Origin of the sequence: Streptomyces bungoensis, assembly GCF_001514215.1 — a bacterium.
Classification (GTDB): Bacteria; Actinomycetota; Actinomycetes; order Streptomycetales; family Streptomycetaceae; genus Streptomyces; species Streptomyces bungoensis.
The window spans coordinates 345,434-455,851 of sequence record NZ_KQ948854.1 but is presented as its reverse complement, the minus strand read 5'-3'; the positions used below and the strand labels follow the sequence as shown (position 1 = coordinate 455,851).

Genomic DNA, 110,418 nt, shown 5'->3' with positions numbered 1-110,418 from the left:
CGTTGCGTCCGCTGTTCCCACCGCGCCTGTGCCGACTGTCGCTTCATGCCCGCATCGTAAAGAAAACGTAAGGGCGGTGGAGACTCGAACTCCACCGCCCCTACGTCACGTCACCGGCCGCGCGGCGTCAGGCGTCGCCGCCCGCCACTCCCGGATCCGCCGCCGAGACGTCCAGCAGCCGGTACCGGTCGATGGCCTGCTTCAGCACCGACCGGTCGATCTTGCCTGCCCGCGCCAGCTCCGTCAGCACCGCGACCACGATCGACTGCGCGTCGATGTGGAAGAAGCGGCGCGCCGCGCCCCGGGTGTCGGCGAAGCCGAAGCCGTCCGCGCCCAGCGACTGGTAGGTGCCCGGCACCCACCGCGCGATCTGGTCCGGCACCGACCGCATCCAGTCGGACACCGCCACGAACGGCCCCTCGGCACCGCTCAGCTTCCGCGTCACGTACGGAACCCGCTCCTCCTCCTCGGGATGCAGCAGGTTGTGCTCCTCGCAGGCCACGGCCTCGCGCCGCAGCTCGTTCCAGGAGGTCGCCGACCACACGTCGGCCCGGACGTCCCACTCCTCGGCCAGGATCCGCTGCGCCTCCAGCGCCCACGGCACCGCGACACCCGACGCCATGATCTGCGCCGGGATCGAGCCGCCCGTGCCCTCGCCGATCCGGTGGATGCCCTTGAGGATGCCCTCGACGTCCACGTTCGCCGGCTCGGCCGGGTGCCGGATGGGCTCGTTGTAGACGGTGAGGTAGTAGAAGACGTCCTCGCCGTGCGGGTGCTCGGCGTCCCCGCCGTACATGCGCCGCAGGCCGTCCTGGACGATGTGCGCGATCTCGTAGGCGTACGCCGGGTCGTACGCCACGCACGCCGGGTTGGTCGAGGCGAGCAGCTGCGAGTGCCCGTCGGCGTGCTGCAGCCCCTCACCGGTCAGGGTCGTGCGTCCGGCGGTCGCACCCAGCACGAAGCCGCGTGCCAGCTGGTCGGCCATCTGCCAGAACTGGTCACCCGTGCGCTGGAAACCGAACATCGAGTAGAAGACGTACACCGGGATCAGCGGCTCGCCGTGCGTGGCGTACGCCGAGCCGGCCGCGATCAGCGACGCCGTGCAGCCTGCCTCGGAGATGCCGTCGTGCAGCATCTGCCCGGTCGGCGACTCCTTGTAGGCGAGCAGCAGCTCCCGGTCCACGGACTCGTACTGCTGGCCCAGCGGGTTGTAGATCTTCGCGCTCGGGAAGAAGGAGTCCATGCCGAACGTGCGGTACTCGTCCGGCGCGATCAGCACGAACCGCTTGCCGATCTCCTTGTCCCGCATGAGGTCCTTGAGCAGGCGCACAAAGGCCATGGTCGTCGCGATGGACTGCTGGCCCGTGCCCTTCTTCACGGTCGCGTACGTCTTGTCGTCCGGCAGCGGCAGCGGCTGCGAGCGCACCACGCGCGTCGGGACGTACCCGCCGCACTTCGTGCGCTGGTCGTGCATGTACTGGATCTCCTCCGAGTTCCGGCCCGGGTGGTAGTACGGCGGCGCGCCGGACTCCAGCTCCTTGTCGGAGATCGGCAGGTGCAGCCGGTCGCGGAAGCGCTTGAGGTCGTCGACCGTCAGCTTCTTCATCTGGTGCGTGGCGTTGCGGCCCTCGAAGTTCGGGCCCAGCGTCCATCCCTTGACCGTCTTGGCCAGGATGACCGTCGGCTGGCCCTTGTGCTCCACGGCCGCCTTGAACGCCGCGTAGATCTTGCGGTGGTCGTGACCGCCGCGGCCCAGCATCAGGATCTGGTGGTCGGTCATGTTCTCGACCATGGCGCGCAGCCGGTGGTCGTCGCCGAAGAAGTGCTCGCGGATGTACGCGCCGGTCTCCGTCGCGTACGTCTGGAACTGGCCGTCCGGCGTGGTGTTCATCTTGTTGACCAGCACGCCGTCGCGGTCCTGGGCGAGCAGCGGGTCCCAGGAGCGGTCCCAGATCAGCTTGATCACGTTCCAGCCGGCGCCCCGGAAGACCGACTCCAGCTCCTGGATGATCTTGCCGTTGCCGCGCACCGGGCCGTCCAGGCGCTGCAGGTTGCAGTTGACCACGAAGGTCAGGTTGTCCAGACCCTCACGGGCGGCGATGGACAGCTGGCCCAGCGACTCCGGCTCGTCCATCTCGCCGTCGCCGAGGAAGGCCCACACGTGCGACTTGGAGGTGTCGGCGATGCCGCGCGCCTCCATGTAGCGGTTCATCCGCGCCTGGAAGATCGCGCCGAGCGGGCCGAGGCCCATGGAGACGGTCGGGAACTCCCAGAAGTCGGGCATGGAGCGCGGGTGCGGGTAGCTGGACAGCCCGTCCGGGTACTTCGACTTCTCCTGCCGGAAGCCGTCCAGCTGACCCTCGGTGAGCCGGTCGAGCAGGTACGCGCGGGCGTAGATGCCCGGCGAGGCGTGGCCCTGGAAGAAGACCTGGTCGCCGCCGTCGCCCTCGTCCTTGCCGCGGAAGAAGTGGTTGAAGCCCACGTCGTACAGGGAGGCGGAGGAGGCGAAGGTGGCGATGTGCCCGCCGACGCCGATGCCGGGGCGCTGTGCGCGCGAGACCATCACGGCCGCGTTCCAGCGGGTGGCGTTGAGGATCCTGCGCTCGATCTCCTCGTTGCCGGGGAAGAACGGTTCGGCGCGGGTGGGGATCGTGTTGACGTAGTCCGTGCTGCGCATCTCGGGCACGGCCACGCGCTTCTCGCGGGCGCGCTCGATCAGGCGCAGCATGAGGTAGCGGGCCCGCTCCCGGCCGCGCTCGTCCACCGCGGCGTCGAGGGAGTCGAGCCACTCCTGGGTCTCTTCGGGATCGAAGTCAGGAACCTGACTCGGAAGGCCGCCAATGATGATCGGGTTGCGATCTGATCCGGAAGCCACGCTGTTCCTTACCTGTCAGAGGGCCACTTTTTTACTCGTGCCTACACCGTTCCCCATCGTGTACCTCGGGAAGACGTACGTCATCTCTACCGCGGGGTAACCGCCGTACAGGACCGGTCAAAAGGCAACGATACGCCCGGGGTGTGACACGGTTTGCAAAGTTGTTCGAGAGGCGCAAGGGTGGGTGATTCCGAACCGCGCAAAGCGGGCACATCGGTGTGGTGTGGGTCACGATGAATCGGGATACGGTGCCAGGAGTTGCGACGACACGGCCGGGATCGTCACCGTTTCGGCGGTCTGGACGGCCGGGTACTTGCGCGATCGGTCCCGCCCGTGTGGACTACGGCCAATGCTTCGCGCACGCGCGTGGCTGAGATACTCATCAAGACATGATCAGGAGGCAACCCGTGAGCGCGACCGCGGACCACGCGGAGGAGCGGACGAACCCTGCCGCCAGGCTGGGGTTCCAGCCCGGGCAGGTGGTCCAGGAGATCGGCTACGACGAGGACGTCGATCAGGAGCTTCGCGAGGCCATCGAGGAAGCCGTCGAGGGCGACCTGATGGACGAGGAATACGACGACGTGGCCGACGCCGTTGTGCTGTGGTTCCGGGACGAGGACGGTGACCTCACGGATGCGCTGGTGGACGCCACCACGTACATCGAAGAGGGCGGCGCCATCCTGCTCCTGACGCCGAAGACCGGCCGTTCGGGGTACGTGGAGCCGAGCGACATCTCGGAAGCCGCGACGACCGCCGGCCTGACCGCGTCCAAGAGCGTCAGCGTCGGCAAGGACTGGAGCGGGAGCCGGCTGGCGACGCCCAAGGCGGCCAAGTCGAAGAGGTGACCGACGCCGGGCTGGGCCGAACCGGCCCAGCCCGGCCACCCGTAGGCCCCTCGGTGATCACTGCGTAGGGTGGGACCCGGCGCCGGCCGTGCCCGGCGTCAGCTGTGCCCTCACCCGAACAGCCCACCGAAGGGAAGCACGACGATGGCGATCCAGGTCGGCGACAAGGCGCCCGACTTCGAGCTCAAGGACAACCACGGCCGCAGCGTGAAGCTCTCCGAGTTCCGCGGCGAGAAGAACGTGGTGCTGCTCTTCTACCCCTTCGCCTTCACCGGCGTGTGCACCGGCGAGCTGTGCGAGCTGCGCGACAACCTGCCGTCGTTCAGCGACCGCGACACCCAGCTGCTCGCCGTCTCCAACGACTCCATCCACACCCTGCGCGTCTTCGCCGAGCAGGAGGGTCTGGAGTACCCGCTGCTCTCCGACTTCTGGCCGCACGGCAACGTCTCGCGCGCGTACGGCGTCTTCGACGAGGACAAGGGCTGCGCCGTCCGGGGCACCTTCATCATCGACAAGGAGGGCGTCGTGCGGTGGACCGTGATCAACGGCCTGCCGGACGCACGTGACCTGAACGACTACGTGAAGGCGCTCGACACCCTCTGATCCTTCGGGTCTCAGGTCTGCGGTGGGCGGGAACCCGTCACTAGGATCGGCACGTTGATCCCATATCCGAAGAACGACGGGGCTCCCCGCCCCCGAACACCACATGGAGGACCCGTGGGAGTCAGCCTCAGCAAGGGCGGCAACGTATCGCTGACGAAGGAGGCCCCGGGCCTGACCGCCGTCATCGTCGGCCTGGGGTGGGACGTGCGCACCACGACCGGCACCGACTTCGACCTCGACGCCAGCGCGCTGCTGCTGAACAACTCCGGCAAGGTCGCCAGCGACCAGCACTTCGTCTTCTTCAACAACCTCAAGAGCCCCGACGGCTCCGTGGAGCACACCGGCGACAACATCACCGGTGAGGGAGAGGGCGACGACGAGCAGATCAAGATCAACCTGGCCGGCGTCCCGGCCGACATCGAGAAGATCGTCTTCCCGGTGTCGATCTACGACGCCGAGAACCGCCAGCAGTCCTTCGGCCAGGTCCGCAACGCGTTCATCCGCGTCGTGAACCAGGCGGGCGAGCAGGAGATCGCGCGCTACGACCTGAGCGAGGACGCCTCCACCGAGACCGCCATGGTCTTCGGCGAGCTCTACCGGCACGGCGCGGAGTGGAAGTTCCGCGCCATCGGCCAGGGCTACGCCTCGGGCCTGCGCGGCATCGCGCAGGACTTCGGCGTCAACGTCTGACGCCGACGGACCGCACCTCCGGCGCCGCACCCCGTACGGGTGCGGCGCCGGACGCGCAGGACACACCAGGGAAGCATCACCAGGGGAGGACCACCATCATGGGCGTCACGCTCGCCAAGGGAGGCAACGTCTCCCTCTCCAAGGCCGCACCCAATCTCACCAACGTCATGATCGGGCTCGGCTGGGACGCCCGCTCCACCACCGGCGCCCCCTTCGACCTGGACGCCAGCGCCCTGCTGTGCGGCGCAGGGAACCGGGTCCTCGGCGACGAGTGGTTCGTCTTCTACAACCAGCTCACCAGCCCCGACGGCTCGGTCGAGCACACCGGCGACAACCTCACCGGCGAGGGCGAGGGCGACGACGAGTCCATCCTGATCGACCTCACCAAGGTCCCGGACCGGTGCGAGAAGATCATCTTCCCCGTCTCCATCCACCTGGCCGACGAGCGCGGCCAGACCTTCGGCCAGGTCTCCAACGCCTTCATCCGCGTCGTCAACCAGGCCGACGGCCAGGAACTGGCCCGCTACGACCTCAGCGAGGACGCCAGCACCGAAACGGCCATGATCTTCGGCGAGCTCTACCGCTACCAGGGCGAGTGGAAGTTCCGCGCCGTGGGGCAGGGGTACGCGTCGGGGCTGCGGGGCATCGCCCTGGATTTCGGAGTCAACGTCTCCTGAGCCCGGACACGGCGCGTGCGGAGGGCCTTCGCCCGCCATGGCCCAACCGGGCTGGGACCCTGGCAGGTCGCCGCCTTCGGACGAACGGAGTGTGCTCGTGAAACGGGAACCCGGACAGCCGCCGCTACGACTCGACCCCGCACACTCCGCGCTGGTGTACTGCGCCGTACTGGTCGCCGGCGTGGTTCTGATCGTTTCCGGGCGGGCCGACCCCGTCGAGGCCTCCGGGTTCACCCCTCCCTTCCTCGTGATCTTCGAGGGAGTCAAGGGGCGCTGACGGTGTGAGGCGGGGACCTGCGGCAATGTGACGGAGGTCCCCTCGACGCCGCCGGCGGCCGAGGCTGCCTCTAGACTCGTGGTCAACGTTTCGTAAAGCTGAGTACGGCACGGGGGAGACCCGTACCAACACGATGGGGTAGCCAGTGCTTCTCAAAACCTTCGGCTGGTCGTTCGCGATTACCGCGCTCGGTCTGGTCGCGGCGGCGTTCTACGGGGGGTGGACCGCCTTCGGCATCGTGGCGATCCTCGCCGTCCTGGAGATCTCGCTGTCCTTCGACAACGCGGTCGTCAACGCCGGAATCCTGAAGAAGATGAACGCCTTCTGGCAGAAGATCTTCCTCACGGTCGGCGTCCTGATCGCGGTCTTCGGCATGCGGCTGGTCTTCCCCGTCGTCATCGTCGCGATCAGCGCCAAGATGGGCCCGATCGAGGCCGTCGACCTCGCCCTGAACAACAAGCACCGCTATCAGGAGCTGGTCACCGACGCCCACCCGGCCATCGCCGCCTTCGGCGGCATGTTCCTGCTGATGATCTTCCTCGACTTCATCTTCGAGGACCGGGACATCCAGTGGCTGCGCTGGATCGAGCGGCCCCTGGCCAAGCTCGGCAAGGTCGACATGCTGTCGGTCTGCATCTCCCTGATCGTCCTGCTCATCACCTCCTTCACCTTCGCCACCCACGCCCACCAGCACGGCGGCGGACACGCCGACAAGGCCCAGACCGTCCTGATCGCCGGCATCGCGGGCCTGATCACCTACATGATCGTCGGCGGACTCTCCGGCTACTTCGAGGACAAGCTCGAGGAAGAGGAGGAGCGCGAGCACGAGGAGGAGGAAGAGGCCGCCCGCACGGGCAAGAAGAAGTCGGCGGTCGTCCTGGCCGGCCAGGCCGCGTTCTTCATGTTCCTCTACCTCGAGGTCCTGGACGCCTCCTTCTCCTTCGACGGCGTCATCGGCGCCTTCGCCATCACCAACGACATCGTGCTGATGGCCCTCGGCCTCGGCATCGGCGCCATGTACGTCCGATCGCTGACCGTGTACCTGGTCCGCCAGGGCACCCTCGACGACTACGTCTACCTGGAGCACGGCGCCCACTACGCCATCGGCGCGCTGGCCGTGATCCTCATGGTCACCATCCAGTACGAGATCAACGAGGTCGTCACCGGCCTCGTCGGCGTCATCCTGATCGCCTGGTCCTTCTGGTCCTCCGTCCGCCGCAACCGCGCCCTGGCCGCCGCCGGCGAGGGCTCCGACGAGAAGGCCGAGGTCTCCACCACGGTCTGACACCCCCTGGCACGCCCCCTACGGGCAAGATCAGGGACGCGGCGGGGTGTGGTGCCCCGCCAGGTGAGGAACGCTCTGTTCGGGGCGGCCGACACGGTCGGCCGCCCCGACGGCGTCGCGGACAGTGGGACCTGGGGGCGGGAATGGGATTCTTCGACGGACTACGGGGCGGCCGTGCCGCCGACTTCGACTCCGGCAGCGCGAGCACGGCGATCGAACTGACCAAGAGGCACCAGCAGGTCTCGCTGACCAAGCAGGACGCGGCCACGGGCCACCTGCGCGTCAACCTCACCTGGCGGATGCGTACCTCCGACTTCGACGGCAACCAGCGCACCAGCCTCTTCCGGCACCCCTTCAAGGCGCTCAAACCGCCGGAGGTGCTCGGACACGGGCAGAGCATGGTCAACGTCGACCTCGACCTCGGCTGCCTGTACGAACTGGCCGACGGCACCAAGGGCGTCGTCCAGCCGCTCGGCGGCTACCTCGGCGACGTCAACGCACCGCCGTACATCAAGCTCAGCGGCGACGACCGGTTCGGATCGGCCTCCGGCGAGACGATGTACGTCAACCTCGACCACCGCGACGCGATCAAGCGGCTGCTGGTGTTCGTGTACATCTACGACCAGACCCCCGCCTTTGACCGCACGCACGCGATCGTGACCCTCTACCCCAGCAACGGGCCCCGCATCGAGATAGGCCTGGACGAGCGGCACCCGCAGGCCCGCTCGTGCGCGGTCGTGATGATCGAGAACGTGAAGGGGGAACTGGTCGTCCGGCGCGAGGTGAAGTTCGTGTACGGCTTCCAGGGCGAGCTGGACCGGCTGTACGGATGGGGCCTGACCTGGGGCCGCGGCTACAAGTCGAAGGCCGACCGGTAGCCCGGCCCGGGGGCTCTCGTCGGGATCACGCCGGGCTCGCGCCTGATCCAGACGAAAGACCCTAGCGCCCGATGAACTGCGGCCCCTGCGGCGGCAGCCGGAAGTCCGGGTCGGCCGCCGTCAGCACCGGCTGCGGGTAGCCGTAGCCGGGCTGCGGATAGCCGTACGCCGGACGCTGCGGCGACGACGCCGGCTGCGGATAGCCGTACGCCGGGCCCGGGACCGCCGTCGGCAGCTCGGGCGGCAGCGGCTGCGACGTCGTCTCCGCCGGCGCCGGGCGCGGCTCCTCCTGGGCCTCCGACTCGTCCACCGAGATGCCGAAGTCCGTGGCCAGACCCTTCAGCCCGTTGGAATAGCCCTCGCCCAGAGCACGGAACTTCCAGCCCTCCCCGCGCCGGTACAGCTCGCCGCAGATCAGCGCCGTCTCCGCACCCGTCTCCGGCTTGATCTCGAACCGCGCCAGCGGCTCCCCGCCGGCCGCCGAGGCGTCGTACAGCAGGATGCACAGCGCCGGGACACGGTCGAAGGGGATCCCGTCCGCCGACGCGACCAGCAGGACGCGGCCGACCCCCGGTTCCACGCCGGACAGGTCCGACTGGATCGTGTCGGTCAGCCCCTCGGCGACCCGCTTCTTGCCCAGCCGCCACACCGAGCCCGAGGGGTGACGGGGCTGGTTGTAGAAGACGAAGTCCTCGTCGGAGCGCACACGGCCGTCCGGCCCCAGCAGCAGCGCCGAGGCGTCCACGTCCGGAACACCCTGTCCGGGCGTCCAGCGCAGCACGGCGCGCACCGTGGTGGCGTCCAGCGGGACGTTCGACCCCTTCACCATCGCGTGCGTCATGCCGTCATCCTGCCTTCTCGGTCCTGGCCACGACAATGCGGGGTGTGCTGTCCGTCGTCACGGGCGAGTTACCGGGAATTCATGCCCAGGGGGGAACTTCCGACAGGGATACCTACGTACTATTACCGGCCACCCTTTACCGAATCCACAGGCTCGACATGCGCCCTGTAAGGAGTCCTATGCGTCATTTCGGGCACCTCGCCCCCGAGGTGCGGCAGCGCCTCTTCCACCAGGAGCCGTGCGCGTTCACCGCCGACTCCCCGGCCCGGCTGCTCTCCGCCGCCCTCGGCGCCACGCTGTACAGCCCGGCCACCCGGCCGCGGCTCGCCGACGACATCCTCAAGCAGGCGAGCTCCGGCGTGGTCTCGATGGTGCTGTGCCTGGAGGACTCCATCGACGACGCGGACGTCGCGGCCGGCGAGGAGAACCTCGTCCGCCAGTTCGCCGACCTCGCCGCCCGCCCCGGCGCGGAACCGCCCCTGCTCTTCATCCGGGTGCGCGCCCCCCAGCAGATCCCCGACCTCGTCCGCCGCCTCGGCCCCTGCGTACGGCTCCTGTCCGGCTTCGTGCTGCCCAAGTTCACCGAGGAACGCGGCCTGCCGTTCCTGGAGGCCCTCGCCGCCGCCGAGACGGCCAGCGGACGCCGGCTGTTCGCCATGCCGGTCCTCGAGTCACCCGAGCTGCTCTACCGCGAGTCCCGCGTCGACACCCTGGAGGGCATCGCCCGCGCGGTCGACAAGTTCCGCGACCGGGTGCTCGCCCTGCGCCTCGGCGTCACCGACTTCTGCTCCTCCTACGGCCTGCGCCGGGCCCCCGACATGACCGCCTACGACGTCCAGATCGTCGCCTCCGTCATCGCCGACGTGGTCAACATGCTGGGCCGCGCCGACGGCACCGGGTTCACCGTCACCGGGCCCGTCTGGGAGTACTTCCGCGCACCCGAACGCATGTTCAAGCCGCAGCTGCGCCAGAGCCCCTTCCTGGAGGTGCAGGCCGTCGAACTGCGCGAAAAGCTCATCGAGCACGCCATGGACGGACTGCTGCGCGAGATCTCCCTGGACCAGGCCAACGGCCTGCTCGGCAAGACCTGCATCCACCCCTCCCACGTCCTGCCCGTGCACGCCCTGTCCGTGGTCAGCCACGAGGAGTTCAGCGACGCCCAGGACATCCTGCGGCCGGAACGCGGCGGCGGGGGTGTACTCAGGTCGGCCTACACCAACAAGATGAACGAAGTGAAGCCGCACCGCGCCTGGGCCGAGCGGACCCTGCTGCGCGCCGAGGTGTTCGGCGTGGCGGGCGAGGACGTCGGCTTCGTGGAACTGCTCGCCGCCGGCATACCCGCCTGACCCTCCCAACAGCAAGGAACGCATGAACAACGCAGTCAACGACGGGGTCTGGTCCGGCACCTGGGTCACCGAACGACTCGGTGTCGAACTCCAGGGCGACGACGGCCTGCGGACCCTGCTCGGGCTCGCGCTGCGCCGCAACCCCAAGCGGGCCCACCTGCTGGTCTCCCACGTGCTCGGCAAGCACGTACCCCAGTCGCCGTCCGTGGTCTACGGCCACGGCGTCCGGCTGGGCCGCCGGGTCCGCGCCCTGCTCGGCGACACCGAGGCCGCCTCGGCGGTCGTCCTCGGCTACGCGGAGACCGCCACCGGCCTCGGCCACGCGGTCGCCGACGGCCTCGGCCTCGCCCCCTACCTGCACTCCACCCGCCGCCCCGTCGCCGGCGTCACCCGCGCGGGCGGCTTCGAGGAGTCCCACTCCCACGCCACCTCCCACCTCCTGCTCCCCGAGGACCCCGCCCTGCTGGCGGGCAGCGGCCCCCTGGTCCTGGTCGACGACGAGTTCTCCACCGGCAACACCGTCCTCAACACCATCCGCGACCTGCACGCACGCCACCCGCGCCGGCGCTACGCCGTGGTCGCCCTCGTCGACATGCGCTCACCCGAGGACACCGCGCGCCTCCAGCGGTTCGCGGACGGCATCGGCGCCCGGGTCGACGTGATCGCCGCCGCGACCGGCACCGTACGGCTGCCCGAGGGAGTGCTGGAGAAGGGGCAGGAACTGGTCGCGCGGCACGAGTCCGCCGAACCCGCCCCCACCGCGACCGGCGCGCCCCCGACCGGCCCGAGCGTCCCCCGCGGGCGAATACGCCGCGTGGACCTGCACTGGCCCCGCGGCCTCCCCGACGGCGGCCGGCACGGGTTCACGCCCGCCCACCGCACCCGCCTCGAAGCCGCCCTCCCGGCCATGACCGCCCGCCTCGCCGAGCACCTGCCCGCCGACGCCCGGCGCGTCCTCGTCCTCGGCTTCGAGGAACTGATGTACGCCCCACTGCGGCTCGCCCGCGAACTGGAACAGCTCACCGACGCCGACGTGCGCTTCTCCACCACCACCCGCTCACCCGTCCTCGCCGTCGACGACCCCGGCTACGCCATCCGCACCCGCCTGGTCTTCCCCGCCCACGACGAGCCCGCCGACGGCCCCGGCGAGCGCTACGCCTACAACGTCGCCGGCGCCGGCTTCGACGCCGTCGTCGCGGTCGTCGACACCGCCGCCGACACCCCCGCCCTGCACGCCCCCGACGGCCTGCTCGCCCGCCTCGCCGACCACATCCCGCACGTCCTGCTCGCCGTCGTCCCCTCCCACGTCCCCCAGCCCCCCAGCTCCCCCGAAAGGCCGGCCATGCTGCCCGAGCCCCTCCGCGGCCCCGCCTTCTCGTCGTACGCGCCCGAGGAGGTCGGCTGGCTGCTCCAGGACCTCTCGGACGTGACCCTGGAGGCACCGACCGAGGAGCGCGAGGAGGCCATCCAGAGCGGCGGCGCCCACTACGCCGAGTCCCTCCCCGTCGAGTACCAGCCCAGCGAGCAGTACCAGGAGCTGTTCCAGACGGCCCTGGACGCCTCGGCCGGCCGGCTCGCCCAGGCCGTCGGCGTCGTCACCGAGACCGTCCTCACCGAGCGGTCACCCCGCCCCGTCCTCGTCTCCCTCGCCCGCGCGGGCACCCCGGTCGGTGTCCTCATGCGCCGCTGGGCCCGGTTCCGGCACGGCCTGGACCTGCCGCACTACGCCGTCTCCATCGTCCGCGGCCGCGGCATCGACGCCACCGCCCTGCGCTGGCTCGCCGCCCATCACGACCCCCGGGACGTCGTCTTCGTCGACGGCTGGACCGGCAAGGGCGCGATCACCCGCGAACTCGCCGAAGCGATCGAGGAGTTCGAGACCACGGAGGGCACCAGCGGCTTCGACCCGGAGATCGCCGTCCTCGCCGACCCCGGCTCCTGCGTGCGCACCTACGGCACCCGCGAGGACTTCCTCATCCCCTCCGCCTGCCTCAACTCCACGGTCTCCGGCCTGATCTCCCGCACCGTGCTGCGCGCCGACCTGGTCGGCCCGGACGACTTCCACGGCGCCAAGTTCTACCGCGAACTCGCCGGCGCCGACGTCTCCACGGCCTTCCTCGACGCCGTCTCCGCCCGCTTCCCGGAGGTCGCCGACACCGTCGACGCGGCGGCCAAGGAGCTGATGACCGAGGACCGCACCCCCACCTGGGAGGGCTGGCGGGCCGTCGAACGCATCAGCGAGGAGTACGGCATCCACGACGTGAACCTCGTCAAGCCCGGCGTCGGCGAGACCACCCGGGTCCTGCTGCGCCGGGTACCGTGGAAGATCCTCGCGCGGGCCGGCGCCGGAGCCGACCTCGACCACGTCCGGCTGCTCGCCCGGCAGAGAGGAGTACCGGTGGAGGAGGTCGGCGACCTGCCGTACAGCTGCGTCGGGCTGATCCACCCCAAGTACACGCGCGGCGCCACCGGCGCCGACGGCAAGGCGGTGAACGTCTGATGCCGGTACTGGTGGCGAGCGACCTCGACCGCACGCTGATCTACTCCGCCGCGGCCCTGGCCCTGACCATGCCCGACCCGCGCGCACCCCGGCTGCTGTGCGTCGAGGTGCACGAGAGCAGGCCGCTCTCCTACATGACCGAGACCGCCGCCCAGCTGCTGACCGACCTCGGCGACGCGGCCGTCTTCGTGCCCACCACGACCCGCACCCGCAAGCAGTACCAGCGCATCAACCTGCCCGGCCCGCAGCCCGCCTACGCGATCTGCGCCAACGGCGGCCACCTGCTGGTCGACGGCGCCACCGACCAGGACTGGAACGCCGCGGTACGCGCCCGGCTCGCCGACGAGTGCGCCCCGCTGGAGGAGGTCCGCGACCACCTGACCCGCACCGCCGACCCCGTCTGGGTGCGCAAGCAGCGCATCGCCGAGGACCTGTTCGCCTACCTCGTCGTGGAGCGGGAGCTGCTGCCGGAGGAGTGGGTCAAGGAGCTCGCGGTCTGGGCGGAGAACCGCGGCTGGACCGTCTCGCTGCAGGGCCGCAAGATCTACGCCGTGCCGCAGCCGCTCACCAAGAGCGCGGCGGTACGGGAGGTCGCCCGGCGCACCGGCGCGGAACTCACCCTCGCGGCCGGCGACTCACTCCTCGACGCCGACCTCCTGCTCGCCGCCGACCGGGGCTGGCGCCCCGGCCACGGCGAACTGGCCGACACCGACTGGACCGCCCCTGCGATCACCGCACTCCCGGAACGCGGCGTGCTGGCCGGTGAGCGGATCACCCGGGAGTTCCTCCGGGCGATCCGCGGGCCGGGTCAACGGGCGTAGGCGAACGAGTGTGGGCCAACATCCGTTGACCCACGCTCACCGTCGCCCGGTCAGCCGCAGCAACCCCCGCCGCAGCAGCCGCCCCCGCCTCCGCGAGGAGCCGGAGCCGGTGCGGCGGCGGACGACGTGCCGCCCACGGCCACCGTGGACAGCAGCTTCACCGTGTCGTCATGGCCCGCAGGGCAGGCGGCGGGAGCGGCGGACTCGGCCATCGGCCGGCTCAGTTCGAAGGTGTCGCCGCAGGTACGGCAGCGGTACTCGTAGCGAGGCATGGGCACAGACTAACCGCCACCCGGCCCGGACCGGCGCTCCTCCTTCCCGCCGGGCAGCGGCATCGTCACCGGCGGCGTGCCGGTCTCGTGCTCACGCCCCGGAGGCTCGGTGACCGAATCGGGATGCCGGGCCCGGTAGTACGGATTGTCGTGCGGCAACGTCGAGCCGACCCGGCCGTACATGCCGAACGTCATCAGCAGCAGGCCCACGATGAAGCTGAAGAACACGTTCTGGATCTTGAACGCCAGGAAGTTGTAGTCGCTGCCCAGCAGCCCCAGGGTCAGGAAGCCGTTCAGCAGGAACAGCACCCCGAACACCATGTTCAGCGTGGACGCCACGTTCCCGCCGATCACCATGCCGACGAGCAGGATCCCCCCGACGACGATCGACAGCACACTCAGCGTGCCGTTGGTGTTCAGCCCCGCGACCCGGTCACCGCCGGTGCTGAAGAAACCGATCTGGTCGATCACCCCGAGAATGCCGAAGGCGACGAGAAAGCCGCCGATCAGGCCCGCACCGATCCGGTAGACCGTGTTCAGCCGGTGGTCAACGGGGAGCTGCTCCTCGAAGCTGATCCGCCGCGGCGGCCTCGTGTGGACAGGGTGTGTGGCCATAACCGCCTCCTCGGGCGCTAGCGGAGGCCATCCGTCCATCCCAATATCCGCCTGCCCGTCCCGGACCGCCAGCACACACGGCCCGGCCACCGGCCCGGCCCGGCCCGTGGCCCAGGCCCCGGCTCAGTGGCCGGCGCCGCCCCCGCGCTCCTCGCGGATCTGCGCCACCACCCGGGCCGTGGTCCGCCGCACCGCGTCCGCCTCGGTCAGGAAGTGCCAGTAGTCCGGATGCCGGCCCTCCAGCGTGCCGATCGCCCGCTCCAGCCGGGCCACCGCGTCGTCCAGCGGCCGCGCATGCCGCGGATCCGGCGTCGTACGCCCCGTCATCGCCAGCCGCTGCGCGTCCCGGATCGCGAACCGGGTCCGCTCGATCTCCCCCTGCGGATCCTTCTGCACGGCGTTCAGCCGCTGCAGGCGGTCACCGGCGGCCGAGACCGCCTCGTCGGTGGTGTTCAGCAGAGCCCGCACCGTCGACAGCAGCGAGGTGGCGTCCGGCCAGCGCTGGGCCTCCCGGGCCGCCTGCGCCTCGCGCAGCTTCAGCTCGGCCTGCCGCACGTTCTCCGCCGCCTGCGCGGGCACCTGCTGCAGGTCCTGCCAGCAGGCGGCCGCGAACCTGCGCCGCAGCTCGCTCAGCACCGGATCGACCTGACCCGCCCGCGTGGTCAGCGCCTGCGCACGGGTGCGCAGACTCACCAGCCGGTGGTCGATCTCCGCCGCCTTCTCCGGCAGCCGCTCCGCCTCGGCCCGGATCGCGGCGGCCTCCCGCTGCACCCGCTCGGCCCGCTCCAGCGTCTGCGCCACCCCGTGCCGCCCCGCGCCCTCGTTCAGCCTCGTCAGCTCGGGCGAGAGCGCGGCGAGCCGGGCGGCGAGGTCGTCGGCCCGCAAACCCTTCCCGCGTACGGCGTCGAGTGCGTTGCTCGCACCCAGCAGCGCCTGCCGGGCCCGCTCGACGGCGGGGGCCAGCCGGGCGAGCTGGGTCTCGGCCTTGCCGAGCAGCGGCCCCAGCCCCTCGCCGAAACGGTCCAGCTCCTGCTTGACCCGCACCAGTTCGTCCTTGGCCGCGGTCAGCTCACCCCGCGCCCGCACGGCCGTCGCGGCCTCCAGGTCGTCCCGGTCGAGGTCATGGGCGTCGACGGCCTGGATGTACCGCCGGCTCGCCTCGTCGATGCGCCGGCCCAGCGCCTCGAAGTCGGACACGGCCCGCCGGGCGGCGGGGGAGTCGTCCACGGCCGTGATCGTCTCGACCGAGATCCGCAGGTCCCGCTGGGCGGTGTCGAGCTCGTAGAACGCGGCCGCGGCCGCGTCCTTGGCGGCCTGCGCCTCGGCCCGCTGACTCTCCGCCCGCCCCCCGAACCACCGCCGGGTCCCCCCACCGGCGAACGCACCGGGCACCACGAGCACGGCCAGCACGGGCAGGCTCACCAGGGCGAGGGTGTCCCGCAGCGCCCAGGCCGTCCCCCGGCCCCGGGAGTCCGACGGCGTCGGGTACGGCTGCGTCGATGGCGTGCCCGGTGTCGCCGTCACATCCCTCTCCCGTGCTGTGATCCGCGCTGGCTGGTGACATTGTCCCACCCGTTGAAGACGAACACACGAGCCGGTCAGTTCGCGGTCCGCTCGCGAAATCGATCCGTGGCCGTGACGTCGTGAAACGGGTTTGCGGCGCACCGGCCGCGGCAAGGTAGGCTGTCGACTCGTCCCGGGTGCGTAGCTCAGTGGTAGAGCGCCTGCCTTACAAGCAGGATGTCGGCGGTTCGAAACCGTCCGCGCCCACCAGTGCAGGACACGATCGAGGCCCAGGCCCGCGGGTGAGTTACGACCCTCAGGCCCGGGCCTCGTTCTCGTTCTCGTTCTCCTCAGTCTCCCGGCGACTCCTCGTGCGCGTGCTTCAGGCGGCTGCGGGCGTCGATGCGGTCGGAGCCGGTGAGGTCCGACCAGTAGCGGTGCGTGCTGACGAACACCGCGAGTTCGTGCTCCCGCCGGCGCAGCTTCTCCACCTGGGCCTGTTCGTCCTCCGTCCACCCCGGCGACGCGGGGCGCTCGATCTTGCGCCACCCGTTGTCGTCGCTGAAGCCGTCCAGCGGCTCGACCGACCAGGGGAGCCGCTTCAGCAGGGCCGAAAGCTCGGCCCGGACCTGATGCAGCTCCTCCTGACCGGCGAGCAGGTCACTCGGAAAGTCATAGGTCGTAGCCACGCGGCAATGCTACGCCTGTTCGAATTTGAGTTTCGAGGTCGTTCCCGAGGTTCAGTCGAACGAGTGGCCGGATGCCGGGAGTCCGGCGTCCCGCAGCTCCCGTACCAGCCGGGCGGTCACCGGGACCGGTACGCCGTGCCGGTCGGCCGCGCGCAGCAACGCCCCGCCGATCGCGTCGAGTTCCAGCGGGCGCCCCGCCTCCGCGTCGCGCTGCATGGAGGACTTGGCGGTGGGTGGGAAGGCGTCGTACCGGGCGAGGGCCTGGGCGGGGTCCGCGGGGGCGCCGCAGGCGCGGCTCACCGCGGCGGTCTCGGCGACCAGGGACTCCAGTTCCTCCCGGTGCCTGGTGCGGGCCTCGCCGAGGGGGAGGGCGTAGCGGGTGGTGAGCAGGGCGAAGGGGGCGAGGAACGCCATCTTGGCCCACAGGGCCGCCGCTTCGTCCCCGAGCACGCGGGTGGTCACGCCGGCGGCGGTGAGAACGGAGGCCAGGGCGTCCAGGCGGGGGCCGGGAGCCGTGGCGCCCGTGAGGTCCACCTCCACGAAGTCGCTGCCGTGTTCGATCACGCCCGGAGCCACCCGGGCCGACTCCACCCGGATCACGGCGGGGGCCACCCGGTCGCCGCGGTAGCGGGCGCGCAGGGCCGCGGGGTGCTCGACGCCGTTCAGCAGCGGTACGACGAGGGCGTCGCCGAGGGCGGTGGGCGGGACGCGGGTGAGGGCGGCGTCCAGGCTGGTGTGCTTGACGGCGATCAGGCAGGCGTCGACGGGTTCCCGCAGTTCGGTGTCCGCCTCCACGGCGGCCGTGAACGCGCCGAACCGGCGGCTGCGGACCCGGATCCCGGAGTCGCGCAGGGTGTCGGCCGTGGCCTCGCCGGCCAGGCAGATGACGCGGTGCCCGGAGCGGGAGAGCAGGGCGGCGAGGAGGCCGCCGGTACCGCCGGGGCCGAGCACGGCCACGGTCGACCTCGGCGCGACGGTCGCAGGGGTTGTTCCGGCCGTCCGGAGACCCTTCGCGGTGTCCGCCGTGTCCGCCGTGTCCGCCGTGTCCGCCGCCTCTGCCGCCTTCGCCGTGCCCGCCGCGTCCGGCGACTTGGGCACGTCCGCCGTCCTGGTCGTGGCCGCCGTATCCGTCTTATCCGTCGAGTTCGTCGTGTGCGTCGTGTGCGTCGTGTGCGTCGTGTGCGTCGTGTGCGTCGTCATGAGGGTGCTCCTCTCGTCGGTCGGCCCCGCAAGCCGGTGGCCGCCTTCGGCGTGATCCTCCCAGGGGCGCCCCGCCGCGCGGGAGACTGGGGGCATGTGCCGGAGTATCAAGACGCTGCGCCCGCCCGTGCTGCCCGGTGAGGCCACCGAGGACGACATTCGCGCCGCCGCGCTGCAGTACGTACGGAAGGTGTCGGGCTTCCGCGCGCCCGCCGCGCACAATCAGGAGGTCTTCGACCGCGCCGTGCAGGCCGTGACGGAGGCCACCGCGGAACTGCTCGGCGGCCTGGAGGTGCGGGGGCGGTCCGGGCGCGGCGCGGGGCAGGGGAGTGCGGTGGACGGCGCGGCCGTGGAGGCCCGGTGACCGTGTCGGGGGGTGCCGGGCGGCTGCCGGTCTCGCTGGACGTGGCCGCCGGCGCCTCGGGTCCCGCGCTGCTGCTGCGGCCGTGGGGCCCTGCGGACGCCGGTGCGCTGGTCGAGGCGTACCGGGACGACGCCCTGCGCCGCTGGACGAGTGCGGTCGTGGCGGACGACGCGGACGCGGTCCGGTGGCTCGGGGAGCAGCGGCGCGGGTGGGAGACGGGCCGCCGGTTCGCCTTCGCCGTGGTGGAGGCCGGTGCGGCGGCGCCGGTGCTGGGGCATGTGGTCCTCAGGCGGCCCGAGGGTGTCTCCGGCGCCGAGGTCGGTTACTGGACCGTGGCCGCGGCGCGCGGCCGGGGCGTGGCGTCCCGGGCGCCGGCGGTGCTGTCCGACCGGGGTTTCGCGGCCTTCGGTGACGCGGGGCCGGACCGGCTCGAGTTGGTGCACCAGGTGGACAACGCGGCCTCCTGCCGGGTCGCGCACAAGTGCGGGTACGCCTTGGCCGGGGTGCTGCCCCCGGCGCCGCCGGCCCATCCGCCGGCCGGGCATGTGCACGTGCGGGAGCGCCGGGTCTGAGGGGTGGGACCCGTGGGGTGGGAGCGGTCCCACGCCAAGTGCCGATTCGGTCAGATTTTCGGGTGGGGGTGCGGGAGGACGGGCCGTTCCGGGTGTGATCATCGTCGCGTCAAGGTTGTGACCATGACAAAAAGCATGGCCCGATGTTGAACTTGCAAGCATTGCGTGCGGGGCATCAGTCTGGACTCTCGTTCGGTACCGCCGCCCCCACATACCGGCCCGGTGTCCCCCTCGTCCGGCAAGCCCGGACGGCCGGCCGGTCCGACACCGAAGTGGAGACCCCCCATGTCTGCACGCCTCAACTCCGCTCAGCCGTACGTGATAGGGCTTTTCCGCATCGTCGCCGGCCTGCTCTTCGCCGTGCACGGCGCCGCCTCGCTCTTCGGCGTCCTCGGCGGAGCCGTAGGCACCGACGGCGGCACCATCCCGGCCGGCCACTGGCCCAACTGGTACGCGGCCGTGATCCAGCTGGTCGCCGGAGCCTTCGTCCTGCTCGGCCTCGGCACCCGGGGCGCCGCGCTGATCGCGTCGGGCTCGATGGCGTTCGCGTACTTCGACGTCCACCAGCAGCACGCCCTGTGGCCGATCCAGAACGGCGGCGAGCCGGCGGTCCTGTTCTGCTGGGCGTTCTTCCTGCTCGTCTTCACCGGCTCCGGCGCCTTCGGCCTGGACCGGCTGGTCTCCCGGCGCACGGCGGCCGCGCCCGAGCCGGCCGCGGAGCAGCGCCCCGTGGCGGCCTGAGCGGCCCCGGGGCACGGCACGGCGACGGCGCCCTTTCCTCCGTCCGGCGGAGGGAAGGGCGCCGTCGCGTCTGTGTGGAGGTGACCTTTTGATCACATCAGCCCCCTGCGGCCCTTCTGTCACACCTCCCGCGTACGCTGTATGGCTGTCATCGGGGGAGCAACGGGAGTCGTCGTGTGGGAGAGCGTGGGGTCACTGGCCGCCGTGCCATGGATCTATGCCATGGTGGCCCTGTCGGTGCTGCTCGACGTGTTCGTGCCCGTGCTGCCGAGCGGTGTACTCGTCATCACGGCGGCCACCGCGGCGGCCGCCGGCTCCGGTGCGGCGGCCGGACCGGTGCCGCACAACGTGCCCGACATCCTCGTCCTGACGCTCTCCGCCGCGACCGCCTCGGTCCTCGGCGACCTGGTGGCCTACCGGCTGGCCTGGCGGGGCGGTGAGCGCCTGGACCGCGCGATCGCCCGGTCCCGCAGGCTGACCGCCGCGCAGGAACGTCTCGGCGAGGCCCTCTCGCGGGGTGGCGGCGCGCTGGTGGTCCTGGCCCGGTTCGCTCCCGCCGGCCGCTCGGTCGTCTCCTTCTGCGCGGGCGCCGCCCACCGCCGCGCCCGGGACTTCGTGCCCTGGTCGGCGCTGGCGGGCCTGTCCTGGGCCGGCTACAGCGTCGCCCTCGGCTACTTCGGCGGGCGCTGGCTGGGCGCCAGCTGGCTGGCGGCGGGCGTGTCGGTGGCGGCCCTGTTCGGCGCGGGCGCCGCGGCGGGGTTCCTGGTGCGCCGGCGGCCCGCCTGAGGGCAGGGCCTCGGCGGCCGTGAAAAGGGCCCGCCCCCGCCCGGTCGCGGGCCGGCGCCCACGCGCGGGAAAGGGGGGCGGTGTGGTGCGGAGGCGGTGTCAGCAGCTCGCCAGGTAGTTCGTCAGCGCGGTCTTCTCCGCGGAGTCGACCGAGAGGCCGTAGTAGTACTTCACCTGCACCCAGGCGCGCACGTACGTGCAGCGGTACGCGGTGCGGGACGGCATCCAGGTGGCCGGGTCCTGGTCGCCCTTGGCCTGGTTGACGTTGTCGGTGACCGCGAGGAGCTGGGGGCGGGTGACGTCGTTGGCGAACGCCTGCCGCTGGGAGGTGGTCCACTTGCTCGCCCCGGAGTCCCAGGCCTCGGCGAGCGGGACGAGGTGGTCGATGTCGACGTCGGAGGCGGCGGTCCAGGTGGCGCCGTCGTACGGGGAGTACCAGCTGCCGCTGGTGGCGGCGCAGGCGGAGTCGGTGACGACGTTCGTGCCGTCCCGCTTCAGGATCCACTCGCGGGTGTTGCAGGTGCCCGAGATGGTGATCCAGGTCGGGAACAGGTCGCGGCTGTAGCCGGTGCGGTTCTCGGTGGCCACGGTGAGCTGGGAGAGGTAGCTGCGGGCGGTGGACGCGCTGACCGGCGTCGGAAGGGCGGCGGAGGCGGTGGGGGAGTTGAGGAGGGCGACGGAGGCTATGAGGCCGGTGAGCGCGGCGAGTATGCTCACCCGTCGACGCGCGTAGAACTTCGGCATGCGAACTCCCTTGTGGGGTGGGGGTGTTGGAGCGCGAGCGAAGGAATGCTCGCGGTGCCGCGTTGCGTGGAGGTGAGCGCTCGGTAAGAAAGTAGTGTCGTGTTCATGACACGACAAGGTTCACGGTCGAACTTTTCGTCGCGTACGATGGGCGGCGCAGAAGGGGAGTAGCTCTTCGCCGGACCGTCGACATACTGCTCAGCGAGCCTGAGCCGGCGCCCGGAGGCGGATCCCGTGCGGACCGCCCAGCGAGACCTTCGGCAAGCAGTGCACGTCCGTGCCCCCGGCGCGGACTTCCGAGTGTGCTGCCGTGCCGAGGTGTCTCCCATGAGGTCCAGCGCTCTCGGCGGGGCAGCCCCGACCGATTGAGGAACCTTGATCAGCATCACCGTGACGGCGCTCGTCTTCGGCGTCATCTTCCTCGCCGAACTGCCGGACAAGACCGCGCTCGCCGGCCTCGTCCTCGGCACCCGCTACCGCGCCTCGTACGTCTTCGCGGGCGTCGCCGCCGCCTTCCTGCTGCACGTCGTGCTCGCCGTCGCGGCCGGCAGTGCGCTGACCCTGCTCCCGCAGCGGCTCGTGCACGCGCTGACCGGTGTCCTCTTCCTCGGGGGCGCGGCGACGCTGCTGCTGAAGAAGCACGAGGACGACGAGGAGATCCGCCCGCCGGCCGACCAGTCCTTCTGGAAGGTCGCCGGCACGGGCTTCATGCTGATCCTCGTCGCCGAGTTCGGCGACCTCACGCAGATCATGACGGCCAACCTCGCCGCACGCTACGACGACCCGGTCTCCGTCGCGGTCGGCGCGGTGCTCGGACTGTGGGCGGTGGCCGGGCTCGGCATCGTGGGCGGCAAGGCCCTCATGCGGCGGGTGCCGCTGAAGCTGATCACGCGGATCGCGGCGCTGCTGATGCTGGCGCTCGGCGTGTGGAGCCTGTACGAGGCCGTGGCGGCCTGAGGCCCGCCGGGCCCCGCGCCGGGCCGGGCCGGACGGAGCCGTCCCGGGCTGAACGGCGCGTGAACCTTTCGTGCGGGTGGTGGCGGGATCCCGCGCGGTTTTGTACCGTGGTTGAACAAAGTGGCTCCCGCCCGTTTTCCCTGACCGGCGGGCGGGGCCGCCTTGTCCCCTTTCCCGCGCCCGGAGCCGCCCTCCCGCCTGTCCCGTCCCGCCCGTCTGGAGCTGCCGATGCCGGCCACCGTCCTCACTGCCCGCGCCCTCCTGCTCGACATGGACGGCACCCTCGTCGACTCGGACGCCGTGGTCGAGCGGATCTGGCGGCGCTGGGCCGAGCGGCACGGGCTGGACGGCGACGAGGTGATGAAGGTCGTCCACGGCCGGCAGGGGCACGCCTCGATGGCGATGCTGCTGCCCGGACGCCCGATGGCGCAGAAACACGCCGACAACGCGCGCATGCTGGCGGAGGAGACCGCCGACACGGACGGTGTGGTCGAGGTGCCCGGAGCGGCCGCCTTCCTCGCCTCCCTGCGCGGACTGCCGCACGCGCTCGTGACCTCCGCCGACGCCGCCCTGGCCGGCGCGCGCATGGCGGCCGCCGGGCTGCCGGTGCCCGGGGTGCGGATCACCGCGGAGTCGGTGGGCGCGAGCAAGCCCGACCCGGAGGGGTTCCTGAAGGGGGCCGCCGAACTGGGGGTCGACCCGGCGGACTGCGTGGTCTTCGAGGACTCCGGCGCGGGCATCGCGGCGGGGCGGGCCGCCGGGATGCGGGTGGTGGGAGTCGGAGCGCGCGCCGCTGCGCACGGGCCCGACGCCGTCGTACGGGACCTCACGCAGGTGAGGGTCGAGGCCCTGGACGGCCCCGGGATCCGGCTCCACCTGGGCTGAACGAGGGGGCGACGGACCGTCCCCGCCCCTTAAGGCTGTGACGTCTCCGCTTCCAGGCGGGCCCGGGTCGCCGGGCCGTAGACGCCGGGGTCGTCGCCCTGGATGCCGCGGGTCCACTGGTAGTTGCGTACGGCGTCCTCGACGGGGCGGGTGAAGACGCCGGTGACCTGGTCGCCGTAGAGCAGCAACTGCTTCAGGCGCAGCTGCAGTTCCGTGACCTCCGGGCCCTCGTCCCCGAGCCGGAGCACCGGGACGGTGGTGGGTCGCGCGTCCGCGGTGCGGGAGACCGTGGCGGAGGGGGTCGCCGAGGCCGGCCGGGACGCGCTCGGGGACGCCGTCGACGGCGACGGGTCGGCGGACGGGCTCGCGGACGTGGCCGCGGGCGCGGCGGGCACCGGACTGGCCGAGGGGGAGGGCGCCGGCGCGGACGGGGACGCGGTGCCGTGTGCCGCCGTCACGTCCGGGACGCTCTGCCGTATCTCCTCGGCAGTGTGGGCGTGCGAGGGCGTCCGGTACGAGAGCAGCCCGCCCGCGATACCGGCCGCGGCCACGACGGCGGCACCGGCACCGGCGACGGACAGCAGGAGCACGCGCCGGGACCGGCGGGGTGCCTCCTGCGGGGACACGTCATGCGCCTCCCCGGCCGGCGCAGGCACGGCAGAGGGGGCCGCGGACCCGCCGGGCTCGCCGACGGCCGTGACGCCGGGATGATCGACCGCGTCCCCTTCCGTCCCGTCCGCCCCCTCACCCGGCTCGCCGACCTCCACGTAGGGGCGTATCCGCAGCGGGTGGAAGTCCTCCGCCGCCGCTGCCCGGGCCGTGCGGGCCTGGCTCAGGGCTTCGGCGACGCGGCGGGTGCAGTCGCAGGACGGGGTGTTGTCCGACCCCCTCGGTGCCCCGCACTGCGGACAGGTGTGGCCCGTCGGTTCGCTCACGCGTTCGTCCCCTCCCCTCGGGAACTCCAGAGTTTATGCAGAGCTCCTCCACATCCGCCGCGCGGGACGACCGGACGAGCGGGTGAGAAACCCTGGACACAGGGGACTCAAGAGGCCATAAAAGATGACACCACCCAGGATGGTAGGGGTGCACCCGAGCCCCGGCAGGGGAGGTCTCCATGACCCTGGACACGCACGGCACGGCGAAGGACGTGCAGTCCGGCGAGCACGTCTCCGGCAACGTGCTCGTCTCGATCGGCGCCCTGCTGCTCGGGCTGCTGCTGGCCGCGCTCGACCAGACCATCGTGGCGACCGCGCTGCCCACCATCGTCAGTGATCTGGGCGGCCTGGAGCACCTGTCCTGGGTCGTCACCGCCTACCTGCTCGCCTCGACCGCCGCGACCCCGCTGTGGGGCAAGCTCGGCGACCAGTACGGGCGCAAGCGGCTGTTCCAGACGGCGATCGTCATCTTCCTCATCGGCTCCGCGCTGTGCGGCATGGCCCAGAACATGCCCCAGCTGATCGGCTTCCGGGCGCTGCAGGGCCTGGGTGGCGGCGGCCTGATGGTGCTGTCGATGGCGATCGTCGGGGACATCGTGCCGCCGCGCGAACGAGGCCGCTACCAGGGGCTGTTCGGCGCCGTGTTCGGCGCCACCAGTGTGCTCGGGCCGCTGCTCGGCGGGCTGTTCACCGAGCATCTGAGCTGGCGCTGGGTGTTCTACGTCAACCTGCCCGTCGGCGTCGTCGCCCTCGCCGTGATCGCCACCGCCCTGCGCATCCCGCGCCGGACCGCCCACCACGTCATCGACTACCTCGGCACCTTCCTGATCGCCGCGGTCGCCACCTGCCTCGTCCTCGTCGCCTCGCTCGGCGGCACGACGTGGGCGTGGGGCTCGGCGCAGACCATCGGGCTCGCCGTCCTCGGGGTCGTCCTGGCCGTCGCGTTCGTCGCCGTCGAGCGGCGCGCCGCCGAACCGGTGCTGCCGCTCAAGCTGTTCGGGATCCGCACCTTCTCGCTCGCCGCCCTCATCAGCTTCATCGTCGGCTTCGCCATGTTCGGCGCGATGACCTATCTGCCGACCTTCCTGCAGGTCGTGCACGGCATCTCGCCGACCATGTCCGGGGTGCACATGCTGCCGATGGTGTTCGGCCTGCTGCTGTCCTCCACCGCCTCCGGGCAGATCGTGAGCCGCACCGGCCGCTGGAAGGTGTTCCCGGTCGCGGGCACCGCCGTGACCACCGTCGGCCTGCTCCTGCTGCACCGGCTGGACGAGCACAGCTCGACCGCCGTGATGAGCGTGTACTTCTTCGTCTTCGGCCTGGGCCTCGGCCTGGTGCTGCAAGTCCTCGTCCTGATCGTGCAGAACGCGGTGTCGTACGAGGACCTGGGCGTCGCCACCTCCGGCGCGACCTTCTTCCGCTCCATCGGCGCGTCCTTCGGCGTCGCCATCTTCGGCAGCGTCTTCGCCGGCCGCCTCGGCGACACGCTCGCCGACGCCTTGCGGGGCGTGCGGCTGCCGCCCGGGGTGAGCGCCGACGCGCTGAAGTCCGACCCGCGCGGCATCGCCGCCCTGCCACCCGCCCTGCGCCCGGCGGCCCTGCACGCGTACGCCTCGGCCATCACCGACGTCTTCCTCTACGCCGCCCCGGTCGCCGCCCTCGGCTTCGTCCTCGCGTGGTTCCTGAAGGAGGACCGGCTGCGCGGCTCGGTGACCGCGCCGGACGCCTCCGAGACCATCCCGCCCAACCCGGTGGAGCGCTCCTCCTACGAGGAGGTGTCCCGCGCGCTGTCCGTGCTCGGCACCCGCGAGGGGCGCCGGCAGATCTACCGGGAGATCACCGAGCGGGCCGGCTACGACCTGCTGCCCGCGGCGAGCTGGATGCTGCTGCGCATCCGCCGGTACGGGTCGGTGGAGCCGGGCGTGCTCGCCGAGCGCACCTCGGTCCCGTTGCAGGCGGTCATGGCCGCCGCCCGCCAGATCGAGGAGCGGCGTCTGGTCGAACGCCGGGGCCTGGACATGGTGCTGACCGAGTCCGGCCGCTGGACCGCGGAACGGCTGGCCACGGCCCGCGAGGAGTCCCTGGCCGAGCTGCTCGGCGACTGGTGGACCCCGGGCCGGTCCACCGACCTGGACCGGCTGGTGAAGGACCTCACCGGTGAACTGTGCGGCAGGGAGCGGGAGCGGCCGCACAACGGCACGGTCCTCAGGACCGGTTGACGGCCCCGGCCCCCTCCTCCGCCTCCGTCCCGGGCCCGGCCTCGGGGGCCGGCAGGTCCTTGCGGAACCAGTGCTCGGCGTACGGGTCGTCGTTGTGGGGCGCGGTCTCGGTGTAGCCGAGGCGGGCGTACAGGGCGCGGGCCTCGACCAGGTCGGCGCGGGTGTCCAGGAGCAGCCGCCGGGCGCCCAGCCGGCGGGCCGCCTCCTCGGCGGCGGCCACCAGCAGCGCGGCCCCGCCCCGGCCGCGCAGCTCCTCGCGCACGAACACCCGGGTGAGTTCGGCCGTCCCGGGCGTGTCCGGGTCCGGCAGCCGCACCCCCGCCGTCCCGGCCGGCTCGCCGTCGTACCGGGCCACCAGCAACTGCCCGCTCGGCGGGGCCAGTTCGGCGCCGGTGTGGGCCGCGACCTCCCGCTCCAGCTCCTCGGGGTCGGTGCGGTGCCCCTCGTGCAGCAGGTACCAGCGGTCGCTGACCTCCGTGTAGTACGCCCGCCAGAGCGCGGCGGCGACCGGCGAGTCGTACGGTTCCGGAGCGATCGTCCACGTCATGCCGGCCATTCTCGGCCGTCGCCACGGTCCCGCCGCAACCGGATACGCGGTCGCCGGCGGCCCCGTTTGTGGGCCGTGTTCCGGGTCACACGAGACATGTACCGGCCAGTGGGGCCGGTCCGACCCGGAAGGCAACCATGTCCACAGGCTGGATCATCGCTGTGATCGTGATCGCGGCGGTCGTGGTGCTCGCGGCCACCGTGATCCTGCGCGCCCGCGGCAGGCACGGCGGGCCGGACCTGAAGCGGCGCTTCGGGCCCGAGTACGAACGGACCGTGGCCCGGCACGACGGGGACACCCGGGCCGCCGAACGGGAGCTGACCGAGCGCGTCGAACGCCACGGCAAGCTCAGCGAACGCCCGCTGGACCCGGCCGAGCGGGACCGGTACGCGCAGCGCTGGACGGCCGTCCAGGAGCGGTTCGTCGACGAGCCCCGGGAGGCCGTCGCCGAGGCCGACCGGCTCCTCGCGGAGGTCGCCGGCGCCCGCGGCTACCCGGATGCCGGGCGGTACGAGGAGCAGCTCGCCGCGCTGTCCGTGCACCACGCCCACCATGTCGAGGGCTACCGGCTGCTGCACCGGGCGACCCGGACCGGGGCGACCGGGACGGACGGCGGCACGGAGGAGCTGCGGACGGCGCTCGTGGAGGCCCGCGCGCTCTTCGACGACCTGATCGACACCCATGGCACGGGTGGCCGGCACCGCGCCGGCGCCGTGTCCGGCACGGGCACCGGCGACGCCGGTGCCCCCGCCCGCCCCCACACGTCGTGGTCCCTGCACCGGGGCCGTCCGAAGGAGAGCTGAGTCATGGCGCAGGACAGAGAGACCGGGCCGGGCACCGAGGGGTACGGCGAGCACCGGCCCGGGAACGACATCACCGGCGCCACCCGTGAGCCGGGAGACGGGCGCACCCCGGGCGGACGCCTGCCGGGCGAGCCGGGCACCGGCGCGGAGCCCGGCCACGGCGCGGGCTCGCGGTCCGGCCTGGGCTCCGGCCCGGGTGAACCGGTGAGCGGTGAGCGGCTGTCCGGCGACCGCATACCGGGGGCCACGGAGAGCCCGGCGGCGGACGCGCGGGGCGAGCAGGCCCTGGGTGCGGCGGGCCGGGAGCGTGCGGCGCAGGGTGCGCCGATGCCGGACGACGGGCTCGGTTCGCCGTCCTCGGGTGCCGTCGCCGGACGCGGGGCGGGCGGCACGGAGAGCGGGGCGGCGGACGCCCGGCCGAGCACACCGGGCGACACCGCCCGTACCGGTGGCGGGCACGCCGGTACGGCGGAGGCCGCCGAGACCCCGCTGCTGGCGCACGAGGAGTCGGAGCGGTTCGAGGAGCGGCTGCGGCAGACGGTCGCCGGATTCGTGGACGAGCCCCGCGCGGCGGTCGAGGAGGCCGACCGCGAGCTCGAGGAGATCGCCGCACGGTTCAGCGAGGCCGTGACCCGGCGCCGTCGCACCCTGCGCATGTCCTGGCAGGGCGACGAGGACCGCCCCACCGAGTCCGACACCGAGCGGCTGCGCCTGGCGCTGCGGGACTACCGCGAGCTGGCCGGACGCCTGCTGCACCTCTGACCTCTTGAGCGGACGGCGGCCCCGGCCCTGCGGCCGGGGCCGTCAGCCGTGTGCGCCCGGCAGGTCTCGCGCGGCGGCGGCCCGGCGCCGGTGCCACTCCCGTACGACCTCTTCGACGTCGTACGGCTTCTTGCCGAGCGGCGGGCCGGGCGGGGGCTTGAACATCATGTCGCGGATCTTCACGTTGACGTCCGTGATGATCTTCCGGACGACCCGCTCCGAGGGGGCCGCGTAGGCCGCGGCGAGCGCGTCCTCGGCCTCCTTGCGCAGGGCCAGCGCGGGCGGCAGGACCGCCAGCCCCTCGCGGGCCATCTTCCGCTTGACCCACCACAGTTCGTCGTACGCCGACTCCAGCTCGGCGGGCAGCGGCTCACCCGCGCCCGGCAGCCGGTCGAACTCGCCGCGGCCCTGGGCGTCCCGGATCTGCTTGTCCACCCAGGACTCGAACGGAACGCCTGGCGGCTTGCGCTCGGTCATGAGCCCATTGTGCCGGACATGACCCTGCCGGGCGTTTTATCATGCGGCGGCGGTGCGGTGAATCAGCCACCGCACAGGAACGTCTCAGGGGGAACGCACGTGCTCGAACTCACCATGGCCGCCGTCTCGGAGGCCGACACGGGTGTCACGGCCGGCATGACGATGGCCGACGCGCCCAGCGAGCCGGGCGCGGTGCTGCGAGTGGGCCGGGACGCCTCCGTGTGCCGGCTGGTCACGCCCGAGGACTGGCTGTTCGTCTCCCGGGCGCACCTGGAGTTCAGTTGCGGTCCCGACGGCGCCTGGCAGCTCGTCTGGCTGCGCGGTTCGCAGGCCGAGCCGTCGGCCGAGGTGCGGCTCACCGTCGGCGAGTACGCGCAGACCGTCGCCTACGGCGGGTCCGTGGTGCTGCCGCGCGGCGGCGCGGGCGAGGTCATCATCCAGGACCGCACCGAGCCGCGCAGCGTCAACGTGGGCTTCTACCACGAGGTGTGAGTCCCGCCGGGCGCGCGTTCCGCCCGGCCGGGCTCAGGCCAGTACCCGGGCCAGCGCGAAGCCGTCGTACCCCTTGCTGCCCACGGTCTGGATCGCCGTGCCGCTGAGCCTCGGGTGGGTGGCGATCAGCTCGATGGCGGCGCGGGTGCCGACGACGTCGGGCTCCGCGCTGGCGGCGTCGACGACCCGCCCGCCGCGCACCACGTTGTCCACGACGATGAGGCTGCCCGCGCGGGTCAGCCGCAGCGCCCACTCCACGTAGTGCGGGTTGTTGGCCTTGTCGGCGTCGATGAACACCAGGTCGAACGGGGCCGGGTTCTCGTCGGCGAGCTTGGGCAGCGACTCCAGGGCGGGGCCGACGCGCACCTCGGCGACGCGGTCCAGGCCCGCGCGGGCGATGTTGCGGGTGGCGACCTCGGCGTGCTTGGCGTTGTACTCCAGCGAGACCAGCCTGCCGTCGGCCGGCAGGGCACGGGCCAGCCAGATGGTGCTGTAGCCGCCCAGGGTGCCGATCTCCAGGATGCTGCGGGCGCCCTGGATCTGGGCGAGCAGCTGGAGGAACTTGCCCTGCGGCGCGGTGACCCCGATGGGCGGCAGCCCCGCGGCCTCGCTCTCGCGCAGGGCTGCCTCGAGCGCGTCGTCGTCCGGTGAGAGACGACTGCTGAAGTAGGTGTCCACGTCGTCCCAGTGCTGCGACCCGCTCATGAGCCTGCTGCCTTTCCCGAGTGTCTGCGCTTCCCCTGCATCGTCTCAGCAGAGGGGCGCGGACGGGGAGATCGCCTGGCGCGAGGCGGTCACGGAGGCGGCGGACCGCAGCCGCCGCGCGGCGCTCACCGCCCCTGCCGGGGCGGCCCGGAGCGCGCGGCGCCCACCGTTCCTACCGGGTCTCCTCGGCCACCGCGGGCGCGGACCCCGGCAGCGGGCGGCCCGCCGACTCGGCCATCCGCCACACGGCGAACCCGCCGACGACGGCCGCGGCCATCATGTAGTAAGCGGGCATCATCATGTTGCCGGTCGCCCCGATCAGGGCGGTGACCACGAGCGGCGTCGTGCCGCCGAAGAGGGACACCGACACGTTGAAGCCGATCGACAGGGACCCGTAGCGGACGCGGGTCGGGAAGAGCGCGGGCAGCGCGGCCGGCATGGCGGCCGTGAAGCAGACCAGCAGCAGACCCAGCGCGCTCATGCCGAGCGCGACCGCCAGGAGGCTGCCCTGGCGGATCAGCAGCAGGGCCGGGACCGACAGCAGCAGGAAGCCCGCGCAGCCGGCCGCGATCATCGGGCGCACGCCGATCCGGTCGCTCAGCAGACCGGCGAAGGGCTGCACGATCATCATCAGGACCATCACGCCCAGCACCACCAGCAGGCCGTGCGTCTCGTCGTACTTGAGCTCACTGGTCAGGTAGCTCGGCATGTACGACAGCAGCATGTAGTCCGTGACGTTGTAGATCAGCACCAGGCCCATGCACACCAGCAGCGCCTTCCACTGGCCCGCCACCATGTCGCGCAGCGGCACCTTCGGCCGGGCGGTCTCCGCCTTCTCGACCTCGGCCGCGAACGCCGGGGTCTCCTCCAGGCGCAGCCGCAGGTAGAGGCCGATGACGCCCATCGGGCCCGCGATCAGGAACGGGATCCGCCAGCCCCAGGACAGCAGGTCGTGCGAGGACAGCAGCGCCGTCATCAGGGTCACCAGGCCCGCGCCGCCGACGTAACCGGCGAGCGTGCCGAACTCCAGCCAGCTGCCGAGGAAGCCGCGCTTCTTGTCCGGGGCGTACTCGGCGATGAAGGTGGTCGCGCCGGCGTACTCGCCACCGGTGGAGAAGCCCTGCACCAGCCGGGCGGCCAGCAGGAGCAGCGGGGCGCCGACGCCGATCGAGGCGTACGACGGGATCAGGCCGATCGCGAAGGTGCCGACGGCCATCATGATCATGGTGACGGCCAGGACCTTCTGGCGGCCGATGCGGTCGCCGAGCGGCCCGAAGACCATGCCGCCGATCGGACGGACCACGAAGGCCGCCGCGAAGGCGCCGAACGTCGACAGCAACTGCGCGGTCGGGTTGCCCGAGGGGAAGAAGACCTTGCCCAGGGTGACTGCGATGTAGCTGTAGACACCGAAGTCGAACCACTCCATCGCGTTGCCCAGCGCGGCCGCCTTCACGGCGCGCCTGACCAGTGCGGGGTCGGTGACGGTGACGTCGGAGGCCTGTGCGGCCCGCCGGCTCTTCTGATGCGGGATGGCGGTGGTCACGGTCGCCACAACGGCGCTCGCCTGCCTTTCGACGGGGACGGGGACACGGCCCGGGCGGCGGCGGTGACGCGGGGCCGGAAAGCGACGATAGGCGCCGTTCGGCCCCTTACGTCACGTACGCGAGTCGATGCACAGGGCAGCTAAATGTCGTGTACGCAGGTACGTCTGCCCACTTTCGGGCAGGCATTCCGGTCGCTCGCTGTGATCCTTCTCGCGTCACGGGTGTGCGGGCGCATACCGCGCGCACTATCGCCATACGGACAAAACGACCACAGGCGTTGGGTGCCGCAGCGGGCGCGCGGCGGGAACCCGGCGCGGGTGACGCCCGGAACGGACGGGGCGCGCCCACCGGTAGTCCACGGGCCGGCGCGCATCGTGATCGTGGCGCTGTGGTGGTGGCTGAAGGCGCTGGGCGTGCTGCATCCGCTGTTCACGGCCTCCGCGATCGTGGCGACCGCGAACCACGGGGTGCTGGACGCGGCCGGCGGCGCCGCCGTGGTCGGCGCCGGTTTCGCCCTGACCCGTCTGCTCTCCGGGCCGCGCGTGGTCGCGGTGACGGAACGGGAGGGCGGCCGGAGAACGGCACCGGCCGTCCGCTGACCGGGAGGTCCTCACCGCTCACCACCCCGATCCGCCCGGACTTCGGCGCGCACCCCGCGGGGACGCGACGGCAGCACGGGCCGCCGAGGTCCTCGGCCGCTCCCGCCCTCGTGCCGGCCGCGGCCGCACTCGCGCTCGGGCTGCGGGGGATCGACCGGCACCACGGCATGTGGCGCGACGAGTCCGTCACCTACGAGGTGGCCCACCGCTCCCTGGGCGCCCTGTGGTGCCTGCTCGGCCACGTCGACGCCTGCACGGCCTCTACTGCGTGCTCACGCACGCCGTGTTCGCCCTCTGGGACGGCGGGCCGGTCGCCCTGCGCCTGCCCTCGGTCCTGGGAGCCGGCCTCTGGGCCCGTACCCCCGGGAGGTGGCCGAGCGTGAGGAGTCGCGCGGGCGCTTCGTGGTGTGCGAGCGGATCTCCGTGCGGGGGCCCGGGTGACCGTGTACGCGTGGCCGGGGCGGTGCGGCACCGCGGATCACCACGGAGGCGAGCGTCGATCGGCGCCGCACACGCGCGCACCCTCGCCCGGCAGTGGAGGGCGAGGGTGCGGGTGTGCGTGGGGTGGCGGCTGCGGCCGTACGGGGCCGGTGCCGGCCGTGCCGGATCGGCTGTGCCGGATCAGTACCAGCCGTTGGCCTGCCAGAAGGACCAGGCCTTCGCGGGGCTGCCGTAACGGGAGTTCATGTAGTCCAGACCCCACTTGATCTGGGTGGCCGGGTTGGTCTTCCAGTCGGAGCCGGCCGAGGACATCTTCGACGCCGGCAGGGCCTGGACCAGGCCGTAGGCGCCGGAGGAGCTGTTGGTGGCGGCGGGGTTCCAGCCGCTCTCCCGCTCCACGATCTTGCTGAACGCGTTGAACTGCGCGGCGTCCGGGATCATCTTGTGCGCGATCGCCTGGGCGGAGGAGGCCGACGCGGGGGTGGCGGCCTGGGCGGGCGCCGCGGACAGGGCCATGCCCGTGGTGGCGGCGACCAGGGCGGCGGCGGTGAAGGCCTTCTTCGGGGAAGCGATGCGGCGGATGAAGGAGACGGACACGGAGAACCTCTTGCGTCGGGGACGGGGAGTCGCCCGTGTGCGGGACCACCAGTGAGGCGGTGGCCGGCCGCATACGTCGGCGCCTCGACCCGAGAGGGCCGGTGGCGCCTGGCGACGTCGTCCAGAGAAACAGGCTCGAAACGCGTCCGCAATGACCCCTTTTACTAGTTGTGGCCGGATGGAGGGGAAATATCGCTCGTGTGGCGCGGCTCTCAATGCGCAGGTCAGACGGGGTGCATCGAGGGACGTAACGGACATACCGGTCTACGGCTTCCGGTCGTAGGTGACCTGCGTCATGTGGGGTGCTTCACGCGCCGGCTGACCCGGCGGACACGCCCGCTCACGCAGCGCTCACCCGGGGGGCGCGTCGAATGTGACCGCGGTCTCGAAGGCGGCGCGCCGCGTGGCCCGGCGCAGGGCGCGCAGCACCGCCGGGCCGAGGGCGAGCGTCAGGACCACCGTGCAGACCGCCCGGCCCAGGTCCCAGCCGAGGGAGGTGGCCAGGCAGTAGGCGACGAACCGGGCCAGGTTGGCGGGGACCTCGGCGTGCGGGTCGAAGGAGATGCCGGAGGCCGAGCGGTCCAGGAAGGGCCAGCCCGCCAGGTTCATGACCGTGCCGTAGGCCAGGGCGGCGAGGAAGCCGTAGAGCGCCAGCAGCAGCAGTTCGGCGCGCCCGCGCAGCCGGACCGGGGCGGGCAGGCAGCCCGCACCCATCGTGAACCAGCCCATCGACAGCATCTGGAAGGGCAGCCACGGGCCCACCCCGCCCGTGAGCAGCGCGGACGCGAACATGGTGATCGAGCCGAGCGCGAAGCCGAAGCCGGGGCCGAGGACCCGGCCGCTGAGCACCATCAGGAAGAACATCGGCTCGATCCCGGCCGTGCCCGCGCCGACCGGCCGCAGCGCCGCCCCGGTCGCGGCCAGCACCCCCAGCATGGCGACGGCCTTCGGCCCGAGGTCCGACTCGGAGATCGTCGCCGCCACGACCGCCACGAGCAGCACCAGCAGACCGGCGAAGAGCCAGGGGGCGTCCTGTGCGTGGGCGCTGAGCTGCGAGGTGGGCGGGGCGAGGAAGGGCCACAGGAAGGCGACCGCCCCGACCGCGCTGACCAGGACCAGCGCGGCGAGGGACCGGGGGCCCAGCCGGACGGCGCGCAGGGCGCGCGGGGCGGGGGCGGGCCGGCCCGCGGGGGAGCGGTGACCGGCCGGCGCGGGGTGGTCTCGGCCGGCGACGACGGCGGGGCGGTGGTCGGGCGGCGTCCTCATGACAGGGCCTGCCGTACCTCGGCGACCGTGAGCCACTGCTGCGGGGCCAGGATCTTCGTCACCTGGGGAGCGAACGACGGGGAGGAGACCACGACCTCGGCCGTCGGGCCGTCGGCGATCACCTCGCCCTCGGCGAGCAGCACCACCCGGTGCGCGATCTCGGCGGCCAGCTCCACGTCGTGCGTGGCGAGCACGATCGCGTGCCCCTCGGCGGCCAGCGCGCGCAACACGGCGACCAGGCGTCCCTTGGCCCCGTAGTCCAGGCCGCGCGTCGGCTCGTCGAGCAGCAGCAGGGGCGGGCGGGCGGTCAGCACGACGGCCAGCGCGAGCGCCAGGCGCTGCCCCTCGGAGAGGTCGCGGGGGTGGGTGGCGTCCGTGATGCCCGGCAGCAGGCGGGTCACCAGGGCCCGGCAGGTGCCGGGTTCGGCGCCCGTGTCCCGGTCGGCCGCCGCGCACTCGGCGGCCACGGTGTCGGCGTACAGCAGGTCGCGCGGCTCCTGCGGGACGAGACCGACCCGGCGGAGCAGGTCGCGGGCCGGCACCCGGTGCGGGACGGCTCCGCCGACGCGCACCGTGCCGCCGGTGGGCTCGACCAGTCCGACCAGCGAGTTCAGCAACGTCGACTTGCCGGCGCCGTTGCGGCCCATCAGCGCGATCGTCTCGCCGGGGGCCACGGTCAGATCGACGTGCCGCAACGCCTCGACCCGGCCCCGGCGCACGGCCAGCGCCCGCACCTCGGCGACCTGCGCGGGACCGGACGGCGCCGCGACGGCCACCGCGCGCCGGAAGAGACGAGCCCGGAGACCGGTCCGGCCGGGCCGGCCGTGGGTGACCGGTGCCGGAGCGTCCGCAACGGGGGCGGCCGCGGTGGGTGTGCCGTCCGCCGGGGCCTGCGGGTCGGGGTCCGGCCGGACTCCGGTGACCGGTGCCGGAGTGTCCGGAACAGGGGCGGCCGCGGTGGGTGTACCAGCCGTCGGGGCCTGTGGGCCGGGGGTTGGGCGGCTTGTGGCCGGTACCGCGGTGGTCGGCGTGCCATCCGCCGGGGCCTGCGGGTCGGGATCCGGCCGGCCCTCAGTGGCCGGTGCCGCGGTGGTCGACGTGCCGTCCGTCGGGGCCTGTGCGCCGGGGGCTGGGCGGCTCCCGGTGACCGGTATCGGAGCGTCCGGAACACGGGCAGCGGTGGTCGGTGTGCCGTCCGCCGGTGTCCCCGGGGCGGGGGCCGGACGGCCCGGCGCGGCGCCTGCCGCCGCCAGGCGCTCCCGCAGAGCGCCCGCTCTGCGGCGCGCGTCCCGGACCGTCAGGGGCAGCGGGGACCAGCCCGCCAGCCGGCCGAGGTCGACGACCGGCGGGTACACCGGGGACACGGCCATCACCTCCGCCGGGTCGCCGTACAGCGGGGCGGCGCCGGGGGCGGGCAGCAGGACGACCCGGTCCGCGTACTGGATCACGCGCTCCAGGCGGTGCTCGGCCAGCAGTACCGTCGTGCCGAGGTCGTGCACCAGCCGCTGCAGCAGGGCCAGGACCTCCTCCGCGGCGGCCGGGTCCAGCGCCGAGGTCGGCTCGTCGAGCACCAGGACCCGCGGGTGCGGGGTGAGCACCGAGCCGATCGCGACCCGCTGCCGCTGCCCGCCGGACAGCGTGGCGATGGGCCGGTCGCGCAGGCCGGCGAGGCCGAGCAGGTCGAGGGTCTCCTCCACGCGCCGGCGCATCACCGCCGGGGCGAGCCCCAGCGACTCCATTCCGTAGGCGAGTTCGTCCTCCACGGTGTCCGTCACGAAGTGGGCGAGCGGATCCTGCCCCACCGTGCCGACGACGTCGGCGAGTTCGCGCGGCTTGTGGGTGCGGGTGTCCCGGCCCGCGACCGTGACCCGCCCGCTCAGCGTGCCGCCGGTGAAGTGCGGCACGAGCCCGCTGACCGCGCCCAGCACGGTCGACTTGCCGGCCCCCGACGGACCGGCCAGCAGCACCAGTTCACCCTCGGGCACCTCGAAGTCCACACCGCGGACGGTCGGTTCGGCGGCACCCTCGTAGGTGACGCTCACCTGCTCGAAGCGGATCACGACGGCTCCTCGGTCTCCAGGGGGGCCTTCGGCACGACGAAGGCGGGCAGCAGGGCGAGCAGGACCGCCGCGGCCGGCCCCACGGGCAGCGCCGGGGCCACGAGCGGTACGACGCCGGGGTGCAGCGCCGCCGGGTCGCGGGCGGCGGCCAGGGCGAGCAGCGCGGCGACCGCCGCCCCCGAGCCCGCCACCAGCCAGGCCCGCACCCCCCACGGGTCCGGACGGTACCGGGTGCGCGGCGAACGCCGGCCGCCCAGCCGCAGGCCGGCGAGCGCGGCCGCGACCCCGAGGAGCAGTACCGGCAGCCCGTAGGCGCCGCCCTCCGCGGTGAGCAGCCCGTAGGTCCCCGCGCACACGCCGAGCAGGCCGCCGAGGGTCAGCGCGGTCGTCGTACGGCGCACCGGGGCCGCGACGGCGGCGGTACGGCCGTAGCCCCGGGCCTCCATCGCGGCGGCGAGCGCCACCGAACGCTCCAGCGCGCCCTCCAGCACCGGCAGTCCCACCTGGAGCAGGCCCCGCAGCCCCCGGTCCGGGCGGCCGCGCAGCCGGCGGGCGGCGCGCAGCCGCCGGACGTCGGCGACGAGGTGCGGGGCGAAGGTCAGGGCGACGACCACGGCCACGCCCACCTCGTACAGCGCCCCCGGCAGCGACTTCAGCAGCCGGGAGGGGGCGGCGAGGGCGTTCGCGGCGCCGACGCAGATCAGCAGGGTGGCCAGCTTCAGCCCGTCGTACGCGGCGAACAGGAGCGCCTCGGCGGTGACCCTGCCGCCGAGGCGGATGCCCTGCGCCCAGTGCGGGAGCGGGACTTCGGGCAGCGTGAACAGGGTGTGGGTGCCGGGGATGGGCGAGCCGAGCGCCGTCGCGAAGAAGAGGCGCACGAGCAGGACCGCGACGGCGAGCTTCGCGAAGGCGGTGTAGGAGCGGGCCCAGGGGGCGGGGGAGCGGTGCGTGGCCACGACGTAGCCGGACACGGCGACGAGCAGGGCGAGCAGGAGGGGATTGGTGGTGCGGGTCGCGGCCGTGCCCAGCCCGAGGGCCCACAGCCACCAGGCCCCCGGGTGCAGGGCGGCGGCACCCCGCGCGCCCCGGCGGGGGCCCGTCGCGGGACCGCTCCTAGACATCCCTGCGCCGCCGCGCCTGCCACACCGCCGCACCGGCCAGGACGGCGATCACTCCCGCGCCGATGGGCAGGCCGAGAGAGGGCCCGCTGTCCTGCCCGGCCTTCTCGTCACCACCGGCCGGCTTCTTGTCCCCGGCCGTCTGTCCGCCGCCGGACACCTGCTCCCCGCAGCCCTTGCGGGGATACCCGGCGATCGCGCACAGCAGGGCGTTGGTGTCGTAGCGCAGGGGCTTCGCGGTCGCGGCGAGGGCCTCGGCCGCCGTCGCGTCGGGGGCGACGCGGGCACAGACCGTGCGGCGGGCGGGCGGCCGCTCGCCGGAGGGGGCGTCCGCCGGGGTGCCGAAGTCGAGGACGAGGGCCACGCGCTTCGTGCCCGGTTTCGCGGGCGTGCCCGCGCAGATGGTGGCGAAGTCCGCCGTGCCGCGCGGCCGGGTGGCGTCCGCGGAGTCCGCGCTCACCGCGAACCGGAACCCCTGGACGGCGCCGTCGCCGGGGCGGGCCGTCGACGGGCCCTCGGTGGCGTACGTCCAGTGGCCGCCCGAGCGCTCCCAGAACGACCAGTAGCGGTACCCGGTCGCGTGCGCCGGCAGGGTGGCCTCGGCCACCAGGGCGAACGCGGCGACGAGCAGGGCCGTGGCACGGCGGACGGCGGTCACGGCTGCCGCTTCTTCCGGCGCCCGCCGAGCAGCAGGCCGAGGCCGGCGACCACGACGACACAGCTGCCGACGATCCACCAGACACGGGAACCGGAATCCCCGTCGGACTTCTCCGCCCGGCTCCCGGCGGCGGGCTTCGCCGCCTGCCGCGGAGCCGGCCCGAGCTTGTTCAGCGCCTGCACCAGGTCCGTGCCGCCGAAGTCGCGCGGATCGGCGCCGACGGCGTGCGCGGCGAGGATCAGCTGGGCGTAGGCGGCGGGACCGCTCTGCCGCGCCCACGTCGCCGCGTTCTTCTCCAGCCAGGCGTACGGCTTCTTCGCCTGCGCGGTCCAGCCGTCCGCCGCGAGCGCGACGACCGTGTCGGCGGTGTTGCCGTAGTCGGGCTGGTCCTTGGCGCCGGGCAGGGCGGACTTGAGGTGGCCGGTGCGGGCGACCGCGCCGGCCAGGTAGGCGGCGGCGTTGTCCGCGAGCCGTACGGGGGTGGCCTTGCCCGCCGCCGTGCAGGCGGGGGCCTTGTCCCGGGCCGTGCCCGGCCGCACCACGAAGCCCTTGCCGAGGGCGCCGAGCACACCCGCGGCCGTGGCGTCCGCGTTGGCGACCAGCTTGCCCTTCTTGTCGGGCTGGTAGGCGAGGGCGCCGCCGCCGTCCGCGGTGCAGTCGAGGGCCTGCGCGCGCAGCAGGTCGTACGGGCTGCCCTTGCCGAGGCGGAGCTTGCCGGGGTCCTGGCCGACCGCGGCGAAGGCGCCGACGACGACGGAGGTGGAGTTGGTGTCGCTCGGGCTGCCCGGCGTGTAGCCCCAGCCGCCGTCCTTGTTCTGCAGCGTCGACAGCCAGACCAGGGCCTTGCGGACCTCGGTGCCGTGCCCGCCGAGCGCCTGCAGGGCCTGGACGGCGGCGGCCGTGCTGTTGGTGTCGGGCTGGGCGCCGCCCTTGCCCTCGCAGGGCTTGGCGGTGTCGGCGCGGAACGCGGCGAAGCCGCCCTTGTCGCACTGCTGCCCCACCAGCCAGCCGACGGCCTGGGCGCCGGGCTTGTAACCGACCGTGTGCTGGGCCAGCAGGGCGAGCGACTGGCGCCACACGCCGTCGTACGTCGGGTCGGCCGTGCCGAACAGCCCTGCGGGGGCGCTCGCCTTGGGGGAGGGGGAGGCGCCGGCGGCCGTGGCGGGTGCGGCGGCGGCCAGCACGCCTATGGCGGCGAGGGCCGCGGCACTGCGGCGGACGTTCATGGGGGACTGCCTCTCCCTGCGGGGAGCCTGCAGCGCACGGGAACACCCCGGGCGGCTCGGCTCCGTAAACCTCGACGGTGCCGCGCGCGGCGGGCCGCCGCGCGCGTGAGCCGGTCAACGTCCGTCCGGGGCAGTCCGGCTCACCGCCCGGAAAGCGGGGGGCGGTTCACGGTTGCGGGTCAGCGCCGGAATTGCACCGGCTTCCCCCCGTACGGGTGTGATGACGACGTCGCCACTTTACCGGCAGCCGCGGCGGGGCCGAGGAGTGGCCGTGGGCACAGCGGCGCGGTGACCGGGGTCACTCCCCGCCGGCCGTCGCCCCACCGCCGGGGGCCGGCGCGCAACGCTCAAGCCGCCCAGGGGACTTGAGGCGTCACCGTGACCTCCAGGTAGCGCGCCAGACGGTCGATCAGGCGGCTGCACTCCGCGGGGTCCTCGCCCTCCACCACCCAGTGCGCGATCCGGTCGCCCGACCCGGCGGTGACCATGTCGCCCGGCCGCAGGGTGAGGACCAGCGCGTCACCGAACGGCTCGCCCGCGACCGCGGGGTCCACGGCCAGATGGGTCAGGCGGCCCGTCGCGGCCGGGTGGGCGAACTGGATCGCCGCCGCCCGTTGCCGGGTGGGGGAGACGTCCGGGAGCCGCCCGGTGGCCAGTTCGGCCGCGGCCCGCGCGAGGTCGACACCGGTGGCCCGCTCGACCAGCAGCGGGATCAGGTCGCCCGGCAGGCACGGCACGACGTCGGCGACCCGGGGGCCGCGCTCGGTGAGCCGCAGCTCGATGTGGACGACGGTGTGGGTGAGCCGCAGGGCCCGTACCGTCCGCTCCACCGTGTGGCGCAGGAACCGGTTGTGCAGCAGCCCGTCGTGCGCGTGCACGGAGTGCCGCAGCGGCTGCCGGGCCGGCGGCGGGCCCGGCGTCGTGCGGGTCAGGGCGGCGATGCGGACCTCGTCGTCCAGCACCACCGCCTCGGCGCAGACGAGTTGCCCCCCGGTGTCCTCCGGGCCGGCCGAGGGCACCTTGTGGCGGGCCAGCAGCGCCCGCAGCGCGGCCGGCCGGGCGCAGGCCTCGGCCGTCTCCTCCGGCACGCCGGCCAGCCCCAGCCGGGCGGCGATCCGCGCCGCGCCGGGCAGCTGCTCCCTGGTGGCCGGCAGCACACCGCGCACGGAGTGCCGTGCCGCGTACCGGACGACCGCCTCCCCGCCCGCGTCGGCCGCGATGTGGCCGGACAGATAGGGGCGGGCCCAGGCGGGCGGGGCGGTGTCGGCCAGCACCACCGGGTGGACCGCCGCGATCCGCGCCAGCGGATGCTCCGCGTACGCGGCCGGGTGGCCGGTCCCGAGCAGGAGGACGGGCTGAGGCATCGGAGCCTCACCTTCGTGGGGAGAAGGCGGACAGCGGAACGCCCCGGATGCTGCTCCCCCATAGGCAGCACCCGGGGCGGGTCGATCTTGCTCTCTGTGTCCCGATCCTCACCCACCGCACCCTCAACTGTCAACGATTGCTGCCAGTTTGGGCAAGGTGCGTTGTCACGTCTGGTCGGCGTCAGGGGGACCGGGTAGCCTCGGCAGCTCTCAGCCAAGGAACGGACGACACGCCCCGGGGGGCCTCGGTGAGTGACGCCTACGGACCGCTGGCCGACGTGCTGGACCGGCTCGGGGAGCTGACCGGCCGGCCGGGCCGGCTACCGGAGGTCCTGGACGTGGCCGGACTCTCCCACCGCACCGGCATCCCCGTCGGCGTCGTCGTGGAACTGCTCTCCGGCGGCCGGGCACCCGACGCCTGCCTCGCCCAACGGGTGCGGCAGCGACTGGACTTCATCCGCGAGACGCGCCGGCGTCCGGACGGCAAGCGGTACTCGCTGGACGAACTGGCCAGGATCGCCGGGACCAGCCGGCAGTGGCTGAGCGAGTGGCGCAAGAGCGGCATGCCGAGCCTGGAGCACACCGACCGGCTGCGCCGGTTCTTCGGCCTGCCGGCGGGCTTCTTCACCGCGGACGAACAGGAAGCGCTGCACGTGGCGCTGCAGCCGGTGCTGCAGAGCCTGGAGGCGGAGGCGGACCCGCTGCTGCGCCTGCGCCAGAGCGGCCTGAACCGCCTGGCGGCCCGCGCCCCCCAGATGAACGCCCGCCAGCTGGCGACGCTGGCGGACCTGGCGGAGATGATCATCGCGTCGGAGCGGGCGGGGAGTCCGGCGGGGGCGGAGCGGGCGGGCGCCTGAGCGGTCCGCGGCCTGGTGGGCGGGGATCAGCCGGCCTTCGGTGTGGGCCCGCCGAACGCCAGGTGCAGGGTGCGGGAGGCGATCAGCCACGCGCCGTCGACCCGGCGGAAGGCGTCCGTGTAGGTGCCGACCTGGACCGGTGGGCCCGGCGGGACCATGCCGCCGGACCAGCCGTCGACGCGGTAGGTCGTGAAGTACGAGGTGGCGGTCGCCGTGTCCGGCGAGGCCGGTGTGACGACGACGTTCGACATGATCCGGCGGGAGAGCCGGTCGTCCGGCCGGGCCCCGAAGTACGCCCGCAGTGCCGGCCGCCCCCGGGCCCGCCGCCCGGCACCGGGCGGCGGCCACTGCCAACTGCCGTCCTCGGTGAACAGCTCCGCCACCGACGCGGGTTCACCGAGGTCGAGCCGGTGGACGAACTCCAGAACCACGCGCTCGCAGGCGCGCTCGGCGATCAGCCGCTGCATGGCATCCATGAGCCATTCCAGCAGCTCCGCCCACCCGGCGGCGACCGCTTTCCCCCACCACGTACGTGATCGGCCACGCCGCCGACGCGAGAGAAAATGTCCCTATTTGTAGGGTTCCGTCCCCGCCCGGCGCGCTATGCTGAAAGCAGCCTACGAGGCGAGTGAGGGAGTCCGACCGGAGTAGCCGACTTGGGCGAGACGCTGAGGCATCCGCCGAGGCCGACGTCGACGGTAGGGCTGAGAGGCCGGAAGGCAGCAGTCGGGCCGGAAGGCGACCCCCATTACCTGATCCGGACCATGCCGGCGAAGGGAACCCGTCTCGTAGGTCCTTTCGTGCCCGGAGTCGGGACGGCGAAGAGCCGTCACCCCGGCGCCCGCGCCTCGTCACCGCCTCCCCGCGCCCCCTCCGGATCCGTCAGGTCGATCAGCCGGCACACCGTCTCGATGTCGATCTTGACCTGGGCGATGGAGGCGCGGCCGGACAGCCAGGTGATCAGGGCCGAGTGCCAGGTGTGCTCGATGACGCGGACGGCGGAGAGCTGGTCGGGGGTCGGGTGCTCCAAACCCATCGCGTCCAGGATGATCGCGGTGGTCTGCCGGGAGACCTGGTCGACCTCGGGGGAGACGCTGCGGTCGGCGAAGGTGAGGGCGCGGACCATCGCCTCGGCCAGGTGCGGCTCGCGCTGCAGGGCGCGGAAGGCGCGCATCAGGGTCTCCGCCACCCGTTCGGCGGCCGTGTCACCCGTCGGGGGCTTCCTGCGCAGGGTGCCGTGCAGGTGCTCCAGCTGGTCCTGCATGGTGGCCACCAGAAGGTGGACCTTGGACGGGAAGTAGCGGTACAGGGTGCCGAGGGCGACCTGTGAGGACTCGGCGACCTCGCGCATCTGCACGGCGTCGAAGCCGCCCCGGCCGGCCAGCTGCGCGCTCGCCTGCAGGATCCGGCGGCGGCGGGCCTCCTGCCGCTGCGTGAGCGGCGGCGAGACAGGCCGAGAAATACTGGCTTCCGCAGGCATGGGTCCCGTCCGTGACAGTCGGTGAGGACATCATTGAGGCACGTGATCGCCCGGCCGGGGCAGGGGCCCGAGTCGTGGCGTGAATCACCTGATCCATCGCTCCCTGCGGACCTACCTGCCGGTAGATTCAGAGCCTCTTGAACGATCAAGTCTGAAACTTGTTCTAGATTAGCGTCCCGTCATAGTGTCGCGGGACAGTGCAGGGAGAAGGGGGCCCAGAGTGACCGCTGAGGCCAGTCAGGCGGCGTCCCACCCGGACCTCGCCGCCGGTGGGGGTCCCTCCCGCTCGAGCGTAGCCGAGAGTGGGGGAGAGCGACCGCTCCACATCGCGCTTCTCACCTATAAAGGGAACCCGTTCTGCGGGGGCCAGGGCGTCTACGTACGGCACCTCTCCCGCGAGCTGAGCCGCCTCGGCCACCGCGTCGAGGTCATCGGCTCCCAGCCGTACCCCGTCCTCGACGAGGGCCACCCCGGGCTGCGCCTGACCGAGCTGCCCAGCCTCGACCTCTACCGCCAGCCCGACCCTTTCCGCACCCCGAAGCGGGACGAATACCGGGACTGGATCGACGCCCTCGAGGTCGCCACCATGTGGACCGGCGGCTTCCCCGAGCCGCTGACCTTCTCCCTGCGCGCCCGCCGCCATCTGCGCGCCCGGCGCGGTGAGTTCGACGTCGTGCACGACAACCAGACCCTCGGCTACGGGCTGCTGGGCGACGTCGGGGCGCCCCTGGTCACCACCATCCACCACCCCATCACCGTCGACCGGCAGCTCGAACTGGACGCCGCCGAGGGCTGGCAGCGCCGGCTGTCCGTGCGGCGCTGGTACGCCTTCACCCGCATGCAGAAGCGGGTCGCGCGCCGACTGCCGTCGGTGCTCACCGTCTCCGGCACCTCCCGGCAGGAGATCACCGACCACCTCGGCGTGCGCCCGGACCGCGTCCACGTCGTCCACATCGGCGCCGACACCGGCCTGTTCGCGCCCGACCCCGCCGTGCCCGAGGTGCCCGGCCGGATCGTCACCACCTCCAGCGCCGACGTGCCCCTCAAGGGCCTGGTCTTCCTGGTCGAGGCGCTCGCCAAGGTGCGCACCGAGCACCCGGCCGCCCACCTCGTCGTCGTCGGCAAGCGCCCCACTGAGGGCCCGGTCGCCCAGGCCGTCGAGCGCTACGGCCTCGAGGACGCCGTCGAGTTCGTCAAGGGCATCTCCGACGCCGAACTCGTCGACCTGATCCGCTCGGCCCAGGTCGCGTGCGTGCCCTCCCTCTACGAGGGCTTCTCGCTGCCCGCCGCCGAGGCCATGGCCACCGGCACCCCGCTGCTCGCCACGACCGGCGGCGCGATCCCGGAGGTCGCCGGCCGCGACGGCGAGACCTGCCTGGCCGTGCCGCCGGGTGACCCGGGCGCGCTGGCCGCCGGGCTGAACCGGCTGCTCGGCGACCGCGAACTGCGGGTCCGGCTCGGCCGGGCGGGCCGCGAGCGGGTGCTGCGGCACTTCACGTGGGCCCGCGCCGCCGAGGGCACGGTGGCCCGCTACCGGGAGGCCGTCGCCCGCCACGAGGGCCGCGCGGGCGCACCGGGCCGTACGGCCGCCGCCCCCACGGCCGTACGCGCGGGAGCCTTCCCCTCCGACCCCGAGATCCCCGACCGCGCAACCTCCGACCGCGAAAGCAGGGCCACGTGCTGACCGTCGACTTCTCCCGGTTCCCGCTCGCCCCCGGCGACCGTGTCCTGGACCTCGGCTGCGGGGCCGGCCGGCATGCCTTCGAGTGCTACCGGCGCGGCGCGCAGGTCGTGGCCCTCGACCAGAACGGCGAGGAGATCCGCGAGGTCGCCAAGTGGTTCGCGGCGATGAAGGAGGCGGGCGAGGCGCCGGAGGGCGCGACCGCCACCGCCATGGAGGGCGACGCCCTCGCCCTGCCGTTCCCCGACGAGTCCTTCGACGTCGTCATCATCTCCGAGGTGATGGAGCACATCCCCGACGACAAGGGCGTGCTCGCCGAGATGGTGCGCGTGCTCCGGCCCGGCGGCCGCATCGCCGTCACCGTGCCCCGCTACGGCCCCGAGAAGGTCTGCTGGGCGCTGTCCGACGCCTACCACGAGGTCGAGGGCGGCCACATCCGCATCTACAAGGCCGACGAGCTGGTGGCGAAGGTCCGCGAGGCCGGCCTGCGGCCGTACGGCAGCCACCACGCGCACGCGCTGCACTCGCCGTACTGGTGGCTGAAGTGCGCGTTCGGCGTCGACAACGACAAGGCGCTGCCGGTGCGGGCGTACCACAAGCTGCTGGTCTGGGACATCATGAAGAAGCCGCTCGCCACCCGGATCGCCGAGCGGGCGCTGAACCCGGTCCTCGGCAAGAGCTTCGTCGTCTACGCCACCAAGCCGCACCTGCCGCGGGTGGACGCCCGGTGACCACTCCCCGGACAGAACACCTCGTCCTGCCCGGGGTGCTCACCGCCGGGCAGGCCGCCGCGACCGTGCGCGGCATCCTCGCCGTGCAGCGGGAGGACGGCGCGATCCCCTGGTTCCGCGGGCACCACCTCGACCCGTGGGACCACACCGAGGCCGCGATGGCGCTGGACGCGGCCGGCGAGCACGAGGCCGCCGAGCGGGCGTACGACTGGCTCGCGCGGCACCAGAACGAGGACGGCTCCTGGTACGCCGCCTACGCCGACGGCGCCCACGACGACGTCACCGACCGTGCCCGCGAGTCCAACTTCGTCGCCTACATAGCGGTCGGCGTGTGGCACCACTACCTGTCCACCGGCGACGACACGTTCCTGGACCGCATGTGGCCGACCGTCCACGCGGCCGTCGAGTGGGTGCTGCGGCTGCAGCAGCCCGGCGGGCAGATCGGCTGGCGGCGCGACGACGACGGCACGCCCGCCGAGGACGCGCTGCTCACCGGCTCCTCCTCCGTCCACCACGCGCTGCGCTGCGCGCTCGCCATCGCCGAGCAGCGCGAAGAACCGCAGCCGGACTGGGAGTTGGCGGTGGGGGCGCTACGGCACGCGATCCGGCTGCACCCCGAGCGGTTCCTCGACAAGGACCGCTACTCGATGGACTGGTACTACCCGGTCCTCGGCGGCGCCCTGACGGGGGCGGAGGCCAAGGCGCGCATCGAGACGGACTGGGACCGCTTCGTCGTCCCCGGTCTCGGCGTGCGCTGCGTCGTGCCCAACCCGTGGGTGACCGGCGGCGAGTCGTGCGAACTCGCCCTGGCGCTGTGGGCGTTGGGCGAGTCCGACCGCTCACTGGAGATCCTCCAGTCGATCCAGCACCTGCGCGATCCGGAGAGCGGCCTGTACTGGACGGGCTACGTCTACGACGACGACGCCGTCTGGCCCCGCGAACTGACCACCTGGACGGCTGGCTCCCTCCTGCTGGCCGTCGCCGCCCTGGGCGGCCACGAAGCCACGTGCGCGGTGTTCGGAGGGGAGTACCTGCCGTCCGGCCTGGACCCCGACTGCTGCGGCTGACCGACCGCCGCCGACCGGCCGGTGCCGGTCGGCGGGAGGACGGCAGCGCGGTCAGTGCCGGTGCATCCGGTTCGCGATGGCGTGGCCCACGAACAGGTAGACCACGGCGGCGAGGCCGTAGCCGGCGACCACCCGGGCCCAGGCCGCGTCGAAGGTGAACAGGTCGTGGGACCAGGAGGCCAGCCAGGAGGCGGCGTCATGGACGAACTGCACCAGGGAGTTGCCCCGGTTGGCGTCCAGCAGGTACATCAGGATCCACAGGCCGAGGATCACAGCCATGATGTCGGCGACGACCGCGATGACCGTCCCGGCCTGATTCGCACCGTTGCGATATCTAGACATGGCTTCCGGATTGCCGCTCCGCGCACGGTGAAACCGGGGCGGGCTCACCCGGACGGAGCCGCCCGGGTGGCCCACTGCGTCCGCGCAGGTGAGCCTGCCGAAGGAAGCACCCGCTCGGGGAGACACGTCCGGAGGACCTCGTGCCCGTACCGATACGTCGCCTCTGCGTGGCGCTCACCCTGTGCTGCGCCCTCATCGCCGGCACCACCGCCTGCGGAGGCGGGAAGAGCGGTACGCGGCAGTCGCGGTCCGCGGACGTCACCGCCCAGGCGGCCACCCCGAGCCCCAGCACCTCCGCGCAGAAGCAGAAGTTCGCCAAGACCCGGTTCGTGCTGAACGCGGGCCTCGCCGCCGGCGCCACCTACGAGTGGATCGTCAAGCCCTGGAAGGCCGGCAAGTTCAACAAGGGCGCCCACGGCCGCAAAACGGCCCTGGTCAAGGCCGGTCTCGCCGGTGTCTTCACCTACAACCGGCTCAAGGCGGCCCAGAAGAACGCCCAGGGCGACCCGGCCCTGGCCAAGGCCCTGGCGCCCCTGTCCGCCGGCATCGCGGCGCTGAAGGGCCTGCCGGCCAAGCTCCGCAAGGGCGACCAGAACGCGGCCGGTTCCTTCGACGACGTCATCAACAAGGTGAAGGACGCCGGGAAGCAGGCCGGCGCGCCGGTCAAGAACCAGGTCCCGTCGACGTCCCAGCTCACCAAGGGCCAGTGACAGAACCGCAGTTGTACGGCGACGGCCCCCCGCCCGCAAGGGGCGAGGGGCCGTGGGCGGCGGGAGGCGTGCCTCAGCCGCGCTGGATGCCCGAGGTGTCCTGCAGCACGCCACGGCGGCCGTCCTGCGTCTGCGCCACCAGCGCGGCACCGCGCTGCTCGACGGCCAGGTACCAGGTGCCCGGTGCCAGTTCGGCGATCGGGGCGGGCGAGCCGTCCTCCGAGAACAGCGGACGGGCCACCGGCACGGCGAACCAGAACGGCGAGAAGTCCTGGGCGGCGGCCGGCGCACCCGGCTGCGGGCCCGCGGCGGCCGGCGCACCCGGCTGCTGCCCGAACGGCTGGCCGGGCTGCGGCTGGGCACCGTACGGCTGGCCCGGCTGCGGCTGGGCGCCCGGGTAGCCGTAACCACCGGCCGGCTGGGCGCCGTAGGGCTGCGGCGCGGCCGGCTTCGGGGCCGGGATCAGGGCGGCCTGGAGGGCGGGGACGAGCGGGGTGGCGACGGCGGCGGCGGCCATCAGCAGCGTGGCGATGAGGGCGATGATCAGGCCCGTACCGGCGCTGGGACCGTCGTTGGAGTTGCCGAAGTTGTTCGCGCCGCCGGCCGGGTCGATGACGTTGCCGAGCGCGCTCCACGCGGCGAACACCGCGAACGCGACGCCGAACGCGCCGAGTTCGAGGCCCGCGACCTTGCGCGGCTGCGGCAGGGCCCGGGCGACCACGATCAGCGCGGCGCCGATGATCCCTGCCAGTACGACGCTGAGCAGGACCGGTCCGCTTGCCCACAGGCTCGGGAGGTCGAGGCCGTCCGGGGCCCCGTCGTACGAGTAGTTGTCGAGGAACGACGCGATGAACAGCAACACCGCTGCTCCGATCACCACGCCGTCGCCTCTAGTGAGGGAGCGGATATTCACCTTGGGTCCTTCGTAGGTCGGCTCGTCGTCGGTAGACACTATCGTCCGGAAGATCGGACTGTCCGGCCGGTTCCGCCCGTCGGTCACGACCGGCGCAGGAAACTCACGATTCCCTCGGAGATCCCCTGCGCGGCCTTCTGCCGCCAGGCGCCACTGGTCAGCAGTGCCGCGTCCTTGCTATCGCGCATGTTGCCGCACTCGATGAACACCTTGGGAACCGTTGACAGATTGAGACCGCCCAGGTCCGTGCGTGTGACGAGTCCGGTACCGGCGCCGAGGTAGTTGGACGGCGGCTCGCCGGTGACGCGCAGGAACGTGCCCGCGATGCGCGTGCCGAGGTCGCGGGAGGGGCCGGTGATCGGGCGGGTGTCGGCGGCCCCGGCGTGCACGGATCCCGGCAGGATCACGTGGTAGCCGCGGTCGCCCTCGGCCGCGCCGTCGGCGTGGATGGAGATGGCGGCGTCCGCGCGCGCGGTGTTGCCGATCCGCGCCCGCTCGTCCACGCACGGACCCCAGGCCGGGCCGTCCGCGTCGCGCGTCAGCTTGACCGTGGCACCCTGCCGTTCGAGGATCGCGCGCAGCCGGTGCGCCACGTCCAGCGTGAACCGGGCCTCCGTGTAACCGGCGTTGGTGGACGTGCCGGTGGTGTCGCACTCCTTGCGGTTCGTCCCGATGTCCACCTGGCGGTTGATCTCCGCCGCGTGCTGGAAGTTGCCCGGGTTGTGCCCCGGGTCGATGACGACGACCTTCCCCTTCAGCGGGCCGGACCCGGTGGGGGCCGGGGCGTCCGGCTTCCGGCTCGGCGCCTTGGCGTCGGGGCTGCCCGACCCGGAGCGCGTGGCCGGCGGCGCGGCCGTACGGACGGAGGACCCGGAGGTCGAGGAGGCCGCCGAGGTCACGGAGGGCGACGCGGGGCCCACGGCGCCGGAGGAGCCGCCGGACCCGCCCACCGCCTCGTACACCAGCCAGCCGAGCAGCGCACCGGGCACCAGCGCGGCGAGCGCGACGGTCAGCGGCCCGCGCCGGGCCCGGCGCGGCTGCGGCGGATCGAAGTCGGGTCCCAGATACGACACGCCTGCCACCCTAGCGGCAGGCCGGCGCCCGCACATGGCGGAGACGGCCAACCGGTACGGGAGTGGCCGGCGGGGTGCAGACCGTGTCGGAAACCGCGCACGATCAGCCACCCGGCGACCGCGAGGACGACCAGGTACAGCCCGACGCCGACGGCCCGGCCCAGCCCCCTGCGGCCGCTGCCCGCGAGCGCGTTGCCGAGAAGGCCCACGAGCGGCGCACCGAAGACGATCAGGAGCAGCCCGATCGGAAAGTCCACAACCCCACCCCCGTGCGGGACCGCCCCGCGGCGGTTCGTGGCGCGGGAGTCTAGACCACACCCCGGGCGCCGGTCCGCCGCAGCACGCGCAGCGACCCCGTCGCGGACACCTCCGTGAACGCCCCCGAGTCCAGGGCCCGCAGGTAGACCCGGTACGGGGCCTGGCCGGTGAACTCGTCCTCGGGGTGCGGGAAGACGTCGTGGATGACGAGGAGGCCGCCCTCCGCGACGTGCGGGGCCCAGCCCTCGTAGTCCGCGTTCGCGTGCTCGTCGGTGTGGCCGCCGTCGACGAACACGAGGCCGACCGGGGAGTTCCAGATCGCGGCGATCTGCGGCGAGCGGCCGACCAGGGCGACCACGTGGTCCTCCAGGCCCGCCCGGTGCAGGGTGCGGCGGAAGGTGGGCAGCGTGTCCATCAGGCCGATCTCGGGGTCGACGGTCTCAGGGTCGTGGTAGTCCCAGCCCGGCTGCTGCTCCTCGCTGCCCCGGTGGTGGTCCACGGTGAGCGCGGTGACCCCGGCCTCCCGGGCCGCGTCGGCGAGCAGGATGGTGGAACGCCCGCAGTAGGTCCCGACCTCCAGCAGCGGCAGCCCCAGCCGCCCGGCCTCCACCGCGGCCGCGTACAGCGCCAGCCCCTCGTCCACGGGCATGAACCCCTTCGCCGCCTCGAACGCGGCCAGGATCTCGGGCTTGGGTGCGGGGGCGGGCATCGGGGGCCTTCCGGTCGTCGTACGACTGTCTGGGCGCCCATGCTGCCGTATCCCCGGCCCGCGGGTGACAGGGGGTACGGCAGACGCCCGGTTACGCCGTGACCGTCTCGCCGGGCAGGGACAGGTCCAGCTCGACCGCGCGGTCCTCGCCGTGGTGGGTGGCGGACGACGCGAGCGGCCCGTGGCCGAAGGCCCGCGCGGCCAGCACGTACGCGCCCTGGGTGGGGACGGCGAGCGTGTACGAGCCGTCCTCGGCGGAGACGGTGGCGCCCGCCTGGCGGCCCCGGCGGTCGATCAGGGTGACCTTGGCGCGGGCGACCGGGGTGCCGTCGGCGCCCAGGATCCGGCCGCGGAAGCCGCGCAGCACCTCCTCGGCGCGCTCCAGCGCCGCGTCCTCCTCGCTGCTCGCCCGCAGCTGGACGTGCCGGGCCGGGCGGGGCGCCCGGGGCAGGAGGACGGCGAACAGCAGACCCACCGCGACGGCGGCCGTGGCGATCAGGAAGGAGACCCGGAAGCCGTGCATCGTCGGGACGGCGACGCCGCCCACCGTGTGCGCGGTGTTGGCCAGCACCATGCCGATGACGGCGCTGGAGACGGACGTGCCGATCGACCGCATCAGCGTGTTCAGGCCGTTGGCGGCGCCGGTCTCCGAGGCCGGGACCGCGCCGACGATCAGCGCGGGCAGCGAGGAGTAGGCGAGGCCGATGCCCGCGCCGAGGATCACCGCGATGACCAGGCTCTGCCAGGGCGCGCTCATGAGGCCGAGCCCGGCGCCGTACCCGATCGCGATGACCAGCATGCCGAGGATCAGGGTGACCTTGGGCCCGTACCGGGCGGACAGCCGGGCGTAGACGGGCGCGGTGAGCATCATCGTCAGGCCCAGGGGCGCGACGAGCAGGCCGGCGGAGACCATCGACTGGCCGAGGCCGTAGCCGGTCGCCTTCGGCAGCTGGAGCAGCTGGGGCAGGACCAGGGAGACGACGTAGAAGGAGACGCCGACCATGATCGAGGCGAGGTTGGTGAAGAGCACGGCCGGGCGGGCGGTGGTGCGCAGGTCCACCAGCGGGGCCGCCAGGCGCAGCTCCAGCACGCCCCACAGCAGCAGCACGACCGCCGCCGCGGCGAACAGGCCGAGCGTGGTGCCCGAGGTCCAGCCCCAGTCGCTGCCCTTGGTGATCGGCAGCAGGAACAGGACCAGTCCGGCGGACAGGCCGAGCGCGCCCAGCAGGTCGAAGGAGCCCTTCGCCCGCATCGGGGACTCGGGGACGGTGAGGAGCGTGAGGGCGATGGAGAGCACGCCGAGGCCGGCGGCGCCGTAGAACAGGACGTGCCAGTCGGTGTGCTGCGCCACCAGGGCCGCGGCGGGCAGCGCGAGGCCGCCGCCGACGCCGATGGAGGAACTCATCAGGGCCATGGCCGAGCCGAGCCGCTCGCGCGGCAGCATGTCCCGCATCAGACCGATGCCGAGGGGTATCGCGCCCATGGCGAAGCCCTGCAGGGTACGGCCCGCGATCATGGTGAGCAGGTCGCTGGTGAGGGCGCTGACCAGGGCGCCCACCACCATCACGGCGAGGCTGAGGATCAGCATGCGCCGCTTGCCGTAGAGGTCGCCCAGGCGGCCCATGATCGGGGTGGCGACGGCGCCGGAGAGGAGGGTGGAGGTGAGGACCCAGGTGGCGTTGCTGGGTGCGGTGCCCAGCAGTTGCGGCAGGTCCTTGATGACCGGCACGAGCAGGGTCTGCATCACCGCGACCACGATGCCCGCGAAGGCGAGCACCGGAACCACGGCGCCGCCGGCCCGCCGGCTGGGTTGGTCGGTCGTGTGGGTCATCTGTGAGGCCTCCCGCGTGACATGAGTGCCGGGTAAACCTCGTATGCACAGGCAACTATTCCGTTGCTTCGGGCCTCTAACGAATCCTTGACCGACTCATGGGTATCTGAGCGGACGTCAGCGGCGCGCGACCGGCCTTCGGGGGAGGAGGAGCGGGCGCGGCGTAGGACCGGGGACCTACGCCCCGCTGGGCCGAAATCCCGATGCAAGGACCGTCACCGGGTTGAGAGCATGACACGCATGCTCGAAGCCGCCCGCACCACGCCCTCGGCGTCGCGCCGTACCGCCCCGCCCACCTGGCTGGTGGTGGCGGTGGCCTGCGCGGGCCAGTTCCTGGTCGTGCTCGACGTGTCCGTCGTCAACGTCGCCCTGCCGTCGATGCGGACGAGCCTCGGACTGGACGCGGCCGGCCTGCAGTGGGTGGTGAACGCCTACGCGATCGCCTTCGCCGGGTTCATGCTGCTCGGCGGGCGGGCCGGTGACCTCTACGGCCGCAAGCGGATGTTCCTCGTCGGCCTCGGCCTGTTCACGCTGGCCTCGCTCGGCGGCGGACTGGCCCAGGACGGCTGGCAGCTGCTGCTGGCGCGCGCCGTGCAGGGGCTGGGCGCGGCCGTGCTGGCGCCCTCGACCCTGACGCTGCTGACGGCGGCGGTCCCGCAGGGCCCGGCCCGGGCCCGGGCGATCGCGACCTGGACGGCGGTGGGCGCCGGCGGCGGGGCCGCGGGCGGACTGGTCGGCGGCGTGCTGGTGGACGCGCTGTCCTGGCGCTGGGTGCTGCTGATCAACGTGCCGGTGGGCGCGGTGGTGCTGGCCGGTGCCGCGCGGTGGCTGGCGGAGAGCCGGGCCGGGGACCGGCGCCGGCCGGACCTGCCGGGCGCGCTGCTGGTGACGGCGGGACTCGCCACGCTGTCGTACGGCATCTCGCAGACCGGGGCGGAAGGCTGGACGGCCGCGGCCACCCTGCTGCCGCTGCTCGCCGGACTCGCGCTGATCGGGCTCTTCCTGCTGGTCGAAGCCCGTACGGCGGCCCCGCTGATGCCGCTCGGGCTGCTGCGGGTGCGCTCGGTGGCGGCGGCGAACGCGGCCATGTTCGTCTCCGGCTCGGCCATGTTCGGCATGTGGTACTTCATGACCCTCTACGCCCAGAACGTGCTCGGCTACTCGCCGCTGGAGGCCGGCCTCGCCCTGGTGCCCAGCTCGCTGTCGGTCGTGGCGGGCTCGAAGGTGGCGCCGCGCCTGATGCGGGCGGCGGGACCGCGCACGGTGGCGACGCTGGGCACGCTGACGGCGGCGGCCGGCTTCGGCTGGCAGTCGACGATGAGCGCGCACGCCGCCTACGTCACCGGCATCATGCTCCCCGGCGTCCTGATGATGCTGGGCGCGGGCCTGGCCGGGACCCCACTGGCCGCGCTGGCCACCTCGGGCGCCGCGCCGGGGGAGGCGGGACTGGTGTCGGGGCTGATCAACACCTCCCGCACGATGGGCGGTTCGCTCGGCCTCGCCGTCATGTCGACCGTCGCGGCGGCCGCGACGGGCAGCGGCCACGGACCCGAGGCGCTCACGGACGGCTACGCGCTCGCCTTCCGCACGAGCGCGGCGCTGCTGGTGGGTGGGGCGGTGCTGATGCTGGTGTGGCTGCCGCGAGGAAGTTCGACGGTTTCCCGCGGATGAGGCAACGGTTCGGGCGGCCCGTGGACTCCTTCTGATGTCTAGGAGGTGCCCATGGGGGATCGGAAGCAGGCTCGGGACGGGGAGTTCCAGAGCTTCATGATCGGCCGCTGGCCGCGGCTGATGCGCACGGCATTTCTCCTCACGGGGGAGCAGCACGCCGCGGAGGACCTGGTCCAGTCGACGCTCGAGAAGGCCTTCGTGGCCTGGCGCAGGGTGGGCTCGGCCGACGATCCGGAGGCGTACGTACGGCGCGTGATGATCAACCTGCACGCACGCCGGCACAGAAGGAGGCTCAAGGAGTTCCTGGCGCCCAGGGACGACTCGGGTCTGGTGCGCGAGATCGCCGACACCGGCGACCGGATCGCGCAGGCCGACGACCGCCGAGCCCTGCTCACGGCGCTCGCCCAACTCCCCGCGCGGCAGCGCGAGGCGGTGGTGCTGCGCTACTGGGAGGACCTGACGGAGACCCAGGCGGCGGAGGCGATGGGCTGCTCGGTGGGCACGGTCAAGAGCAACGCGGCCAAGGGGATCACGAAGCTCCGCGCCATACCGGGACTGGCCGAGACGGTGACGCAGGGAGGGCGGAAGTGATGAGCGCGGACCGGGAGAACCACGAGATGACACAGTCGGACATCGCCTTCCTCCTCGCGGACGCAGCGGACGAGGTCGAGATCGGCATAGCCCCCGTCCAGCAGGTCATGCGCGCCGGCCGGCGCCGCAGAGCCCGCCGCTGGGCGGTGGCGGCGGTCACGGCGGCGGTGGTGGCCGGGTCGACGGGGGCGGCGCTGGCGTTCGCCGGCCTGCCCGGGGGACACGGGGACCGGCAGGGATACGTGGCGAAGCCGCCGTCCCCGCCCCGGGCGCGGCACGTCTACGACCCGCAGCGGACCGAGCTGGCCCGGGGGACCTACCGGGGCAAGGAGTGGCACGTGGTGGTCCAGGTGTGGGGTGCGCCGCGTGACGAGGCCGAAGCGGACCGGCAGTTCGACGCCATGGCCGCACTGGGTCTGGAGCCGGCGGATGCCCACAAGCCCGCCGACCTGATCGGCAAGGTCTCGTTCTTCGCGACGCGGGGCTGGGGGGACGCCCGTCCGGAGCAGGTGATGTTCAACACCGTCAGGGACTTCGAGAACTTCGCGGGCACGGACCTGGAGGCCGCGGCGACCCGTCTGGGCACCGGCGGGGAGAGCTCCGGCCGTCTGGTGATCGGCATGGTCGCCAGGACCGCCCGGCAGGTCACCTGCCACTGGAAGGACGGCACCGTCACGGTGGCCGAGCCCGCCGACGGCCTTTCCGTCCACGACACCGGATCGGCCATCCGCCCGGTCGCCGGCTTCCTGAAGGCGAACTGGTTCGTGTGCAGGGCACCGGCGGGAACGTCCTACGCGGCGGCGGAGGTCACGAAATAGTCCGGGCGCGGGAGGTCCCGTCTCACAGCCAGCCCTGCTGCCGGGCCTCCCGTACCGCCTCCGCCCGGTTGCGGGTGCCGGTCTTGCCGATCGCCGAGGACAGGTAGTTGCGGACGGTCGACTCCGACAGGTGGAGCCTGCCCGCGACGTCGGCGACCGTCGCCCCGTCCGCCGCCGCCTCCAGCACCTCGCACTCGCGGCGCGTCAGCGGGTTCGGTCCGGCGCTGAGCGCGGCCGCGGCCAGCGCCGGGTCGACCACGGTCTCCCCGCCGAGCACGCGCCGGATCGCCGCGGCCAGCTCCTCGACCGGCCCGTCCTTCACCAGGAAGCCGGCCGCCCCCGCCTCCATGGCCCGGCGCAGATAGCCGGGCCGGCCGAAGGTCGTCAGGATCAGCACCCGGCAGCCGGGCAGCCGCTCGCGCAGCTCGGCCGCCGCGTCCAGGCCGCTCCTGCCGGGCAGCTCGATGTCGAGCAGGGCCACGTCGGGCCGGTGCAGCAGCGCGGCCTCCACGATCGCGTCGCCGGCACGGACCTGGGCGACCACCTCGATGTCGTCCTCCATGCCGAGCAGCAGGGCGAGGGCACCACGCATCATGCCCTGGTCCTCGGCGAGCAGGACTCGGATGTCCTTCACGGTCGAAGCCTATTCCGATGCACCCGACTTGACGATCCGTCAACTGACCCTCGGTGCGGTGTCCGACCCCGCCCCCACGGCAGTCAGTCCCGTCGGCTCCACCGGAAGGTCGGCGGTGACCGTGAAGCCGCCGCGCGGGGACGCGCCGGCCGTCAGTGAGCCGCCCGCAGCCGCGAGGCGCTCGGTCAGGCCCTTCAGGCCGGTGCCGCCGATGCCCTCCGCCGGACGAGGGGCGGACGTGCCGGTGCCGTTGTCGGTGACCGTGAGCCGGGCCCGTTCGGTGCCGGACCCGACGGTGATCTCGCAGCGGGTGGCGTCGCTGTGCCGGACGACGTTGGTGACCGCCTCGCGCACCACCCAGCCGAGCAGCGCCTCGGTCTGCGGGGCGAGCGGCGTCCCGGACCGGCGGAACACCGGCTCCACGCCCGCCGCGGACAGTGCCGAGCGGGCCCGGGTCAGCTCGGTGGCCAGGCTGCCCTCGCGGTAGCCGGTCACCGCCTCCCGGATCTCGGTCAGCGCCTGCCGGCCGACCGACTCGACGTCGGTGATCTGCGCGAGTGCCGCGTCCATGTCGCGGGGCGCCAGGCGCCGGGCCGCCTCCGACTTCACCACGATCACCGACAGGGTGTGGCCGAGCAGGTCGTGCAGATCGCGGGAGAAGCGCAGCCGCTCCTCCTCCACCGCCCGCCGGGCCAGTTCCTCCCGGGCGGCGCGCAGCTCCCGCACGGCCTCGGACAGGCCGAGGATCGCGGCGGTCACCATGCTGGACAGGAAGGTGGCGTAGCCGATGTTCACCGCGTCCCCCCAGCCGTCGCGCACGCCCGAGACGAGGACGGCGAAACCGGAGAGCAGCAGGCCGGTGCGGCCCAGCCACGGCCCGCGCAGCGTGGCGCCGGTCGCGAGGCCCAGCAGCGGGAAGAACATCAGCCAGTTGCCGCCGTACCCGAGGGCGAGCGACGTCGTCACCAGACCCATCAGGGCCAGCGCCACCCGGGTGGAGACCGCGTTGCGCTTCTTGCGGTCGAAGGAGCGGAAGGTGACGTAGACGTACAGCGAGTTGAAGGCGAGCAGGCCCAGGCCGCCGACCCACGGGTTCGGGGTCCGGCCCTGGAGCAGGTTGGAGAAGGACCCCATGCCCATCAGCAGCCAGGGCAGCAGCGAGAACCCGGTCGGCGGCGGGCCGGGGTGGTCGACGGCCGGCGGCCCGCCGTTCCCGCGCGCCGCCCGCTGCGCGGCCCGGAAGCGCTCCATGTCCGCCCGCCAGCGGGCCCGCGCCTCGCGCAGGTCCCGTACGCGGCCTCGTGTCAGAGCCCACCACGACATGTCCGTTCCCCCGATCAGCTGGCCGGCCGGCTGGTCCGCGTCCGTGCCCTGTCCATGACGGTAGGAGGCCGGGCCCCCGTGCGGCAGAGGCGTGTGTACGGTTCGGGGCAGTACGAATGTCACGGTCCCCTGAGCCGGCCCACCGTCAGGAGTCCCATGCCCATCGACGCAGCCCTGGCCCTCGCCGCCGAGCCCCGCTCCGGCGAGATCACCTGGACCCCCAAGGACGTGCAGCTCTACCACCTCGGTGTCGGCGCGGGCGTCCCCGCCACCGACCCGGGCGAGCTGCGCTACACCCTGGAGTCCCGGCTGCACGTGCTGCCCAGCTTCGCCACCGTCGCGGGCGCCGGTTCCCCCGGGGTGATCAGCGGACTGTCCATGCCGGGCGTCGACGTCGACCTGGCCGGGGTGCTGCACGGCGGCCAGTCGCTGACACTCCACCGGCCCATCCCCGTGCGCGGCACCGCCAGGGCCACCTCCCGGGTCGCCGCCGTGTACGACAAGGGCAGCGCGGCCGTGCTGGTGCTGCGCACCGACGTCGCCGACGCCGACGGCCCGCTGTGGACCGACGAGGCGCGCATCTTCGTACGCGGCGAGGGCGGCTGGGGCGGCGACCGCGGCCCCTCCGCCCGGAGCGAGCCGCCCGCCGGCGACCCGGACCGGACCGCCGACCGCCCGGTCCGCGAGGACCAGGCCCTCCTCTACCGCCTCTCCGGCGACTACAACCCCCTGCACGCCGACCCCGAGTTCGCCCGGCTCGCCGGTTACGAGCGGCCCATCCTGCACGGACTGTGCACCTACGGCATCACCCTCAAGGCGGTCGTGGACACGCTGCTCGGCGGCGACGTGACCCGGGTGCGCGCGTACACCACCCGGTTCGCGGGCGTGGTCTACCCCGGGGAGACCCTGCGCGTCCGCATGTGGCGGGCGGACGGCGCCGTCCGGGTGGAGGTCGGCGCCGTGGAGAGGGACGACGCGCCGGTCCTCGCCGACACCGTCGTTCGGCACTCCTGAGTGGGCCCGCGACGGGCTGTGCGATGGTGACATGACAGAGGGGGCGCCCGCCGGTCGACGGGCACCCCCTCTGTGACGAACCGTCAGGCAGCCGCCTCGGCTCGTTCCTGAACCGGCTTGCGGTGCCGGCCGTGCGGAGCCGCCTCGCTCTCCTGCGCCGCCACCGGGCCCCGGTGCCGACCGTGACCGGTCGGCTCGGAGAACTCGGAGAAGTCGCCGGACAGCTGCTCCGTCGTGCTGGTGTCGCTCATCGGAAGAATTCACCCCGTCAACATGATCTTTCGTACAGCCGGGCGAGTCTAACCGGCACACCACAGGCCGAATCCAGGCGCACACGCCAACCGGCACTACTTCGTTACAAGACGCCCCAGGGGCGCCTGTTGCAGCGGCACGGGACGTGCCGCGACAGGTCCCGGAGGCTCCGGTTCCGCCGCCTCCGCGGACGCCTCGCGCGCCCCGGGAGCGGTGCCGTCCCGGACCGGATCCTCCGGGCCCGCGCCCCCCGGTCCCCCCGTCCCGTTGCCCACCGCTTCCCCCGCCCCGACGCCTCCCGGTTCCCCCGTCCCTCCGGGTTTCGGGGCGGCCGTACCGCCCGGGAGTCCGGCGTCCACCGGCTCCCGCCAGGGCGCCGCCAGTTCCGCCACGCCGCACGGGACCTCGTCCGTGGCGTACGGCAGCCGCAGCACCCCGTCCGGCGTCCACAGCCCGGACCCGGTCAGCCAGCCCTCGGGGGCGGGCACGTGGCGCAGCCGCCGCTCGCCGGGCCGCCAGAGGGCGATCCAGCCGCCGGCGGGCCCGTCGACGCGCAGCGCCACCGCGCAGTTCTCCGGCATCAGCACCTGCCCCGGCTGGATCGCGAACGGCGTCACCGGCCGGCCCGGCGCCCGCAGGCACTCCGGGAAGCGCGCCGGCAGCGTGCTGCCGAGGATCCCCCAGCCCAATCGTTCCTCCCCGGGGTGGGGCGCGTCCGAGGAGATCAGCAGCAGCCCGCTGTCCGGATCGGCGAGCAGCAGCCGGTCGTCGCTGTCCGCCGTGATCTGCAGCAGCGGCGAGACCTCGCCGCCGCGCTCCAGGTCGACCACCACCGTCTTGGTGCGCCCGTCCAGCTCCCGGTCCAGCGCGAGCAGCCGCCCCACGCGGTCCAGCCAGACCCCGCCGGAACAGCGCCCGGGCACCTCGGCCAGGTGCTCGGGCCCGAAGGCGCCGCCCGCCACCAGCCACACGGCCGTGGAGTGCGGGCCGACGGCCAGGGCGTACGCCCGGGCCCCGCCCGGCGCCGGGGGCAGCAGCCGCATCCGGGTGCCGGGCTCCGGGCACTCCACCGAGCCCAGCGGCAGCTCACCGGTGCCGGGCCCGGTCGGGTAGAGCAGCGAGAAGCAGTGCCGCCGCTCCACCGGCCGGTGGATCAGCACCCGCCCGTCGGCCATCGGCTGCACCTGCGTGCCGGGCTCCTCCGGCTGGTTGCCGGGCAGCGGCACCGCGTACGGCTCGGGGCCGTCCAGTGTCCAGCGCTCCGGGAACCAGCAGTCGCCCGCCCGCGCGAGCCGGGCGCCGTACGCGCCGTCCGCCGTGATGGCGCAGACCGTTCCCGCAGTGCCGTCGCCGTCCTCGTCGGGGCCGCCAGTGGAGGGCGGTTCGATCGCCAGGGCCGTCATGGTCGGTCACCTCCGGCCATGAAGGTAGTTTTCGTACGCACGGGCAGCGCCCCGTCGAGCTGCGGCTTCACACATACGGGTGTCGCAGAAGCGATTCGCCTGAGGGGACCGGGCCCGCTGTGCTGAGCCGGGGCGCGGGAGGCGGATGCGGTACGCCCGGGCAGAACGGCCAGGTAGCCTTTTCCCGTGCCCCGTCTGTCTGAAGTCATCGCCGCGCTGGAGAACCTGTGGCCCGCCGAGCGGGCCGAGTCCTGGGACGCGGTCGGCACGGTCGTGGGCGATCCCGACCAGGAGGTCACCCGGGTCCTGTTCGCCGTCGACCCCGTGCGCGAGATCGTCGAGGAGGCGGTGAAGCTCGGCGCCGACCTGCTGGTCACCCATCACCCGCTCTACCTGCGGGGGACGACGACCGTGGCGGCCTCGCACTTCAAGGGCCGGATCGTGCACACGCTCATCAAGAACGACATCGCGCTGCACGTCGCCCACACCAACGCCGACACCGCCGACCCGGGCGTGAGCGACGCCCTCGCCGGCGCGCTCGACCTGCGGGTCGTACGCCCCCTCGTGCCGGACCCGACCGACCCGGACGGCTGCCGGGGCCTCGGCCGGGTCTGCGAGCTGGACCACCCCGTCACCGTCCGGGAACTGGCCGTCCGCGTCGCCGAGCGGCTGCCCGCCACCGCGCAGGGCATCCGGGTGGCCGGCGACCCCGACGCCGTCGTCCGTACGGTCGCCGTCAGCGGCGGCAGCGGCGACAGCCTCTTCGACCACGTCCGCGCGGCCGGCGTCGACGCCTTCCTCACCGCCGACCTGCGCCACCACCCCGCCTCCGAGGCGGTGGCCCACAGCCCCCTCGCGCTGCTCGACGCGGCGCACTGGGCCACCGAGTGGCCCTGGTGCGAGCTGGCCGCAGCCCAGCTCGACGAGATCTCCGACCGCCACGGCTGGGACCTGAGGGTCCACGTCTCCAGGACGGTCACCGACCCCTGGACCGCCCACGCGGCGTCCATCGCAACGGCCCGCCCGTCGCCCGCCACCACCCTTCCAACGAGCGCTTCGCGCCCCCCTTCGAATTTCTCGGGAGCCCCCAACTGAACGCCGCGCCCGCCGACCAGATCCGCCTCCTCGACGTCCAGGCCCTCGACGTCCGCCTGCAGCAGCTCGCGCACAAGCGGAAGTCGCTGCCCGAGCACGCGGAGATCGAGTCGCTGACCAAGGACCTCACCCAGCTGCGCGACCTGCTGGTGGCCGCGCAGACCGAGGAGAGCGACTGCGCCCGCGAGCAGACCAAGGCCGAGCAGGATGTGGACCAGGTGCGCCAGCGCGCCACCCGCGACCAGCAGCGCCTGGACTCCGGCGCCGTCACCTCGCCGAAGGACCTGTCCAACCTCCAGCACGAGATCGTCTCCCTCGCCAAGCGCCAGGGCGACCTGGAGGACGTCGTCCTGGAGGTCATGGAGCGCCGCGAGGCCGCGCAGGAGCGCGTGCGCGAGCTGACCGAGCGGGTCTCCTCGGTCCAGTCGAAGATCGACGACGCCACCGCCCGCCGGGACGCGGCCTTCGAGGAGACCGACGGCGAGACGGCCTCGGTGACCAAGGAGCGCGAGGTCGTCGCCGGTTCGGTGCCCGCCGACCTGCTGGGGCTGTACGACAAGCTGCGCGCGCAGCAGGGCGGCATCGGCGCGGCCAAGCTGTACGCCCGCACCTGCCAGGGCTGCCGTCAGGAGCTGGCGATCACCGAGCTGAACGAGATCCGCGCGGCGGCGCCGGACACGGTGGTCCGCTGCGAGAACTGCCGCCGCATCCTGGTGCGGACGGCCGAGTCCGGGCTGTAAGGGGCTTCAGGGGTGCGGGAGTTCTTCGTCGAGGCCGACGGCGGGTCACGGGGCAACCCGGGGCCGGCCGGCTACGGCGCGGTGGTCGGCGACGCGGCGACGGGGGAGACCCTGGCGGAGGCGGCCGAGTACATCGGCGTCGCCACCAACAACGTCGCCGAGTACCGCGGTCTCCTCGCGGGCCTGCGCACCGCCCACGCCCTGGACCCGACGGCGAGGGTCCACGTCCGCATGGACTCCAAGCTGGTCGTCGAGCAGATGTCCGGCCGCTGGAAGATCAAGCACCCCGACATGAAGCCCCTGGCCGCCGAGGCGAGGACGGTCTTCCCCGCGGACCAGGTCACCTACGAGTGGATCCCCCGCGACCGCAACAAGCACGCCGACCGCCTGGCCAACGAGGCGATGGACGCGGGGGCCAAGGGGGAGCAGTGGTCCGCCGACACCTCCCGCGCGGCCCTCGGCACCCGGCCCGCGCCGACGGAACCGCCGCTCCCGGAGCCGTCCGGCCCGCCCGGGGACGCGGCGGCGGGCGCGGCGAAGGCACGGGCGGCCCTGGCGACGGGCCGGGACACCGGGCCCGCGAGGCCGCTCGCGGCCCCCGTGGAGGACGACGTCGAGGCGGAGGCGGCGCGCGCGGCGGAGGCTGATGCGGCGCGTGCTGCCGAGGCTGAGGCTGCACGTGCTGCTGAGGTCGAGGTGGCTCGTGCGGCCGAGGCAGGGGCGGCGCGTGCGGCTGAGGTGCGGGCGGCGCGTGCGGGGGAGGCCGATGTGGCGCGTGCCGCTCAGGCAGAGACTGCGCGTCCGACCGAGGCCGAGGTGGCTCGTGCGGCCGAGGCAGGGGCGGCGCGTGCGGCCGAGGTCGATGCGGCGCGCACAGACGCGGCAGGTGCTGCGCGTACAGATGTGGCAGATGCGGCGCGCACCGGCGTGGCAAGCCCGGCCGGTCAGGCCGGGGCCCAGACCGCCGGCCTCCGCGCGGCCCGTACGGTGGCCACGCCCGCCCCCTCCACCCCCTCCACCCCCGGCTGGAGCGCCGCCCCCGATCTGGGCGCCCCCGCCACGTTCGTCCTCCTGCGCCACGGCGAGACCCCGCTCACCCCTCAGAAGCGTTTCTCCGGCAGCGGCGGTACCGACCCCTCCCTGTCCGACGTCGGCCGGGAGCAGGCCCGGCGGGTCGCCACCACACTGGCCAGGCGCGGGACGATCCAGGCCGTCGTGGCCTCCCCCCTCGCCCGTACCCGCGAGACGGCGGGCATCGTCGCCGCCCGGCTCGGGCTCCGGGTGACCATCGACGAGGGGCTGCGGGAGACCGACTTCGGCGCCTGGGAGGGCCTCACCTTCGGCGAGGTCCGCGAGCGTCACCCCGACGACCTGAACGCCTGGCTCGCCGACCCCGAGGCCCGCCCCACCGGCGGCGGCGAGAGCTTCACGGAGACCGCGACCCGCGTCGAGGCCGCCCGGCGCAGGCTGGTGGCGGCCTACGCGGGCCGCACGGTCCTGCTGGTCACCCACGTCACCCCGATCAAGACCTTCGTCCGCCTCGCGCTCGGCGCCCCGCCCGAGGCCCTGTTCCGCATGGAACTGTCCGCGGCCTCCCTGTCGGCGGTGGCCTACTACGCCGACGGCAACGCCAGCGTGCGGCTCTTCAACGACACGTCGCACCTGCGTACCTGAGCCGCACCGCTCCCACCCGCTAGTGGACCTCCTCCACCAGGACGTCCAGCGACCACGGCCGCCCCGCCTTCCCCGGCGCCTCCGCCTCGACCACGTACCCGAGGTCGCGCAACGCCTCCACCAGCGCGGCGGGGTCCTTCGGCGCGGTCCCGGCCGACAGCAGGCTCCGGACGATCCGCCCCTTGGTCGCCTTGTTGAAGTGGCTGACCACCTTCCGGGTCGGCGCGTGCAGCACCCGTACGGTCGCCGTCCGCCCGGCCACCTCGCCCTTCGGCTTCCAGGCGGCCGCGTAGGCGGCGGAGCGCAGGTCCAGCACCAGGCCGTCGCCGGCCGCCTCGGGCAGCACCTCCGCCATCGGCGCCCGCCAGTGCCCGGCCAGCGCGCCGAGCCCGGGCAGCTTCACGCCCATCGAGCAGCGGTAGGAGGGGATGCGGTCCGTCACGCGCACCGCGCCCCACAGCCCGGAGAACACCAGCAGCGAGCGCGCCGCGCGCCGCTTGGCGGCCGGGTCCAGGGAGGCCAGGTCCAGGGCGTCGTACAGGACACCGGTGTAGATCTCCCCGGCGGGACGGGCCCCGGCCGTGCGCAGCCCGGCGTTCTTCGCGACCTCCCCGCGCAGCCCCTCGCTCAGCCCGAGCACCTCGCGCGCCTTCTCCTCGTCCCCGGCGCACAGCTCGACCAGCTCTTCGAGTACCGCTTCCCGCGCGCCCGTCAGCCCGGGCAGGGACAGCGACCCCAGCTCCAGCGCAGCGCCCCGGCCCGAGGCGGCCTTTCCTTCCGAGGGCGGCAGCAGGACCAGCACACGTACTCCTTCGATCGGCTCAGCGCCAGGGTACGGGGTGCCGCCGTGCCGTCCGGGAGGAGCCTCAGTAGCGCACCGCGGTGCCGACGGTGGCGCCGACGTCGCTCGACAGCTTGCGGTGGCTGGTCGCCTTCGCGTCGGCGGTCTTGCCGGCGGCCACGCCGTCGACGGTCACCACGACCGTGTCGACCAGGTTGCCGTTCTTGTCCTTGAAGTCGACCTGCACGGCGAAGGACTTGGCGGAGCCGGCGGTGTTGTGGACGGTGACGGGCACTGTGGCCTTGCCGTCGCCCCCGATCGCGACGGCGCCGAGCTTCACGTCGCCCTTGACGTCGATGCCGCCCTTCACCTCGTCGAGCTTCCGCTTGGCCTCCGCCGAGGCCGAGGCCAGCGCGGAGGACGCCTGCGAGGCGAGGGAGGAGGCCGCGGAGGCGGCGGCGGAGGCCGCGGAACTGATCTTGGAGCGGACCGAGGCACCGGCCGACGGGGTGGACGTGGTGGAGGAGTTCGAGTTGTTCGAGCAGCCGGTCGCCGCCGCCGACACGATGCCGGCCGCCACGGCGGCAGCCACCACGTTCCGTACCCAGTGCCCCGCCATGCCGCCTCCAGCTGAAACGTGAGGTCTCTGTCTCCGTGCCCCCAGTGAAGGGCGTCCGGCCGGGTCCCGCATCCGGGGTTGGGCCGGCAGCCGGACGTGTCCGCGGAACGTTCCTGGCCGCCCCCGGCGCCCGGTACCATGGTCCACACGGCAGACGAGCCGGGCGGGCGGCCGCGTGGAGTCCCTCAGGGGGCTTCCCGAGGAACGTCCGGGCTCCACAGGGCAGGGTGGTGGCTAACGGCCACCCGGGGTGACCCGCGGGACAGTGCCACAGAAAGCAGACCGCCCGGCACTCAGGTGCCGGGTAAGGGTGAAACGGTGGTGTAAGAGACCACCAGTGCCCAGGGTGACCTGGGCAGCTAGGTAAACCCCACCCGGAGCAAGGTCAAGAGGAAGCACTCCGGTGCTTCTGCGCGGACGATCGAGGGCTGCCCGCCCGAGTCCGCGGGTAGACCGCACGAGACCGGCGGCAACGTCGGTCCTAGATGGATGGCCGTCGCCGGAGGGCCCGCGAGGACCCTCCGGAACAGAACCCGGCGTACAGCCCGACTCGTCTGCCCCTCCCCTTGCTCGTGACCGGTCCGGCCTGTTCGCGGCTCGGGCGGATAAGCGGATCATCCGTGCGTCGTCCAAAACCGGTGGCTCTGCGGGACCGGGGTCCCTAGGCTCGGCGCATGTCCGATCATGATCACGCGGAGCTCCCGCACGCTGCGGGCCCTGTCACGGCCGACGACCTCGCGGAGGGTGTCCGGCTCGTCGTCGCGCTGCTGCGGGATCCTGTCGCGCGGGCTGCGGACTGGGGCCGGCCGGCCGGTTCTCTGGAGTGGAGCTGCTGGGAGACCGCCGAGCACCTGGCCGACGACCTCTTCTCCTACGCTGCCCAGCTGGGACCGCAGACGCCTCCGGCCACCACTCACGTGCCGTTCGTATGGCGGCGGACCGGGCCGGGCAAGCCCGCGAACGTGATCTTCGCCGAGCGCGAGGGCGGCCCGGAGGGCATGGCACAGGTCCTGGAGGCGTGCGGGGCGCTGCATGTGGCGATGGTGCGCACGGCGTCGCCGCAGGCCCGGGCGTTCCACGTGTTCGGGACGACGGATGCCGAGGGCTCCGCGGCCATGGGCCTGGCCGAGCTGTTCGTCCACGCCGAGGACCTCGCCCTGGGCCTCGGGCTCGACTGGGAGGCTCCGGCAGCGATCTGCGCCCGCGTACTGCGGAGACTGTTCCCGGAGGCACCGCCCGGCGGCGACCCCTGGGCCACCCTGCTGTGGGCGACCGGCCGAGGCGAGCTGCCGGGACGGGAGCGACTCACCCGGTGGCGATGGGACAGCGCCCCGCGTTCCTAGACCCTCACTCCGCGTCCGCCACCACCGACCCCACCCGGTCGGCCAGTTCGGGGTCGCGGCGGACCAGGACGGTGGCGTAGGCGACGGCTCCCAGCAGGGCCGCCAGGGCCGCGTACGGGAACCAGCTGTACGGGGCGGGCTGGCCCGGCTTGGCGAGGTAGTACAGGGGGACCAGGATCGCCAGGGCGCCGATGGCGGGGAGGACCAGGTGCCGTACGGTGCGGAACTCCTGGGGGCGGTAGCGGCGGTAGTAGAACGGCAGGGCGATGTTCGAGGCCAGGTAGACCACGAGGATGAGGATCGTGCCCAGGCTGGAGGACTCGGTGAAGAAGACCACGGGGTCCATCGCGCCCGAGCCGACGACGTGTCCCAGGCCCCAGCCGCCGATGATCAGCAGTGAGGTCGCGGCGAAGGTGACGATCGCGTTGTTCGGTGTGCGGCGGGTGGGGTGGACGTAGCCGAAGAAGGACGGCAGGAGCCCCTCCCGGCCGGCGTTGAAGATCAGCCGGGCCTGGGAGTTGATGCCGGCGATCAGGACGCCGAGGGTGGAGGTCAGGCCGCCGATGTAGGCGAGGAACGCCAGGGCGCCCAGGGTGCTGTGGGCGACGTCGATGAACGGGATGCGTGACGCGCCGAGCCTGGCCACGTCGTAGTCGAAGCCGGTGACCGTGGCGTAGGAGAAGAGGATGTAGCTCACCGTCATGATCGCCACGGAGGAGAAGACGGCGCGGCCGACGTTGCGCCGGGGGTTCTCCGTCTCCTCGGCCAGCGCCGCCGAGTTCTCCCAGCCGATGAACAGGTAGACCGCGAGCGGGAAGCCCGCGGCCAGGCCTCTGACGCCGTGGGCGAGGTGGCCGGGCAGGAACGGGTCGGCGGAGAGCCGGCCGTGGTGGCCGGCGAGGGCCGCGACCGACACCACGGCCAGCACCAGCATCTCCACGCCGAAGAAGTAGCCGGCCCACTTGGTGGAGACCAGCACCCCGCGCAGCATCAGCACCACGGACAGCCCGGTCAGCAGCAGCGTCCAGATGATCCAGGGCAGGTCGACGCCGGTGTAGTGGTGCAGGGTGATCTGGACGAAGCCGCCCGAGATCGCGATGACGGCGGCCATGCCGATGATGTAGCCGAGCCCGGCGAGCAGGGCGGTGGTCACCGCGCTGACCGGGCCGAACGTCCGGCCGACGAAGGTGATGAAGCTGCCCGCCGAGGGGTGCGCCCGGGAGAACTCGGCGAGGGTGTTGCCGAGGAGCGCGACGGCGACGCCCGCGGCGGCGATGGTCAGGGGGGACGCGACGCCCGCCGTGGTGGCGAGGAACGCGAAGCCGAAGAAGAAGCTCATGGCCGGGCCGACGTTGGCCATGGTGGCGGCGGCGATGTCGGCCATGCCGAGCACGCCGCCGCGCAGTCGCTGGGGCGGGTGGCCGGCCGGGCCGGATGCCGGCCGGGGTCCGACGGCTCCGGGGTCGTGCATGGCGCCAGCTCCTTCGGCGGGGTGGTGTCGGTGCGGGGTCGGGGCCGGACGGGGTCAGACCGGGCCGGCGTGCCGGTGTGCCTTCACCGCGGCCACCGCCCGGGCCATCTCGCCGCGGGAGAGTTCGTCGAGCAGGTCGGCGTGGTGGCGGTTGCGCGCCCGGACGACGCCGGGCGCCGGCGCGGGCAGCAGCAGGCACTGGCGGCCGAGCAGGTCGGCGGCGAACTCGCGGATCCCGGGGCCGCCGAGCGTCTCCGCGAGGTCGAGGTGGAAGCGGGTCTCCAGTTCCAGCAGCCGGGCGGGCACGTCGGTGCCGTTCATCTCGTCGACCAGCGCCCGGAGTCCGTCGAGCCCGCCGTCCGGCACCTCGCCCGCCGCGTGCGACACGAGACCGCACTCCAGGAGCAGATGGACGGCGTCCAGCGCGGCGGCCTCCTCGGCGTCGTGCATGGCGGCGACGACCGTGTCCCAGTCCTGGGCGACGAACGTGCCGCCCGACCTGCCCCGCCTGCGGTCGAGCAGGCCGTCCTGGCACATGCCCTCCAGCGCGCGGCGCACGGTGATCTCACTGATGCCGAGTTCCTCGGCGAGCACGCCGGCGTCCGGCAGCCGCTCCCCGGGCGCCTCGGACTCCAGGCGCACCCGCAGCGCGATCCGGGACCGGACGAGCTCCGCTCCGGTGGGCGCCCGGCCCGGCAGCACACGGGTGGCCAGGACCCCGGTACCCGGCGCGGGCCGCGCGGTACCTGGCTGGCTGTAGGGGCCGAACTTGCCCGCTGCGTTCACCACGCCGCCACCCTAACGGCCTGCCGGGCCGGGACAGGTGGGCTCGCGACGGCTGCTCGGGTGCGTGCATGGGGGCTCCCCAGGGGCCGGGACGCGGGGACGGACGGACGTGGGGGCGGATGCGGTGACCGCGCGGTGAGGGCGCCCGGAGGTGCGGCTCAGCGTTGAACGGAAAATAGAGCAAGATGAACAGTTAAACAAGACTGTTTTTTTAGATCCTACTGAACTAATTTTCGTGCCGCCCTGGTCCGCACTCCTCCCTCCCCTGGATGTCGAGATGACCACAACCCTCCCTGACAGTCCTCCCGCCGAGCCCGGCCTGAAGGCCGGACTGAAGAACCGGCACCTGTCGATGATCGCGATCGGCGGTGTCATCGGCGCCGGCCTGTTCGTCGGCTCCGGCTCCGGCATCGCCGCCGCCGGTCCCGGCATCCTCATCTCCTACGCCCTCGTCGGCGTGCTCGTCGTCCTCGTCATGCGGATGCTGGGCGAGATGGCGGCGGCCAACCCCACGTCCGGCTCGTTCTCCGCGTACGCGGACCGGGCGCTGGGGCGCTGGGCGGGCTTCACCATCGGCTGGCTGTACTGGTTCTTCTGGGTCGTGGTCCTCGCGGTGGAGGCGACGGCGGGCGCCAAGATCCTCGCCGGCTGGGTACCGGCCGTCCCGCAGTGGGGCTGGGCCCTGATCGTCATGCTCGTGCTGACCGCCAGCAACCTGGCCTCGGTCGCCTCCTACGGCGAGTTCGAGTTCTGGTTCGCCGGCATCAAGGTCGTCGCCATCGTCGCCTTCATCGTGCTGGGCGCCCTCGCGATCTTCGGCCTGCTGCCCGGCTCGGACCACCCGGCGTCCGGCTTCTCGTACCTCACGGCGCACGGCGGGTTCCTGCCGCACGGTCCCGGGGCGATCCTCACGGGCGTCCTGATGGTCGTCTTCTCCTTCATGGGCAGCGAGATCGTCACGCTCGCGGCCGGCGAGTCCGCCGACCCGCAGGGCGCGGTCACCAAGGCCACCAACAGCGTGATCTGGCGGATCGCGGTGTTCTACCTGGGCTCGATCCTGATCGTCGTGTCGCTGCTGCGCTGGGACGACCCGGCGATCCTCAAGGACGGCTCCTACGTCGCCGCCCTGAGCTCCATCGGCATCCCGCACGCCGCGCAGATCATGAACGCGATCGTGCTGACCTCCGTGCTGTCCTGCCTCAACTCCGGCCTGTACACCGCCTCGCGCATGGCCTTCTCCCTGGCCCGGCGGGGCGACGCCCCGGCCTCCTTCGGGCGCACCACCGACCGCGGCGTGCCGCGGTCGGCCATCCTGGCCTCGGTGGTCTTCGGCTTCGTCGCCGTCGCCTTCAACTACCTGTGGCCGGACACCGTCTTCCAGTTCCTGCTCAACTCCTCCGGCGCGATCGCCCTGTTCGTCTGGCTGGTGATCTGCTTCTCCCAGCTGCGGATGCGCCGGATCATCGAGCGGGAGGCGCCGGAGAAGCTGCTCGTGCGGATGTGGCTCTACCCGTACCTGACCTGGGCCACCATCGCGCTGATCACCTTCGTGCTCGGCTACATGCTGACCGACACGGCCGACGGCGGCGGGCGCGACCAGGTCGTGCTGTCCACCGCGGTGGCGGTGGCCGTCGTGATCTTCGCCGTGGTGCGCCAGCGGCTGACCACCCGCGACCGGGTCGAGCCCGTCCGCGACACCGTCGGCTGACACCGTCACCTCGCGCGCGGCTCCGGAAACGGACAGCGGCCCGGGCCCGGGATGCTCTCCCGGGGCCGGGCCGTTTCCGCTCGGCCCGCGGGGGTGGATGGCCGGCGGAGTCGGGGGCGGGTCAGCGGAGGGACACGGGGCGCGAGCCGGTCCAATGGGTGCCGGCGTACGCCGTGCGCTTGTCCTCCGAGCCGGTGCGGCCGTCGGCCTGGCGGCCTGCGGGTACGGGGCGGTCGGCCGGGGAAGAGGCCGTGCCGGCCCTCCGCGCCGACCAGGACGGTCCACCGGAGGGCGCCTCCGCCGCGGGGCGGCCCGCCGCGGCCCCCGTCGTCCTTGCCGGACTCGCCATACCAGTCCTCCGCTCCTGCTCCGCCAAGGCCGCCTCGCACCGGAGGCCGGGCCCGAACCGCATCGCCTCGGTCAAGATGCGGCACGGCGCTCGAGGATGTCTGAAGGCACTGGGGGCGGGAGTGGGCGGTAGGCGGCGGCTCAGGCCGCGGGCGGCCCCAGCGGACGTTCCCGCACGCGCTCCAGATGCCCGGCGAACACCTGCCGCGCGTCCGGCGTCAGCGTGCGCAGCGCCACCAGCGCCGTGATCGCCACGTCGCACAGCTCGGCCTGGACGTCCTCCCAGGTGTGCGTGACGCCCTTGCGCGGGTTCTGCCCGGTCGCCCCGATGACCGCCTCGGAGACCTCACCGACCTCCTCCGAGAGCTTGAGGATCCGCAGCAGCACGCCTTCCTGCCCCGTATGCCGCTGCGCCCCTTCGAGCCGCTCCCAGAGTTCGTCCACGGCGGCCCAGAGTCCGGCGGAACCGGCGGGCAGTTCATGACCATCCATGCGGCCACCCTGCCGCATACCACCGGCGCCCACCAAGGCGCCCGCGCTGGTGCAGGGCCCCCGGGGTCCTGACGGGCACGGCCGCGCGTAGGGCCTTGCGCTGGTCCGACGGGAGGCAGCCCCGCGTAGGGCCCTGCGCTCGGCCTCCCCGGCCGCGACGGCCGCCCATGCCGACCTACGCCGGCTCAGGTCCGCGCCGCCCTGACCGGGTGCGGGGCCCGAGCAAGGTCCTGCGCCAGCCTTCCGGGGAAGGCCCCGCGCAGGGTCTTGCGCTCGGCCTCCGCGGCCGCCGACGCGGGCCGACGTCGGCTCAGCTGCTCCGTTCCGTCCGGCCGCTACGGGGCGCTCGACCGGAGGCGTGTGCGCCCTCCGCTGCCCGCGGGCCTACCGTGCCGCGAGCCTTCCCGCGCGGCCGACTTACGTATCTCGGGCGCGCACCCCCCGCAGCCGCCTCCCCGGGCCCCGCCGACCGCCTCGCACGTTCGGCCGCCGCATCCCGGCCGGCCGTCCGCGGGACGCGGTCGTCACTCCTCCGTCGGTCCCGCGTCGCGGCTACTCCTCGAACAACGGCTCCTGTTCGCCCTGCTTCTGGGCCCGCACCCGCTTGGCGCGGGCGCCCACCACCACCGTCGCCGCTGCGGCGGCCGTGGCCAGGGCGGCCGGGACCATCCAGCCGCGGTCGAACAGGTGGCCGAGGGCGTGGTCGAGGGAGATGCGACCGGGGCCGGCGACGGCGAGGCCGGCCGCGGCCAGGCCCAGGCTCGCCGCGTACTCGTAGCCGCCCTCCTGGGCGAAGAAGCCGTTGGGTACGAGGATCGCCGCCGCTCCGGCCATCGCGCCGGCCGCCGCCGCGCCCGCCGCCGGAGTGGCCAGGCCCAGCGCCAGCAGGGTGCCGCCGCCCGTCTCGGCGAGGCCGGCCGCCGTGGCGCTCGCCCGGCCGGGCGCGTAGCCGACGGACTCCATGAACTGGCCGGTGCCCTCCAGACCGTGTCCGCCGAACCAGCCGAAAAGCTTCTGCGCGCCGTGCGCGGCCAGCACCCCGCCCGTCCCCAGCCGGAGCAGCAGCAGGCCCAGATCACGTCGGTCGTAACAGGTCACGGTGACTCCCCATCAAACAGGTGCGCGGTCCTCTTCCCGCGTTTCCACCGTCCCACCCCTCACATTGCCCGGCCCGTCCTGGCTGCCGTTCGGGTGGCGTCCCCGACCGGCCGGACGGGCGTCACGGGACCCGGAAACCGCGCCGAAAGGTGTTGTCCTCGCGCGCACTCCAACTCCTAGCGTCCCCGGCATGGAGACCACATCCGGCACCACCACATCCACCACCCGGAGGCTGGGACGCAGCGGCATCGAGGTGAGCGCGCTCGGTTTCGGCTGCTGGGCCATCGGCGGGGAGCATCGGGCCGCCGACGGGCAGCCGCTCGGCTGGGGCAGGGTCGACGACGAGGAGTCCGTACGGGCCGTCCACCGCGCCCTCGACCTAGGCGTCACCTTCTTCGACACCGCCGACTGCTACGGCACCGGCCACGGCGAGCGGATCCTCGGCCGCGCCCTCGGCACGCGCCGGGACGACGTCGTCGTCGCCACCAAGTGGGGCAACGTCTTCGACCCGGACACCCGCACGCTGACCGGCACCGACGACACCCCCGAGTACGCCCGCCGCGCCCTCACCGCCTCCCTGCGCCGCCTCGGCACGGACCACGTCGACCTCTACCAGTTCCACCTCTCCGACGCCGACCCCGTCCGGGCCGCCGAACTCCGCGACGTGTGCGAGGAGTTCGTGCGGGAGGGGCTGGTCCGCGCCTACGGCTGGAGCACGGACGACCCCGCGCGGGCCGCCGTCTTCGCAGCGGGCCCGCACGCCACGGCCGTCCAGCACCGCCTCAACGTGCTGCAGGACGCGCCGGAACTCGTGGAGCTGTGCGAGCGGCTGGAGCTCGCGAGCGTCAACCGCAGCCCGCTCGCCATGGGGCTGCTGACCGGGACGCGGCGCGGCCCGCTGGAGCCCGGTGACATCCGCAGCCGGCCGCCGGCCTGGCTGCCGGGGTTCGAGGACGACGGGTCCGGCGCCGATCCCCGGTGGCTGGAGCGGGTCGAGGCGCTGCGCGAGATCCTCACCAGTGACGGCCGCACCCCCGCCCAGGGCGCCCTGGCCTGGCTGTGGGCGCGCAGCCCGCGCACCGTCCCGATCCCGGGCTTCCGCACCGTCGCGCAGGCCGAGCAGAACGCCGGGGCGATCGCCAAGGGGCCGCTGACCGCCGCGCAGTCGGCCGAGATCGACCGTCTTCTCGGGCGGTGAGCGGCCCCGCCGGCCTCCCCGCCGGCCCCGCCGGCCCGGCGCGTCGGCGGCCGTTCGGCGGACGCCCGCCGGCCCGTTCGCCCTGCGGCTGCGCACCGGCGGGACGGTGGTCGTCAGACCGCCGTACGGCTGGGAGGCGAACGGGGTCTACGCGCCGATCCGTTGGGGTTCCTGGCCCGCCGCGCCCTGTTCGGTGAGCGTGATCCGCCCGCCCCTGATGGTGGCCACGCGAGGGGCACGGCGCGCGATGGAGGAGTCGTGCGTGACCAGGACGAAGGTCAGCCCGTGCTCGCGCCACAGGCCCTCCAGCAGGGCCATGATGTCGTCGCGGGTGCCCTCGTCGAGGTTGCCGGTGGGTTCGTCGGCGAGCAGCACCCTCGGGTTCTTCACCAGCGCGCGGGCGATGGCGACGCGCTGCTGCTGGCCCCCGGACATCTCCGAGGGAACGTGCGACAGGCGCTCCTCCAGCCCGACCGAGCGCAGCGCCTCGGCCGCCCGGGCGCGGCGCTCGGCGGGTGCGACACCCAGCGGGACGAGGGCCGTCTCGACGTTCTCCTGGGCGGTGAGCGTCGGAATCAGGTTGAACGCCTGGAAGATGATGCCGATCTTCTCGGCGCGCAGCCGGGTCAGCCGGGCCTCGCCGATCGTGGCGAGGTCGACGCCGTCCAGCTCGACGCTGCCGGCGGAGGGGCGGTCCAGGCCGCCGATCATCTGCAGCAGCGTCGACTTGCCGCCGCCCGTGGGGCCCTGGATGACGAGCTGGTCGCCGTCGGCGATGGTGAGGTCGACGCCGCGCAGCGCCTCCACGGTCTCCTTGCCCCGCGTGTACCGCTTGGTGACGCCGGTGAGTCTGTACATGGATGCTCCATAGCGAAGGTGGCCAAGGTGGCGAAGGACGGGGGGCGCCGCCGCCGGGGGGGAGTGGAGGCGGCGCCCCCGTACGGGGGTGTTACGACACGCTGCGCAGGGCGTCGGCCGGGCGCATCCGGGAGGCGCGCCAGCCGCCCATGGCGCCGGCGACGAGGCCGCCGGCGACGGCGAGCCCCACGGCGAGGGCGATGGTGGTCGCCGAGACGGGCGCGGACAGCGCGATCTCCAGGGTGTTGCCGGCCGTCTGCCGGCCGGGGCCGCCCGGACCGCCGCCCGGGCCGCCCGTGCCACCGGTGCCGCCGAGTTGTGCGGTGAGCGTCGGGCTGACCGCGGTGACCGCGTAGGCGGCCGCGAGGCCCAGGGCGATGCCCAGGCCGCCGCCGATCAGGCCGTTGACCATGGACTCGCCGACCACCTGCCGGGTCACCCGGCGGCTCGGCCAGCCGAGCGCCTTCAGGGTGCCGAACTCGCGCACCCGCCGCGACACGGCCGACGAGGTGAGCAGCGCGGCCACCAGGAACGCGGCGGCGAGCACGGCGATCGAGAGCCACTTGCCCACGCTCGAAGCGAGGTCGGAGGCCGTGGACAGCGAACCGGAGACGGTGGAGGCCAGGTCCGCGGAGGTGGTGACCGTCGTGCCGGAGACGTTGCCCTGGATGGTCTTCTTCACCGCGGAGATCTGCTGGGAGTCGGTCGCCTTGACGTAGATCGTGGTGACCTTGTCCTTCGCGTCCCCGAGCGACTGGGCCTGCTTCAGCGGCAGGTAGACGTCGGTGGTGGACTCGCCGCTGTCCGGGGTGGCGATGCCGATGACCGTGTACGTGGTGCCGGAGATCTCGAAGGTCGAACCCGCCTTGTACTTCTTCTGCTTGGCGTACGACGCGCTGACCACCGCGGCCTTGGCGTTCGTCTGCGCCGCGGTGAAGGTCCGCCCGGAGGTGATCTTCACGGTGGCGAGCGGTCCGAGGGTCTGGTGGGTGACGTCGACGCCGGCCACCGAGTAGGAGTCGACGTCGAAGTTCGCGCCGCCGCCCTGCACCTGCGGCCGGCCGCCACCGTCGCCGCCGCCCGGGCCGCCCCGCTGCTGGGTGCCCGCGGACGACGTGGCCTTGCCCTGGGTGAAGGAACCGTCGACCTTGGTGACGTTCAGTGAGAGGGCGCCGACCGCCGCCGCCACGCCCTTCTGCGCGGCGACCTTGCCGACCAGCGAGGACTTCAGTGCCTGGCCGCCCTGCGTCATCACCCGGTCGGAGCTCTGCGAGGCCTCGCCGCTCGACCTGGCGTCGAAACGGAAGTTCGGCCCCTGCGAGCCGCCCGCCTTCGGCGCCGACCGCGCCTTGGTGACGGTCATGTCGGTGCCCAGGCCGTACAGCGACTTCAGGACCTTGCCCTGCGCCTGCGTCATGCCGGCCGACACCGAGTCGACGGTGATGACCAGGGCGATACCGAGCGCCAGACCCATCGCGACGACCAGGGCCGCCTTCTTGCGGCGGCTCAGCTCGCGTCTGAGATAGATGCCAAACATCCCGTTCCTCGTTGGTTCCCGGCGCCCCCGCTGTGGGCGCTGCCACACGCTAGGGAGAAACCTTTGAACCGGCCTGGGCGCCGGATGTGCAGGAGCTGAGAAAGCGGGTACCTCATCAGATTTTCATGAGGTGGCAAACTCCACGTGGCATACCGCGCCATACCGGGCCTCCGGTCGCGAAACCGCTGCTGGCCGCGGTGTACGGTCCCGGGGTGCGAGATTGTTCCCGGCTCAGCCGGCGTGCCGTCCTCGGGCTGACGGCCGCCGCCCTTCCCCTGACCGCGGCCGTCCCGGCCTCCGCCACCACGGTCGTCGGCGGCGAGCGGCTCGCCCGCGGCGGAGTCCAGGTCCGCGGCGCCGGCGGGCTGCCGAAGAAGCTCACCGCCCGCGCGTGGCTCGTCGCCGACGGCGAGAGCGGAGAGGTGCTCGCGTCCTTCAACGCGCACCGGCGGCTCGCGCCCGCGTCCACGCTGAAGATGCTGTTCGCGGACACCCTGCTGGGGAAGTTCCCCCCCACCGAGCGGTACCGGGTCACCGACGCCGACCTGGCCGACGTCCCGCTCGGCTCCAGCCTCGTCGGCATCAAGCCCGGACTCACCTACACCGTCGACCAGTTGTGGCAGGGCGTGTTCCTGCGCTCCGGCAACGACGCCGTGCACGTCCTCGCGCACATGAACGGCGGCATCGACAAGACGGTCGCCGAGATGCAGGCCCGGGCCGACGACCTGCAGGCCCTGGACACCCATGTGGTCAGCCCGGACGGCTTCGACCACAAGGGGCAGATCTCCTCGGCGTACGACCTCACGCTGTTCGCCCGACACGGCCTGAAGAACGACGACTTCCGCCGCTACTGCGGCACGAGGACCGCCGACTTCCCGGCCGGCGGCAAGAAGACCTTCCAGATCCAGAACACCGACCGCCTGCTCACCGGGGCCTGGGGACTGCACACCTACGACGGCCTGATCGGGGTGAAGAACGGTTACACCAGCCACGCCGGCAACACCTTCACCGGTGCCGCCACCCGGGGCGGCCGCACGCTGCTGGTCACCGTGATGCATCCCGCCACCGGCAGCAACGCGGTCTACGAGCAGACCGCCGCGCTGCTCGACTGGGGCTTCGGGCAGGGGCGTTCGGCGCAGGCGGTGGGCGTGCTCGCCACACCGCTCAGCGAGGGCGGGGCGAACGCGAGCCCGGCGCCCGCGCACAAGGCGGCCCGGGCCGCGGCCGGTGCGCCGGGCGCGGCGTCCGGCGGGCGCCCCTCGACGTGGCGGCTGCTGGAGGGCGCGGCCGGGACGGCGGCCCTGCTCGGAGCGGGGGCGTGGGCGCTGCGGCGACGGTTCAGGACGGCCCCCGCGGCCGAGGCCGCGGGCGAGGCCGCGGGCGAGAGCCAGGGCCGGGAGAGGGGCGAGCGCGCGAGCCGGGACACGGACGAGAGCGTGGCGGAGACGGCCGAGCCCGGAGGCCGGCACCGGCGCTGACCCGCCGCACCGTACGGTGCGGCGGCCGTTCCCTCTCGGCCGGTGCGCGCCTCGCGGTCCCGCGCGAGGCCCACCCCCTGCTCCGGCCCGTGGAACGACCGCCGCGCCCCCCCTCGGTGTGGCTGCGGAAGCTTTGTGCTCCAACTGTGAAGCTCTCGTGGAGGAAAGTTGAGCATACGCGGCCGACGGGCCGCAATAGCGCGGATGTTGAAATTCCGTTTGTGTGCGGGGGTGCAGGAGGGGCGCACGGGGACGGCAGGGGGGCGCCCGGGGAGGGCTCAGCCCCGCCCGATGTACGGCATCGCCGTCGCCAGCACCGTCGCGAACTGCACGTTCGCCTCCAGCGGCAGCTCGGCCATGTGTCGCACGGTGCGCGCCACGTCGGCCACGTCCATCACCGGCTCCGGCGCGGTCTGCCCGTTCGCCTGGAGCGCGCCCGTCCGCATCCGGGCCGTCATGTCGGTGGCCGCGTTGCCGATGTCGATCTGGCCGACCGCGATCCGGTACGGCCGCCCGTCCAGCGACAGCGACTTGGTCAGCCCCGTCAGCGCGTGTTTGGTCGCGGTGTAGGCGACCGAGTGCGGGCGCGGCGCGTGCGCGGACACGGAGCCGTTGTTGATGATCCGGCCGCCCTGCGGGTCCTGCTCCTTCATCCGCCGGTACGCCGCCTGCGCGCACAGGAACGCCCCGTGGAGGTTGGTGTCCACCACGTGCCGCCACGCCTCGTAGGGCAGTTCCTCCACCGGCACCCCGCCCGGGCCGAAGGTGCCCGCGTTGTTGAACAGCAGGTCGATCCGCCCGAACCGCTCCACGGCCGCCGTGAACAGGGCCTCGACGTCCCCGGGCCGGGACACGTCGGTGCGCATGGCGAGCCAGGGGCCCTGTGGCACCTGGGCCGCCGTCTCCTCCAGCGTCTCGGTGCGCCGGCCGGCCAGGACCACCGACCAGCCGGCGCGCAGCAACTCCACCGAGACGGCCCGCCCGATGCCGGAGCCGGCGCCGGTCACCACCGCGATCTTCGCTTGCCTGTCAGTCATGGCACCGCAGCGTAGGCGGGCCATCCGCCATGCGGAACGCGATGTCCGCCATACGGCTACACGGCCATACGGCTACACGGCTACACGGCCACGGCGGTGGCGGCCGGCTGCTCCCCGGCCGGGTCCTCCCCGGGGTAGCGCACCCCGGTCCGCTCCCGGATCGCGTCCAGCGTGCGCATCACCGCGAGCGTGCCCTCCAGCGGCACCAGCGGCGACTCCTTCTCGCCCGCCCGCAGCGCCCGCATCACCTCCAGCGCCTCATGGCGCATGCTGCTGCGCGGCCCGTCGGCCGGGTCGGCGGTGAACTCCTCGGCGTCGCGCCCCTCCCGGTGCAGCACGAAGCGCTCGGGGTGGAAGAAGCCGGAGGGGATGTCGATCCGGCCGCGTGAGCCGGTGACCGACGCCGTGACCCCCGTACCCCCGGCGATGGAGCAGTGCACCGACGCGAGAGCGCCGCTCTCCCAGGAGAGCAGGGCACCCGTCTGCAGATCGACGCCCTCCTCCGAGAGCACCGCACTCGCGGTGACCCCGTCCGGCTCACCCAGCAGCAGCTGCGCGAACGACACCGGGTAGACCCCGAGGTCCAGCAGCGCCCCGCCGCCCAGCGCCGGATCCCGCAGCCGGTGCGCCGCCGGGAAGGGTCCCGCCAGCCCGAAGTCGGCCTGCACGGTCCGCACCTCGCCGATCGCCCCGTCCGCCACCAGCTCCTTCAGCCGCCGCACGAGCGGATTGCAGTACATCCACATCGCCTCCATGAGGAAGCGGTCGTGCTCCCGCGCCAGCGCCACCAGCTCCCCGGCCTCGCGGACGTTGAGCGTGAACGGCTTCTCGCACAGCACGTTGCGCCCCGCCGCCAGGCACAGTCCGGCCGCCGCCCGGTGCACCGAGTGCGGCGTGGCGACGTACACGACATCGATGTCCTCGTCCGCCGCCAGCGCGTCCCAGTCGCCGTACGCCCGCCGCACCCCGAACCGCTCGGCGAACGCCTCCGCCGCCTCCCGCCGCCGCGAGGCCACCGCCACGATCTCCGCGTCCGGCAGATCGACCAGATCCGCCGCGAAGGCGGCCGCGATCCCGCCCGTCGCCAGGATCCCCCACCGCACGCTCTGCTCCGCCATCCCGCCCCACCCTCGTGTATCTGTTCCTCGGCAACGTGTACGAGCTGAGAGCATAGGTGGCGGATCAGCACCAGAGGGAGGGGACACATGCCCGAGCACGCGGCGGCACACACACCCGGAACGGAGCACACACCCCTCGACCCACCGCCCGTCACCGCCGCCGGCCGCCGCACCGGCCTGCTCACCGTCCTCATGCTCGGCGGCCTCACCGCCACGCCCCCGCTGGCGATGGACATGTACCTCCCGTCGCTGCCCGAGGTCACCCGCGTCCTGCACGCGCCCGCCGCCACCGTCCAGCTCACCCTCACCGCCTGCCTGGCCGGCATGGCGCTCGGGCAGCTCGTCGTCGGCCCGATGAGCGACCGCTGGGGCCGCCGCCGGCCCCTGCTGGCCGGACTCGCCGTCTACCTCCTCGCCACCGCCCTGTGTGCGGTGGCGCCGGACGTCGGGGTCCTCGTCGCCTTCCGGCTGGTGCAGGGTCTCGCGGGCGCGGCCGGCATCGTCATCGCGCGGGCCGTCGTACGCGACCTCTACGACGGCGTCGCCATGGCCCGTTTCTTCTCCACCCTGATGCTGGTCTCCGGGACCGCCCCGATCGTCGCGCCCCTCATCGGCGGCCAGATCCTGCGCGTGACCGACTGGCGCGGCGTGTTCGTCGTCCTCACCGTGGTCGGCACCGCACTCGCCGCCGTCGTCTGGTGGAAGCTGCCCGAGACCCTGCCGCCCGGCGACCGGCACGGCGGGGGCGTCGGGCCGGCGCTGCGCACGATGCGCACCCTGCTCGCCGACCTGCCCTTCACCGGCTACATGCTCGCCGGCGGCTTCGCCTTCGCCGCCCTGTTCGCCTACGTCGCCGCCTCCCCGTTCGTCATCCAGGAGATCTACGGCGCCTCCCCGCAGACGTTCAGCCTGCTGTTCGGCCTGAACTCGGTCGGACTGGTGATCACCGGGCAGGTCAACGGCAGGATCCTGGTCGGCCGGGTCAGCCTGGAGAAGGTGCTCGGCGCCGGCCTCACGGTGATCGTGCTCGCCGCGGCCGCCCTGCTGCTCATGGCCACCGGCGCCTTCGGCGAGGCCGGCCTCGTCCCCGTCGCCGCCGCCCTGTTCGTCCTGATGTCCGCCATGGGCATCACCCTGCCCAACGCCCAGACCCTCGCCCTGCTGCGCACCCGGCACGCCGCCGGCTCCGCCTCCGCCCTGCTCGGCACCTGCTCCTTCCTCGTCGGAGCGGTCGCCTCCCCGCTCGTCGGGATCGCCGGGGAGCGCACCGCCGTGCCCATGGCGATCGTCCAACTGGCGGGATCACTGGTCGCGGCGGCCTGCTTCGTGGGAATGTGCCGTCCCTGGAACACCCGTACGGGGATGGAGGGAGCAGAGAACTGAGCGCACCGAGACTGCGCACCGGCACACCCGAGCGGGCCGGGCTCGACCCCGCCGAACTCGGGCACCTGGCCGCCGAGGCGCACGCCCTCACCACCGGAGCGCACCCCTGGGCGGCCGGTGCCGTCGTGGTGGCCGGGCGCGGGCCCGTCGTCGCCCTGGCCCAGGCCGCGGGCTGGGCGGTGCGCTACTCCGGCTACGACCCCGAGACCGGCACCGGCGTCGAACTGCCGCTCGCCGACCGCGTCCCGGCCACCGTCGACACCCCCTTCGACCTGGCCTCCCTCACCAAGCTGTTCACCGCCGTCGCCGCCGTCCAGCAGATCGAGCGCGGCACCCTCGGCATGGACGCCCGGGTCGGCGCCTACCTGCCCGAGTTCACGGCGGCCGCCCGGCACGGCATCACCGTCCGGCAGCTGCTCACCCACACCTCCGGGCTGCGCCCCGAACTCCCGCTGTACGACTGCCCGGGCGCCGCCGCCCGCCTCGCGATGCTCCAGGCCGAGGCGCCCGCCGCCGAACCCGGCACGCACCTCTACTCGGACCTGAACATGCTGCTGCTCCAGCACGTCCTGGAGCGGATCACCGGCCGGACCCTCGACGTCCTGATCGAGGACGGCATCACCCGCCCGCTCGGCATGACGTCGACCGGCTTCGGCCCCTGCCCCGGCGCGGCGGCCACCGAGGACCAGTGGCGGCCGTGGGCCAAGGCGGACCGCGGGATGCTGCGGGGCGTGGTCCACGACGAGAACGCCTGGGCGCTCGGCGGCGTCGCCGGCCACGCCGGCCTCTTCTCCACCGCCCCCGACCTGGCGGTCTTCTGCCGCGCCCTGCTGTCCGGCGGCGCCTACGGCCCCGCCCGCGTCCTCGGCCCCGACTTCGTGGAACTCCTGCTGACCCCACCGGGCCTGGGCTTCGCCATGGACCAGCCCTGGTTCATGGGCGAACTGGCGGGCGGGGGAGCGGCGGGCCACACCGGATTCACCGGCACCTCGCTCGTCCTGGACCCCCGCACGGACACGTTCCTGGTCCTCCTGGCGAACACGGTCCACCCCAGACGCCGCCCACCGGACAACGGCCCGCGCGCAAGCCTGGCCACCCACCTGGCACGGGCGGTCGTCTGACCCGGGTCCGGCGGCAAGGGCGCCGGGAGGCCGCCCCGCCCCGCCATACAATCGCCGGGTGAACGACCCCGCATCCCCGGCCGAGACCCTCCGCGGCACCCTCGCGGAGCTGCTCGACGGGCTTCCGCCCAGTCAGGCCGCCGCGGCCGTGGAAAGGCTGATCGCCACCTACCGGGGCGACACCCCCACCCACGCCCCGATCCTGCGCGACCGCGCCGACGCCACCGCCTACGCCGCCTACCGCATGCCGGCCACCTTCGAGGCGGTCCGCTCGGCCCTGGCGGCGTTCGCCGCGGCCGTGCCCGGGTGGACGCCCGGCAGCCACGCCGACGTCGGCGGCGGCACCGGTGCCGCGACCTGGGCCGTCGCGGCGACCTGGCCCGGCGAGCGCGACGTCACCGTGCTGGACTGGGCCGAGCCCGCGCTCGCCCTCGGCCGGGAGATCGCCCAGGCCAGCCCGGCGCTGCGCGGGGCCCGCTGGCAGCGCGCCCGCATCGGCGCGGCGCTCACCCTGGAGGGCGCCGACCTCGTCACGGTGTCGTACGTCCTCAACGAGCTCTCCGAGGCCGACCGCACCCGCCTCGTCGACGCCGCCGCGGCCGCCGCGCAGAGCGTCGTGATCGTCGAGGCCGGCACCCCCGCCGGATACGCCCGCGTCATCGAGGCCCGCGACCGCCTCGTCGGCGCCGGCTTCCGGATCGCCGCCCCCTGCCCGCACAGCGCCGCCTGCCCCATCGCCCCCGGCACCGACTGGTGCCACTTCTCCGCCCGGGTCAGCCGCTCCTCCCTGCACCGCCGGGTCAAGAGCGGCTCCCTGGCGTACGAGGACGAGAAGTTCGCCTACGTCGCCGCCACCCGGCTGCCCGTCACCACCGCGCCCGCCCGCGTCGTCCGGCGCCCGCAGATCCGCAAGGGCCAGGTGCTGCTCGACCTGTGCGAGGCCGACGGGCACCTGAGCCGGACCACGGTGACCAAGCGCCACGGCGACCTGTACAAGGAGGCCAGGGACGCCGACTGGGGCGACGCCTGGCCCCCCGAGGCCCTGTGAGGCACGTCTCGTCCGCTTCCTCCGGATCCGCCCCGGTGGCCCGGGGGGCTCACCGAGGTGGGACCATGGGGCGGTGCTGTCCGCACGGCAGCGAGGCGACCACCACACCGAGGGGATAGATGAGCGCGACGTTCGGCGGCCGGTCCGGCCGGCAGGGCAGACTCTCCCGGTGGCTGCTCGGACGCCGCCCGAAGGAGGCCGCCGGCGACGGCGGCCGTGAGGCCCTGCTGCTCGCCGCCGCCGCGGCCGGACTGCCGCTCGCGCCCGCCGCGCACCCCGCCGACGGCTACTGCTGCTCCTGCGACCGCGTCGGCTGCCCCACCCCGGCCCGGCACCCGGTATCGTTCGCCTGGCAGACCCAGTGCAGCACCGACCGCGCCCAGATCGAGCGCTGGGCCCGGCACCAGCCCGAGGCCAACTTCATCACCGCCACCGGCATGGTCCACGACGTGCTGGACGTGCCCCTGCAGGCCGGCCGGGAGGCGCTGGAGCGGCTGCTCGACGGCGGGGTCGAGGTCGGGCCGGTCGCCGAGAGCGACGACGGCCGCATGCTGTTCTTCACCCTCACCCGCGGCACTCCCGAGGACGAGGACGAGTGGTGGCCCTGCGAGCTGGACTGTCACCCCGAGACCATGGACGAGCACCCGGGCCTGCGCTGGCACTGCCGCGGCTCCTACGTCCTCGTACCGCCCGCCCGGCTGCCCGGCGACGGGCGGGGGGTGCGCTGGCTGCGCGGCCCCGAACACCCGCTGCCCGAGCCGCTGACGCTGCTGGAGACGCTCACGGACGCCTGCGCCCGCCACGCCGGCACGGCGGCCGCCCGGCCGGGCGCCGCCTGGCCGCTGCAGCGCTGAGGCCGCCCGGCGGCGCTACGAGCCCTGCGCGGCCGTCAGCCCCCGCACCTGCCCCACCACCGACACCGGACCGCTGCCCGCCGGGTCGAGGGCGGCCTCGTTGGAGACGAACTCCAGGGTCAGCGACTGCTTGACCTCGCCCTTGGTCAGCGCCTGCACGTCCTTGTTGGGGACCGGCACCGAGGTGCCCGCGGCGGCGGTCTGCTTCTCGAAGTGGTGCGTGGTGAAGAACACCAGCGCCCCGCCGTCCGCCGTGCGCAGCGCGAGCGGCGCGTAGTCGCCGCGGGTCAGCGGCTCGTCGATGTACTGCCGCACCAGCCCCGGCTTCTTCGCCTGCTTCGCGCGGTCCGCGCGCCAGGCGCTGGTGCCGCGGCCGTCCGCGAAGGTCTTCCCGCCGCGCTGCAGATAGCCCGCGTACTCCTTGCTCAGGTCCGCGGGCGGCACCGCCAGCCGGGTGGAGCCGGCGGGCACCGCCTCCGCCCAGCCGTCCCCGTCCTTCTCGAACTCCGGTACGGCGCCGGGGGCGACCAGCGTCAGGTACGCCACCTTCCACGGCTCGCCGAGGTCCTGCCGGGTGAACACCAGCAGCCAGCGCTGGTCGCCGCCCTTGTTGCCCCGGGCGTCGGCGACGAACCAGCGGGGCCAGCCGGCCTTCTTCGGGATGGTGAACTTCGCGTCCGTCAGCGTCAGCGGCGTGTGGTTCGGGTTGCCCGACGGGTTGTTGGCGTGCCCGGCCGTCAGCCGGGCGCCGTCGATGTCGGCGAGGGCGCCGGTGACGTGACCGGCGTCCAGGGAGCGGTCGTAGGCCTGGTCGGCCCTGTTGTACGCGGCGGTGAACTGCGCGAGGGCCCTGGCGGCCTCGGCGCGGCCGGCGGCCGGGAGCACCTCGCGCTCCCCGTGCACCACCACGCATCCGCTCACCGTCAGCGACATAGCGGTCAGCGAGGCCGCCATGAGTGCGTTCCGGTCCCGCCTGCGAAGCCCACGACGACTGCGATCCCTGCTCATGAGGCGCCTTCACCCTCCCCTTTCCGGAGGCGAACCCTACCGGGAGGGAGAGGCCGCCGGGGGGCCGGTTCCCCCAGTCGGACGCCGGAACCCCCCGGGCACCGGGCCTACTTCGACGCCGGGACCCCGCCCTCGACGCCGCCCGCGGCTCCCTCGCGCCGCCGCCCCCTCAGCCGCGCGGCGAACTCCGGGGTGATCAGGAACACGGCCAGGGTCGGGACCAGGTACGCCGCCCACACCGCCAGCTGCACGACCGTCGGGTCCGGCTGGAAGTTGAACACGCCCTTGAGCAGGGTGCCGTACCAGCTGTCCGGCGGGATGGTGCCGCTGATGTCGAAGGCGAGGTCGGAGATGCCCGGGATCCAGTTGGCCTCCTGCAGGTCGTGGAAGCCGTACGCCAGCACGCCCGCCGCCACCACGACCAGCATGCCGCCGGTCCAGGTGAAGAACTTGGCCAGGTTGATCCTCAGCGCGCCCCGGTAGAACAGCCAGCCGAGCAGGACGGCCGTGGCCAGCCCGAGGGCCACGCCGATCAGCGGGCGCGGGGTGCCGTCGGAGGCCGCGTGCACGGACGCCCACACGAACAGGGCGGTCTCCAGGCCCTCGCGGCCCACGGCGAGGAACGCGGTGGCGACCAGCGCGCCCGTGCCCATCGCCAGCGCCGCGTCCAGCTTGCCGTGCAGCTCGGACTTCAGGTGCCGGGCGGTGCGCCGCATCCAGAACACCATCCAGGTCACCAGGCCGACGGCGATGACGGACAGGGAGCCGCCGAGCGCCTCCTGCGCCTCGAACGTCAGCTCCTGGGAGCCGAACTCCAGCGCGCTGCCGAAGCCCATCGCGATGGCGATGGCGATGGCGATGCCGATCCAGATGGGCCGCAGGGCGTCCCGGCGGCCGGTCTTGACCAGGTAGGCGATGAGGATGCAGACGACGAGGGACGCCTCCAGGCCCTCGCGCAGGCCGATCAGGTAGTTGGAGAACACGGTTACGCCTCCTCGGAGAACAGCGTGCGGCCCCACCAGTCGGCGGAGTCCCGGACGCCGGGGGGCACCGCGAAGACCGCCGAACCCACGTGCTGGATGTACTCGTTGAGCGCGTCGTGCGCGGCCAGCTTGCGCTGCAGGGGGATGAATCCCTTGCGCACGTCGCGCTGGTAGGCCAGGAAGAACAGGCCCGCGTCCAGGCGGCCGAGGCCGTCGGTGCCGTCGGTGAAGGAGTAGCCGCGGCGCAGGATGGTGATGCCGCCGTTGGCGTCCGGGTGCGCGAGGCGCACGTGGGCGGTCGGCTTCATCGCCTTCAGGAACGGCTCGTCGTGCTCCTTGGCCTTGCCGACCGGGGCGCCCTCGCGCTTGTCGCGGCCGAAGACGTCCTCCTGCTCCTGCAGCGAGGTCCGGTCCCAGGTCTCGATGTTCATGCGGATGCGCCGGGCGACGAGGTACGACCCGCCGTTCATCCAGGCGTCCTTCGCGCCGGTGTCCGCGTCGCCGACCCACACGAACTTCGCCAGGCGGCCGCTCTCCGTCCCCGCGATGTTGCGGGTGCCGTCCTTGAAGCCGAAGAGGTTGCGCGGGGTCTGCGCGTCGGGGGTGGTGGAGGAGGTCTTGCCGAAGCCGAGCTGGGACCAGCGGACGGCGACCTTGCCGAAGCCGATGCGGGCGAGGTTGCGGATGGCGTGCACGGCGACCTGCGGGTCGTCGGCGCAGGCCTGGACGCACAGGTCGCCGCCGGTGCGGGTCCGCTCCAGGTTGTCCCCGGGGAAGGCGGGCAGGTCGACCAGGGCCGCGGGCCGCTTGTCCTGGAGGCCGAACCGGTCGAAGAGCGACGGCCCGAAGCCGATGGTGAGCGTCAGCCGGGACGGCTTGAGGCCCATCGCCTCGCCGGTGTCGTCCGGCGGTGCCTCGGCGAGGCCGTCGAACGCGCCCTCGCCGACCGGCTTGCCGGCCGTCATCCGCCGGGCCGCCTCGGTCCAGTCCTTGAGCATCGCGACGAACTCGGCGCGGTCGCCGGTCTTCACGTCGAACGCGGCGAAGTGCAGCCGGTCCTGCACCGGGGTGGCGATGCCCGCCTGGTGGGCGCCGTGGAACGCCACGGCGCCGCCCGTGCCGGCGGCGGCCGGCTCCGCGTCGTCACCGGCGTGCGCCATCGCCGCGGCCCCGCCGCCCACGGCGGCACCGAGCGCCAGCCCGGCGCCGCCCCAGCCGATCAGCGCCCGCCGCGACGGTCGCCCGGCGGCCGGGGACTCCTGCGGCTCGCGCGTCTCCTCGGTCTCCTGCGTCTCGGTCATCGCCGCGCCCCTTACTTCACGACCGCGGCGGCGAGCTTGGACAGCGGCTCGGCGAGCGCGTTCACCGCGTCCGAGAGCTCCTTGCGCTGCCCCTCGCCGACCTTGTCGTAGGAGACGAAGTCGTAGGAGTCCTTGCTCGGGCGGTACTTGTCCAGCAGCGTGTTCAGCGCGGCGAACTGCTTGTCCAGCTCCTTGGCCAGCGCGGGGTCGTTCTCGGCGGCGACCGGCTTCAGCAGCTCGTACGCCCGCTGGGCGCCCTCGACGTTGCCCTTGAAGTCGACGAGGTCGGTGTGCGAGTAGTACTCCTCCTCGCCGGTGACCTTGCCCTTGGCGACCTCGTCCAGCAGTTCCTTGGCGCCGTTGGCCATGGAGGTCGGGGTGATCTCGGCCTTGCCGACCCGCTCCTTCCAGTCCTTCAGGTCCGTGAGCAGCTCACCCGCGAGGGCCTTCTCCTCGGCACCGATGCTCTTCTTCTGCCACAGGGCCTGCTCGAGGCGGTGCCAGCCGGTCCACTTCTGCCCGGGCTCGAGGTCGGGCTTGCGGATGTCGACCTTGGGGTCGATGTCGCCGAAGGACTCGGCCACCGGCTCGGTGCGCTCCCAGCCGAGGCGGGAGGGGGCGTAGGCCTTCCGCGCGGCGGCGACGTCGCCGTCCTGGACGGCCTTGACGAACGTCTCCGCGAGCGGCAGCGTCCGGTCGGCCTGGTCCTGCGCGTACTGCCGGTACGCGGCGACGGCCTGGTCCAGCTTCGGGTCGCGCTCGGCGCTCGTCCCGCCACCGGTGACGGTGAGCTTCTGCCGGATGCCGTGGCCCTTCATGCCGGGCCGGCAGGCGATCTCGTACGAGCCGGCCTTCACCTCGGCGGTCAGCGTGTACTTGGTGCCGGGCCCGATGTTCTCCTTCTCGGAGACGATCCGGTCGTCCGGGAACAGGATCTCGACCTCGGTGGCCTTCGACCCCTTGTTCGCTATCTCCAGGGTGACGTGGCCGGCCGGAACGGACGTGGAGGACGTCTCGCACCGGGAGTCGGCCGCGGTGACCTGGACGGCCGCGCCGTCCTTGGCGTCGCTCTTCGCGGTGCAGGCCGCGAGGGCGGTCAGAGTCGCCGCGGTGGCGGCGGCGGTGACGGTCAGGCGGACGGCTCGCATGCGGGGCTCCTGGCGGATCTGGTGTGGTGAGGCTGCCCTAACTTACCTGAGGCTAACCTCACCTCAACCCCGCGGGGTCGTGATTCAGCTCTCACCTGGCGATGTTTCAATGTGCGAGTGACTGACTACGACGTCCTCCGCGTCTTCTGCGGACCGAACGGCGGCTACGGCAACGAGCTCGGCGTCGTCCGCGACGGCTCGGTCCTGCCCGACCAGGGCGACCGGCAGGCGCTGGCCGGCAAGCTCGGCTTCAGCGAGACCGTGTTCGTGGACGACCCCGAGCGCGGAGTGATCGACATCTACACCCCCACCCTGCGCCTGCCGTTCGCCGGGCACCCCTGCGTCGGCACCGCCTGGCTGCTGGACGTCCCCGAGCTGGTCACCCCCGCCGGGGTGGTCGGGGCCCGCCTGGACGGCGAGTTCAGCTGGATCGAGGCCCGCGCGGAGTGGGCCCCGCCGCGCACCCTGCGCCAGTACGGCAGCGCCGCCGAGGTCGACGCCCTGGACGTGCCGCCGCCCGGCGAGTGGATCTACGCCTGGGCCTGGGAGGACGAGGCCGCGGGCCGCGTGCGGGCCCGCGCCTTCCCCGGCCGCGACGACGGTGTCGACGAGGACGAGGCGACGGGCGCTGCGGCCCTCCTCCTCACCGAGCGCCTGGGCCGCGCCCTGAACATCGTCCAGGGCAGGGGCTCGCAGATCCTGACCGCGCCCCAGCCGCACGGCTGGGTCGAGGTCGGCGGCCGGGTCTTCCTCGAACGCTGACGGCCCCCGGACCTACGCGGTCCGCGGGAACTCCTCGCCCAGGGCCTCGAAGACGGCCGTGTTGAGGGCGAACGCCCGGTTGCACTCCGCCACCATGCGCTGCCTCTCCAGCTCGTCCACGCCGACCGCGTCCAGCCTCTGCCGGTACTCCCTCTTGAACGCGGCCGGGCCGGCGATGTCCTCGAAGACGTAGAAGCGGACGCCGTCGCCCTTCCTGGCGAAACCCCAGGTCCGCTCCGCCCGGTCCCGGACGACCTGGCCGCCGGACAGGTCGCCCAGGTAACGGGTGTAGTGGTGGGCGACGTAACCGCCGGGCCAGTGCGCGGCGCACGCCCGGACCCGGTCCGCGTACGCGGCGGTCGCGGGCAGGGCCGACAGGCCCGCCCGCCACCCGGCGCCCCGCAGGTGCGCCAGATCCCGCTCCAGCGCGGGCAGCCGCATCAGCTCGGGCCGGACGAACGGCCCGGCCACCGGGTCGGCCGCCAGCCGCCCGGCCGCGCTCTCCAGCGCCTCGTAGACGAACCACAGCTGCTCGGTGTAGCGCGCGTACGCCGCCACGCCCAGCCGGCCGCCGAGCAGGTCGCTCAGGAACGGCGAGGACTCCGCCGCCAGGTGCTGCCCGCGCGAAGCGGTGCGCAGGACGGTCGAGAACGACTCCATGGGGCTCTCCTCCGGGCCTCGTGGGGGCTCGGAGGTCCTACGGCAGGGTCAGGACGTCCGCGCCCGTCTCCGTCACCACCAGCGTGTGCTCGAACTGGGCCGTGCGCCTGCGGTCCCTGGTGACGACCGTCCAGCCGTCGTCCCACATGTCGTACTCGTGGGTGCCCAGCGTCAGCATCGGCTCGATCGTGAACGTCATGCCGGGCCGCATGACGGTGGTGGCGTGGGGGCTGTCGTAGTGCGGGACGATCAGCCCGGAGTGGAACGAGGAGCTGATGCCGTGACCGGTGAAGTCCCGCACCACCCCGTAGCCGAAGCGCTTGGCGTACGACTCGATGACCCGGCCGATGACGTTGATCTGCCGGCCCGGCCTGACGGCCTTGATCGCCCGGTTCAGGGACTCCCGGGTCCGCTCCACGAGCAGCCGCGACTCCTCGTCCACGTCGCCGACCAGGTAGGTCGCGTTGTTGTCGCCGTGCACCCCGCCGATGTACGCCGTCACGTCCAGGTTGACGATGTCGCCGTCCCTGAGGACCGTCGAGTCCGGGATGCCGTGGCAGATGACCTCGTTGACGCTCGTGCACAGGGACTTGGGGAAGCCGCGGTAGCCGAGCGTGGACGGGTAGGCGCCGTGGTCGCACATGTACTCGTGGGCGACCTTGTCCAGCTGGTCCGTGGTCACGCCCGGCGCGATGATCCTCGCGGCCTCTTCCATCGCCCGCGCGGCGATCCGCCCGGCGATCCGCATCGCCTCGATGGTCTCCGGGGTCTGCACCTCCGGCCCGGTGTACGGCGCCGGCGCGGGCTTGCCGACGTACTCGGGGCGGCGGATGTTTCCGGGGACCGAACGGGTGGGAGAGAGCTCCCCTGGTACGAGCAGCGACTGGCCAGACATGCAAGCGAGTCTAACCAGCGGGCTTGGGGGAACATGTCGTTGGCGAGAGGAGCTGGTCATGGCCCTGTTCAAGAAGCGCACGGTCGGCAAGCCGGGCGAGTGGTTCTACTGCCTGGAGCACAAGAAGGTCGAGGAGGGGCCGGAGTGCCCCGCCAAGGACCGGTTCGGGCCGTACGCCTCCCGGGAGGAGGCGCAGCACGCGATGGAGACGGCCCGCGAGCGCAACCTCGAGTGGGAGAACGACCCGCGCTGGCACGACGCCACCGCGGGAAGCCCGTCCGACGACGACTGATCACACCCGGGCGGACGCGGCGGCCGCGCGCCTGGCGCGCAGCCGCACCGCGTGCTCGCCGGTGCGGGCGTCGTAGGTCATCAGCCCCGGCGGGCACACCGCGAGCAGGCCCATCGCGCCCACGCGCAGCGGGCCGCCCGGCCGTGCCCGCGGCCGTCGACCCTTCACCACGGCGCGGCCGGCGGGGCCGTCAGGATCTCCGCCAGCCGGGACAGCCGGTCCCGGAACCCCCGGCGCGCCCTCGGAGAGCCCGCGTTCTCGCCCGCCGCCGCGCTGACCAGGTGCTGCACGCTGTCCAGGTCCAGCTCCGCCCCCTCGGGCACGGCCAGCGTCTCGTGGGCCATCGCGGACAGCTCGCCGCCGCCCGCCCCCAGCGCCAGCACCGTCGCCCCGGCCCGCCGCGCCGCGTGCACCCCCTCCAGCAGCTCCGCGGGCTCCTCGGGCGCGACCACCAGCAGGGTCTCGCCCCGCCGCGCCTCCTCGATCCGGCCGGGACCGACGGCCAGGTGGGCGGGGTCGGACGGGCGCGCGTGGTGCCGTACGAGCGTGGGCGCCAGTTCGGGCGTGCCCGACCAGGCCGCCTCGTCCACCAGGTGCGCCGCCAGGTGCCAGGGCTCGTACGCGGGCGTGCCCACCAGCAGCAGCCCGCCCCCGTGCGCCACCACCGACCCGCGCAGGACCCCCGCGAACCGCCGTGTGGCCCCCAGCCACTCGGTCCCGGCGAGCACTTCGCGCAGCAGCGCGACCCGTACGGCGTCCATGCCGCCGCATCCTGCCGCAACCGGTCCCGGGCGGGGCGGGCTTCCCCCGGAATTCGCCCGACCCGGGGACGTAGAGTCGCCCCATGACCTCTACCGACAGCGCACAGACCCCCGCCAAGGCCCCCGCCAAGGACCCCTGGGACCTGCCCGACGTCTCCGGGCTGGTCGTCGGCGTGCTCGGCGGCACCGGCCCGCAGGGCAAGGGCCTCGCCCACCGGCTCGCCCGGGCCGGCCAAAAGGTGATCATCGGCTCCCGGGCCGCCGAGCGCGCCCGGGCCGCCGCCGAGGAGCTGGGGCACGGCGTCGAGGGCGCCGACAACGCCGAGACCGCGCGCCGCAGCGACGTCGTGATCGTCGCCGTTCCGTGGGAGGGCCACGGCAAGACCCTGGAGTCGCTGCGCGAGGAGCTGGCCGGGAAGCTCGTCGTGGACTGCGTCAACCCGCTCGGCTTCGACAAGAAGGGCGCCTACGCCCTCAGGCCCGAGGAGGGCAGCGCCGCCGAGCAGGCCGCCGCCCTGCTGCCGGACTCCCGGGTCACCGCCGCCTTCCACCACCTGTCGGCCGTGCTGCTGCAGGACCCGGACATCGAGGAGATCGACACCGACGTCATGGTGCTGGGCGAGGAGCGCGCCGACGTGGAGACCGTGCAGGCGCTGGCCGGGCGCATCCCGGGCATGCGCGGCGTCTTCGCCGGGCGGCTGCGCAACGCCCACCAGGTGGAGTCCCTGGTCGCGAACCTGATCTCCGTCAACCGCCGGTACAAGGCGCACGCCGGGCTCCGCCTGACCGACGTGTGAGGCGTTCCGGGCGATGGGGGACACTGGTCGCCGTAGCAGTGTCCCCCGCAAGGAGCCGACCCCCATGCCCCGCATCGCCCTCTACACCCTGATCGTCTGCCTCCTCGCGGTGGCCGCCGCGGTCGTGTCGTTCGTCCAGGGCAGCTGGCTGGGCGTCGTCTGGGTGCTGCTGGCGGGCCTGTCGTCCAACATGACCTGGTACTACCTGCGGCGGGGCAGGGCCGGCTACGCCCAGAAGCGGTAGAGGCTCCAGCCGGCCGACACGTCGAGGTCACCGACCCCCAGGGCCCGCAGGATCGCGTGGACCGCGCCGAAGAACACCGCGTTGACCGACGGCACCCACAGCAGCGCGAACACGAACAGCAGCCCGAACGACGCGAACGGCTCCACCTGGCGCTTGACCGCCTGCGGCAGCCACGGCTCGATCACCCCGTACCCGTCCAGCCCGGGCACCGGCAGGAAGTTCAGCACCGCGGCCGTCACCTGGAGCAGCGCGAGGAAGGCGAGCGCGAACCGGAAGCCGAGGGGCACCCCGTCCACGGCGTGCAGCCAGAACGGCGCGGTGCACACCGCCGCGAACAGCACGTTCGTCAGCGGGCCCGCCGCCGAGACCAGGCTGTGCCGCCAGCGGCCCCGGATGCGGCCGTGCTCGATGAACACCGCGCCGCCCGGCAGACCGATCCCGCCCATGATCACGAACACCACCGGGAGCACCACGCTCAGCAGCGCGTGCGTGTACTTCAGCGGGTTCAGCGTGAGGTAGCCCTTCGCGCCGACCGAGATGTCCCCGCTGTGCAGGGCGGTCCGCGCGTGCGCGTACTCGTGCAGGCACAGGGACACCACCCAGGCCGCCGTCACGAACAGGAACACCGCGACGCCGGGCTGCGCGGCGAACCCCGTCCAGGTGGCCCACCCGGTCACCACCGCGACGGCCAGGATCCCGAGGAACACGGGACTGACCCTGCGCTCGCTGCGGCGGGTCACGACTGAGGTCATCGGCAGGCTCCTGGGACTGGTGCGGGCATCGGTGCGGACACGGGGAAAACGTCTCGCGGACGCCCGGTGGTTCCGCGAGGGTGGGCGCATGGCCCTGATGAAGGTGTTCTACGAAGACTGGCAGATGGAGTGCTGCGGCCGTCGGTTCGGGGTGGGACAGGAGGTCGGCTGGCGGATCGTCCGCTACGCCGAGGACGGGGCCGGCCGGGACGGCGACCGGTACGGCGCCGAGGCGTGGGTGGAGAACCACGGCGGACCCCGGCACCCGACCCCGGGCCGGGTCCGCGCCATCGAGCTGGTGTCCCAGGACTACACGATCCACCCCGACCGTGGCGGAACCTTCCTCGAACCCGTGCCGGGAACCCGGACCCTCGAATCCGTCGGCACCTGCCCGAAGTGGTTCGGGGAGCGGGAGACCGGGCCCCGCCGCCTCCGCCGCGTCGTCGGCGCCCTCGTCACCCTGGAGGTCGACGGCTCCGAGGACGCCACGCCGCACCCACCCGGTGACCGCTCCTGACCCCGCGTAGACAATGGACCCCGTGCGCTACCGCCTGCTCGGCCCCACCCAGGCCCTCCGCCCCGACGGCACGCCCGTCCCGGTCGGCGGAGCACGGCTGCGTGCGCTGCTGAGCGTGCTCGCCCTGCGGGCCGGCCGGACCGTGCCGGCCGGCGTCCTCGTGGCGGAGGTGTGGGGCGCCGACCCGCCCGCCGACGCCCCGGGCGCCCTGCAGGCGCTGGTCGGCCGGCTGCGCCGGGCGCTCGGCGCCGGCGCGGTCGACTCGGTGGAGGGCGGCTACCGGCTCGCCGCCGCCCCCGACGACGTCGACCTGCACCGGTTCGAGCGCCTGACCGGCGAGGGACAGCGCGCCCTGGCCGACGGCGACCCCGAGAAGGCGGCCACCGTCCTCGACGACGCCCTCGCGCTGTGGCACGGCCCCGCCCTCGCCGACCTGCCCGACCGCACCGCCGAGGCCGCCCGCTGCGACGCCCGCCGCCTGGACGCCCTGCGCGCCCGGCACGGCGCCGCCCTCGCCCTCGGCCACGCCGGGCAGTCCCTGCCCGAGCTGACCGCGCTGTGCGACAGCCACCCCCTGGACGAGCCTCTCCAGGCGCTGCGGCTGCGCGCCCTGCGCGACACGGGCCGCACGGCCGAGGCACTGGCCGCCTACGACGACGTACGCCGGCTGCTCGCCGACCGGCTCGGCTCCGACCCGGGCCCCGAACTGCGGTCCCTGCACGCCCGTTTACTGACCCCCGAAGCGCCCCCGCGGACGGCCCCCGCCGTCCCGGCCGCCCCGGCGGAGCCGCCCGCGCCGGGCAACCTGCCCGCCCGGCTCACCTCCTTCGTGGGCCGGGAGGCCGACATCGCGGCCCTCCGTGAGGACCTCACCGCCGCCCGGCTCGTCACCCTCCTCGGGCCCGGCGGGGCCGGCAAGACCCGGCTGTCGCAGGAGGCCGCCGACACCGTGCGGGACGTGGCCCGGGACGGGGTGTGGCTGGCCGAGCTGGCCCCCGTCGACGACCCCGAGGCCGTACCGGAGGCCGTCCTCACCGCGATCGGCGCCCGCGAGACCGTGCTGCACGGCGCCGGCGCCGAGAGCATACGCGCCGTCGCCGACCGGCACGACGACCCCCTCGAACGGCTCGTGGAGCACTGCGCCCGGCGCCGCATGCTGATCGTGCTGGACAACTGCGAACACGTCGTCGAGGCGGCGGCCCGCCTGGTGGAGCGGCTGCTCGCCCGCTGCCCCGAGCTGACCGTGCTCGCCACCAGCCGCGAACCGCTCGGCATCCCGGGAGAGCTGCTGCGCCCCGTGGAACCGCTGCCGGAGCCGATGGCGCTGCGGCTGCTCGCCGAGCGCGGCGCGGCCGCCCGGCCCGGCTTCCGCACCGCGGACGACCCCGGGGCCTGCGCCGAGATCTGCCGGCGGCTCGACGGCCTGCCCCTCGCCATCGAACTCGCCGCCGCCCGGCTGCGGATGCTCACCCCCCGCCAGATCGTCGACCGGCTCGACGACCGCTTCCGGCTGCTCACCTCCGGCAGCCGCACCGTCCTGCCCCGCCAGCAGACCCTGCGGGCCGTCGTCGACTGGTCCTGGGACCTGCTCGACGACGGCGAACGCGAGGTGCTGTGCCGGCTGTCGGTGTTCGCGGGCGGCTGCGACCTGGCCGCCGCCGAGGCCGTGTGCGGCCCGGACGCCTTCGACGCCCTCGGCTCCCTCGTCGACAAGTCCCTCGTCGTCGCCGCCCCGGGACCCGACGGCGCGATGCGCTACCGGCTGCTGGAGACCGTCGCCGAGTACGCGGGCGAACGGCTCGACGAGGCGGGCCGCCGCACCGACGCCGAGCGCGCCCACCTGACGTACTTCCGCGAACTCGCCCGCGCCACCGACCTGTTGCTGCGCGGCCCCGGTCAGCGCGCGGCCGTCGAGCGGCTGCAGTCGGAGTACGAGAACCTGCGCACCGCGCTGCGCCGCGCCGTCGCCCTGCGCGACGAGCAGGAGGCGCTCTGCCTCGTCCTCTCCCTGGGCTGGTACTGGCAGATGCGCGACCTGCGCATCGAGGCCCGCAACCTGTGCCGCGAGGTCATGGCCCTCGGACCCGACCCGTTCGAAGAACCGCTCCGCCGCGCCGCCCCGGTGTGGCAGCGCTGCACCGACGTCCCGCCCCCGTACACCGGCGAGCTGCTCGACGAGGCCCGGCGCGGCCTGCACCTGATCCACCTGGCCTGCATGGACACCGAACTGGATGCCTGGCAGACCCCCGAGGCCCAGGCGAAGATGCGCGTCATCGCCCAGGTGTACGAACCCGGGATGCCGCAGACCTGCCGCGCGCCCGGCATGCTCTGGTTCTTCGCCGTGCTGCTGACCGGCGGCATCGAGCGGCTGCGCGGCATCCTCGACGCCTGCGTCCGCACCTGCCGGGAGACCCCCGGATTCGAGTGGGAGCTGGCCGACACCCTGCAGATGCGCGCCAACATGCTGGCCAACCGCGTCGAGTGGGCGGGCGACGCCACCCGCGACGCCGACGAGGCGCTGGAGATATTCGAGCGCCTCCAGGACGCCTGGGGCGCCGCCGAGGCGCTCTCCGCACGCGGCGAGTCCCACGAACGCAAGGGCCGGTACGCGGCGGCGGCCGCCGACTTCCGGGCGGCCATCGCGCACGCCGAACGGCTCGGCGCCCGCGCCCAGGCGGCGGTGCTCGGCGTCCGGCTGGCCGGCGTGCTCCTGGAGACGGACGAGCCGGAGGACGGCGAGCGCATGCTGCGCGACATCGTCGCCCGCCACGACGGCGGCACCAGCGAGGCGATGCCCATGGCCCGCCTGTTCCTGTCCGGCTGGCTCTCCCTGACCGGCCGCCCGGCCGAGGCGCGCGAGCAACTCCGGCTGCTCCGGCTCGACTTCGGCATCTCCCACTTCGCCGTCTTCGACGCCTTCATCCTCGGTCAGGAGGCCTGGGTGGACGTCGTCGAGGGCCGCCACGAGGACGCCCTGGACCGGGTCCGGCAGGCGCTGCGGCGCGCCGCCGAGCCGCTGGCCGAGGCCATCGCCCCGCACCTGTCCGCGCTGTACCTGACCGTCGCCGCGGCGGCCCTGCCCGCGGTCGACGGCGGCGCCCGCGCCCGGGACGCCGCCCGCTGCCTGGGGGCCGCCGCCGCGTCGCTGCCCGCCGGCCACGTCGCGGCGTACACCGAGCGCGCGGTGCGCGAGCGCGCCGAGGCGGCCGTACGGGCCGCACTGGGCGACGCGGCCTACGAGGCCGCGTACGCCGAGGGCGGTGGCCTCTCCCTCGTGGAGGCCACCGCCCTGGTCTGACGTCCCGCGGTCCGACGTCCCCGCCCCGGCGCCGCCGGGGTCAGGCCTTGGTGCGGAACTTGTGGATCGCCACCGGCGCCATCACGGCGGTGAGCCCCACCGACCAGATCAGCGTCACCCACAGGTCGTGCGCGACCGGGCCGCCCTCCATCAGGCCGCGCGCGGTGTCCGCCAGCGCGGACAGCGGGTTGTAGTCGGTGAAGTGCCGCAGCCAGCCCGGCATCGACGCGGTCGGCGCGAAGATCGAGGAGCCGAACTGCAGCGGCATCAGCACCAGGAAGCCCATGGCCTGCACGGACTGCGCGTTCTTCATCGTCACGCCGAGCGTCAGGAACACCCACATCAGCGCCGAGCCGAACACCGCGGACAGTCCCACGGAGGCGAGCAGACCGGCCCAGCGGTGGATGTCGTAGCCCACGAGGACGGCGACCACCATGAGCACCGCGGTCGCGCACAGCATCCGCATCAGCTCCACCGCGATCTTCGCGAAGAGCACCGAGCCGCGCCCGATCGGCAGGGACCGGAAGCGGTCCATGACACCGGAGTTGAAGTCCTGGTTGAAGCCGGTGCCCACGCCCTGGGCCATGTTCATGCCCATCATGGCCATCAGGCCGGGCACGACGTACTGGACGTACTGGTCCTGGCCGCCGCCCATCGACTTGCCGATCGAGCCGCCGAAGACGTACACGAACAGCAGGGTGAAGATCACCGGGAACAGGATGGCGTCGAACATCGACTCCGGGTCCTGCCGGATCCACAGCAGGTTGCGGCGGATCAGCGCACCGGTGTGGCGCAGATGGGCACGCAGCGAGATGGGGCTGTCCGCCATGTCGGCGGCCTGGGTCGGGGAGAGAGTGGCGGCGCTCATGCGGCGACCTCCTGGCGGGCGTCGGCGGGCGTGGCGTCCTGCGGGGCACTGGCGCGGTGGCCGGTGAGGGACAGGAACACCTCGTCCAGGCTGGGCAGTTCGGTGGTGATGGAGGAGATCGTGATGCCGCGCGCGGTGACCGCGCCGACCACGGCGGTCAGCTGCTCGTCGCTGAGGATCGGAACCAGCAGGGTGCCGCTGTCGGTGTCCACGGTGGTGGTGGCCAGCCCGGTGATGCCGAGCTCGTCGAGCAGGTGGGCCAGCGGGCGCAGCTCCAGCGGATCGGCCGGCCGCACGCGCAGGGTGCGCCCGCCGACCTTGGCCTTCAGCTCCTCGATGCCGCCCTTGGCGATGACCTTGCCGCGGTCCACGACGGTCAGCTCCGTGGCGAGCTGCTCGGCCTCCTCCATGTACTGCGTGGTCAGCAGCACGGTGACCCCGTCCCCGACCATCGCCTTCACCTCGTCCCACACCTCGTTGCGGGTGCGCGGGTCGAGGCCGGTGGTCGGCTCGTCGAGGTAGAGCACGGCGGGCCGCCCGATCATCGAGGCCGCCAGGTCAAGCCGGCGCCGCATGCCGCCCGAGTAGGTGCTCGCCGGGCGCCGCGCGGCCTCGGTCAGCGAGAACCGCTCCAGCAGCTCGTCGGCACGGGCCCGGGCGTCCCTGCGGGACAGGTCCAGCAGCCGCCCGATCAGGTACAGGTTCTCCCAGCCCGGGAGCTTCTCGTCCACGGAGGCGTACTGCCCGGTGAGCCCCGTCACCCGGCGCAGCTGCCGGGGCTGCCGTACGACGTCGTACCCGGCCACGGTGGCCCGGCCGGCGTCCGGCGTGATCAGCGTGGACAGGATCCGCACGAGGGTGGTCTTGCCGGCGCCGTTCGGCCCGAGCACCCCCATCACGGTGCCCTCCCGCACGTCCAGGTCGACCCCGTCCAGCGCCTTGGTCTCGCCGTAGTGCTTGACCAGTCCCCGCACGGTCACGGCGTGGCCCCCGCCGAGGGGCTTGTCATCGATTCGCGTCATGCCGAAGACGGTGCCAGAGTCCGCCGACAAAGCACCGACAGGTCGCCGACAGTCACCGACAATCTCCCGACGACCACCGCGACCATCGATTGAGGCGCCACGACGGCGGGCCACCCCATCCGCGAGAGCGGCGCCGGTCCGGGCGCGAAAAGGGGTCAGCCCGCCGACGGGGGAAGATCGGCGGGCTGCCCGGGTGTTTCCGCAATGGCCTAGTGGACGGAGTGCTCCTCCAGCGGGAACGACCCGCCGACGACATCCTCCGCGAACTCCTTCACCGCGTTCCCCATGACCTCACGCAGATCCGCGTACTTCTTGACGAACTTCGGCACCCGCCCCGGCGTCAGACCCAGCATGTCGGTCCACACCAGCACCTGCGCGTCCGTCTCGGGCCCGGCACCGATCCCGACGGTGGGGATGTGCAGCACCCGCGTCACCTCGGCCGCCAGCTCCGCCGGAACCAGCTCCAGCACCACCGCGAACGCTCCCGCGTCCTGCACGGCCTTCGCGTCGCGCAGCAGCTGCGCCGCCGCCTCCTCGCCGCGCCCCTGCACGCGGTAGCCCATCGCGTTGACGGACTGCGGGGTGAGCCCGATGTGCGCCATCACCGGGATGCCGGACTCCACCAGCAGCCGGATCTGCTCGTGCGACCGCTCGCCGCCCTCCAGCTTGACCGCGCCGACCCCGGCCTCCTTCACCAGCCGGGTCGCCGAGCGCAGCGCCTGCACCGGGCCTTCCTGGTAGGAGCCGAAGGGCAGGTCGCCGACGACGAGGGAGCGGGTCGTGCCCCGTACGACGGCCGCCGAGAGCATGGTCATCTCGTCGAGGGTGACGGGGACGGTCGTCTCGTAGCCGAGGTGGCAGTTGCCGGCCGAGTCGCCGACGAGGATCACCGGGATGCCGGCCTCGTCGAAGACGGACGCGGTCATCGCGTCGTAGGCGGTGAGCATGGGCCACTTCTCGCCCCGCTCCTTGGCGAGGGCGATGTCGCGGACGGTGATGCGGCGCGTGCCCTTGCCCCCGTACAGCGCCCTGCTGCCGTCGGAGGAGTTCTGGGCAGCCGAAAGCTGCGTCATTGCGGCTCCTTACGTCATCTCGAGGCGCCCTGACGGCGTCCCCGGACCGTCTCCATGGTGGCACCTCGTGCCAGAGAGGGCCAGGGGACCCGCATGTGATCCATACGGCGTCCTCGGCCTCCGCCGATCCTGCCGGGCAAGTCCCCGCCGTGTAAGGTCTCGGTAAAGTATTACAGATACGAGACGGTGCCGTATTGGAATGGCCGTAGGCTCGAACACATGACAACTTCCGTCCCTGCCTCCCGGATACCGGAAGCGGTGCACCGGCGCCGCTGGGCGATCCTCGGCGTGCTGATGCTGAGCCTGCTCATCGTGGTGCTCGACAACTCCATCCTGAACGTCGCCATCAAGACCATCTCCACCCCGGCGCCCACCGGCCTCGGCGCCACCCAGAGCCAGATCGAGTGGGCGATCAACGCCTACACCCTGGTCTTCGCCGGCCTGCTGTTCACCGCCGGCCTCATCGGCGACCGCCTCGGCCGCAAGAAGGTGCTGCTCGGCGGTCTCGTCGTGTTCGGCCTCGGCTCGGCCCTGGCCGCCGAGTCCGGGTCCCCGGGCGAGCTGATCACCTACCGCGCCGTGATGGCCCTCGGCGCCGCGTTCGTCATGCCCGCCACCCTGGCCGTGCTCATGAACGTGTTCGAGCGCGAGGAGCAGCCCAAGGCCATCGGCATCTGGGCCGGCGGCGTCGGCCTCGCCATCGCCATCGGCCCGATCACCGGCGGTGTGCTGCTGGACCACTTCTGGTGGGGCTCGGTCTTCCTGATCAACGTGCCGATCGTGATCCTCGCGCTCGCGCTGATGGTGTGGCTCGTGCCCGACTCGCGCGACCCGAGGCCGGGCCGGCTCGACCCGGTCGGCGTCGTGCTGTCCGTCGTCGGCCTGGTGCTGCTCGTCTACGGCATCATCAAGGGCGGCGAGCTGGCCGACTTCACCGACCCCAAGGCGCTCGCCACCATCCTCGCGGGTCTCGCCGTCCTCACCGGCTTCGTGATCTTCGAGAAGCGCAGCGACCACCCGTCGCTGGACGTCACCTACTTCAAGAACAAGGTGTTCTCCGCCGCCATGGCGGCCATCGCGCTGGTCTTCTTCGCGCTGATGGGCGTCACCTTCTTCTCCGTCTTCTACATCCAGAGCGTGCGCGGCTACTCCCCGCTGCAGGCGGGCCTGCTGATGCTGCCGCTGGCCGTCGCGCAGATGATCTTCGCGCCGCGGGCCCGGCTGGTCGTCGACCGGTTCGGCAACAAGGCCGTCACCGCCGCCGGCCTGCTGCTGGTCGCGGCCATGCTGGCCATGTTCGCCACCTTCGAGACCGACACGCCGCTGTGGGTGCTGGAGATCATCTTCTTCCTGATGGGCACCGGCATGGCGCACATCATGACGCCGACCTCCGTCGTCATCATGCAGGCGCTGCCCCGCGAGAAGGCCGGTTCCGCCTCCGCGCTCAGCAACACCTTCCGCCAGGTCGGCGGCGCCCTCGGCATCGCCGTCCTCGGCTCGGTGCTCTCCACGGCCTACCGCAACGGCATCGAGGGCAAGCTCGGCGCGCTGCCGCCGGCCCTGCGCGACACGGCCGGCGAGTCCATCGAGGCCACCCTCGGCATCGCCCAGAGGCTCGGCCCGCGGGGCAACGCACTCGTCACCCCCGCCAACGACGCGTTCCTGCACGCCATGCACGTCACCGCCCTGTGCGGTACGGGCATCGCGCTGGTCGGCGCCGTGGTGGTGGCCCTGTTCCTGCCGGGCAGGCCGCCGGCCGGCCAGGAGGGCAAGAAGGAGCCGGAGCTGGTGGCCGCCGCCGACTGAACGGACGCACGGATCGACCGCACCGGGGGGACGGGGCGGGCCGAGCGGGCAGGAGACGCTCGGCGTGCCCAGCGGTTCCACGGGGGAAGGAGGCCGCTGCGGGAGAATTCCCGCAGCACAGTGAGAGGACGGACGACGTGAGCCTTGCCGAGAGCCGGCCGCGACCGGACGGGCCCGTACGGGGCCGGCCGCGCAGCGAAGCCGTGGAACACGCCATCAAAGAGGGCGTGATGAAGCTCCTGGAGGAGGGCGTACCCCTCGCCGAGCTCTCCATCGAGCGCGTCGCACGCACCGCCGGAGTCGGCAAGGCCACGATCTACCGCCGCTGGAGCGGCAAGGAGGAGCTGTTCGTCGACGTCGTACGCGCCGCCGAACCCCCCGACCCCCAACTCCCCGGCACCGGCATGCGCGACGACCTCGTCGCGCTCCTGGAGGCCATGCGCCGGCGCGGCCTGGCCAGCCGCTCCTCGGCGATCCTGCACAACGTGTACGCCCAGATGAAGAGCAGCCCGCGGATCTGGTCGGCGTACCACGCGAGCGTCATAGCGCCCCGGCGGGACCTCACCATGAAGGTGCTGCGCCGTGCGCGGGAGAACGGCGAACTGCCCTCGGACGTCGACCTCGAACTGGTCTTCGACCTGTTCACCGGCCCCATGCTCGTCCGGGCCGTGATGCGCCCGGACGCCGACCTGCCGGAGGACCTGGCGGAGCGGATCGTCGACACCGTCCTGGCCGGCCTACGGCCCGTCAGCCCCCCGGCCGCCCAGCGCTGATGTGCGCGTTTCGTCACAGAACCCGCCTGCCGCCGGGGTGACCGGAACCCCTCGCCCCGCCTCGCTCGTCCTCGTCTTCCGTACGGCCGTCGAGGGACGGCGGGAACGAGCCGATCATCCCCTAGGGTCGGAAGGACACGGGGGACGACGGTGTGCACGGCAGGCAGTGAGGCAGACGGTATGGCGCAGCGGCAGGCGTACGCGACGGAGACGGACAACGGCGGCTCGGCGCCCGAGCACCCGGCGACCCGGTTGCGGCGCCTGACGGATCTGACGCACCGGCTGGCGCGCCGCGAGGCCGGCGGCCCGCGGGGCGGCTGGCGCGGCGACCCGCGCATCTGGCGCCGGGGCATCGTCCTCGCCGTCCTCGCGCTGCTGCTCGCCGCGGTCATGCTGGTCCACTCGCACATCCCCAACCGGATCGGCAACCTCGGCAGCCTGACCGAGACCTTCCTGCCCTGGCTGGGCCTGGCCATCCCGGTGCTGCTCGTCCTCGGCCTGGTCCGCAGGTCGGCGACCGCGCTCCTCGCCGTACTCCTGCCGGCCGTTGTCTGGCTCAACCTCTTCGGCGGCCTGCTCTCCGACAAGTCGGGCACCGGCGGCGACCTGATGGTGGCCACGCACAACGTCAACGCCGACAACCCCGACCCGGCCGCCACCGCCCGGGACGTCGCCTCCTCCGGCGCCGCCCTGCTGGCCCTGGAGGAGCTGCCCAACTCCGCCGTCCCGGTGTACGAGAAGGCGCTCGCGCCGACGTACCGGTACCACGCGGTGGAAGGCACCGTCGGCCTGTGGAGCAAGTACCCGATGAGCGGCGTCCGGGCCGTCGACATCAAGCTCGGCTGGACCCGCGCGATGCGCGCCACCGTGGCCACCCCCGAGGGCCCCGTCGCGGTCTACGTCGCCCATCTCCCGTCCGTGCGGGTGAAGATGGAGGCCGGGTTCACGGCCCGCCAGCGCGACAAGAGCGCCGACGCGCTCGGCGAGGCCATCGCCGACGAGACCCTGCGCCGCGTCGTGCTGCTCGGCGACCTCAACGGCACGATGAACGACCGCTCGCTCAACGCCGTCACCTCCCAGATGCGCTCCACGCAGGGCGCGGCGGGCAGCGGCTTCGGATTCAGCTGGCCGGCGTCCTTCCCGATGGCGCGGATCGACCAGATCATGGTGAAGGGCGTCGAGCCGGAGAGCTCCTGGACCCTGCCCCGCACCGACAGCGACCACCTCCCGATCGCGGCCCGTGTGAAGCTCGACACGTCCTCGTAACCGGCTGGAACAGAAGGCGTGGGAGACTTTGTTCCGTAGTTGAACATACGCTGGATCCGTACGGAACACGCTCCCCCTTCGAAAGGCACAGGCCCTTCATGCCCCTGGCCCTGCTCGCCCTGGCCGTCGGCGCTTTCGGTATCGGCACGACCGAGTTCGTGATGATGGGGCTCCTCCCCGACGTCGCGGACGACCTCCACGTCTCCATCCCCACCGCCGGGCACCTCGTCTCGGCGTACGCCCTGGGCGTCGTCATCGGCGCACCGCTGCTGGCCGCCCTGACGGCCCGCATGTCCCGCCGCACCGTCCTCATCGCCCTGATGGGCCTGTTCGTCGCGGGCAACGCCCTCTCCGCGTTCGCCCCCGGCTACGACTCCCTCCTCGGCGCCCGCTTCCTCAGCGGCCTGCCGCACGGCGCCTTCTTCGGCGTGGGAGCCGTCGTCGCCACGAACATGGTGGCGCCGGAGCGCAAGGCCCGCTCCGTGTCCCTGATGTTCCTCGGCCTGACCGTCGCCAATATCGCCGGCGTCCCCGCCGCCACGCTGATGGGCCAGCACCTCGGCTGGCGGGCTACGTTCCTCGGCGTCAGCGCGATCGGCCTGGCGGCGATAGCGTCCCTGGCGGTGCTCATCCCGCACGACCGTGCCGCCGCCCCCACGACGGGCCTGCGCGGCGAGGTCGCGGCCCTGCGCTCGCTCCCGGTCTGGCTGGCCCTCGGTACGACGGTGGCGGGCTTCGGCGCCCTCTTCGCCGCGTACAGCTACATCACCCCGATGCTCACGGGCGCGGCCGGCTTCGCCGCCACCGACGTGACCCTGCTGCTGGCCCTGTTCGGCGTCGGCGCCACCGCCGGCAACCTGCTCGGCGGCCGCCTGGCGGACCACTCCCTGCGCGGCACCCTCTTCGGCGGCCTGACCTCACTGGTGGCGGTGCTGCTCCTCTTCCCGGTGCTGATGCGCGCCGAGTGGAGCGCGGCGGCCGCGGTGACCCTGCTCGGCACGGCGGCGTTCGTCACCGGCTCCCCACTGCAGCTGATGGTGATGGAGAAGGCCGCCGCCGGCCCCTCCCTGGCCTCCTCCGCCAACCAGGCGGCCTTCAACCTGGCCAACGCCGGCGGCGCCTGGATCGGCGGCCTGGCCCTCGCGGCGGGCTTCGGCGTCACGTCCCCCGCGCTGGCCGGGGCGGCACTGGCGGTCCTGGGCCTGGGCGTGGCCGGGGTGGCGTACGGGGTGGACCGGCGGCGCGAGGTCTCGGGAGCCGGCCGCGTCGTGGCCACTCATGTGCCGGAGCAGGCGGGGGCGTTGCATCACTGACCGTTCGGGAAAGTCGCTGGATCGCCGGCCGCGCCGCGCCTACGGTGACGCCATGAGCGATCACTCGGAGGCGCCTGTCGCGCCCGTCCAGGCCTTCGAACCCCCCTACTACGTGGCCGTCTTCACCACGGTGCGCACCCAGGACCAGAGCGGCTACAGCGAGACCAACGCACGCATGGAGGACCTGGTGAAGGACGTCCCCGGCTTCCTGGGGATGGACCACGCGCAGACTCCCGGCGGGCTGGGCATCACCGTCGGGTACTTCCGCGACGCCGACGCCCTCACCGAGTGGCGGACCAACGCCGAGCACCGCGCGGCGCAGAAGCGCGGGCAGGCCGAGTGGTACGAGAGCTACACCCTGCACGTGGCGAAGGTGGAGCGGAGCCACGGGTTCGGGCGGGCGTAGGGTGCCCGCCGGGAACGCGGGGGCGGAGAACGAGATGGTGGCCGTGCCGGCGGGACGGATCACGCTGTCGGACCGGCGGACGCGGACCAGTTGGCCGGTCGAGGTGGCGCCGTTCCGGATGGCGGCGTACCCGGTGACGCAGTGGCTGTACGCACAGGTCACCGGTCGGCGGCCGAGCAGCGCGCAGGGCGACCGGCTTCCCGTCGAGGGCGTGTCGTGGGCGGACGCGGTCCGGTTCTGCAACGCGTTGTCCCGGCGGGAGGGGCTGACGCCCGCCTATCGGCTGCCCGCCGACGGTGAGACGGCCGAGTGGGACACCCGCGCGGACGGGTACCGGTTGCCGACCGAGGCGGAATGGGAGCACGCCTGCCGTGCGGGTAGCACCGGCCCGCGCTACGGCAGGCTCGACGAGGTCGCCTGGTACCAGGGCAACTCGCAGGGCCGGAGCCATCCCGTGGGCGGTAAGCGGCCCAACGCGTGGGGCCTGTACGACATGCTGGGCAACGTGTGGGACTGGTGCTGGGACGTCTACGACGCCGAGGTGTACGGCGCCTACCGGGTGCTCCGCGGCGGTGGATGGGCCGACGAGCACTGGAGCTGCCGTGCCTCGGTACGGCGGCGCAGCCACCCGACCTTCCGGATCGACGACGTGGGATTCCGCGTCGCGCGCTCAGCGCTGCCCGCGGACAATGCCGCGCGGACGGGCTGACGATCGGAGACGCTGGTGCGGTGGAGCAGCTTCAGAAGATCGTCGCGCTGACTGACGGGGTGCTGGGCGGGGAGGTGATCGGCACCTACCTCCACGGGTCCGCCGTGCTCGGGGGCCTCAGGCCGGCCAGCGACGTGGACGTGCTGGTCGTCTCCCGGCGGCGGATGGACGAGGAGGAGCGGCGGGCACTCGTCGGTGGACTGCTCGGCGTCTCCGGCTCCCGGAACAACGCCCGCCCGGTCGAGCTCACCGTGGTCGTCCAGTCGGAGGTCCGGCCCTGGCGGTACCCGCCGGTCGGCGACTTCCTCTACGGCGAGTGGCTGCGCGCCGAGTACGAGGCGGGCAAGGTGCCCCAGCCGGAGCAGGCACCCGACCTGGCCCTGCTGCTCTCCATGGCGCTGACCGGAGACCACCCCCTGGCCGGCCCACGCCCGGCGCGGGTCCTCGACCCCGTCCCGCACACCGACCTGGTCCGGGCGAGCGCGGCGGGCATCCCCGGCCTGCTGGACGGCCTGGACGGCGACACCCGCAACGCCGTCCTGACCTTCGCCCGCATCTGGGCCACGCTCGCCACCGGCCGCATCCTGCCCAAGGACACCGCCGCCGACTGGGCCGTCGGCCGACTCCCGCCCGAACACCGCCCCGTCCTCGAGCACGCCCGGCACCTCTACCTCAACTGCCGGTACGAGGAGGAGAGCTGGAGCGACGCGCTGCGGGCGGGGGTGCGTCCTTGTGTGGATCACGTGCTCGCCGAGATCGAACGGTTGCGCACCCGCACACGGGAAGGCGGCTGACGTTAGGCCCGGCTCACCGGTGCCTGCAGCTCCGTCACCCACTCGTCGCGGTTCTCGGGGCACTCCAGGGTGACCTCGCGGGGGTAGCCGTCCGAGCGGTAGCCGTGGGCATCGATCCAGTGGGCCAGGGTCTGGGAGGTGGGGACCACGGCGTCCATGGAGCCCCGGTGCACGACGGTCGCCGCCTGGTCGAGCGGCGGCAGGTCGAGGATGCGAAGGGCGCCGTCCTGGAGGGGCGCGGAGACCTGGAGGGCGGCGTGGACGCTGATCCTGCCTCCGCCCTCGGGGGCGTCCTCGTAGTAGGCGACGCCGGGGCCGCTGGGGGTGATACCCGCCGCTTCCAGGCGCCGGCACAGCTCGTCGTAGAGCGGCCCGATGACCGGTCCGATGGCCTCGGGTGCGAAACTCGCCGCGGTCGCGGTCAGCTCCGCCACCCGGACGGCGGGGACCGTCTTGATGACGACGTCGTCCGTGGGCATGTGCCCCTCGCTCTCGATCGCTCGGAGCCTCGCCTCGACCTGGACCAGCCGGGCACCCGCGGCAGCCACGGTGGCCTCCAGATCGGCCCGCCGCAGCCGCAGCATGCCGCGCAGCTCCTCGGCACCGACCTTCTCGTCCACGATGTCCCGGACCTGCTGGAGGGTGAATCCGAGCTCTTTGAGGGCGATGACGCGGTTGAGCCGGGCCAGTTGGGCGGCGGTGTAGTAGCGGTAGCCGCTCACGGGGTCGACATGGGCCGGGCGCAGCAGCCCGGTGGCGTCGTAGTGACGCAGCATCCGGACCGACACGCGGCCGTGCCGGGCGAAGTCTCCGATGGTGAACATGATGTCTCCGAGCTTTCCGCCTGACACGGTGTGAGGGTCAAGAAGCTGGTCGCTGTCGGGACCTTCGGCTGACGACCCGTGGAGACTCATGGGCCGGCAACTCGGCGAGGAGGACGCTATGCCGCCGCTCGCAGACAGGTGGAGGCCGGGAATGGCATCGTGCGCCTGACCCGTTGCGACACGGGCCACCGGCCTGCCAGTCACCCACAGAAGGGGAAAGGGTCCGCCGACGACGTCGACGGACCCTCGCGAAAGATCGAGGTCAGCGCGTTCCCCGCATCTGGCCGAACCATGACGGATCGTCCATCGCGCCCTCGTCCTCATGCCACTGCGGAGGCGCGGAAACGACGAAGCTCCTCAGATCACCGCCCAGCACGAACAGACGCCCGGGCTTGACTTCCACCCCGTAGTCGAGGCCGACCTTCTCGCATTCCTCGTCGTCGGCCCGGCGGATGATCAAGCCGTCGTAGCTGGGACGGAGAAGCATGAGGTCGACGTTGGCGAAGTGGATGTCGATCCGGGTGTCCGGCGGCCTGTCCCGGCTACTGCGCAGGAGCAGCCTGCGATGACCGACGGCGTACTGCCAGACCTTGAAGTACCTGTCCGATCGGAACATCTCGGAACCGGTGGACTCTGGCGTCAACTCAGCTCCCGCCATTCAGTACGTCCCAGTTCGGTTCGGAGACTTGCACGACTTTGCCCTCTTTGCTGTAGAACGTGATATTGCGCCATTCGAAGTTCCCCAGTTGTATCTGGAGACCTATCTGACCCATTTCCCACTGAGTGGCCGCCCAGTCGCCCGAGCGCCAGGCCTTATAGGCGAGCGTGTATTGCTCAGCCGGTGTCTCTCCGTCGAAACCCTTCAGGCTGACTGCGACCTTGCCGTTGTTGCGCAGGACGTTCGATACCTCGGTCATCCACAGGGCGATCGGCTTTCCATTGGCCCTGCCGACCACTTCCCTGTATGCGTCGCCGTTGAAGGTGTAACCCCCCTGGATTTCTTTGGCCAGTGCTTCCGAGTGCTCGCCGATTCCGAGCACCATGGTTCCGGTCGGGCACCCATTTGTGTTGTGCACCAGAACCGGTGTCGTTCCGGCCAGCACATAATAGGTGTGGAGGCTGTCGACCGTGAGGTTGTAGGCGGAGTGAAGCCGGTGATAGCGATGGACGCGGAGCACGGTGACGGTCGCACCACTGCTGGTACGCAGCGTTTGCCCGGGCCGGAGGTCGCCTCCGTCTATCCAGCGATGGTCGCTGGGTGACCAGAAGGGGTGGTGCTGCGTGGCGGTGATCCGCGCATGCCCGACGTCGATCGTAATGTCGGCGAAGTCCGTGTCGTCCGGTGTGTAGATGGTGCGGGAAACGGCGTGGGTTTCGGTGCGGCCGCTTTCAGGATCGGTGGCGAGAACCGCATCGCCGATCCTGATGTCCTTGATCTCTTTGGTCGTGCCGTCGGCCATCAGCACACGCGTGGTGCCAGGGAAGCTGTTGCCGGTGCACCACTTTCGCGCCTTGCCGAGAGCCTCGATCGCCTTGGCACCGATCCCTGCGATGGCCTCGTCGGACAGAGGGAGCGCGCGAAGGGCTTTCCACGCGTCGGTGAAGCCGATGCCGGTCCTGGCAGCGGCGTCGAGGGACTTGACGGCACGGGCGATCGGGGCGAGTGCCTCTTCTACCGGAATGTATGTGGCGATGCTCCAGGCGCAGGCGGTCTTGTCGCCGTGCCAGCAGTCCATCAGGTCTTCGGCGAAGAAGGAGAACAGGATCGATCCGGCCACGTCGCCGAAGAGGCTCTGCCATCCGGCGCGGACGATGTCCTTGCCGGAGAAGTGGTGCGTCCAGCCGTCGATCTCGATGTTCTTCAGCGTCGCCCGCTTCAGGAACTGCCACGCCGCCTTCGGGCATCCGTCGGCCGTGGCCTGGGCCTGGTCGTCGGTGCACAGGTAGAAGTCGGCCTCGTAGGTGACGACCAGGTCGTACTTCGCGTTGCAGCCCTGGAAGGCCGCATCCGGCATGCCCGGGCAGGTACCGATCTGCTTGCTGCTGACGATCTGGACGGTGGACTCGTCCGGGACTGGGAAGACACCGGGAATGCCCGTACCGGCCCCCTCGGAGCGTTGCTTGTCGGCCTCCGCCTTCTCTGCCTTGTCGGCTGCGTCCTGGGCTTCCTTGGCGTACTTGGCGGCGTCCTTGGCTGCCTGTTCGGCTTCGGTCGCGGCTGC

The 110,418-nt window shown here is 73.2% G+C and carries 112 protein-coding genes, 1 tRNA gene and 1 other RNA gene (1 of these 114 running past the window's edge); 56 read left to right on the top strand and 58 right to left on the bottom strand.

The window, feature by feature from the left end; all coding sequences use genetic code 11:
* Both AQJ66_RS12335 and aceE read right to left on the bottom strand, forming a co-directional pair.
* Positions 1-47 carry the 5' portion of a potassium channel family protein gene (locus AQJ66_RS12335; RefSeq protein ID WP_061920116.1) on the bottom strand. Its footprint begins 730 nt before the window's first position, so 47 of the gene's 777 nt are visible here — the first part of the coding sequence; its start codon is at positions 45-47; its stop codon lies beyond the left edge, outside the window.
* 80 nt (positions 48-127) lie between these two features.
* Positions 128-2,875: a pyruvate dehydrogenase (acetyl-transferring), homodimeric type gene (gene aceE, locus AQJ66_RS12330; protein WP_061920114.1), complete on the bottom strand. Its 2,748-nt coding sequence runs from the start codon at positions 2,873-2,875 to the stop codon at positions 128-130.
* A gap of 407 nt (positions 2,876-3,282) precedes the next feature.
* Between aceE and AQJ66_RS12325 the strand changes: the two genes are divergently transcribed.
* From AQJ66_RS12325 to AQJ66_RS12295, 7 genes are all read left to right on the top strand, one after another.
* Complete coding sequence (locus AQJ66_RS12325; RefSeq protein ID WP_061920112.1) at positions 3,283-3,720, top strand: DUF3052 domain-containing protein; 438 nt, start codon at positions 3,283-3,285, stop codon at positions 3,718-3,720.
* A 144-nt stretch (positions 3,721-3,864) separates the two neighbouring features.
* A complete protein-coding gene (locus AQJ66_RS12320; RefSeq protein ID WP_061920110.1) occupies positions 3,865-4,323 on the top strand; it encodes a peroxiredoxin in 459 nt (152 codons plus the stop codon).
* Between the two features lie 114 nt (positions 4,324-4,437).
* Positions 4,438-5,013, top strand: coding sequence for a calcium homeostasis/redox stress adaptation protein (locus AQJ66_RS12315; RefSeq protein WP_061920108.1), 576 nt, complete (start codon positions 4,438-4,440; stop codon positions 5,011-5,013).
* Positions 5,014-5,111: 98 nt separating this feature from the next.
* The gene (locus AQJ66_RS12310) at positions 5,112-5,690 is read left to right on the top strand and encodes a TerD family protein (RefSeq protein ID WP_061920105.1); all 579 of its coding nucleotides are present in this window, start codon (positions 5,112-5,114) and stop codon (positions 5,688-5,690) included.
* 97 nt (positions 5,691-5,787) lie between these two features.
* On the top strand, positions 5,788-5,967 hold the full coding sequence (locus AQJ66_RS12305; protein ID WP_061920232.1) for a hypothetical protein: 180 nt from the start codon (positions 5,788-5,790) through the stop codon (positions 5,965-5,967).
* A 145-nt stretch (positions 5,968-6,112) separates the two neighbouring features.
* Complete coding sequence (locus AQJ66_RS12300) at positions 6,113-7,252, top strand: DUF475 domain-containing protein (RefSeq protein ID WP_061920104.1); 1,140 nt, start codon at positions 6,113-6,115, stop codon at positions 7,250-7,252.
* 143 nt (positions 7,253-7,395) lie between these two features.
* Positions 7,396-8,130: a TerD family protein gene (locus tag AQJ66_RS12295; protein ID WP_061920102.1), complete on the top strand. Its 735-nt coding sequence runs from the start codon at positions 7,396-7,398 to the stop codon at positions 8,128-8,130.
* Between the two features lie 61 nt (positions 8,131-8,191).
* Here AQJ66_RS12295 and AQJ66_RS12290 read toward each other — a convergent pair whose 3' ends face one another.
* Positions 8,192-8,971 (bottom strand): TerD family protein, encoded by a 780-nt coding sequence (locus AQJ66_RS12290; protein ID WP_061920100.1) that lies wholly within the window; start codon positions 8,969-8,971, stop codon positions 8,192-8,194.
* Between the two features lie 179 nt (positions 8,972-9,150).
* Here AQJ66_RS12290 and AQJ66_RS12285 point away from each other — a divergent pair, with 179 nt between their 5' ends.
* The 3 genes from AQJ66_RS12285 to AQJ66_RS12275 are packed head-to-tail and all read left to right on the top strand — an operon-like array spanning position 9,151 to position 13,638.
* The gene (locus tag AQJ66_RS12285) at positions 9,151-10,317 is read left to right on the top strand and encodes an HpcH/HpaI aldolase/citrate lyase family protein (protein WP_061920098.1); all 1,167 of its coding nucleotides are present in this window, start codon (positions 9,151-9,153) and stop codon (positions 10,315-10,317) included.
* A gap of 22 nt (positions 10,318-10,339) precedes the next feature.
* The gene (locus AQJ66_RS12280) at positions 10,340-12,817 is read left to right on the top strand and encodes a phosphoribosyltransferase (protein ID WP_061920096.1); all 2,478 of its coding nucleotides are present in this window, start codon (positions 10,340-10,342) and stop codon (positions 12,815-12,817) included.
* A complete protein-coding gene (locus AQJ66_RS12275; RefSeq protein ID WP_061920095.1) occupies positions 12,817-13,638 on the top strand; it encodes an HAD family hydrolase in 822 nt (273 codons plus the stop codon). Before AQJ66_RS12280 ends, AQJ66_RS12275 begins: the two co-directional genes overlap by 1 nt.
* Before the next feature lie 50 nt (positions 13,639-13,688).
* Here AQJ66_RS12275 and AQJ66_RS37175 read toward each other — a convergent pair whose 3' ends face one another.
* The 3 genes from AQJ66_RS37175 to AQJ66_RS12265 all read right to left on the bottom strand — a co-directional run bounded on the left by AQJ66_RS37175 (position 13,689) and on the right by AQJ66_RS12265 (position 16,049).
* The gene (locus tag AQJ66_RS37175; RefSeq protein ID WP_079060195.1) at positions 13,689-13,910 is read right to left on the bottom strand and encodes an FmdB family zinc ribbon protein; all 222 of its coding nucleotides are present in this window, start codon (positions 13,908-13,910) and stop codon (positions 13,689-13,691) included.
* A gap of 9 nt (positions 13,911-13,919) precedes the next feature.
* A complete protein-coding gene (locus AQJ66_RS12270; protein ID WP_079060189.1) occupies positions 13,920-14,525 on the bottom strand; it encodes a DUF4383 domain-containing protein in 606 nt (201 codons plus the stop codon).
* A gap of 123 nt (positions 14,526-14,648) precedes the next feature.
* Positions 14,649-16,049: a hypothetical protein gene (locus AQJ66_RS12265; RefSeq protein ID WP_061920093.1), complete on the bottom strand. Its 1,401-nt coding sequence runs from the start codon at positions 16,047-16,049 to the stop codon at positions 14,649-14,651.
* Between the two features lie 174 nt (positions 16,050-16,223).
* Here AQJ66_RS12265 and AQJ66_RS12260 point away from each other — a divergent pair.
* Positions 16,224-16,298: transfer RNA gene (locus AQJ66_RS12260), tRNA-Val, on the top strand.
* An 80-nt stretch (positions 16,299-16,378) separates the two neighbouring features.
* On the opposite strand, the gene AQJ66_RS12255 is transcribed toward AQJ66_RS12260, so the two are convergent.
* Both AQJ66_RS12255 and AQJ66_RS12250 read right to left on the bottom strand, forming a co-directional pair.
* The gene (locus tag AQJ66_RS12255) at positions 16,379-16,717 is read right to left on the bottom strand and encodes a hypothetical protein (RefSeq protein WP_061920091.1); all 339 of its coding nucleotides are present in this window, start codon (positions 16,715-16,717) and stop codon (positions 16,379-16,381) included.
* A gap of 51 nt (positions 16,718-16,768) precedes the next feature.
* A complete protein-coding gene (locus AQJ66_RS12250) occupies positions 16,769-17,917 on the bottom strand; it encodes a ketopantoate reductase family protein (RefSeq protein WP_341849410.1) in 1,149 nt (382 codons plus the stop codon).
* A 94-nt stretch (positions 17,918-18,011) separates the two neighbouring features.
* Here AQJ66_RS12250 and AQJ66_RS12240 point away from each other — a divergent pair, with 94 nt between their 5' ends.
* From AQJ66_RS12240 to AQJ66_RS12225, 4 genes are all read left to right on the top strand, one after another.
* Positions 18,012-18,281, top strand: a complete 270-nt coding sequence (locus tag AQJ66_RS12240; RefSeq protein WP_061920086.1) for a DUF2277 domain-containing protein — start codon at positions 18,012-18,014, stop codon at positions 18,279-18,281.
* Between the two features lie 2 nt (positions 18,282-18,283).
* Positions 18,284-18,853, top strand: a complete 570-nt coding sequence (locus AQJ66_RS12235) for a GNAT family N-acetyltransferase (protein WP_425264275.1) — start codon at positions 18,284-18,286, stop codon at positions 18,851-18,853.
* Between the two features lie 285 nt (positions 18,854-19,138).
* On the top strand, positions 19,139-19,594 hold the full coding sequence (locus tag AQJ66_RS12230; RefSeq protein ID WP_061920084.1) for a DoxX family protein: 456 nt from the start codon (positions 19,139-19,141) through the stop codon (positions 19,592-19,594).
* Between the two features lie 141 nt (positions 19,595-19,735).
* Positions 19,736-20,380: a DedA family protein gene (locus tag AQJ66_RS12225; RefSeq protein ID WP_107118919.1), complete on the top strand. Its 645-nt coding sequence runs from the start codon at positions 19,736-19,738 to the stop codon at positions 20,378-20,380.
* Positions 20,381-20,479: 99 nt separating this feature from the next.
* Here AQJ66_RS12225 and AQJ66_RS12220 read toward each other — a convergent pair whose 3' ends face one another.
* Entirely contained in the window at positions 20,480-21,124 is a 645-nt protein-coding gene (locus AQJ66_RS12220) for an HNH endonuclease family protein (protein ID WP_061920081.1), read from the bottom strand.
* A 375-nt stretch (positions 21,125-21,499) separates the two neighbouring features.
* On the opposite strand from AQJ66_RS12220, the gene AQJ66_RS12215 reads away from it, so the two are divergent.
* Both AQJ66_RS12215 and AQJ66_RS12210 read left to right on the top strand, forming a co-directional pair.
* On the top strand, positions 21,500-22,081 hold the full coding sequence (locus AQJ66_RS12215; protein ID WP_061920079.1) for a TMEM165/GDT1 family protein: 582 nt from the start codon (positions 21,500-21,502) through the stop codon (positions 22,079-22,081).
* Positions 22,082-22,309: 228 nt separating this feature from the next.
* Positions 22,310-22,966 (top strand): HAD-IA family hydrolase, encoded by a 657-nt coding sequence (locus AQJ66_RS12210; RefSeq protein ID WP_061920077.1) that lies wholly within the window; start codon positions 22,310-22,312, stop codon positions 22,964-22,966.
* A 29-nt stretch (positions 22,967-22,995) separates the two neighbouring features.
* On the opposite strand, the gene AQJ66_RS12205 is transcribed toward AQJ66_RS12210, so the two are convergent.
* Positions 22,996-23,901, bottom strand: a complete 906-nt coding sequence (locus AQJ66_RS12205; protein WP_061920075.1) for a peptidoglycan-binding domain-containing protein — start codon at positions 23,899-23,901, stop codon at positions 22,996-22,998.
* A 179-nt stretch (positions 23,902-24,080) separates the two neighbouring features.
* Between AQJ66_RS12205 and AQJ66_RS12200 the strand changes: the two genes are divergently transcribed.
* Entirely contained in the window at positions 24,081-26,120 is a 2,040-nt protein-coding gene (locus AQJ66_RS12200) for an MDR family MFS transporter (protein WP_061920074.1), read from the top strand.
* Here AQJ66_RS12200 and AQJ66_RS12195 read toward each other — a convergent pair.
* Positions 26,107-26,676 carry a GNAT family N-acetyltransferase gene (locus tag AQJ66_RS12195; RefSeq protein WP_061920072.1) on the bottom strand — a complete coding sequence of 190 codons (570 nt, stop codon included), beginning with the start codon at positions 26,674-26,676 and terminating at the stop codon, positions 26,107-26,109. The genes AQJ66_RS12200 and AQJ66_RS12195 overlap by 14 nt on opposite strands.
* Positions 26,677-26,804: 128 nt before the next feature.
* On the opposite strand from AQJ66_RS12195, the gene AQJ66_RS12190 reads away from it, so the two are divergent.
* Entirely contained in the window at positions 26,805-27,470 is a 666-nt protein-coding gene (locus AQJ66_RS12190; protein WP_061920070.1) for a hypothetical protein, read from the top strand.
* A gap of 3 nt (positions 27,471-27,473) precedes the next feature.
* Positions 27,474-28,232: a hypothetical protein gene (locus AQJ66_RS40020; protein WP_244162805.1), complete on the top strand. Its 759-nt coding sequence runs from the start codon at positions 27,474-27,476 to the stop codon at positions 28,230-28,232.
* A 42-nt stretch (positions 28,233-28,274) separates the two neighbouring features.
* On the opposite strand, the gene AQJ66_RS12180 is transcribed toward AQJ66_RS40020, so the two are convergent.
* Positions 28,275-28,709 (bottom strand): DnaJ family domain-containing protein, encoded by a 435-nt coding sequence (locus AQJ66_RS12180; protein WP_061920068.1) that lies wholly within the window; start codon positions 28,707-28,709, stop codon positions 28,275-28,277.
* A gap of 99 nt (positions 28,710-28,808) precedes the next feature.
* On the opposite strand from AQJ66_RS12180, the gene AQJ66_RS12175 reads away from it, so the two are divergent.
* Positions 28,809-29,201, top strand: a complete 393-nt coding sequence (locus tag AQJ66_RS12175) for a hypothetical protein (protein WP_061920067.1) — start codon at positions 28,809-28,811, stop codon at positions 29,199-29,201.
* Positions 29,202-29,234: 33 nt separating this feature from the next.
* Here the strand turns inward: AQJ66_RS12175 and AQJ66_RS12170 are convergent, their stop codons facing one another.
* Together AQJ66_RS12170 and proP are read right to left on the bottom strand one after the other, a co-directional pair.
* Positions 29,235-29,906, bottom strand: coding sequence for an O-methyltransferase (locus tag AQJ66_RS12170; RefSeq protein WP_061920065.1), 672 nt, complete (start codon positions 29,904-29,906; stop codon positions 29,235-29,237).
* Positions 29,907-30,078: 172 nt separating this feature from the next.
* The gene (gene proP, locus AQJ66_RS12165; protein WP_061920063.1) at positions 30,079-31,458 is read right to left on the bottom strand and encodes a glycine betaine/L-proline transporter ProP; all 1,380 of its coding nucleotides are present in this window, start codon (positions 31,456-31,458) and stop codon (positions 30,079-30,081) included.
* 366 nt (positions 31,459-31,824) lie between these two features.
* On the opposite strand from proP, the gene AQJ66_RS12160 reads away from it, so the two are divergent.
* A complete protein-coding gene (locus AQJ66_RS12160; protein ID WP_061920061.1) occupies positions 31,825-32,049 on the top strand; it encodes a hypothetical protein in 225 nt (74 codons plus the stop codon).
* 621 nt (positions 32,050-32,670) lie between these two features.
* Here AQJ66_RS12160 and AQJ66_RS12155 read toward each other — a convergent pair.
* The 7 genes from AQJ66_RS12155 to AQJ66_RS12125 form a co-directional block, all read right to left on the bottom strand.
* Positions 32,671-33,087 carry an aggregation-promoting factor C-terminal-like domain-containing protein gene (locus AQJ66_RS12155; protein WP_061920059.1) on the bottom strand — a complete coding sequence of 139 codons (417 nt, stop codon included), beginning with the start codon at positions 33,085-33,087 and terminating at the stop codon, positions 32,671-32,673.
* 351 nt (positions 33,088-33,438) lie between these two features.
* The gene (locus tag AQJ66_RS12150) at positions 33,439-34,353 is read right to left on the bottom strand and encodes an ECF transporter S component (protein WP_079060187.1); all 915 of its coding nucleotides are present in this window, start codon (positions 34,351-34,353) and stop codon (positions 33,439-33,441) included.
* On the bottom strand, positions 34,350-36,413 hold the full coding sequence (locus AQJ66_RS12145; protein WP_061920057.1) for an ABC transporter ATP-binding protein: 2,064 nt from the start codon (positions 36,411-36,413) through the stop codon (positions 34,350-34,352). The genes AQJ66_RS12150 and AQJ66_RS12145 overlap by 4 nt, the downstream gene beginning before the upstream one ends.
* Positions 36,410-37,534, bottom strand: coding sequence for a CbiQ family ECF transporter T component (locus AQJ66_RS12140; RefSeq protein WP_107118918.1), 1,125 nt, complete (start codon positions 37,532-37,534; stop codon positions 36,410-36,412). The genes AQJ66_RS12145 and AQJ66_RS12140 overlap by 4 nt, the downstream gene beginning before the upstream one ends.
* On the bottom strand, positions 37,527-38,189 hold the full coding sequence (locus tag AQJ66_RS12135) for an SCO2322 family protein (protein ID WP_061920055.1): 663 nt from the start codon (positions 38,187-38,189) through the stop codon (positions 37,527-37,529). Before AQJ66_RS12135 ends, AQJ66_RS12140 begins: the two co-directional genes overlap by 8 nt.
* Positions 38,186-39,415 carry an SCO2321 family membrane protein gene (locus AQJ66_RS12130; protein WP_061920053.1) on the bottom strand — a complete coding sequence of 410 codons (1,230 nt, stop codon included), beginning with the start codon at positions 39,413-39,415 and terminating at the stop codon, positions 38,186-38,188. The genes AQJ66_RS12135 and AQJ66_RS12130 overlap by 4 nt, the downstream gene beginning before the upstream one ends.
* Before the next feature lie 347 nt (positions 39,416-39,762).
* Positions 39,763-40,779 carry an ATP-grasp domain-containing protein gene (locus tag AQJ66_RS12125; RefSeq protein WP_061920052.1) on the bottom strand — a complete coding sequence of 339 codons (1,017 nt, stop codon included), beginning with the start codon at positions 40,777-40,779 and terminating at the stop codon, positions 39,763-39,765.
* A gap of 248 nt (positions 40,780-41,027) precedes the next feature.
* On the opposite strand from AQJ66_RS12125, the gene AQJ66_RS12120 reads away from it, so the two are divergent.
* Positions 41,028-41,636 carry a helix-turn-helix domain-containing protein gene (locus AQJ66_RS12120; RefSeq protein WP_061920050.1) on the top strand — a complete coding sequence of 203 codons (609 nt, stop codon included), beginning with the start codon at positions 41,028-41,030 and terminating at the stop codon, positions 41,634-41,636.
* A 26-nt stretch (positions 41,637-41,662) separates the two neighbouring features.
* On the opposite strand, the gene AQJ66_RS12115 is transcribed toward AQJ66_RS12120, so the two are convergent.
* The gene (locus tag AQJ66_RS12115; protein ID WP_061920048.1) at positions 41,663-42,112 is read right to left on the bottom strand and encodes a nuclear transport factor 2 family protein; all 450 of its coding nucleotides are present in this window, start codon (positions 42,110-42,112) and stop codon (positions 41,663-41,665) included.
* A gap of 353 nt (positions 42,113-42,465) precedes the next feature.
* Positions 42,466-43,116 (bottom strand): TetR family transcriptional regulator, encoded by a 651-nt coding sequence (locus AQJ66_RS12110; RefSeq protein ID WP_061920045.1) that lies wholly within the window; start codon positions 43,114-43,116, stop codon positions 42,466-42,468.
* A gap of 220 nt (positions 43,117-43,336) precedes the next feature.
* Here AQJ66_RS12110 and AQJ66_RS12105 point away from each other — a divergent pair, with 220 nt between their 5' ends.
* The 3 genes from AQJ66_RS12105 to AQJ66_RS12095 are packed head-to-tail and all read left to right on the top strand — an operon-like array spanning position 43,337 to position 46,595.
* Positions 43,337-44,800: a glycosyltransferase family 4 protein gene (locus AQJ66_RS12105; protein WP_079060186.1), complete on the top strand. Its 1,464-nt coding sequence runs from the start codon at positions 43,337-43,339 to the stop codon at positions 44,798-44,800.
* Positions 44,794-45,528, top strand: a complete 735-nt coding sequence (locus tag AQJ66_RS12100) for a class I SAM-dependent methyltransferase (protein WP_061920043.1) — start codon at positions 44,794-44,796, stop codon at positions 45,526-45,528. Before AQJ66_RS12105 ends, AQJ66_RS12100 begins: the two co-directional genes overlap by 7 nt.
* Complete coding sequence (locus AQJ66_RS12095) at positions 45,525-46,595, top strand: prenyltransferase/squalene oxidase repeat-containing protein (protein WP_061920041.1); 1,071 nt, start codon at positions 45,525-45,527, stop codon at positions 46,593-46,595. Before AQJ66_RS12100 ends, AQJ66_RS12095 begins: the two co-directional genes overlap by 4 nt.
* 51 nt (positions 46,596-46,646) lie before the next feature.
* Here the strand turns inward: AQJ66_RS12095 and AQJ66_RS12090 are convergent, their stop codons facing one another.
* The gene (locus AQJ66_RS12090; protein ID WP_061920039.1) at positions 46,647-46,937 is read right to left on the bottom strand and encodes a hypothetical protein; all 291 of its coding nucleotides are present in this window, start codon (positions 46,935-46,937) and stop codon (positions 46,647-46,649) included.
* Between the two features lie 140 nt (positions 46,938-47,077).
* On the opposite strand from AQJ66_RS12090, the gene AQJ66_RS12085 reads away from it, so the two are divergent.
* Positions 47,078-47,647 carry a hypothetical protein gene (locus tag AQJ66_RS12085; RefSeq protein WP_061920037.1) on the top strand — a complete coding sequence of 190 codons (570 nt, stop codon included), beginning with the start codon at positions 47,078-47,080 and terminating at the stop codon, positions 47,645-47,647.
* 73 nt (positions 47,648-47,720) lie between these two features.
* On the opposite strand, the gene AQJ66_RS12080 is transcribed toward AQJ66_RS12085, so the two are convergent.
* From AQJ66_RS12080 to AQJ66_RS12060, 5 genes are all read right to left on the bottom strand, one after another.
* Positions 47,721-48,560, bottom strand: coding sequence for a DUF5336 domain-containing protein (locus tag AQJ66_RS12080; RefSeq protein WP_061920221.1), 840 nt, complete (start codon positions 48,558-48,560; stop codon positions 47,721-47,723).
* 83 nt (positions 48,561-48,643) lie between these two features.
* A complete protein-coding gene (locus AQJ66_RS12075; RefSeq protein ID WP_208611353.1) occupies positions 48,644-49,633 on the bottom strand; it encodes an N-acetylmuramoyl-L-alanine amidase in 990 nt (329 codons plus the stop codon).
* Positions 49,570-49,890, bottom strand: a complete 321-nt coding sequence (locus tag AQJ66_RS39365) for a hypothetical protein (protein ID WP_167359156.1) — start codon at positions 49,888-49,890, stop codon at positions 49,570-49,572. The genes AQJ66_RS12075 and AQJ66_RS39365 overlap by 64 nt, the downstream gene beginning before the upstream one ends.
* 50 nt (positions 49,891-49,940) lie before the next feature.
* Positions 49,941-50,600 carry a class I SAM-dependent methyltransferase gene (locus AQJ66_RS12065; protein WP_061920034.1) on the bottom strand — a complete coding sequence of 220 codons (660 nt, stop codon included), beginning with the start codon at positions 50,598-50,600 and terminating at the stop codon, positions 49,941-49,943.
* A 91-nt stretch (positions 50,601-50,691) separates the two neighbouring features.
* The gene (locus tag AQJ66_RS12060) at positions 50,692-52,431 is read right to left on the bottom strand and encodes an MFS transporter (protein ID WP_061920032.1); all 1,740 of its coding nucleotides are present in this window, start codon (positions 52,429-52,431) and stop codon (positions 50,692-50,694) included.
* Positions 52,432-52,662: 231 nt separating this feature from the next.
* Here AQJ66_RS12060 and AQJ66_RS12055 point away from each other — a divergent pair, with 231 nt between their 5' ends.
* The 3 genes from AQJ66_RS12055 to AQJ66_RS12045 are packed head-to-tail and all read left to right on the top strand — an operon-like array spanning position 52,663 to position 55,511.
* On the top strand, positions 52,663-54,102 hold the full coding sequence (locus AQJ66_RS12055) for an MFS transporter (RefSeq protein WP_107118917.1): 1,440 nt from the start codon (positions 52,663-52,665) through the stop codon (positions 54,100-54,102).
* A gap of 51 nt (positions 54,103-54,153) precedes the next feature.
* Entirely contained in the window at positions 54,154-54,693 is a 540-nt protein-coding gene (locus AQJ66_RS12050; RefSeq protein WP_061920028.1) for a SigE family RNA polymerase sigma factor, read from the top strand.
* A complete protein-coding gene (locus AQJ66_RS12045; protein ID WP_208611352.1) occupies positions 54,693-55,511 on the top strand; it encodes a hypothetical protein in 819 nt (272 codons plus the stop codon). The genes AQJ66_RS12050 and AQJ66_RS12045 overlap by 1 nt, the downstream gene beginning before the upstream one ends.
* A 22-nt stretch (positions 55,512-55,533) precedes the next feature.
* On the opposite strand, the gene AQJ66_RS12040 is transcribed toward AQJ66_RS12045, so the two are convergent.
* Positions 55,534-56,145 carry a response regulator transcription factor gene (locus tag AQJ66_RS12040; protein WP_061920024.1) on the bottom strand — a complete coding sequence of 204 codons (612 nt, stop codon included), beginning with the start codon at positions 56,143-56,145 and terminating at the stop codon, positions 55,534-55,536.
* A gap of 39 nt (positions 56,146-56,184) precedes the next feature.
* The gene (locus AQJ66_RS12035) at positions 56,185-57,468 is read right to left on the bottom strand and encodes a sensor histidine kinase (RefSeq protein WP_061920022.1); all 1,284 of its coding nucleotides are present in this window, start codon (positions 57,466-57,468) and stop codon (positions 56,185-56,187) included.
* Between the two features lie 156 nt (positions 57,469-57,624).
* Here AQJ66_RS12035 and AQJ66_RS12030 point away from each other — a divergent pair, with 156 nt between their 5' ends.
* On the top strand, positions 57,625-58,482 hold the full coding sequence (locus AQJ66_RS12030) for a MaoC/PaaZ C-terminal domain-containing protein (RefSeq protein ID WP_061920020.1): 858 nt from the start codon (positions 57,625-57,627) through the stop codon (positions 58,480-58,482).
* An 83-nt stretch (positions 58,483-58,565) separates the two neighbouring features.
* Here AQJ66_RS12030 and AQJ66_RS39360 read toward each other — a convergent pair whose 3' ends face one another.
* Together AQJ66_RS39360 and AQJ66_RS12025 are read right to left on the bottom strand one after the other, a co-directional pair.
* Complete coding sequence (locus tag AQJ66_RS39360; protein ID WP_167359159.1) at positions 58,566-58,733, bottom strand: hypothetical protein; 168 nt, start codon at positions 58,731-58,733, stop codon at positions 58,566-58,568.
* 96 nt (positions 58,734-58,829) lie between these two features.
* The gene (locus AQJ66_RS12025; protein ID WP_061920018.1) at positions 58,830-60,137 is read right to left on the bottom strand and encodes a hypothetical protein; all 1,308 of its coding nucleotides are present in this window, start codon (positions 60,135-60,137) and stop codon (positions 58,830-58,832) included.
* Between the two features lie 186 nt (positions 60,138-60,323).
* Between AQJ66_RS12025 and AQJ66_RS12020 the strand changes: the two genes are divergently transcribed.
* Genes AQJ66_RS12020 through AQJ66_RS12010 form a run of 3 tightly spaced genes read left to right on the top strand, consistent with a single transcriptional unit; the run spans position 60,324 to position 63,646 of the window.
* Entirely contained in the window at positions 60,324-61,232 is a 909-nt protein-coding gene (locus AQJ66_RS12020; RefSeq protein ID WP_061920016.1) for a Nif3-like dinuclear metal center hexameric protein, read from the top strand.
* Entirely contained in the window at positions 61,229-61,972 is a 744-nt protein-coding gene (locus tag AQJ66_RS12015) for a zinc ribbon domain-containing protein (protein ID WP_079060193.1), read from the top strand. Before AQJ66_RS12020 ends, AQJ66_RS12015 begins: the two co-directional genes overlap by 4 nt.
* A gap of 12 nt (positions 61,973-61,984) precedes the next feature.
* Positions 61,985-63,646, top strand: coding sequence for a bifunctional RNase H/acid phosphatase (locus AQJ66_RS12010; protein WP_061920013.1), 1,662 nt, complete (start codon positions 61,985-61,987; stop codon positions 63,644-63,646).
* Positions 63,647-63,665: 19 nt separating this feature from the next.
* On the opposite strand, the gene yaaA is transcribed toward AQJ66_RS12010, so the two are convergent.
* Both yaaA and AQJ66_RS12000 read right to left on the bottom strand, forming a co-directional pair.
* Positions 63,666-64,448 carry a peroxide stress protein YaaA gene (gene yaaA / locus AQJ66_RS12005; protein ID WP_061920011.1) on the bottom strand — a complete coding sequence of 261 codons (783 nt, stop codon included), beginning with the start codon at positions 64,446-64,448 and terminating at the stop codon, positions 63,666-63,668.
* Positions 64,449-64,512: 64 nt separating this feature from the next.
* The gene (locus tag AQJ66_RS12000) at positions 64,513-65,046 is read right to left on the bottom strand and encodes a hypothetical protein (RefSeq protein WP_061920009.1); all 534 of its coding nucleotides are present in this window, start codon (positions 65,044-65,046) and stop codon (positions 64,513-64,515) included.
* Between the two features lie 155 nt (positions 65,047-65,201).
* Between AQJ66_RS12000 and rnpB the strand changes: the two genes are divergently transcribed.
* Together rnpB and AQJ66_RS11990 are read left to right on the top strand one after the other, a co-directional pair.
* Positions 65,202-65,603, top strand: an RNA gene (rnpB, locus tag AQJ66_RS11995) — RNase P RNA component class A.
* Between the two features lie 117 nt (positions 65,604-65,720).
* Positions 65,721-66,389 (top strand): hypothetical protein, encoded by a 669-nt coding sequence (locus AQJ66_RS11990; protein ID WP_061920007.1) that lies wholly within the window; start codon positions 65,721-65,723, stop codon positions 66,387-66,389.
* A 4-nt stretch (positions 66,390-66,393) separates the two neighbouring features.
* Here the strand turns inward: AQJ66_RS11990 and AQJ66_RS11985 are convergent, their stop codons facing one another.
* Positions 66,394-67,860 carry an APC family permease gene (locus tag AQJ66_RS11985; protein ID WP_061920005.1) on the bottom strand — a complete coding sequence of 489 codons (1,467 nt, stop codon included), beginning with the start codon at positions 67,858-67,860 and terminating at the stop codon, positions 66,394-66,396.
* Between the two features lie 54 nt (positions 67,861-67,914).
* Entirely contained in the window at positions 67,915-68,649 is a 735-nt protein-coding gene (locus AQJ66_RS11980; RefSeq protein ID WP_061920003.1) for a FadR/GntR family transcriptional regulator, read from the bottom strand.
* Positions 68,650-68,923: 274 nt separating this feature from the next.
* Here AQJ66_RS11980 and AQJ66_RS11975 point away from each other — a divergent pair, with 274 nt between their 5' ends.
* Positions 68,924-70,354 carry an amino acid permease gene (locus AQJ66_RS11975; protein ID WP_061920001.1) on the top strand — a complete coding sequence of 477 codons (1,431 nt, stop codon included), beginning with the start codon at positions 68,924-68,926 and terminating at the stop codon, positions 70,352-70,354.
* A gap of 489 nt (positions 70,355-70,843) precedes the next feature.
* Here AQJ66_RS11975 and AQJ66_RS11965 read toward each other — a convergent pair whose 3' ends face one another.
* Both AQJ66_RS11965 and AQJ66_RS11960 read right to left on the bottom strand, forming a co-directional pair.
* Positions 70,844-71,194, bottom strand: a complete 351-nt coding sequence (locus AQJ66_RS11965; protein WP_061919997.1) for a MazG-like family protein — start codon at positions 71,192-71,194, stop codon at positions 70,844-70,846.
* A 552-nt stretch (positions 71,195-71,746) separates the two neighbouring features.
* Complete coding sequence (locus AQJ66_RS11960; RefSeq protein WP_061919996.1) at positions 71,747-72,292, bottom strand: DoxX family membrane protein; 546 nt, start codon at positions 72,290-72,292, stop codon at positions 71,747-71,749.
* 190 nt (positions 72,293-72,482) lie between these two features.
* On the opposite strand from AQJ66_RS11960, the gene AQJ66_RS11955 reads away from it, so the two are divergent.
* Positions 72,483-73,490: an aldo/keto reductase gene (locus tag AQJ66_RS11955; protein WP_208611351.1), complete on the top strand. Its 1,008-nt coding sequence runs from the start codon at positions 72,483-72,485 to the stop codon at positions 73,488-73,490.
* A gap of 147 nt (positions 73,491-73,637) precedes the next feature.
* On the opposite strand, the gene AQJ66_RS11950 is transcribed toward AQJ66_RS11955, so the two are convergent.
* On the bottom strand, positions 73,638-74,348 hold the full coding sequence (locus AQJ66_RS11950; protein WP_061919994.1) for an ABC transporter ATP-binding protein: 711 nt from the start codon (positions 74,346-74,348) through the stop codon (positions 73,638-73,640).
* Positions 74,349-74,439: 91 nt separating this feature from the next.
* Positions 74,440-75,885: an ABC transporter permease gene (locus AQJ66_RS11945; RefSeq protein ID WP_061919992.1), complete on the bottom strand. Its 1,446-nt coding sequence runs from the start codon at positions 75,883-75,885 to the stop codon at positions 74,440-74,442.
* A gap of 212 nt (positions 75,886-76,097) precedes the next feature.
* Between AQJ66_RS11945 and AQJ66_RS11940 the strand changes: the two genes are divergently transcribed.
* Positions 76,098-77,363, top strand: a complete 1,266-nt coding sequence (locus AQJ66_RS11940) for a D-alanyl-D-alanine carboxypeptidase family protein (protein ID WP_244162804.1) — start codon at positions 76,098-76,100, stop codon at positions 77,361-77,363.
* Positions 77,364-77,641: 278 nt separating this feature from the next.
* On the opposite strand, the gene AQJ66_RS11935 is transcribed toward AQJ66_RS11940, so the two are convergent.
* Complete coding sequence (locus tag AQJ66_RS11935; RefSeq protein ID WP_061919988.1) at positions 77,642-78,400, bottom strand: SDR family oxidoreductase; 759 nt, start codon at positions 78,398-78,400, stop codon at positions 77,642-77,644.
* 80 nt (positions 78,401-78,480) lie between these two features.
* A complete protein-coding gene (locus AQJ66_RS11930) occupies positions 78,481-79,518 on the bottom strand; it encodes a Gfo/Idh/MocA family protein (protein WP_208611349.1) in 1,038 nt (345 codons plus the stop codon).
* Between the two features lie 87 nt (positions 79,519-79,605).
* Here AQJ66_RS11930 and AQJ66_RS11925 point away from each other — a divergent pair, with 87 nt between their 5' ends.
* The 4 genes from AQJ66_RS11925 (at position 79,606) to AQJ66_RS11910 (ending at position 83,924) form a co-directional block, all read left to right on the top strand.
* On the top strand, positions 79,606-80,901 hold the full coding sequence (locus AQJ66_RS11925) for a multidrug effflux MFS transporter (protein WP_061919985.1): 1,296 nt from the start codon (positions 79,606-79,608) through the stop codon (positions 80,899-80,901).
* Positions 80,853-82,022 carry a serine hydrolase domain-containing protein gene (locus AQJ66_RS11920; RefSeq protein WP_079060185.1) on the top strand — a complete coding sequence of 390 codons (1,170 nt, stop codon included), beginning with the start codon at positions 80,853-80,855 and terminating at the stop codon, positions 82,020-82,022. The genes AQJ66_RS11925 and AQJ66_RS11920 overlap by 49 nt, the downstream gene beginning before the upstream one ends.
* 58 nt (positions 82,023-82,080) lie before the next feature.
* A complete protein-coding gene (locus AQJ66_RS11915; RefSeq protein ID WP_061919983.1) occupies positions 82,081-83,070 on the top strand; it encodes a small ribosomal subunit Rsm22 family protein in 990 nt (329 codons plus the stop codon).
* Positions 83,071-83,189: 119 nt separating this feature from the next.
* Positions 83,190-83,924 (top strand): bifunctional DNA primase/polymerase, encoded by a 735-nt coding sequence (locus AQJ66_RS11910; protein WP_061919981.1) that lies wholly within the window; start codon positions 83,190-83,192, stop codon positions 83,922-83,924.
* A 15-nt stretch (positions 83,925-83,939) separates the two neighbouring features.
* Here AQJ66_RS11910 and AQJ66_RS11905 read toward each other — a convergent pair whose 3' ends face one another.
* From AQJ66_RS11905 to efeO, 4 genes are all read right to left on the bottom strand, one after another.
* A complete protein-coding gene (locus tag AQJ66_RS11905; protein ID WP_061919979.1) occupies positions 83,940-84,932 on the bottom strand; it encodes an SCO2278 family lipoprotein in 993 nt (330 codons plus the stop codon).
* Between the two features lie 107 nt (positions 84,933-85,039).
* Positions 85,040-85,915, bottom strand: a complete 876-nt coding sequence (gene efeU / locus AQJ66_RS11900) for an iron uptake transporter permease EfeU (protein ID WP_061919977.1) — start codon at positions 85,913-85,915, stop codon at positions 85,040-85,042.
* Between the two features lie 2 nt (positions 85,916-85,917).
* The gene (gene efeB / locus AQJ66_RS11895) at positions 85,918-87,216 is read right to left on the bottom strand and encodes an iron uptake transporter deferrochelatase/peroxidase subunit (protein ID WP_061919975.1); all 1,299 of its coding nucleotides are present in this window, start codon (positions 87,214-87,216) and stop codon (positions 85,918-85,920) included.
* 11 nt (positions 87,217-87,227) lie between these two features.
* A complete protein-coding gene (efeO, locus tag AQJ66_RS11890) occupies positions 87,228-88,364 on the bottom strand; it encodes an iron uptake system protein EfeO (protein WP_061919973.1) in 1,137 nt (378 codons plus the stop codon).
* A gap of 117 nt (positions 88,365-88,481) precedes the next feature.
* Between efeO and AQJ66_RS11885 the strand changes: the two genes are divergently transcribed.
* Positions 88,482-89,126 (top strand): PhzF family phenazine biosynthesis protein, encoded by a 645-nt coding sequence (locus tag AQJ66_RS11885; protein WP_061919971.1) that lies wholly within the window; start codon positions 88,482-88,484, stop codon positions 89,124-89,126.
* Positions 89,127-89,138: 12 nt separating this feature from the next.
* Here the strand turns inward: AQJ66_RS11885 and AQJ66_RS11880 are convergent, their stop codons facing one another.
* A complete protein-coding gene (locus tag AQJ66_RS11880) occupies positions 89,139-89,786 on the bottom strand; it encodes a biliverdin-producing heme oxygenase (protein ID WP_061919970.1) in 648 nt (215 codons plus the stop codon).
* A gap of 37 nt (positions 89,787-89,823) precedes the next feature.
* Positions 89,824-90,681, bottom strand: a complete 858-nt coding sequence (map, locus tag AQJ66_RS11875) for a type I methionyl aminopeptidase (protein WP_061919968.1) — start codon at positions 90,679-90,681, stop codon at positions 89,824-89,826.
* A gap of 58 nt (positions 90,682-90,739) precedes the next feature.
* Between map and AQJ66_RS11870 the strand changes: the two genes are divergently transcribed.
* Positions 90,740-90,973, top strand: a complete 234-nt coding sequence (locus tag AQJ66_RS11870) for a hypothetical protein (RefSeq protein ID WP_061919966.1) — start codon at positions 90,740-90,742, stop codon at positions 90,971-90,973.
* Here the strand turns inward: AQJ66_RS11870 and AQJ66_RS38810 are convergent, their stop codons facing one another.
* Both AQJ66_RS38810 and AQJ66_RS11865 read right to left on the bottom strand, forming a co-directional pair.
* Positions 90,974-91,144 (bottom strand): hypothetical protein, encoded by a 171-nt coding sequence (locus AQJ66_RS38810; RefSeq protein ID WP_159052553.1) that lies wholly within the window; start codon positions 91,142-91,144, stop codon positions 90,974-90,976. It lies immediately after the preceding gene.
* Positions 91,138-91,734: a hypothetical protein gene (locus AQJ66_RS11865; RefSeq protein ID WP_061919965.1), complete on the bottom strand. Its 597-nt coding sequence runs from the start codon at positions 91,732-91,734 to the stop codon at positions 91,138-91,140. The genes AQJ66_RS38810 and AQJ66_RS11865 overlap by 7 nt, the downstream gene beginning before the upstream one ends.
* A gap of 83 nt (positions 91,735-91,817) precedes the next feature.
* Here AQJ66_RS11865 and npdG point away from each other — a divergent pair, with 83 nt between their 5' ends.
* Both npdG and AQJ66_RS11855 read left to right on the top strand, forming a co-directional pair.
* On the top strand, positions 91,818-92,531 hold the full coding sequence (gene npdG, locus AQJ66_RS11860) for an NADPH-dependent F420 reductase (protein WP_061919963.1): 714 nt from the start codon (positions 91,818-91,820) through the stop codon (positions 92,529-92,531).
* Between the two features lie 13 nt (positions 92,532-92,544).
* Positions 92,545-92,775, top strand: coding sequence for a hypothetical protein (locus AQJ66_RS11855; RefSeq protein WP_079060184.1), 231 nt, complete (start codon positions 92,545-92,547; stop codon positions 92,773-92,775).
* Here AQJ66_RS11855 and AQJ66_RS11850 read toward each other — a convergent pair.
* Positions 92,757-93,527, bottom strand: coding sequence for a site-2 protease family protein (locus AQJ66_RS11850; protein ID WP_061919959.1), 771 nt, complete (start codon positions 93,525-93,527; stop codon positions 92,757-92,759). The two genes, AQJ66_RS11855 and AQJ66_RS11850, sit on opposite strands and share 19 nt — an antisense overlap.
* A gap of 88 nt (positions 93,528-93,615) precedes the next feature.
* Here AQJ66_RS11850 and AQJ66_RS11845 point away from each other — a divergent pair, with 88 nt between their 5' ends.
* Positions 93,616-94,044: a DUF6578 domain-containing protein gene (locus AQJ66_RS11845; RefSeq protein WP_061919958.1), complete on the top strand. Its 429-nt coding sequence runs from the start codon at positions 93,616-93,618 to the stop codon at positions 94,042-94,044.
* Between the two features lie 13 nt (positions 94,045-94,057).
* The gene (locus AQJ66_RS11840) at positions 94,058-97,342 is read left to right on the top strand and encodes an AfsR/SARP family transcriptional regulator (RefSeq protein WP_061919956.1); all 3,285 of its coding nucleotides are present in this window, start codon (positions 94,058-94,060) and stop codon (positions 97,340-97,342) included.
* Between the two features lie 40 nt (positions 97,343-97,382).
* Here the strand turns inward: AQJ66_RS11840 and AQJ66_RS11835 are convergent, their stop codons facing one another.
* The 3 genes from AQJ66_RS11835 to panB form a co-directional block, all read right to left on the bottom strand.
* The gene (locus tag AQJ66_RS11835; RefSeq protein WP_061919954.1) at positions 97,383-98,210 is read right to left on the bottom strand and encodes an ABC transporter permease; all 828 of its coding nucleotides are present in this window, start codon (positions 98,208-98,210) and stop codon (positions 97,383-97,385) included.
* The gene (locus AQJ66_RS11830; protein WP_061920212.1) at positions 98,207-99,232 is read right to left on the bottom strand and encodes an ATP-binding cassette domain-containing protein; all 1,026 of its coding nucleotides are present in this window, start codon (positions 99,230-99,232) and stop codon (positions 98,207-98,209) included. Before AQJ66_RS11830 ends, AQJ66_RS11835 begins: the two co-directional genes overlap by 4 nt.
* A 209-nt stretch (positions 99,233-99,441) precedes the next feature.
* Positions 99,442-100,305, bottom strand: a complete 864-nt coding sequence (panB, locus tag AQJ66_RS11825) for a 3-methyl-2-oxobutanoate hydroxymethyltransferase (protein WP_061919952.1) — start codon at positions 100,303-100,305, stop codon at positions 99,442-99,444.
* A gap of 219 nt (positions 100,306-100,524) precedes the next feature.
* On the opposite strand from panB, the gene AQJ66_RS11820 reads away from it, so the two are divergent.
* From AQJ66_RS11820 to AQJ66_RS11790, 7 genes are all read left to right on the top strand, one after another.
* Positions 100,525-102,111: an MFS transporter gene (locus AQJ66_RS11820; RefSeq protein ID WP_208611348.1), complete on the top strand. Its 1,587-nt coding sequence runs from the start codon at positions 100,525-100,527 to the stop codon at positions 102,109-102,111.
* A gap of 137 nt (positions 102,112-102,248) precedes the next feature.
* Positions 102,249-102,884, top strand: a complete 636-nt coding sequence (locus tag AQJ66_RS11815; RefSeq protein WP_079060183.1) for a TetR/AcrR family transcriptional regulator — start codon at positions 102,249-102,251, stop codon at positions 102,882-102,884.
* 180 nt (positions 102,885-103,064) lie between these two features.
* The gene (locus tag AQJ66_RS11810; protein WP_061919946.1) at positions 103,065-104,150 is read left to right on the top strand and encodes an endonuclease/exonuclease/phosphatase family protein; all 1,086 of its coding nucleotides are present in this window, start codon (positions 103,065-103,067) and stop codon (positions 104,148-104,150) included.
* A gap of 98 nt (positions 104,151-104,248) precedes the next feature.
* Positions 104,249-105,463, top strand: a complete 1,215-nt coding sequence (locus AQJ66_RS11805; protein ID WP_061919944.1) for an MFS transporter — start codon at positions 104,249-104,251, stop codon at positions 105,461-105,463.
* 52 nt (positions 105,464-105,515) lie between these two features.
* Positions 105,516-105,869, top strand: coding sequence for an antibiotic biosynthesis monooxygenase family protein (locus AQJ66_RS11800; RefSeq protein WP_061919942.1), 354 nt, complete (start codon positions 105,516-105,518; stop codon positions 105,867-105,869).
* Between the two features lie 34 nt (positions 105,870-105,903).
* Positions 105,904-106,578 (top strand): formylglycine-generating enzyme family protein, encoded by a 675-nt coding sequence (locus tag AQJ66_RS11795; RefSeq protein ID WP_061920210.1) that lies wholly within the window; start codon positions 105,904-105,906, stop codon positions 106,576-106,578.
* Between the two features lie 20 nt (positions 106,579-106,598).
* Entirely contained in the window at positions 106,599-107,372 is a 774-nt protein-coding gene (locus AQJ66_RS11790; protein ID WP_061919940.1) for an aminoglycoside adenylyltransferase family protein, read from the top strand.
* Between the two features lie 2 nt (positions 107,373-107,374).
* Here AQJ66_RS11790 and AQJ66_RS11785 read toward each other — a convergent pair whose 3' ends face one another.
* The 3 genes from AQJ66_RS11785 to AQJ66_RS40015 form a co-directional block, all read right to left on the bottom strand.
* Positions 107,375-108,196: a MerR family transcriptional regulator gene (locus AQJ66_RS11785; protein ID WP_061919938.1), complete on the bottom strand. Its 822-nt coding sequence runs from the start codon at positions 108,194-108,196 to the stop codon at positions 107,375-107,377.
* Positions 108,197-108,458: 262 nt separating this feature from the next.
* A complete protein-coding gene (locus AQJ66_RS11780; RefSeq protein WP_244162803.1) occupies positions 108,459-108,839 on the bottom strand; it encodes a hypothetical protein in 381 nt (126 codons plus the stop codon).
* Between the two features lies 1 nt (position 108,840).
* The coding region (locus AQJ66_RS40015; RefSeq protein ID WP_279617319.1) for a polymorphic toxin-type HINT domain-containing protein at positions 108,841-110,418 on the bottom strand (1,578 nt) is incomplete at its 5' end.

What these genes read in the sequence shown, in the direction of transcription:
- AQJ66_RS12320 (WP_061920110.1), top strand. Translation starts at nt 3,865, where the DNA reads ATGGCGATCCAGGTCGGCGACAAGGCGCCCGACTTCGAGCTCAAGGAC.
- AQJ66_RS12310 (WP_061920105.1), top strand. Translation starts at nt 5,112, where the DNA reads ATGGGCGTCACGCTCGCCAAGGGAGGCAACGTCTCCCTCTCCAAGGCC.
- AQJ66_RS12295 (WP_061920102.1), top strand. Translation starts at nt 7,396, where the DNA reads ATGGGATTCTTCGACGGACTACGGGGCGGCCGTGCCGCCGACTTCGAC.
- AQJ66_RS12290 (WP_061920100.1), bottom strand. Translation starts at nt 8,971, where the DNA reads ATGACGCACGCGATGGTGAAGGGGTCGAACGTCCCGCTGGACGCCACC.
- AQJ66_RS12285 (WP_061920098.1), top strand. Translation starts at nt 9,151, where the DNA reads ATGCGTCATTTCGGGCACCTCGCCCCCGAGGTGCGGCAGCGCCTCTTC.
- AQJ66_RS12280 (WP_061920096.1), top strand. Translation starts at nt 10,340, where the DNA reads ATGAACAACGCAGTCAACGACGGGGTCTGGTCCGGCACCTGGGTCACC.
- AQJ66_RS12275 (WP_061920095.1), top strand. Translation starts at nt 12,817, where the DNA reads ATGCCGGTACTGGTGGCGAGCGACCTCGACCGCACGCTGATCTACTCC.
- AQJ66_RS37175 (WP_079060195.1), bottom strand. Translation starts at nt 13,910, where the DNA reads ATGCCTCGCTACGAGTACCGCTGCCGTACCTGCGGCGACACCTTCGAA.
- AQJ66_RS12270 (WP_079060189.1), bottom strand. Translation starts at nt 14,525, where the DNA reads ATGGCCACACACCCTGTCCACACGAGGCCGCCGCGGCGGATCAGCTTC.
- AQJ66_RS12250 (WP_341849410.1), bottom strand. Translation starts at nt 17,917, where the DNA reads ATGACGACGCACACGACGCACACGACGCACACGACGCACACGACGCAC.
- AQJ66_RS12240 (WP_061920086.1), top strand. Translation starts at nt 18,012, where the DNA reads ATGTGCCGGAGTATCAAGACGCTGCGCCCGCCCGTGCTGCCCGGTGAG.
- AQJ66_RS12230 (WP_061920084.1), top strand. Translation starts at nt 19,139, where the DNA reads ATGTCTGCACGCCTCAACTCCGCTCAGCCGTACGTGATAGGGCTTTTC.
- AQJ66_RS12225 (WP_107118919.1), top strand. Translation starts at nt 19,736, where the DNA reads ATGGCTGTCATCGGGGGAGCAACGGGAGTCGTCGTGTGGGAGAGCGTG.
- AQJ66_RS12220 (WP_061920081.1), bottom strand. Translation starts at nt 21,124, where the DNA reads ATGCCGAAGTTCTACGCGCGTCGACGGGTGAGCATACTCGCCGCGCTC.
- AQJ66_RS12210 (WP_061920077.1), top strand. Translation starts at nt 22,310, where the DNA reads ATGCCGGCCACCGTCCTCACTGCCCGCGCCCTCCTGCTCGACATGGAC.
- AQJ66_RS12200 (WP_061920074.1), top strand. Translation starts at nt 24,081, where the DNA reads ATGACCCTGGACACGCACGGCACGGCGAAGGACGTGCAGTCCGGCGAG.
- AQJ66_RS12195 (WP_061920072.1), bottom strand. Translation starts at nt 26,676, where the DNA reads ATGGCCGGCATGACGTGGACGATCGCTCCGGAACCGTACGACTCGCCG.
- AQJ66_RS12190 (WP_061920070.1), top strand. Translation starts at nt 26,805, where the DNA reads ATGTCCACAGGCTGGATCATCGCTGTGATCGTGATCGCGGCGGTCGTG.
- AQJ66_RS40020 (WP_244162805.1), top strand. Translation starts at nt 27,474, where the DNA reads ATGGCGCAGGACAGAGAGACCGGGCCGGGCACCGAGGGGTACGGCGAG.
- AQJ66_RS12180 (WP_061920068.1), bottom strand. Translation starts at nt 28,709, where the DNA reads ATGACCGAGCGCAAGCCGCCAGGCGTTCCGTTCGAGTCCTGGGTGGAC.
- AQJ66_RS12170 (WP_061920065.1), bottom strand. Translation starts at nt 29,906, where the DNA reads ATGAGCGGGTCGCAGCACTGGGACGACGTGGACACCTACTTCAGCAGT.
- AQJ66_RS12150 (WP_079060187.1), bottom strand. Translation starts at nt 34,353, where the DNA reads ATGAGGACGCCGCCCGACCACCGCCCCGCCGTCGTCGCCGGCCGAGAC.
- AQJ66_RS12140 (WP_107118918.1), bottom strand. Translation starts at nt 37,534, where the DNA reads ATGTCTAGGAGCGGTCCCGCGACGGGCCCCCGCCGGGGCGCGCGGGGT.
- AQJ66_RS12130 (WP_061920053.1), bottom strand. Translation starts at nt 39,415, where the DNA reads ATGAACGTCCGCCGCAGTGCCGCGGCCCTCGCCGCCATAGGCGTGCTG.
- AQJ66_RS12125 (WP_061920052.1), bottom strand. Translation starts at nt 40,779, where the DNA reads ATGCCTCAGCCCGTCCTCCTGCTCGGGACCGGCCACCCGGCCGCGTAC.
- AQJ66_RS12115 (WP_061920048.1), bottom strand. Translation starts at nt 42,112, where the DNA reads ATGGATGCCATGCAGCGGCTGATCGCCGAGCGCGCCTGCGAGCGCGTG.
- AQJ66_RS12110 (WP_061920045.1), bottom strand. Translation starts at nt 43,116, where the DNA reads ATGCCTGCGGAAGCCAGTATTTCTCGGCCTGTCTCGCCGCCGCTCACG.
- AQJ66_RS12090 (WP_061920039.1), bottom strand. Translation starts at nt 46,937, where the DNA reads ATGTCTAGATATCGCAACGGTGCGAATCAGGCCGGGACGGTCATCGCG.
- AQJ66_RS12065 (WP_061920034.1), bottom strand. Translation starts at nt 50,600, where the DNA reads ATGCCCGCCCCCGCACCCAAGCCCGAGATCCTGGCCGCGTTCGAGGCG.
- AQJ66_RS12060 (WP_061920032.1), bottom strand. Translation starts at nt 52,431, where the DNA reads ATGACCCACACGACCGACCAACCCAGCCGGCGGGCCGGCGGCGCCGTG.
- AQJ66_RS12055 (WP_107118917.1), top strand. Translation starts at nt 52,663, where the DNA reads ATGACACGCATGCTCGAAGCCGCCCGCACCACGCCCTCGGCGTCGCGC.
- AQJ66_RS12050 (WP_061920028.1), top strand. Translation starts at nt 54,154, where the DNA reads ATGGGGGATCGGAAGCAGGCTCGGGACGGGGAGTTCCAGAGCTTCATG.
- AQJ66_RS12045 (WP_208611352.1), top strand. Translation starts at nt 54,693, where the DNA reads ATGAGCGCGGACCGGGAGAACCACGAGATGACACAGTCGGACATCGCC.
- AQJ66_RS12035 (WP_061920022.1), bottom strand. Translation starts at nt 57,468, where the DNA reads ATGTCGTGGTGGGCTCTGACACGAGGCCGCGTACGGGACCTGCGCGAG.
- AQJ66_RS12030 (WP_061920020.1), top strand. Translation starts at nt 57,625, where the DNA reads ATGCCCATCGACGCAGCCCTGGCCCTCGCCGCCGAGCCCCGCTCCGGC.
- AQJ66_RS39360 (WP_167359159.1), bottom strand. Translation starts at nt 58,733, where the DNA reads ATGAGCGACACCAGCACGACGGAGCAGCTGTCCGGCGACTTCTCCGAG.
- AQJ66_RS12025 (WP_061920018.1), bottom strand. Translation starts at nt 60,137, where the DNA reads ATGACGGCCCTGGCGATCGAACCGCCCTCCACTGGCGGCCCCGACGAG.
- AQJ66_RS12000 (WP_061920009.1), bottom strand. Translation starts at nt 65,046, where the DNA reads ATGGCGGGGCACTGGGTACGGAACGTGGTGGCTGCCGCCGTGGCGGCC.
- AQJ66_RS11990 (WP_061920007.1), top strand. Translation starts at nt 65,721, where the DNA reads ATGTCCGATCATGATCACGCGGAGCTCCCGCACGCTGCGGGCCCTGTC.
- AQJ66_RS11985 (WP_061920005.1), bottom strand. Translation starts at nt 67,860, where the DNA reads ATGCACGACCCCGGAGCCGTCGGACCCCGGCCGGCATCCGGCCCGGCC.
- AQJ66_RS11975 (WP_061920001.1), top strand. Translation starts at nt 68,924, where the DNA reads ATGACCACAACCCTCCCTGACAGTCCTCCCGCCGAGCCCGGCCTGAAG.
- AQJ66_RS11965 (WP_061919997.1), bottom strand. Translation starts at nt 71,194, where the DNA reads ATGGATGGTCATGAACTGCCCGCCGGTTCCGCCGGACTCTGGGCCGCC.
- AQJ66_RS11955 (WP_208611351.1), top strand. Translation starts at nt 72,483, where the DNA reads ATGGAGACCACATCCGGCACCACCACATCCACCACCCGGAGGCTGGGA.
- AQJ66_RS11950 (WP_061919994.1), bottom strand. Translation starts at nt 74,348, where the DNA reads ATGTACAGACTCACCGGCGTCACCAAGCGGTACACGCGGGGCAAGGAG.
- AQJ66_RS11945 (WP_061919992.1), bottom strand. Translation starts at nt 75,885, where the DNA reads ATGTTTGGCATCTATCTCAGACGCGAGCTGAGCCGCCGCAAGAAGGCG.
- AQJ66_RS11935 (WP_061919988.1), bottom strand. Translation starts at nt 78,400, where the DNA reads ATGACTGACAGGCAAGCGAAGATCGCGGTGGTGACCGGCGCCGGCTCC.
- AQJ66_RS11930 (WP_208611349.1), bottom strand. Translation starts at nt 79,518, where the DNA reads ATGGCGGAGCAGAGCGTGCGGTGGGGGATCCTGGCGACGGGCGGGATC.
- AQJ66_RS11925 (WP_061919985.1), top strand. Translation starts at nt 79,606, where the DNA reads ATGCCCGAGCACGCGGCGGCACACACACCCGGAACGGAGCACACACCC.
- AQJ66_RS11910 (WP_061919981.1), top strand. Translation starts at nt 83,190, where the DNA reads ATGAGCGCGACGTTCGGCGGCCGGTCCGGCCGGCAGGGCAGACTCTCC.
- AQJ66_RS11905 (WP_061919979.1), bottom strand. Translation starts at nt 84,932, where the DNA reads ATGAGCAGGGATCGCAGTCGTCGTGGGCTTCGCAGGCGGGACCGGAAC.
- efeB (WP_061919975.1), bottom strand. Translation starts at nt 87,216, where the DNA reads ATGACCGAGACGCAGGAGACCGAGGAGACGCGCGAGCCGCAGGAGTCC.
- efeO (WP_061919973.1), bottom strand. Translation starts at nt 88,364, where the DNA reads ATGCGAGCCGTCCGCCTGACCGTCACCGCCGCCGCCACCGCGGCGACT.
- AQJ66_RS11880 (WP_061919970.1), bottom strand. Translation starts at nt 89,786, where the DNA reads ATGGAGTCGTTCTCGACCGTCCTGCGCACCGCTTCGCGCGGGCAGCAC.
- map (WP_061919968.1), bottom strand. Translation starts at nt 90,681, where the DNA reads ATGTCTGGCCAGTCGCTGCTCGTACCAGGGGAGCTCTCTCCCACCCGT.
- AQJ66_RS11870 (WP_061919966.1), top strand. Translation starts at nt 90,740, where the DNA reads ATGGCCCTGTTCAAGAAGCGCACGGTCGGCAAGCCGGGCGAGTGGTTC.
- AQJ66_RS11865 (WP_061919965.1), bottom strand. Translation starts at nt 91,734, where the DNA reads ATGGACGCCGTACGGGTCGCGCTGCTGCGCGAAGTGCTCGCCGGGACC.
- npdG (WP_061919963.1), top strand. Translation starts at nt 91,818, where the DNA reads ATGACCTCTACCGACAGCGCACAGACCCCCGCCAAGGCCCCCGCCAAG.
- AQJ66_RS11855 (WP_079060184.1), top strand. Translation starts at nt 92,545, where the DNA reads ATGGGGGACACTGGTCGCCGTAGCAGTGTCCCCCGCAAGGAGCCGACC.
- AQJ66_RS11850 (WP_061919959.1), bottom strand. Translation starts at nt 93,527, where the DNA reads ATGACCTCAGTCGTGACCCGCCGCAGCGAGCGCAGGGTCAGTCCCGTG.
- AQJ66_RS11845 (WP_061919958.1), top strand. Translation starts at nt 93,616, where the DNA reads ATGGCCCTGATGAAGGTGTTCTACGAAGACTGGCAGATGGAGTGCTGC.
- AQJ66_RS11840 (WP_061919956.1), top strand. Translation starts at nt 94,058, where the DNA reads ATGGACCCCGTGCGCTACCGCCTGCTCGGCCCCACCCAGGCCCTCCGC.
- AQJ66_RS11835 (WP_061919954.1), bottom strand. Translation starts at nt 98,210, where the DNA reads ATGAGCGCCGCCACTCTCTCCCCGACCCAGGCCGCCGACATGGCGGAC.
- AQJ66_RS11830 (WP_061920212.1), bottom strand. Translation starts at nt 99,232, where the DNA reads ATGACGCGAATCGATGACAAGCCCCTCGGCGGGGGCCACGCCGTGACC.
- panB (WP_061919952.1), bottom strand. Translation starts at nt 100,305, where the DNA reads ATGACGCAGCTTTCGGCTGCCCAGAACTCCTCCGACGGCAGCAGGGCG.
- AQJ66_RS11820 (WP_208611348.1), top strand. Translation starts at nt 100,525, where the DNA reads ATGACAACTTCCGTCCCTGCCTCCCGGATACCGGAAGCGGTGCACCGG.
- AQJ66_RS11810 (WP_061919946.1), top strand. Translation starts at nt 103,065, where the DNA reads ATGGCGCAGCGGCAGGCGTACGCGACGGAGACGGACAACGGCGGCTCG.
- AQJ66_RS11805 (WP_061919944.1), top strand. Translation starts at nt 104,249, where the DNA reads ATGCCCCTGGCCCTGCTCGCCCTGGCCGTCGGCGCTTTCGGTATCGGC.
- AQJ66_RS11800 (WP_061919942.1), top strand. Translation starts at nt 105,516, where the DNA reads ATGAGCGATCACTCGGAGGCGCCTGTCGCGCCCGTCCAGGCCTTCGAA.
- AQJ66_RS11795 (WP_061920210.1), top strand. Translation starts at nt 105,904, where the DNA reads ATGGTGGCCGTGCCGGCGGGACGGATCACGCTGTCGGACCGGCGGACG.
- AQJ66_RS11785 (WP_061919938.1), bottom strand. Translation starts at nt 108,196, where the DNA reads ATGTTCACCATCGGAGACTTCGCCCGGCACGGCCGCGTGTCGGTCCGG.